106 protein-coding genes and 9 pseudogenes (2 of these 115 cut by a window edge) are annotated in these 113,270 nt (G+C 68.3%); 61 read left to right on the forward strand and 54 right to left on the reverse strand.

Annotation, left to right across the window (positions count from 1 at the left end; translation table 11 throughout):
• Together pstC and OG936_RS37420 are read left to right on the forward strand one after the other, a co-directional pair.
• A protein-coding gene (pstC, locus tag OG936_RS37415) for a phosphate ABC transporter permease subunit PstC (protein ID WP_406500182.1) crosses the window boundary here: on the forward strand, positions 1-236 show its end. Its footprint begins 1,576 nt before the window's first position; only the last 236 of its 1,812 coding nucleotides appear in the window; its start codon lies off the left edge, out of view; it ends in the stop codon at positions 234-236.
• Positions 224-913, forward strand: coding sequence for a phosphate ABC transporter ATP-binding protein (locus OG936_RS37420; protein WP_406500183.1), 690 nt, complete (start codon positions 224-226; stop codon positions 911-913). The genes pstC and OG936_RS37420 overlap by 13 nt, the downstream gene beginning before the upstream one ends.
• 67 nt (positions 914-980) lie before the next feature.
• Here the strand turns inward: OG936_RS37420 and OG936_RS37425 are convergent, their stop codons facing one another.
• Both OG936_RS37425 and OG936_RS37430 read right to left on the reverse strand, forming a co-directional pair.
• Positions 981-1,367: an ArsR/SmtB family transcription factor gene (locus OG936_RS37425; protein ID WP_406500184.1), complete on the reverse strand. Its 387-nt coding sequence runs from the start codon at positions 1,365-1,367 to the stop codon at positions 981-983.
• Positions 1,368-1,437: 70 nt separating this feature from the next.
• The gene (locus OG936_RS37430; protein WP_406500185.1) at positions 1,438-1,839 is read right to left on the reverse strand and encodes an ArsR/SmtB family transcription factor; all 402 of its coding nucleotides are present in this window, start codon (positions 1,837-1,839) and stop codon (positions 1,438-1,440) included.
• Positions 1,840-2,029: 190 nt separating this feature from the next.
• Here OG936_RS37430 and OG936_RS37435 point away from each other — a divergent pair, with 190 nt between their 5' ends.
• From OG936_RS37435 to OG936_RS37445, 3 genes are read left to right on the forward strand one after another with little or no spacing between them, the layout of a single operon-like run.
• Positions 2,030-3,394: an FAD-dependent oxidoreductase gene (locus tag OG936_RS37435; RefSeq protein ID WP_406500186.1), complete on the forward strand. Its 1,365-nt coding sequence runs from the start codon at positions 2,030-2,032 to the stop codon at positions 3,392-3,394.
• A gap of 34 nt (positions 3,395-3,428) precedes the next feature.
• Positions 3,429-3,890 (forward strand): ArsI/CadI family heavy metal resistance metalloenzyme, encoded by a 462-nt coding sequence (locus OG936_RS37440; protein WP_406500187.1) that lies wholly within the window; start codon positions 3,429-3,431, stop codon positions 3,888-3,890.
• Positions 3,891-3,896: 6 nt separating this feature from the next.
• Positions 3,897-5,138 (forward strand): MFS transporter, encoded by a 1,242-nt coding sequence (locus OG936_RS37445; RefSeq protein ID WP_406500188.1) that lies wholly within the window; start codon positions 3,897-3,899, stop codon positions 5,136-5,138.
• A 590-nt stretch (positions 5,139-5,728) separates the two neighbouring features.
• Here OG936_RS37445 and OG936_RS37450 read toward each other — a convergent pair.
• Genes OG936_RS37450 through OG936_RS37465 form a run of 4 tightly spaced genes read right to left on the reverse strand, consistent with a single transcriptional unit; the run spans position 5,729 to position 8,440 of the window.
• Entirely contained in the window at positions 5,729-6,790 is a 1,062-nt protein-coding gene (locus tag OG936_RS37450; RefSeq protein WP_406500189.1) for an ArsO family NAD(P)H-dependent flavin-containing monooxygenase, read from the reverse strand.
• The gene (locus OG936_RS37455) at positions 6,787-7,008 is read right to left on the reverse strand and encodes a DUF2180 family protein (protein WP_406500190.1); all 222 of its coding nucleotides are present in this window, start codon (positions 7,006-7,008) and stop codon (positions 6,787-6,789) included. Before OG936_RS37455 ends, OG936_RS37450 begins: the two co-directional genes overlap by 4 nt.
• A complete protein-coding gene (gene arsB, locus OG936_RS37460; RefSeq protein ID WP_406500191.1) occupies positions 7,008-8,135 on the reverse strand; it encodes an ACR3 family arsenite efflux transporter in 1,128 nt (375 codons plus the stop codon). Before arsB ends, OG936_RS37455 begins: the two co-directional genes overlap by 1 nt.
• Entirely contained in the window at positions 8,132-8,440 is a 309-nt protein-coding gene (locus tag OG936_RS37465) for a helix-turn-helix transcriptional regulator (RefSeq protein ID WP_103492416.1), read from the reverse strand. The genes arsB and OG936_RS37465 overlap by 4 nt, the downstream gene beginning before the upstream one ends.
• Before the next feature lie 93 nt (positions 8,441-8,533).
• Between OG936_RS37465 and OG936_RS37470 the strand changes: the two genes are divergently transcribed.
• The 7 genes and pseudogenes from OG936_RS37470 (at position 8,534) to OG936_RS37500 (ending at position 15,729) form a co-directional block, all read left to right on the forward strand.
• Positions 8,534-8,956, forward strand: coding sequence for an arsenate reductase ArsC (locus OG936_RS37470; RefSeq protein ID WP_406500192.1), 423 nt, complete (start codon positions 8,534-8,536; stop codon positions 8,954-8,956).
• Positions 8,957-8,969: 13 nt separating this feature from the next.
• A pseudogene (trxB, locus tag OG936_RS37475) lies at positions 8,970-9,925 on the forward strand (thioredoxin-disulfide reductase).
• A gap of 53 nt (positions 9,926-9,978) precedes the next feature.
• Positions 9,979-10,239 carry a hypothetical protein gene (locus OG936_RS37480; protein ID WP_406500193.1) on the forward strand — a complete coding sequence of 87 codons (261 nt, stop codon included), beginning with the start codon at positions 9,979-9,981 and terminating at the stop codon, positions 10,237-10,239.
• Positions 10,240-10,802: 563 nt separating this feature from the next.
• Complete coding sequence (locus tag OG936_RS37485) at positions 10,803-11,753, forward strand: hypothetical protein (RefSeq protein WP_406500194.1); 951 nt, start codon at positions 10,803-10,805, stop codon at positions 11,751-11,753.
• Positions 11,754-11,790: 37 nt separating this feature from the next.
• Positions 11,791-13,761, forward strand: coding sequence for an AAA family ATPase (locus OG936_RS37490; RefSeq protein ID WP_406500195.1), 1,971 nt, complete (start codon positions 11,791-11,793; stop codon positions 13,759-13,761).
• 691 nt (positions 13,762-14,452) lie between these two features.
• On the forward strand, positions 14,453-14,830 hold the full coding sequence (locus OG936_RS37495; protein ID WP_024757633.1) for a nuclear transport factor 2 family protein: 378 nt from the start codon (positions 14,453-14,455) through the stop codon (positions 14,828-14,830).
• A 467-nt stretch (positions 14,831-15,297) separates the two neighbouring features.
• A complete protein-coding gene (locus tag OG936_RS37500; protein ID WP_406500196.1) occupies positions 15,298-15,729 on the forward strand; it encodes a hypothetical protein in 432 nt (143 codons plus the stop codon).
• A gap of 82 nt (positions 15,730-15,811) precedes the next feature.
• On the opposite strand, the gene OG936_RS37505 is transcribed toward OG936_RS37500, so the two are convergent.
• From OG936_RS37505 to OG936_RS37520, 4 genes and pseudogenes are all read right to left on the reverse strand, one after another.
• Positions 15,812-16,147, reverse strand: a complete 336-nt coding sequence (locus OG936_RS37505; protein ID WP_406500774.1) for a Helicase associated domain protein — start codon at positions 16,145-16,147, stop codon at positions 15,812-15,814.
• A 287-nt stretch (positions 16,148-16,434) separates the two neighbouring features.
• Positions 16,435-16,938 (reverse strand): hypothetical protein, encoded by a 504-nt coding sequence (locus OG936_RS37510; protein ID WP_406500197.1) that lies wholly within the window; start codon positions 16,936-16,938, stop codon positions 16,435-16,437.
• Between the two features lie 399 nt (positions 16,939-17,337).
• Positions 17,338-17,610 (reverse strand): annotated as a pseudogene (locus OG936_RS37515) (Helicase associated domain protein); the annotation flags it as partial.
• A gap of 30 nt (positions 17,611-17,640) precedes the next feature.
• The gene (locus OG936_RS37520) at positions 17,641-18,705 is read right to left on the reverse strand and encodes an IS110 family transposase (RefSeq protein ID WP_406500198.1); all 1,065 of its coding nucleotides are present in this window, start codon (positions 18,703-18,705) and stop codon (positions 17,641-17,643) included.
• A 408-nt stretch (positions 18,706-19,113) separates the two neighbouring features.
• Between OG936_RS37520 and OG936_RS37525 the strand changes: the two genes are divergently transcribed.
• The 3 genes from OG936_RS37525 to OG936_RS37535 all read left to right on the forward strand — a co-directional run bounded on the left by OG936_RS37525 (position 19,114) and on the right by OG936_RS37535 (position 20,297).
• Positions 19,114-19,509 (forward strand): transposase, encoded by a 396-nt coding sequence (locus tag OG936_RS37525; protein WP_406500199.1) that lies wholly within the window; start codon positions 19,114-19,116, stop codon positions 19,507-19,509.
• Positions 19,510-19,816: 307 nt separating this feature from the next.
• Positions 19,817-19,996, forward strand: coding sequence for a hypothetical protein (locus OG936_RS37530; protein WP_406500200.1), 180 nt, complete (start codon positions 19,817-19,819; stop codon positions 19,994-19,996).
• Positions 19,997-20,072: 76 nt separating this feature from the next.
• Positions 20,073-20,297, forward strand: coding sequence for a hypothetical protein (locus OG936_RS37535; RefSeq protein ID WP_406500201.1), 225 nt, complete (start codon positions 20,073-20,075; stop codon positions 20,295-20,297).
• 59 nt (positions 20,298-20,356) lie between these two features.
• Here the strand turns inward: OG936_RS37535 and OG936_RS37540 are convergent, their stop codons facing one another.
• The 3 genes from OG936_RS37540 to OG936_RS37550 form a co-directional block, all read right to left on the reverse strand.
• Positions 20,357-20,569 carry a hypothetical protein gene (locus tag OG936_RS37540; RefSeq protein WP_406500202.1) on the reverse strand — a complete coding sequence of 71 codons (213 nt, stop codon included), beginning with the start codon at positions 20,567-20,569 and terminating at the stop codon, positions 20,357-20,359.
• Complete coding sequence (locus tag OG936_RS37545; RefSeq protein WP_406500203.1) at positions 20,557-20,697, reverse strand: hypothetical protein; 141 nt, start codon at positions 20,695-20,697, stop codon at positions 20,557-20,559. The genes OG936_RS37540 and OG936_RS37545 overlap by 13 nt, the downstream gene beginning before the upstream one ends.
• Before the next feature lie 89 nt (positions 20,698-20,786).
• Positions 20,787-23,195: a hypothetical protein gene (locus OG936_RS37550; protein ID WP_406500204.1), complete on the reverse strand. Its 2,409-nt coding sequence runs from the start codon at positions 23,193-23,195 to the stop codon at positions 20,787-20,789.
• A 119-nt stretch (positions 23,196-23,314) separates the two neighbouring features.
• On the opposite strand from OG936_RS37550, the gene OG936_RS37555 reads away from it, so the two are divergent.
• From OG936_RS37555 to OG936_RS37590, 8 genes are all read left to right on the forward strand, one after another.
• Positions 23,315-23,512: a hypothetical protein gene (locus tag OG936_RS37555; RefSeq protein WP_406500205.1), complete on the forward strand. Its 198-nt coding sequence runs from the start codon at positions 23,315-23,317 to the stop codon at positions 23,510-23,512.
• A gap of 506 nt (positions 23,513-24,018) precedes the next feature.
• On the forward strand, positions 24,019-24,555 hold the full coding sequence (locus OG936_RS37560; protein ID WP_406500206.1) for a hypothetical protein: 537 nt from the start codon (positions 24,019-24,021) through the stop codon (positions 24,553-24,555).
• Positions 24,552-25,490, forward strand: a complete 939-nt coding sequence (locus OG936_RS37565) for a hypothetical protein (RefSeq protein WP_406500207.1) — start codon at positions 24,552-24,554, stop codon at positions 25,488-25,490. The genes OG936_RS37560 and OG936_RS37565 overlap by 4 nt, the downstream gene beginning before the upstream one ends.
• An 84-nt stretch (positions 25,491-25,574) precedes the next feature.
• On the forward strand, positions 25,575-26,717 hold the full coding sequence (locus OG936_RS37570; RefSeq protein WP_406500208.1) for a hypothetical protein: 1,143 nt from the start codon (positions 25,575-25,577) through the stop codon (positions 26,715-26,717).
• Positions 26,718-26,855: 138 nt separating this feature from the next.
• A complete protein-coding gene (locus OG936_RS37575; protein ID WP_406499671.1) occupies positions 26,856-27,686 on the forward strand; it encodes an IS5 family transposase in 831 nt (276 codons plus the stop codon).
• A 241-nt stretch (positions 27,687-27,927) separates the two neighbouring features.
• A complete protein-coding gene (locus OG936_RS37580; RefSeq protein ID WP_406499758.1) occupies positions 27,928-28,104 on the forward strand; it encodes a hypothetical protein in 177 nt (58 codons plus the stop codon).
• A gap of 266 nt (positions 28,105-28,370) precedes the next feature.
• The gene (locus OG936_RS37585) at positions 28,371-28,763 is read left to right on the forward strand and encodes a hypothetical protein (protein ID WP_327242194.1); all 393 of its coding nucleotides are present in this window, start codon (positions 28,371-28,373) and stop codon (positions 28,761-28,763) included.
• A 156-nt stretch (positions 28,764-28,919) separates the two neighbouring features.
• On the forward strand, positions 28,920-30,158 hold the full coding sequence (locus OG936_RS37590; protein ID WP_359109651.1) for an IS701 family transposase: 1,239 nt from the start codon (positions 28,920-28,922) through the stop codon (positions 30,156-30,158).
• Between the two features lie 24 nt (positions 30,159-30,182).
• Here the strand turns inward: OG936_RS37590 and OG936_RS37595 are convergent, their stop codons facing one another.
• Positions 30,183-30,389, reverse strand: a complete 207-nt coding sequence (locus tag OG936_RS37595; RefSeq protein ID WP_406500209.1) for a hypothetical protein — start codon at positions 30,387-30,389, stop codon at positions 30,183-30,185.
• Positions 30,390-31,261: 872 nt separating this feature from the next.
• Positions 31,262-31,771: a hypothetical protein gene (locus tag OG936_RS37600; protein WP_406500210.1), complete on the reverse strand. Its 510-nt coding sequence runs from the start codon at positions 31,769-31,771 to the stop codon at positions 31,262-31,264.
• 261 nt (positions 31,772-32,032) lie between these two features.
• Here OG936_RS37600 and tpg point away from each other — a divergent pair, with 261 nt between their 5' ends.
• The 4 genes from tpg to OG936_RS37620 all read left to right on the forward strand — a co-directional run bounded on the left by tpg (position 32,033) and on the right by OG936_RS37620 (position 35,532).
• Positions 32,033-32,623 carry a telomere-protecting terminal protein Tpg gene (tpg, locus tag OG936_RS37605; protein ID WP_406500211.1) on the forward strand — a complete coding sequence of 197 codons (591 nt, stop codon included), beginning with the start codon at positions 32,033-32,035 and terminating at the stop codon, positions 32,621-32,623.
• A gap of 89 nt (positions 32,624-32,712) precedes the next feature.
• Positions 32,713-33,051: a hypothetical protein gene (locus OG936_RS37610; protein ID WP_406500212.1), complete on the forward strand. Its 339-nt coding sequence runs from the start codon at positions 32,713-32,715 to the stop codon at positions 33,049-33,051.
• 479 nt (positions 33,052-33,530) lie between these two features.
• Complete coding sequence (locus tag OG936_RS37615; RefSeq protein WP_406500213.1) at positions 33,531-35,024, forward strand: hypothetical protein; 1,494 nt, start codon at positions 33,531-33,533, stop codon at positions 35,022-35,024.
• Positions 35,025-35,265: 241 nt separating this feature from the next.
• On the forward strand, positions 35,266-35,532 hold the full coding sequence (locus OG936_RS37620; protein WP_406500214.1) for a hypothetical protein: 267 nt from the start codon (positions 35,266-35,268) through the stop codon (positions 35,530-35,532).
• Between the two features lie 133 nt (positions 35,533-35,665).
• Here OG936_RS37620 and OG936_RS37625 read toward each other — a convergent pair whose 3' ends face one another.
• The 10 genes from OG936_RS37625 to OG936_RS37670 form a co-directional block, all read right to left on the reverse strand.
• The gene (locus OG936_RS37625) at positions 35,666-36,085 is read right to left on the reverse strand and encodes a hypothetical protein (protein ID WP_406500215.1); all 420 of its coding nucleotides are present in this window, start codon (positions 36,083-36,085) and stop codon (positions 35,666-35,668) included.
• A 305-nt stretch (positions 36,086-36,390) separates the two neighbouring features.
• Complete coding sequence (locus OG936_RS37630; RefSeq protein ID WP_266366655.1) at positions 36,391-36,837, reverse strand: MarR family transcriptional regulator; 447 nt, start codon at positions 36,835-36,837, stop codon at positions 36,391-36,393.
• A complete protein-coding gene (locus tag OG936_RS37635) occupies positions 36,834-37,106 on the reverse strand; it encodes a hypothetical protein (RefSeq protein WP_406500216.1) in 273 nt (90 codons plus the stop codon). The genes OG936_RS37630 and OG936_RS37635 overlap by 4 nt, the downstream gene beginning before the upstream one ends.
• A 940-nt stretch (positions 37,107-38,046) precedes the next feature.
• Positions 38,047-38,274: a hypothetical protein gene (locus tag OG936_RS37640; protein ID WP_406500217.1), complete on the reverse strand. Its 228-nt coding sequence runs from the start codon at positions 38,272-38,274 to the stop codon at positions 38,047-38,049.
• Positions 38,275-38,408: 134 nt separating this feature from the next.
• Positions 38,409-39,137 (reverse strand): hypothetical protein, encoded by a 729-nt coding sequence (locus OG936_RS37645; RefSeq protein ID WP_406500218.1) that lies wholly within the window; start codon positions 39,135-39,137, stop codon positions 38,409-38,411.
• A 755-nt stretch (positions 39,138-39,892) separates the two neighbouring features.
• Positions 39,893-40,648 (reverse strand): transposase family protein, encoded by a 756-nt coding sequence (locus OG936_RS37650; RefSeq protein ID WP_406500219.1) that lies wholly within the window; start codon positions 40,646-40,648, stop codon positions 39,893-39,895.
• A gap of 100 nt (positions 40,649-40,748) precedes the next feature.
• Entirely contained in the window at positions 40,749-41,918 is a 1,170-nt protein-coding gene (locus OG936_RS37655; RefSeq protein WP_406500220.1) for a DNA gyrase subunit B, read from the reverse strand.
• 1,090 nt (positions 41,919-43,008) lie between these two features.
• Positions 43,009-43,794 (reverse strand): hypothetical protein, encoded by a 786-nt coding sequence (locus OG936_RS37660; RefSeq protein WP_406500221.1) that lies wholly within the window; start codon positions 43,792-43,794, stop codon positions 43,009-43,011.
• Between the two features lie 256 nt (positions 43,795-44,050).
• Positions 44,051-44,827, reverse strand: coding sequence for an AAA family ATPase (locus OG936_RS37665; RefSeq protein WP_266753093.1), 777 nt, complete (start codon positions 44,825-44,827; stop codon positions 44,051-44,053).
• Positions 44,824-46,341 carry a Mu transposase C-terminal domain-containing protein gene (locus tag OG936_RS37670; RefSeq protein ID WP_406500775.1) on the reverse strand — a complete coding sequence of 506 codons (1,518 nt, stop codon included), beginning with the start codon at positions 46,339-46,341 and terminating at the stop codon, positions 44,824-44,826. The genes OG936_RS37665 and OG936_RS37670 overlap by 4 nt, the downstream gene beginning before the upstream one ends.
• Positions 46,342-46,973: 632 nt before the next feature.
• Here OG936_RS37670 and OG936_RS37675 point away from each other — a divergent pair.
• The 3 genes from OG936_RS37675 to OG936_RS37685 all read left to right on the forward strand — a co-directional run bounded on the left by OG936_RS37675 (position 46,974) and on the right by OG936_RS37685 (position 50,624).
• The gene (locus tag OG936_RS37675) at positions 46,974-48,152 is read left to right on the forward strand and encodes a dsDNA nuclease domain-containing protein (protein WP_406500222.1); all 1,179 of its coding nucleotides are present in this window, start codon (positions 46,974-46,976) and stop codon (positions 48,150-48,152) included.
• Positions 48,153-48,276: 124 nt separating this feature from the next.
• Positions 48,277-48,696 (forward strand): hypothetical protein, encoded by a 420-nt coding sequence (locus tag OG936_RS37680; protein WP_406500223.1) that lies wholly within the window; start codon positions 48,277-48,279, stop codon positions 48,694-48,696.
• Positions 48,693-50,624 carry a hypothetical protein gene (locus tag OG936_RS37685; protein WP_406500224.1) on the forward strand — a complete coding sequence of 644 codons (1,932 nt, stop codon included), beginning with the start codon at positions 48,693-48,695 and terminating at the stop codon, positions 50,622-50,624. The genes OG936_RS37680 and OG936_RS37685 overlap by 4 nt, the downstream gene beginning before the upstream one ends.
• Before the next feature lie 58 nt (positions 50,625-50,682).
• On the opposite strand, the gene OG936_RS37690 is transcribed toward OG936_RS37685, so the two are convergent.
• Positions 50,683-51,048, reverse strand: coding sequence for a helicase associated domain-containing protein (locus OG936_RS37690; protein WP_406500225.1), 366 nt, complete (start codon positions 51,046-51,048; stop codon positions 50,683-50,685).
• A gap of 190 nt (positions 51,049-51,238) precedes the next feature.
• Positions 51,239-51,406: a Helicase associated domain protein gene (locus OG936_RS37695; RefSeq protein ID WP_406500226.1), complete on the reverse strand. Its 168-nt coding sequence runs from the start codon at positions 51,404-51,406 to the stop codon at positions 51,239-51,241.
• 200 nt (positions 51,407-51,606) lie between these two features.
• On the opposite strand from OG936_RS37695, the gene OG936_RS37700 reads away from it, so the two are divergent.
• On the forward strand, positions 51,607-52,257 hold the full coding sequence (locus tag OG936_RS37700; RefSeq protein ID WP_406500227.1) for a DsbA family protein: 651 nt from the start codon (positions 51,607-51,609) through the stop codon (positions 52,255-52,257).
• 295 nt (positions 52,258-52,552) lie between these two features.
• Positions 52,553-53,101: a DUF4262 domain-containing protein gene (locus tag OG936_RS37705; protein ID WP_392671816.1), complete on the forward strand. Its 549-nt coding sequence runs from the start codon at positions 52,553-52,555 to the stop codon at positions 53,099-53,101.
• A 44-nt stretch (positions 53,102-53,145) separates the two neighbouring features.
• Here the strand turns inward: OG936_RS37705 and OG936_RS37710 are convergent, their stop codons facing one another.
• On the reverse strand, positions 53,146-54,738 hold the full coding sequence (locus tag OG936_RS37710; RefSeq protein WP_406500228.1) for an ISL3 family transposase: 1,593 nt from the start codon (positions 54,736-54,738) through the stop codon (positions 53,146-53,148).
• A gap of 232 nt (positions 54,739-54,970) precedes the next feature.
• On the opposite strand from OG936_RS37710, the gene OG936_RS37715 reads away from it, so the two are divergent.
• The 9 genes from OG936_RS37715 to OG936_RS37755 all read left to right on the forward strand — a co-directional run bounded on the left by OG936_RS37715 (position 54,971) and on the right by OG936_RS37755 (position 60,702).
• Complete coding sequence (locus OG936_RS37715) at positions 54,971-55,570, forward strand: transposase (protein ID WP_406500229.1); 600 nt, start codon at positions 54,971-54,973, stop codon at positions 55,568-55,570.
• A gap of 532 nt (positions 55,571-56,102) precedes the next feature.
• Positions 56,103-56,480 (forward strand): nuclear transport factor 2 family protein, encoded by a 378-nt coding sequence (locus OG936_RS37720; RefSeq protein WP_259929916.1) that lies wholly within the window; start codon positions 56,103-56,105, stop codon positions 56,478-56,480.
• 304 nt (positions 56,481-56,784) lie between these two features.
• A complete protein-coding gene (locus tag OG936_RS37725) occupies positions 56,785-56,976 on the forward strand; it encodes a hypothetical protein (protein ID WP_266816771.1) in 192 nt (63 codons plus the stop codon).
• A complete protein-coding gene (locus OG936_RS37730; protein ID WP_406500230.1) occupies positions 56,945-57,472 on the forward strand; it encodes a DUF6879 family protein in 528 nt (175 codons plus the stop codon). The genes OG936_RS37725 and OG936_RS37730 overlap by 32 nt, the downstream gene beginning before the upstream one ends.
• 27 nt (positions 57,473-57,499) lie before the next feature.
• The gene (locus tag OG936_RS37735) at positions 57,500-58,345 is read left to right on the forward strand and encodes a helix-turn-helix domain-containing protein (RefSeq protein ID WP_406500231.1); all 846 of its coding nucleotides are present in this window, start codon (positions 57,500-57,502) and stop codon (positions 58,343-58,345) included.
• Positions 58,346-58,440: 95 nt separating this feature from the next.
• Positions 58,441-58,629, forward strand: coding sequence for a hypothetical protein (locus OG936_RS37740; protein WP_406500232.1), 189 nt, complete (start codon positions 58,441-58,443; stop codon positions 58,627-58,629).
• Complete coding sequence (locus OG936_RS37745) at positions 58,626-59,012, forward strand: DUF6415 family natural product biosynthesis protein (protein WP_406500233.1); 387 nt, start codon at positions 58,626-58,628, stop codon at positions 59,010-59,012. The genes OG936_RS37740 and OG936_RS37745 overlap by 4 nt, the downstream gene beginning before the upstream one ends.
• A gap of 303 nt (positions 59,013-59,315) precedes the next feature.
• Entirely contained in the window at positions 59,316-60,014 is a 699-nt protein-coding gene (locus tag OG936_RS37750; protein ID WP_406500234.1) for a GNAT family N-acetyltransferase, read from the forward strand.
• A 157-nt stretch (positions 60,015-60,171) separates the two neighbouring features.
• Positions 60,172-60,702: a GNAT family N-acetyltransferase gene (locus OG936_RS37755; protein WP_406500235.1), complete on the forward strand. Its 531-nt coding sequence runs from the start codon at positions 60,172-60,174 to the stop codon at positions 60,700-60,702.
• A 79-nt stretch (positions 60,703-60,781) separates the two neighbouring features.
• Here the strand turns inward: OG936_RS37755 and OG936_RS37760 are convergent, their stop codons facing one another.
• The 4 genes from OG936_RS37760 to OG936_RS37775 all read right to left on the reverse strand — a co-directional run bounded on the left by OG936_RS37760 (position 60,782) and on the right by OG936_RS37775 (position 64,904).
• Positions 60,782-61,270: a DUF6882 domain-containing protein gene (locus OG936_RS37760; RefSeq protein WP_406500236.1), complete on the reverse strand. Its 489-nt coding sequence runs from the start codon at positions 61,268-61,270 to the stop codon at positions 60,782-60,784.
• Between the two features lie 102 nt (positions 61,271-61,372).
• Entirely contained in the window at positions 61,373-62,839 is a 1,467-nt protein-coding gene (locus tag OG936_RS37765; protein WP_406500237.1) for an NF041680 family putative transposase, read from the reverse strand.
• Positions 62,840-63,387: 548 nt separating this feature from the next.
• Complete coding sequence (locus OG936_RS37770; protein WP_406500776.1) at positions 63,388-64,233, reverse strand: PaaX family transcriptional regulator C-terminal domain-containing protein; 846 nt, start codon at positions 64,231-64,233, stop codon at positions 63,388-63,390.
• A gap of 35 nt (positions 64,234-64,268) precedes the next feature.
• Positions 64,269-64,904 carry a GNAT family N-acetyltransferase gene (locus OG936_RS37775; RefSeq protein ID WP_317872945.1) on the reverse strand — a complete coding sequence of 212 codons (636 nt, stop codon included), beginning with the start codon at positions 64,902-64,904 and terminating at the stop codon, positions 64,269-64,271.
• A gap of 233 nt (positions 64,905-65,137) precedes the next feature.
• Between OG936_RS37775 and OG936_RS37780 the strand changes: the two are divergent.
• Positions 65,138-65,932, forward strand: a pseudogene (locus tag OG936_RS37780) (alpha/beta hydrolase family protein); the annotation flags it as partial.
• 213 nt (positions 65,933-66,145) lie between these two features.
• A pseudogene (locus OG936_RS37785) lies at positions 66,146-66,310 on the forward strand (restriction endonuclease); the annotation flags it as partial.
• Between the two features lie 84 nt (positions 66,311-66,394).
• On the opposite strand, the gene OG936_RS37790 reads toward OG936_RS37785, so the two are convergent.
• The 4 genes and pseudogenes from OG936_RS37790 to OG936_RS37805 all read right to left on the reverse strand — a co-directional run.
• Positions 66,395-66,517: a hypothetical protein gene (locus OG936_RS37790; RefSeq protein WP_405681832.1), complete on the reverse strand. Its 123-nt coding sequence runs from the start codon at positions 66,515-66,517 to the stop codon at positions 66,395-66,397.
• Between the two features lie 91 nt (positions 66,518-66,608).
• Complete coding sequence (locus OG936_RS37795; protein ID WP_406500238.1) at positions 66,609-67,199, reverse strand: hypothetical protein; 591 nt, start codon at positions 67,197-67,199, stop codon at positions 66,609-66,611.
• A gap of 346 nt (positions 67,200-67,545) precedes the next feature.
• Positions 67,546-67,962, reverse strand: a pseudogene (locus OG936_RS37800) (transposase); the annotation flags it as partial.
• A 218-nt stretch (positions 67,963-68,180) separates the two neighbouring features.
• A pseudogene (locus OG936_RS37805) lies at positions 68,181-68,681 on the reverse strand (transposase); the annotation flags it as partial.
• On the opposite strand from OG936_RS37805, the gene OG936_RS37810 reads away from it, so the two are divergent.
• Both OG936_RS37810 and OG936_RS37815 read left to right on the forward strand, forming a co-directional pair.
• A complete protein-coding gene (locus OG936_RS37810; protein WP_406500239.1) occupies positions 68,641-68,934 on the forward strand; it encodes a GNAT family N-acetyltransferase in 294 nt (97 codons plus the stop codon). The pseudogene OG936_RS37805 and the gene OG936_RS37810 overlap by 41 nt on opposite strands.
• A gap of 208 nt (positions 68,935-69,142) precedes the next feature.
• Positions 69,143-69,993, forward strand: a pseudogene (locus OG936_RS37815) (IS5 family transposase).
• Positions 69,994-70,029: 36 nt separating this feature from the next.
• Here OG936_RS37815 and OG936_RS37820 read toward each other — a convergent pair.
• A protein-coding gene (locus OG936_RS37820; protein ID WP_406500240.1) for an IS5 family transposase occupies positions 70,030-70,838 on the reverse strand; the annotation gives its coding sequence in 2 pieces (ribosomal slippage) (positions 70,030-70,518 and positions 70,521-70,838; 807 coding nt in all).
• 195 nt (positions 70,839-71,033) lie between these two features.
• Here OG936_RS37820 and OG936_RS37825 point away from each other — a divergent pair.
• Positions 71,034-72,440, forward strand: a complete 1,407-nt coding sequence (locus OG936_RS37825; RefSeq protein ID WP_406497063.1) for an IS4 family transposase — start codon at positions 71,034-71,036, stop codon at positions 72,438-72,440.
• Between the two features lie 264 nt (positions 72,441-72,704).
• Here OG936_RS37825 and OG936_RS37830 read toward each other — a convergent pair whose 3' ends face one another.
• From OG936_RS37830 to OG936_RS37845, 4 genes and pseudogenes are all read right to left on the reverse strand, one after another.
• The gene (locus OG936_RS37830; protein ID WP_406500241.1) at positions 72,705-73,325 is read right to left on the reverse strand and encodes a hypothetical protein; all 621 of its coding nucleotides are present in this window, start codon (positions 73,323-73,325) and stop codon (positions 72,705-72,707) included.
• Between the two features lie 349 nt (positions 73,326-73,674).
• Complete coding sequence (locus OG936_RS37835) at positions 73,675-74,235, reverse strand: hypothetical protein (protein WP_406500801.1); 561 nt, start codon at positions 74,233-74,235, stop codon at positions 73,675-73,677.
• Positions 74,215-74,364, reverse strand: a pseudogene (locus tag OG936_RS37840) (IS5/IS1182 family transposase); the annotation flags it as partial. The pseudogene OG936_RS37840 and the gene OG936_RS37835, both read right to left, overlap by 21 nt.
• A gap of 93 nt (positions 74,365-74,457) precedes the next feature.
• Entirely contained in the window at positions 74,458-74,685 is a 228-nt protein-coding gene (locus OG936_RS37845) for a hypothetical protein (protein WP_406500242.1), read from the reverse strand.
• Positions 74,686-74,725: 40 nt separating this feature from the next.
• On the opposite strand from OG936_RS37845, the gene OG936_RS37850 reads away from it, so the two are divergent.
• Together OG936_RS37850 and OG936_RS37855 are read left to right on the forward strand one after the other, a co-directional pair.
• Positions 74,726-75,133 carry a hypothetical protein gene (locus OG936_RS37850; RefSeq protein WP_406500243.1) on the forward strand — a complete coding sequence of 136 codons (408 nt, stop codon included), beginning with the start codon at positions 74,726-74,728 and terminating at the stop codon, positions 75,131-75,133.
• Complete coding sequence (locus OG936_RS37855) at positions 75,130-76,092, forward strand: hypothetical protein (RefSeq protein WP_406500244.1); 963 nt, start codon at positions 75,130-75,132, stop codon at positions 76,090-76,092. Before OG936_RS37850 ends, OG936_RS37855 begins: the two co-directional genes overlap by 4 nt.
• Before the next feature lie 123 nt (positions 76,093-76,215).
• On the opposite strand, the gene OG936_RS37860 is transcribed toward OG936_RS37855, so the two are convergent.
• From OG936_RS37860 to OG936_RS37875, 4 genes are all read right to left on the reverse strand, one after another.
• Complete coding sequence (locus OG936_RS37860) at positions 76,216-76,638, reverse strand: hypothetical protein (protein ID WP_406500245.1); 423 nt, start codon at positions 76,636-76,638, stop codon at positions 76,216-76,218.
• A gap of 193 nt (positions 76,639-76,831) precedes the next feature.
• Positions 76,832-77,065, reverse strand: coding sequence for a hypothetical protein (locus OG936_RS37865; protein WP_406500246.1), 234 nt, complete (start codon positions 77,063-77,065; stop codon positions 76,832-76,834).
• 55 nt (positions 77,066-77,120) lie between these two features.
• Positions 77,121-77,597 (reverse strand): hypothetical protein, encoded by a 477-nt coding sequence (locus tag OG936_RS37870; RefSeq protein WP_406500247.1) that lies wholly within the window; start codon positions 77,595-77,597, stop codon positions 77,121-77,123.
• A 432-nt stretch (positions 77,598-78,029) separates the two neighbouring features.
• Positions 78,030-78,296 carry a hypothetical protein gene (locus OG936_RS37875; RefSeq protein ID WP_406500248.1) on the reverse strand — a complete coding sequence of 89 codons (267 nt, stop codon included), beginning with the start codon at positions 78,294-78,296 and terminating at the stop codon, positions 78,030-78,032.
• A gap of 347 nt (positions 78,297-78,643) precedes the next feature.
• Here OG936_RS37875 and OG936_RS37880 point away from each other — a divergent pair, with 347 nt between their 5' ends.
• From OG936_RS37880 to OG936_RS37900, 5 genes are all read left to right on the forward strand, one after another.
• Entirely contained in the window at positions 78,644-83,803 is a 5,160-nt protein-coding gene (locus OG936_RS37880; protein WP_406500249.1) for an acyltransferase domain-containing protein, read from the forward strand.
• Positions 83,800-87,057 carry a type I polyketide synthase gene (locus OG936_RS37885; RefSeq protein WP_406500250.1) on the forward strand — a complete coding sequence of 1,086 codons (3,258 nt, stop codon included), beginning with the start codon at positions 83,800-83,802 and terminating at the stop codon, positions 87,055-87,057. The genes OG936_RS37880 and OG936_RS37885 overlap by 4 nt, the downstream gene beginning before the upstream one ends.
• Positions 87,054-95,075, forward strand: a complete 8,022-nt coding sequence (locus tag OG936_RS37890; RefSeq protein WP_406500251.1) for an amino acid adenylation domain-containing protein — start codon at positions 87,054-87,056, stop codon at positions 95,073-95,075. Before OG936_RS37885 ends, OG936_RS37890 begins: the two co-directional genes overlap by 4 nt.
• A gap of 47 nt (positions 95,076-95,122) precedes the next feature.
• On the forward strand, positions 95,123-95,674 hold the full coding sequence (locus OG936_RS37895) for a carboxymuconolactone decarboxylase family protein (protein ID WP_406500252.1): 552 nt from the start codon (positions 95,123-95,125) through the stop codon (positions 95,672-95,674).
• A gap of 79 nt (positions 95,675-95,753) precedes the next feature.
• Positions 95,754-96,671: a hypothetical protein gene (locus tag OG936_RS37900; protein ID WP_406500253.1), complete on the forward strand. Its 918-nt coding sequence runs from the start codon at positions 95,754-95,756 to the stop codon at positions 96,669-96,671.
• 174 nt (positions 96,672-96,845) lie between these two features.
• Here OG936_RS37900 and OG936_RS37905 read toward each other — a convergent pair whose 3' ends face one another.
• On the reverse strand, positions 96,846-97,307 hold the full coding sequence (locus OG936_RS37905; protein WP_406500254.1) for a MarR family winged helix-turn-helix transcriptional regulator: 462 nt from the start codon (positions 97,305-97,307) through the stop codon (positions 96,846-96,848).
• Between the two features lie 341 nt (positions 97,308-97,648).
• On the opposite strand from OG936_RS37905, the gene OG936_RS37910 reads away from it, so the two are divergent.
• Positions 97,649-97,852, forward strand: a complete 204-nt coding sequence (locus OG936_RS37910) for a hypothetical protein (protein WP_406500255.1) — start codon at positions 97,649-97,651, stop codon at positions 97,850-97,852.
• Positions 97,853-98,624: 772 nt separating this feature from the next.
• Here the strand turns inward: OG936_RS37910 and OG936_RS37915 are convergent.
• The 3 genes from OG936_RS37915 to OG936_RS37925 all read right to left on the reverse strand — a co-directional run bounded on the left by OG936_RS37915 (position 98,625) and on the right by OG936_RS37925 (position 99,843).
• Positions 98,625-99,239: an HAAS signaling domain-containing protein gene (locus OG936_RS37915; RefSeq protein ID WP_406500256.1), complete on the reverse strand. Its 615-nt coding sequence runs from the start codon at positions 99,237-99,239 to the stop codon at positions 98,625-98,627.
• The gene (locus OG936_RS37920) at positions 99,236-99,610 is read right to left on the reverse strand and encodes a PadR family transcriptional regulator (RefSeq protein ID WP_093899852.1); all 375 of its coding nucleotides are present in this window, start codon (positions 99,608-99,610) and stop codon (positions 99,236-99,238) included. The genes OG936_RS37915 and OG936_RS37920 overlap by 4 nt, the downstream gene beginning before the upstream one ends.
• 62 nt (positions 99,611-99,672) lie before the next feature.
• Complete coding sequence (locus OG936_RS37925; protein ID WP_406500257.1) at positions 99,673-99,843, reverse strand: hypothetical protein; 171 nt, start codon at positions 99,841-99,843, stop codon at positions 99,673-99,675.
• A 269-nt stretch (positions 99,844-100,112) separates the two neighbouring features.
• On the opposite strand from OG936_RS37925, the gene OG936_RS37930 reads away from it, so the two are divergent.
• From OG936_RS37930 to OG936_RS37940, 3 genes are all read left to right on the forward strand, one after another.
• A complete protein-coding gene (locus OG936_RS37930; RefSeq protein ID WP_406500258.1) occupies positions 100,113-100,514 on the forward strand; it encodes a hypothetical protein in 402 nt (133 codons plus the stop codon).
• 71 nt (positions 100,515-100,585) lie between these two features.
• Entirely contained in the window at positions 100,586-101,683 is a 1,098-nt protein-coding gene (locus OG936_RS37935) for an ISAs1 family transposase (protein WP_406500259.1), read from the forward strand.
• A gap of 872 nt (positions 101,684-102,555) precedes the next feature.
• Entirely contained in the window at positions 102,556-103,962 is a 1,407-nt protein-coding gene (locus tag OG936_RS37940) for an IS1380 family transposase (protein ID WP_406494361.1), read from the forward strand.
• A 597-nt stretch (positions 103,963-104,559) separates the two neighbouring features.
• On the opposite strand, the gene OG936_RS37945 is transcribed toward OG936_RS37940, so the two are convergent.
• Complete coding sequence (locus OG936_RS37945; RefSeq protein WP_406500260.1) at positions 104,560-105,633, reverse strand: helix-turn-helix domain-containing protein; 1,074 nt, start codon at positions 105,631-105,633, stop codon at positions 104,560-104,562.
• 221 nt (positions 105,634-105,854) lie between these two features.
• Between OG936_RS37945 and OG936_RS37950 the strand changes: the two genes are divergently transcribed.
• Entirely contained in the window at positions 105,855-106,034 is a 180-nt protein-coding gene (locus OG936_RS37950) for a hypothetical protein (RefSeq protein ID WP_406500261.1), read from the forward strand.
• Positions 106,035-106,174: 140 nt separating this feature from the next.
• On the opposite strand, the gene OG936_RS37955 is transcribed toward OG936_RS37950, so the two are convergent.
• The 3 genes from OG936_RS37955 to OG936_RS37965 form a co-directional block, all read right to left on the reverse strand.
• Positions 106,175-107,626: a Helicase associated domain protein gene (locus OG936_RS37955; RefSeq protein WP_406500262.1), complete on the reverse strand. Its 1,452-nt coding sequence runs from the start codon at positions 107,624-107,626 to the stop codon at positions 106,175-106,177.
• A gap of 986 nt (positions 107,627-108,612) precedes the next feature.
• A complete protein-coding gene (locus OG936_RS37960; RefSeq protein ID WP_406500263.1) occupies positions 108,613-108,840 on the reverse strand; it encodes a hypothetical protein in 228 nt (75 codons plus the stop codon).
• A gap of 410 nt (positions 108,841-109,250) precedes the next feature.
• Positions 109,251-110,642: an IS1380 family transposase gene (locus OG936_RS37965; protein WP_331746122.1), complete on the reverse strand. Its 1,392-nt coding sequence runs from the start codon at positions 110,640-110,642 to the stop codon at positions 109,251-109,253.
• Between the two features lie 133 nt (positions 110,643-110,775).
• Here OG936_RS37965 and OG936_RS37970 point away from each other — a divergent pair, with 133 nt between their 5' ends.
• Positions 110,776-111,750, forward strand: a complete 975-nt coding sequence (locus tag OG936_RS37970; RefSeq protein ID WP_406500264.1) for a reverse transcriptase domain-containing protein — start codon at positions 110,776-110,778, stop codon at positions 111,748-111,750.
• 86 nt (positions 111,751-111,836) lie between these two features.
• On the opposite strand, the pseudogene OG936_RS37975 reads toward OG936_RS37970, so the two are convergent.
• Positions 111,837-112,436: pseudogene (locus OG936_RS37975) on the reverse strand (ISAzo13 family transposase); the annotation flags it as partial.
• 56 nt (positions 112,437-112,492) lie between these two features.
• On the opposite strand from OG936_RS37975, the gene OG936_RS37980 reads away from it, so the two are divergent.
• Complete coding sequence (locus OG936_RS37980; RefSeq protein WP_406500265.1) at positions 112,493-113,008, forward strand: hypothetical protein; 516 nt, start codon at positions 112,493-112,495, stop codon at positions 113,006-113,008.
• 63 nt (positions 113,009-113,071) lie between these two features.
• A protein-coding gene (locus tag OG936_RS37985) for a DUF6042 family protein (RefSeq protein ID WP_406500266.1) crosses the window boundary here: on the forward strand, positions 113,072-113,270 show its start. It continues 605 nt past the right edge of the window; only the first 199 of its 804 coding nucleotides appear in the window; the start codon lies at positions 113,072-113,074; the stop codon falls past the right edge of the window.

The following is a 113,270-nucleotide window of genomic DNA, read 5'->3' on the forward strand; positions in this document are numbered from 1 at the left end:
TGCTGTTCACGGCCACGGTCTTCTTCGGAGCTCCCGCCCTGCCGAGCGGCATCGTGGAATCCCCGGTCCAGGCGCTGCCGACCCACATCTTCACTCTCTCCCAGGACTCCGGCGATCCTCAGGCAGTGACCCAGGCATGGGGGAGCGCCATGGTTCTGGTCCTGATCACTGCAGTACTCCTCAGCGCGGCGGTCGCGCTGCGCAACCGCTTCGAAGGAGAGCGATGGACAACGTGATTACCGTGCGGGATCTGCGCGTGCGCAGCCGCGACAAGACCCTGGTCGGCCCCGTCTCCTTCGAACTCGAATACGGATCCACCACTGGACTGTGCGGGCCCTCAGGCGCCGGAAAGTCCACGGTCCTGCGCGCCCTGGTAGATCTGCTCCCGAACGGGCTGACCCGGGACGGTGACCTGCGGGTGCTGGACCGGCCGATCGCGCCCGGCAAGGGGGACGCCGATCTCAGGACCAAGATCGTACTCGTGCCCCAGACACCGGTCGTCTTCGGAGGCAGCATCCTCGACAACGCTCTGTTCGGCCTCCGGCACGTCCTGCGCGCCCCTCAGCAGACCTTGCGGGAACGCGCGGAACAGGCCCTGCACGAGGCCGGGTTGTGGAAGGAAGTCTCCGACCGGCTCGATTCACCGGCCCACACCCTGTCCGCGGGACAGCGGCAGCGACTGTGCCTGGCCCGTGCACTGGCGCTTGAACCGGCAGGACTGCTCCTGGACGAGCCCACCAGCGCACTCGACGGACAGAGCCGGGACAAGGTCGAGCAGTCGATCGTGGCGCTGCGTGGTCGCCGGGCGGTCCTTCTGGTCTCCCACGACCCGGCGCAGGTCGAGCGCCTCTGCGACACCACGGTCCGCCTGGACCAGCCCGTGACGGCCCTCCCGGCCGCCGTGCTCTCCTGACCACTGGAGTTTCGAGGCCCTGACCCGGGTGACCTCCCAGCCCCTCTTGCCTCGTGCCGCTGTGCGATTACAGCGGTGCGGGGCCGGCTCCTTGTGCCTGCCGGACGGCGGGCCATTTCCCCGCCTCGGCCTGCTCACGGTGCAGAATCTGCATCAGGATCGACCGGACCTCGGGGCCCAGGAAGTAGTAGACGATGCGTCCCTCGCGTCTGCAGCCCACGAGACCCATCTCCCTGAGCCGTTTCAGGTGGTGGCTCACAGTCGGCTGCGACACTCCGACGTCGCTGATCTCGTGGACCGGGACCTCCGGCCCTCCCCGCAGGGCGGCCAGGTGTATCAGCAGCTGGAGGCGTACCGGATCGCCCAATGCCTTGAAGACGCCGGTCCACCACACCAGATCCGCTGCGCTCAGCTGAAGTTCCCCCTCGGGGGAAGGCGGGTCTTCCCGGCGCATCTCTTCTCCTCACCCCAGAGTCGTCCCTCTAGGTAACCGGGTGGACGGGCACAGCACGCGGAGGGGCGGCTCAGCCCTGTCCACTGGTGTGCTGCCCACGTGGCTGACGCCGTTCAGGTTGGGACAGCAGGCCCGCCATGCCAGCCAGGACTCCTGGAGCCACGCGGTAGTACACCCAGCTGGCCCGCCGCTCCGAGGCCAGCAGTCCCGCTTCGCGGAGCTTGCGCAAGTGGTGGCTGACGGTGGGCTGGGAGACTCCGACGTCCTGTATGTCGCAGACGCAGGCCTCGCCGCCGGGCTGGGCGGCGATCCGTGAGAACAGTCGCAGACGGACGGGGTCCGCCAGGGCTTTGAACATGGCGGCAATCTTCTCCGCGTCTTCCGCGGAGAGCTCTTCCCGCCCCAGCGGCTGGCAGCAGGCCAGCGGCGCGGTGATGTCCAGGAGACCGGAACTCGGGGCTAAATTCGACATGCCTCTATGTTGACATCCATCTAATCACGCGCCAAGAGTGAAGCGGTCGCGGATCTGTCTGGATGGGCAACGCGGCTTCCTTGAACGGAAATCGCGATTTCGATGAGCCTCTATGTTGACGTCTGTCGAAGTCGGATGCATGTTAAGGAGCGCCACTGTATAGACAGGTATCGAAATCAAGGAGACTCCCGTGACTACGCCCGCCACCCACGACCTGCCGGTCGTCGTCATCGGAGCCGGCCCCGTCGGCCTGGCCGCCGCCGCCCACCTTGTCGAGCGCGGTCTCGAACCGCTAGTCCTGGAAGCAGGACCGGCCGCAGGAACGGCCGTACTCGACTGGGCCCACGTGCGGCTGTTCTCCCCTTGGACCGAGGTCACCGACCCCGCCGCCGAGAAGCTTCTCGCCCCCACCGGCTGGACCCGTCCCGACGACGCCACCTACCCGACCGGCGGCTGGGCCGAGCGCTACCTCCAGCCGCTCGCCGACGTCCTCGGCGACAAGGTCCGCTACGGCGCGACCGTGACCGGCGTGGCCCGCGCAGGCCGCGACCGCATCGTCGACTCCGGCCGCGACGAGCAGCCCTTCACCGTCCACATCCACACGGCCGCCGGAACCGAGGAACGAATCACCGCCCGCGCCGTTATCGACGCCTCCGGCACCTGGTCCGGCCCCGCGCCCCTGGGTGCCAACGGCCTACCCGCCCTCGGCGAGAAGACCGCCGCCGACCACATCGCCTACCGCGTTCCGGACTTGAAGGACCCGGCCGTCCGCACCCGTTATGCGGGCAAGCGCACCGCCGTCATCGGCTCCGGCGCCTCCGCCTTCACCGCGCTCGCCTACCTCGCCGACCTGGCCAAGGAGGAAGACGGCACCCACGCGGTGTGGATCCTACGCAGGGGCATCGGCGCCAACACCTACGGCGGTGGCGAAGCGGACCAACTGCCCGCCCGCGGAGCACTCGGCCTGCGCGCCAAGGCCGCCGTGGAAGACGGACACGCCTCCGCAGCAACCGGATTCCGTACCCAGACGGTCGAGCGCGCCGTTGACGGCCGCCTGGTCCTGGTGGCCGAGGACGGCCGACGCCTGGACCCGGTCGACGAGGTGATCGTCCTGACCGGCTTCCGCCCCGACCTGTCCTTCCTCTCCGAGATCCGCCTCGGCCTCGACGAACGACTCCAGGCCCCCACCGCCCTGGCTCCACTCATCGACCCCAACGTCCACTCCTGCGGCACCGTCTACCCGCACGGCGTCAACGAACTCTCCCACCCCGAACAGGACATCTACCTGGTCGGCATGAAGTCCTACGGCCGCGCCCCGACCTTCCTCGCGATGACCGGCTACGAGCAGGTCCGCTCGATCACGGCAGCGATCGCCGGAGACCGCGAGGCCGCCGAGCGCGTCGAACTCACCCTCCCCGAAACCGGCGTGTGCGGCGGCGCGGGCCTGTTCGACAAGCCCGACGCAGCGCAGGCCGGCGACAGTGGCGGCTGCTGCGCAGCCCCCACCACCCTGCAGATCGGCATCGGCACCCCGGCCTCAACCGGCGGCTGCTGACCGCCACCCGTCCCCTACCGGCAGGAGAAACGACATGTCCCGCGTACAACTCGCCCTCCGCGTCCCGGACCTCGACGCGTCCGTCGCCTTCTACAGCAAGCTGTTCGGCACCGAGCCCGCCAAACTCCGCGACGACTACGCCAACTTCGCCATCGCCGAGCCACCGCTCAAGCTCGTCCTCATCCAGGGCACCGAGAGCGAAGACACCCGCATGGACCACCTCGGCGTGGAGGTCGACTCCACCGAAGCCGTCCACGCCGCCACGACCCGCCTGGCCGACGCCGGACTTGCCACTGACGTGGAAAACGACACTACTTGCTGCTATGCCCTGCAGGACAAGGTCTGGGTCCACGGCCCCGGCCAGGAACCATGGGAGGTCTACGTCGTCAAGGGCGACGCCGAGACGCTGGCCAAGCAGCAGGGCAGCGCCTGCTGCTCCAGCCCAGCCGCAGCCGTCACGGACAAACCCGAGGCGGCCGGCAGCGGGTGCTGCTGAGCCCAGATGACCACGCTTCCCACCAGCGAGGCCGCGACCGGAACAGAAGACCGGCTGCGGCCTCGCGCTGCCCTGCCCGCCCTCTGCGCCACCCAGATCACCAGTTGGGGCATCGTCTACTACGCCTTCCCGGTCCTCAACGCCCGCATCACCGCCGACACCGGCTGGTCCACCACCGGCACCACCGGTGCCTTCTCCGCCGCCCTCATCGTCTCCGCACTCGCCGGAATCCCCATAGGCCGCATCCTCGACCGCCGCGGCCCGCGCGTGGTGATGACCACCGGTTCCCTCCTCGGTGCCATCGCCGTGCTCGCCGTCGCACACGCCCCCAGCCTGGCCTTCTTCACGGCCGCCTGGCTGCTGGCCGGGGTGGCCATGTCCGCCACGTTCTACCAGCCCGCCTTCGCCGCCTTGACCCGCTGGTGGGGAGAAGACCGGGTCCGTGCCCTCACCATCGTCACCCTCGCCGGCGGCCTGGCCTCCACGGCCTTCGCGCCCCTGACGGCCACACTCGCCGAACACCTCAGCTGGCGCACCACCTACACGATCCTCGCCGCCATCCTCGCCGCCGTCACCATCCCCGCCCACGCTCTCGCCCTGCGCGCCCCGTGGCCACCGGCACCCGCACAACCCACCCGACAGGCCTCCAGCAGCACGGAAATTGCCCGAAGCAGACCTTTTCTCACCCTCGCCGCCGCCCTCACTCTCAACGGCTTCGCGATGTACGCCGTGGTCATCGCCCTCGTCCCGCTGCTGAGCGAACGCGGCGCGAGCACCACCGCAGCAGCATGGGCCCTGGGACTCGGCGGCGCAGGCCAAACCCTTGGCCGCACCCTCTACGGGGCCCTCGCCCGCCGCACCAGCGTCACCAGGCGCACGGTCACACTGATTGCCGCGGGAGGAGCCAGCACGATGTCCCTCGCGCTCGTCCCCGGCCCCTACCCGCTCCTGCTCCTCCTGGCCGTGGTCGCCGGCATGATCCGCGGCAACCTCACCCTCCTCCAGGCCACCGCCGTAACCGACCGCTGGGGCACCACCCACTACGGCCGCCTCTCCGGCCTCCTTGCTGCTCCCGCCGCGGTTGCCGCAGCCCTGGCCCCCTTCGCTGGAGCTGCGCTGGCCGACGCACTGGGCGGCTACTCAACACTGTTCACCGTGCTGACGTTCGTCTCCACCCTGGCAGCGGCACTTGCACTGGGAGGATCGCCGACACGGCTCGAAAGCCCCGCGCGTGTTCGCTCCCGGTGATGTGAGGCACTCCGCTGGCCAGCCTCTCGACTTCGCGCCGCATGACTTCGCGTACCGGTAGGCGGTGTGGAGGCGCTTGTCGCCTCTCAGCCGGGCACAGGGGCCGACCGACCAGGGGAGCTCTTGGCGCACTGCTCGTACGCGGCACGGGTCTGGTGGACGGCAAGCTGGGTGCCGCGCAGGTCCCGGGGGGAAGCCATACGTGGACACATGGGTGATACGTCGGTTCGGATTTCAATCTTGGCATGCCAGGGGGCTGTCTCTTTTAGCGGTCCATACCCGCTCGGTACCCGGCGTGGGAGGCGGACCCGCACTCGGGTGCTGATCTGCTCACTGAAGACCTTTTTCCTCGCAATGTCGCGCTTGCTGAGCGCGTCGAGCTGCGAGCTGAGTTCGTGCCGCAGCGTCGAGCAGCGGGCGTAGCCGATGCGTTCGGCCTCGGTTTGGTCAGTGACCATCCGGGTGACGACATCGACGTTGTGCAGCCCCGGCCGTCCAGCGCCACAACTGGGCGACGGCCGGCTGTTCGTTCGGGCATTCGTTTACGACTACGAACCTCAATCCGCACGCCTCCAAAATGTCGCAGCAGCTCAGGCCAGCAGTTCGGTGATCTGACGGACGGCGTCACGGGCAGGGCGCCCCACGCCGATGAGGGTGGCGGAAGCCGGCCCCGTCCAGTCGCCGTAGCCGAGCAGGTGCAGTCGCGGCTCACCGACCGCGCGGGTGCCGTCGGTGGTGATGTGCCCCCGTACGCCGCGCAGGCCCAGCGGGGCAAGGTGGGACAGGGCGGGGCGGAAGCCGGTGCACCAGAGCACCGCGTCCGCCCGGGCGGTCGTGCCGTCGCTCCACCGGATGCCGTCGGCAACGAGCCGTTCGAACATCGGCTGGGCCTTCAGCAGTCCCGCGTCGCGCGCCGCGCGGACCGGCGGGACGGCCACGATGTCGCCGAGCGAGGCGACGTCGCTGGTGTCGGTGCGGCCTTCGTCCAGGGCGCGGCGGCGGGCGGTGGCGGCGTCGAACAGGGCTCGGCCGTCGATGTCGTCGGCGAGGAAGCGGGGCGGGCGCTGGGTGACCCAGGTGAGGTCGATGCCGTCGTGGGTGGCGAGGTCGGCGGCGATCTGTGCGCCGGAGTTACCGCCGCCGACCACGACCACTTGCTGTCCGGCGAAGTCGGACGGGCGCCGGTAGCAGGTGGTGTGGAGCTGGCGACCGGTGAATACCCCCTGGCCGGGGACGGCGGGCAGGAAGGGACGCCACCAGGTGCCGGTGGCCGAGACGACCGCCCGCGTGGACCAGTCGCCGGTGTCCGTCTCCACCCGCAGACGTTCGCCGTCCTGGTGTACTGCCCGGACGCGGGCCGGGCGGTGGACGGGCAGGTCGTAGCGCTGCTCGTAGTCGGTCAGGTACTTCACCACGTGCCCGGCGTCCGGGTACTCCTGGCCCGGTTGGGCGGGCATGATGCGGCCGGGCAGTGAGGAGAACGCGGCCTGGGAGAACAGGTGGAGGGAGTCCCAGGTGTGCTGCAAGGCCCCGCCGGGAGTGCTCTGCGCGTCGAGGATCACGAAGTCCAGCTTCTTGCGGCGCAGGTAGTACCCGGCGGCGAGCCCGGCCTGCCCGCCGCCGATCACCACAACGTCCGCCACCCTGGTCACAGGGTCAGAACCGATGCGGGCGGTTCCGCGGCTGCGGCACACACCGGGCACAGCACCGTCCGGGCCTCGGCCTCACCGGGGGTTCCGATCAGGCTGCCCCGTCGCACGCTCCGGGTCGCGATGCGGGCATGCGCCGTGCGGATCCCGGCGCCGCAGCTCTGGCAGACGCCGACGGTGGGGCTGTTCGTTCCTGCGGTGCGGCAGTCGAGGCAGTGCATCAGTCGTCCCTTCCTGAGGTGGTGAGTGCCGCGGGGGTGAACTTCTTGCGCCAGGCCAGCGCTACGTACACGAGTCCGATCAGGACGGGTACCTCGATGAGGGGGCCGACGACTCCGGAGAGGGCCTGGCCGGAGGTGACGCCGAAGGTGGCGATGGCGACGGCGATGGCGAGCTCGAAGTTGTTGCCCGCCGCGGTGAACGCCAGTGTGGCCGTGCGGTCGTAGGCCAGTCCGAGAGCCTTGCCGAGCAGGAAGGCACCGAAGAACATGATCGCGAAGTAGACGAGCAGCGGCAGCGCGATCCGGACCACGTCCAGCGGCTGCGAGGTGATCGTCTTCCCCTGCAGGGCGAACAGGATGACGATCGTGAACAACAGCCCGTACAGCGCCCAGGGGCCGATCTTCGGCAGGAACTTCGCCTCGTAGTTCTCGCGGCCCATCTTCTGCTCGCCGATGCGGCGGGTGAGGAAGCCGGTCAGGAGCGGGATGCCGAGGAAGATGATGACGTTGAGGGCGATGTGCCACACGGAGACGTCCAGGCCCTGGCCGTCTCCGAGGTTCAGCCACCGGGGCAGCAGGTCGAGGTAGAACCAGCCCAGCAGGCCGAACGCGATCACCTGGAAGACGGAGTTGAGTGCGACGAGTACGGCGGCTGCTTCGCGGTCGCCGCAGGCGAGGTCGTTCCAGATGATGACCATGGCGATACATCGGGCGAGGCCGACGATGATCAGGCCGGTGCGGTACTCGGGCAGGTCCGGCAGGAAGATCCACGCCAGGGCGAACATGACCGCGGGCCCGACGATCCAGTTGATGACCAGCGAGGACACCATCAGCTTCTTGTCGCCGGTGACGGTATCGAGCTTGTCGTAGCGGACCTTGGCCAGCACCGGGTACATCATCACCAGCAGACCGAGCGCGATCGGCAGGGAGATCCCGCCGACCTCGATCTTCGCCAGCGCGTCGTTCATCCCGGGGATCAGTCGCCCCAAGCCCAGGCCGACGGCCATGGCGAGCAGGATCCACACCGCGAGATAGCGGTCGAGGGTGGAGAGCTTCTTGACGATCGAGTCGTCGGCTCCCGCTGACTGGTCGGCAGCGGGGGCCGTCGTGATGCGCTCGGTGGTCACGGGCAGGCCCTCTTGTTCTCGGCGGCGGTACGGGCGGACTCGGCAAGCGCGGCGAACTGCTCCGACAGGCCGGCCAGGACCTCGGGGCGCAGCTTGTAGTAGGTGAAGCGGCCGCACGGCTCGGTCTCCACGACGCCGGCCTCGCGCAGGACCTTCATGTGGTTGGACAGGTTGGTCTGCTTCGCGCCGGTCTCCTCGACCAGGTGCGTCGTGCAGAGCGTCTCGCGCGCCAGCAGGGTCACGATCTGGAGGCGGAGCGGATCGCCCAGCACCCGGATCAGATCAGGATCGACTGAAGTCAGCATGCACTGATACTCTCACATCATCACTCGCTGATACCAGCGGGGGCTGAAGTCATTGGCGGCTGGTCCGCCATGCGGCGAGAGAGAACGATCAACATGGCTGAGTCCTCCGGCAAGGCGTCCGTCCTGTTCGTCTGCGTCCACAACGCCGGCCGCTCCCAGATGGCCGCAGCCTGGCTGACCCACCTGGCCGACGACCGCGTGGAGGTCCGCTCCGCAGGCTCGAACCCCGGCGAAGCCGTCAACTGGGCGGCCGTCGAGGCGATGGCCGAGGTCGGCATCGACATCTCCGCTGAGACCCCGAAGATCCTCACGATCGACGCCGTCCGTGAGTCCGACGTGTGCATCACCATGGGCTGCGGCGACACCTGCCCCGTCTTCCCCGGCAAGCGCTACCTCGACTGGAAGCTCGACGACCCCGCAGGCCAGGGCGTTGAAGCAGTCCGCCCCATCCGCGACGAGATCAAGACCCTCGTCGAGGGCCTGATCGAGGAGATCGCCCCGGAGAAGTCGGCATAAGAGGGACGGCAATGTGCTCGTCATCGGCTCCGGTCCGGCCGGCTGGACCGCCGGCTGTACACCGCCCGCGCCCAGCTCAAGCCCGTGCTGTTCGGCAGCAGCATCTTCGTCGGCGGCTCCCTGACCACCACCGAGGTCGAGAACTTCCCCGGCTTCCCCGAGGGCGTCAACGGCCCCGACCTGATGGACAAGATGCGGGCCCAGGCCGAGAAATTCGGCGCCGAGATGATCGACGACGACATCACCGACGTCGACCTCACCGGCCCCATCAAGCTGCTCACCGACTCGACCGGCACCGTCCACCGCGCCAAGACCGTGATCGTCGCGACCGGCTCCGGCTACCGCAAACTCGGCATCCCCGGCGAGGAAGAACTCTCCGGGCGCGGCGTGTCCTGGTGCGCCACCTGCGACGGATTCTTCTTCCGCGACCGTGACATCGTCGTGGTCGGCGGCGGCGACACCGCCATGGAGGAAGCCACCTTCCTGACCCGCTTCGCCAAGTCCGTGACCGTCGTCCACCGCCGCTCCGCCCTGCGCGCCTCGAAGGTGATGCAGAACCGAGCCTTCTCCGACGACAAGATCTCCTTCGCCTTCGACAGCGAGGTAGCCGAGCTGAAGCAGGACGGTGCCATGCTCGGCGGGGTCGTACTGCGGGACGTCTTCACCGGTGCCACGCGCGAACTCGCGGCTACCGGTCTGTTCATTGCGATCGGCCACGATCCACGCACCGAACTCTTTCGCGGCCAGCTCGACCTGGACGAGGAGGGCTACCTCAAGGTCGCCTCGCCCACCACCCAGACGAACATCCCCGGCGTCTTCGGTGCGGGCGATGTTGTCGACCACACATATCGGCAGGCCATCACCGCTGCCGGCAGCGGTGCCTCGGCGGCCCTGGACGCTGAGCGCTACCTTGCCGCCCTCGCGGCCAGCGACCAGGCAGACGAACAAGAAGCCGCTCTCACGGCCTGAACCCGCGTGTCGGTGGGCTCGCCGAGCGTGGCGAGCCCACCGGGACAGACGGAATGGGCGGCGCGGACGCGCCAGGGGCCGGGCCGCGTGGGGGAGACCGGCCCGAGGTCGTTGATGCGGTCACCGCCGACGAACCGCTCGCAGCACTCCGCGCCGTCACGGCTCTGGGACGCCTCACCGCACGGGTAGCGACCGATGCCACATTCAGCATCGACACCACGGATGGGCCACAGTGGGACACCGTCGCCCAGGCGCTCGGGGTAAGCGAACAAGCCGCCCGCTCCCGCCTGACCCGCTACGCCCTGCGCCGCTGACCCCGAAGACTGGGCCAGTCCGGCCGCGGGCCGCCCACACCAACGTGGACAGCAGCCCGCACGCGGTGCCCATCGATCGGCTCCTGGACCTCAAGAGCGTCCATGTACCTGTACTGATCGCGGACACCGCCGCCGAGGCAGCCTGCTGACGGCGCAGGTCCGCGCGGTGACTGGCCGTCGGTAGCGTGAGCGCCGTGATGGTGGGCACCGAAGCCGGACGTGGCGCCGGATCCCCGCCTGGCGGGACACGGCACCACGTCGGCGACTCGCCGGGCGGGAAGAGTCGGCGGAGGCAGGCCCGCCACCGCCCCGGCCGGGCGCGTGAGCAAGACGAACGCCGCCGTCTCCTGGAGAGCCTCGGATACGACCCTGACGCCGACTGAACCGGTGCGCAGGGTTCAGCCGGCCCTGCGCGTCGCTCGTCCGGGCCGGGTGTCGCCGAACGTTCCCGCTCGTCCCGTGGGCCTTGATGTACTGGACTGTCGGAGCAGGGCGAAGCAGGGGAGCGGGACGTTGGCCGGGTACAGCAGGGGTTACACCGTCGAGCCGAGGGGCGCGTGCGCGTGACGGACTGGCAGGACTTCGAGTGGGTGGTGTGGCGGCTGGAGGTCCAAGACCCCCAGCAGCTCGCGGGCGAGGATCCGGATCTGGACGAGCGCACCCAGGAGACGATGACGGAGCTGGCCGCCTCGCTGGGCTGCGTGTACGAACTCTGCGTCGACTACGACTCCTACGACGACGAAACACCGTATTACGCCTGGTGGGTCCGCGTGCCGACGGCCGAGCACGCCCGCCGCGGCGAGAACGGCCTTCCGGTCGCCGTGGACCGGCTGCACCGCTACCTGGCCGGGCAGCTGCCCGACCTCCCGCACTGGGAGATCGTCCCCGACCAGGAACGGACCGTCGACCACGCGGCCAGCAGCGCCATGCGCGGCGCCTACGACGACCTGATCACCCCGTTCGAGCGCGCCCTGATGCCCCTGCGCCGGGACGGGGCCGACGCACTCGATCCACGGGCGAAGGTCTGGAAGTGGGAGAAGGACCTACTGGTCGGCACGTTCGACCTGTGGCTGTGCAACGACCCGGACCGCCCCCACACCTGGCTCGTTGTCACCGTCGGCCTGTGGACCGAACCTCAGCTCTTCGACGAAGAGCCCGCCGCACGACTCGGTCACTTCGGCTTCACCCCCGCACCACCCACTGCTGTTCCTGCCCCGCCCGACGGCCCCGTCGACCTTCACCGCCCGCGTGGAGTCGGGCGTGTTCCCTGGGAAGAGCACGTCCAGGGCCAAGGACGACGACGCGCTCGGCACAGCACACCAATGGACAGCGAACGACCCCGTCGTCCTGGCCGAGCGGGTTACCCGCGATCTGGCACCCGGCCTACCGTCATAGTCCAGGGGCGGCAAATCCCTGGGGCGATGTCAGTGCTCGCCCGCATACTGGCGGATCAAGCCAATGCCGTACGGCTGCGGCCTCCTGCTGTCTGTGGAGGGTGCGGCGCAGTCGGCTGATCGACCAGGACAACGACGCCCTGGGGGATGGACGCCCATGCTGTTGCACACGGTAGAGATCGACGCGTTCCGGAACTTCACCAACTCCCAGACCATGGCGGTTGAGTCCGGCGTGACATGCCTGATCGGCAAGAACGAGTCGGGCAAGACGACGATCCTCAAGGCCCTGCACCGGCTGAATCCGGCGAATGACTCCGATGAGTTCGACGTGACCACGGACTACCCGCGCCGTCGCCTCTCGCGTGACCGGCGCGACAAGGACTTGGAACAGGTCGCGCCCGCCAGGGCGGTCTTCTCCCTGGAAGAGACCGACCTCGACAAGCTCGAAGACCACCTGGGTATACGTCCCCCCGTCCAAACCGTCGTGGAGGCGTCACGGACCTACGGTGGGGCCCTTGAGGTCGGCTTCTCATGCGCGCTGGAACACGTGCTGGAGCAGGTGTTCCAGGAGACCGGCATCGACGATGCCGATGACCGTGAGCTGCTCAAGCGCGAGCAGACCATTCCCGGCATCGCGGCCGCGGCGAAAGCCCACGCAAAGCAGTTGAAGGAAGAGAAGAAGACAGCGCGCGCCAAGGTGCTCGACAAGGTGCCTGCCGAGCTGAACAAGTACAAGCTGCTGCTCGACAACGACCTGGACGACGACCAGACCCAGGCCCTGGCCAGCCTCGTTCCGAAGTTCTTCTACTTCTCCACCTACGAGCTGCTGCCGGGCGAGAGCGACCTTCACGCCCTCGCCGAACGCACCAAGGCCGGAAAGCGGCGCAAGGGAGACGGGACGATCCTGTCGCTACTCCGCCTTGCCGGAGAGGACCCCGACGACTTCCTGGACGACGACTACAACAGTCGCAAGGCCGAACTCCAGGCAGCCAGCATGGAACTGAGCGACCAGGTCTTCGAGTACTGGAAACAGAACGACGCGCTGTCCGTCGTGTTCGACACCGATCTCATCCCCATGCCGAACGACGCCAACGGCCAGCCGCAACCACACCACCGGATCCTGAAGATCGAGCTGCGCGACGAGCGCCACGGGGTGGAGACGAACTTCGCCACCCGCTCCACCGGCTTCCAGTGGTTCTTCTCCTTCCTCGCCGCCTTCAGCGCCTACCGTGACCGAGGCGAACGCGTCGTCGTCCTCCTGGACGAGCCGGGCACCAGCCTGCACGGCGAAGCCCAGGGCGACTTCCTGCGCTACATCTACGGAGAGATCGGCACCAAGCAGCAGGTCCTCTACACCACCCACTCCCAGCACATGATCGACCCCACCCGGTACGAGACCATGCGCGCCATCCATGACCAGGCCACGCGCAAGGACCCCACTCTCGGAGTGGTCATCACACCGGTCAGCCTGTCGGCCGACGCCAAGACGATCTTGCCGGTGGAAGCCGCCCTGGGGTACTCCGTTGCGCAGCACCTCTTCTTGGGAGCCGGGCCGCTCCTGGCAGTGGAAGGCAGCAGCGACTTCGTCTTCCTCATGCGGATGTCCGACTACCTGATCAGCCAGGGCCGGACTGGCCTCGATCCCCGGCTAGCCATCATCCCGGTCGGTGGCATCGGCAACATGCCGGCCTTCGTGGCCGTCATGGGGCGGCGCCTGAACGTTCGCGCGCTGATCGACGGAGCGGAGACCACCAGGGTGACCGCCAAAGTCCTCGGCGCCGCGAAAGCCGCTGATGTCGACGACTCTCACATCACCATCATCGGCCAGATCGAAGGGCTGCCCGAGACCGCGGACATCGAGGACCTGTTCTCCGTCAAGGACTACCTCTGGCTCTACAACAAGGCCACCAACGTCGTGGTGAACGAGTCGGACCTGCTTGCCTCGGAAAAACCCACCCCGATCCTCATGCGGATCGGCATCGCCCGCAGCAAGCAGCAGGAACCCCGAGACTTCGACCACGTCGGACCCGCACACCAGCTCACCCGCGACCGGGAAGAGTTCTTCGGACAGGTCGACATCGAGACCCTCGATCGCTTCGAGGACGTGTTCAAGAGACTCGCCCTCTAGCTCAGCGACAGAGAGCCCCGGGCATCTGGCGATGCCCGGGGCTCTCTGTACAACCCGCTGGTCATAAGTACCTGTGCTTGATCGCCTCCTCGGTCGGAGCTGGATGGACTACTACTGTCAGTGCCGGGAGCCGGGTGCGGGTTCGGCGGCTGGCAGTGGTCCCGCCCAGTCCATGCCCAGCTCCGCGAGCGCGGCGAGCTGGCCGGCAGTCAGCCTGTCCAGGAACAGTGCTTGTGATCAATAGCGGGTGTTCTGACCTGGGCTGATCAGTTTGGGGTGTGGCTGTGGTCAGACGGTGCTGCTGCCTCGGTAGCCGTGGTGAGTGTGGGCACTGGGTCCCGGGCTGGGGGTCTGAGCTGCAGGGCTGTCAGATAGCGGACCGTGGTGATCAGGCCGTGTCATCTGCGCTGCGCCCGGTGCACTTCCGGTGATCGTTGATATGCGGCGGTGCTGGGACGGATCCACCCGCTTTTGGAGCCGGGACATGGCCCACGGGCGTGGGGCCGAGGCTCGCCAGTATTCAGGTGTGTCCAGGGGGATCGGTGGAAGCCGCAGGGTGTTACCAGCCGTCATCGTCCCCGGCTTCAGCAAGCTGCTCTTCCTCCGCTAGTGCTGTGACCGGGATGCACCGTGGTCGGGAGACGGCTCACGGGACGAGCGCGGTCCGCGAGGCGACTGGTATTACTGGTGCATGCAAGAAGAGACCGCGCGGTCCGCGATCGACACGTTCATCTCCGCGTTCAACGCCTCGGACGACAGCTATGTGACTGCGCTGCTCTCCCAGGCCCTAACCTCGGACGTGGTCTTCTGGGGACCGTTGGGCCGCAGTGAGGGGATCGAGGCGGTCGAGCGGTTCGTGCTGGACATCCGGCGCCACCCCGCGGGGACCGGCACGATGGTGCGCTGTTCGGCGGTGGACATGCCGGACGAGTGGGCCCGGTACCAGTGGGTCTTCACGACGCCGGATGGAGGCCCCCGCCTGGCGGGAACGGACGTCGTCCATCTGCGGCGGAGCCTCATCGACCAGGTCATCGTCTTCGCGGGGGAGATCGAGCCGTCCGCCTCTTGAGTCATTTTCCTCTGGCGCCGTCCTTCTCCTGAACCGGCCCGGTTCGGGGCTCCGGGTCTGCCCAGCCGAGATCATCTTCACAACGCTTCGGTCGTCCGCGCTTGGCCACGAGCGGACCGATGATGCGCTGTGGCTGTGTAAGTTCGCGGTTGGTCAGGCTGCGGTGTTGAGGGGGCGTCCGCCCCAACGGATGCCCTTCACGGGACGTGGCTGCGCCCGCCGATCCTGATCGTCCGACGGCTCTTGGACCCGTCGGACACAGGTCTGCAGGTCCTGGAGGGCAGAACACGCGTCGGCGTCCTACGAGGTCGCCTGCGGGAGGGACTGCACGTCGCGTCCCACCATCAGGCTTGGGTCGGACACCCTGCGACAGCATCAGGAACTGAAAACCGGCCGAATACGGCTGGCCAAGCTTGCTGACGACGTGGGCCCGCGAGACTGGCAGATCACCGACCTGTGGAGGCCTCATGATTCCGGCTACCGTGCCCACCGAAGCCATCTTCGATCGCGGCAACCTGCCCGATGAGCTACTCCCCGTGCACGCCTGGGACGACGAAGGCGAGCCGCTGGTGCTGTGGCGCAATGAGCTGCGACGAGCACAGAACATCGAGGGCTTCAAGGAAGTCCGTGAGCGCCGCCAGATCGTCGGTGTCGTCCCAGGTGGGGGCTGGATGACGGAGTGGCAGGACCCGGACGAAGGGACATCGTTCGCTGATCCGGTGGTGGCGTGGGCGGTGTACTCCGACGGAGAAGCCAGAGCGATCGACACCGACTCTTCCGGCGAGGCTGTGCTGCTGTTTCCCAACGTCAAGAACCGGCGGACCTACCACCCGGGTCATATCCCGGACGCGCCGCTGCCCGGCGAGAAGTCGCCGGGTGCATCGAAAGAGGGCGGGTGAAGTATGCGAGATGCGGTCACCGATACCCCGAACCCCGGGCCTGGGTCCACCGAAACACTTGGCCCAAGCCCGGCAGTCGACGTCAAGCTGCCCAGTCCATGCCCAGCGCCGCGAGGGCGGCGAGCTGGTCGGCGTCCAACCGGTCCGTCCTCGATTTAGTGTTCGAAATCCATACGCCCAGCTTCACGGCCACCGGCTCCGCCTCGCCGTCGACCGCGATCTCTTCGCTGTGACCCCTTGGCACGGGCCGGTCCGCGCCTTCCCGTTCCACCCACTGTGTGAGGGCCGCCAGGCCCCGCTGGAACGCCGCCTGTGCCTTGCTCGGGCCCTTCGTCGCACGAGCGGCTGCCGGGGCGGGAGACGGAGCCTCAGCGGCCTTGATGCCCAGCGCGGACAGCCGCTCCCGCTGCTCGGACAGGAGCCGCGCCCAGGTGCCCGGCCGCTTCTACTGCTCCAGTCACAGTCCGATGTCGTCGCCGTCCATGAGGACGCCGGGTGTGATGCCGGGCAGCTGGCCGTCGGCATCGGCCAGGTCGGCGAGGACGCGGTGGTGGCGCTGCCAGTCCAGCGGCCAGGGGCAGTTCCAGTCCGGGTCGATAGCGGTGAGCTGCGCCGCGCGCTCCGCCGCCCGCTCCGGGTCCTACGCTGCCCACTCCAATCCGCAGGTCGACGAGGGGCCTTGACCCTGGAATCCTGCTGATGCCTCTACACCGCTGCGCCTCCGAGGATCCTCAGTGAGTACCTCTCGTATGTGCGGTGCAGAACCATCCTCACCGGGCCCGAGACCAACACTCCGCTGACAACGTACTCCTGTTCGATTCCCGTCTTGGTCACCTGCTTCTCGTACAGGGAGTCGGTCTCCTTCTTCGCCCGGTCGAGCCACGAGGACGCCTTGTCATGGTCGATTCCGGCGACGTCGAGACCTGTGCAGGAAGCCAGGAACTCGAAATCGCCTGGTTCCTTCGTACCCGCGCGGCACAGCAGGGAGGACATGTTCTTGTGATCGGCGTAGCCGGCCGACACGGTCATCCCGTTCTTGCCGCGCCCGTGAACGTACGTCGTCATTTTCCCGTTGGGCATCTCCTGCTCGATGGGCTTTTCGAGTCGGATCTTCCAGTCCTTCGCCAGTCCGGTGAGGAAATCGTTCCCGGTGTATCCCGTGGCCATCGTCCTTGCTGGGCTGAGCGTGGCCTGTTTGTCGCTGGTCACCGCATGCTTGGGCAGATCGGAGGCCTGCGGCAGGGTCTGTGTTGCGGACGGCTCGGGACGAGGTGCCACTGTCCTCGGCGCTTGTGGCGATGCCACGCCGGGGCTGTCCTGGCCACAGGAGGCGGTTCCCACCGCGCCGGCGACGAGAGTTATCAGTACGACGGGAACGCGGAGGGCGGCCCGTGTCCCGAGCCACTGTCCACCCGAACGCGCCCTCTGGATCTGGGGTATCACCGAGAGCCCACTCCTGCCGGGAACTTGAAGCCGTCCTGGACGACAGCCGCCGGCATTCCGGATACGGCCATGATTCTCTTGCGTACTTCTCTCATGTGCACACGCTCTCCGAGGGTGATGTCTGCCGATGCGGAAGCGACTTGCTATTGAAACCAGCACCGCACGCTACACGGCCCACTCCACCCCGAGCTTGCGTAGTGCGTCGAGTTGTTCGGCGGTGAGCTTGTCCCGCCTGGACTTGGTGTTGCTGTACCAGATGCCGAGCTTGGTCTCGGTCCCGTCGGGCAAGGTCTCCACCGCCTTCCGGGGTACCGGTCGGCCCACGCCTTCCCGTTCGACCCATTGCGCGAGTGCCGTCAGGCCTCGCTGGAACGCCTGCTGTGCCTTGCTCGGCCCCTTCGCACCGGGCTTGGCGGCCGGGGCGGGAGACGGCGCCTCACTGAGAGATTCTGAAGCTTCTATAGATCGTCAAGCTGCAGGAGACGGCCCGGGTGCGCCGGTGAATGCGCTGGTGAGGTGGCGGTAGACCTCTCGCGCGACGAAGCGCTTGAGGCATCTGAAGATGTCCTTCGTCTTGAGTCCTTCGAGGGTGCGTCGTGCGACGTAGTCGCGGGTGCGCGGGTCGTGACGCATGCGGACCAGCACGATTGTGTGCAGCGCCCGGTTGGCCTGGCGGTCTCCACCGCGGTTGAGTCGGTGGCGGTCTGTGCGCCCGGATGAGGCTGGCACGGGTGAGGCGGCGCACAGGTGGGCGAATGAGGCCTCTGAAGCGAGCCTGTCGGGATTGTCACCGACGGTGACCAGTAGCTGCCCGGCGGTCTCGGTCCCGACGCCCGGCAGCGCGAGCAGGCCGGGGGCGGTGCGAGTGATCAGGACGCGCAGGTCGGCGTCCGCGTCTGCTATCTCCTCGCTCAAGTGCCGGTAGCGCTTGGCCAGACGCTTGAGGGCCAGTTTGACGGCTGTGGCCGGGGCAGCCAGGTCGGTGCCCGGACGGCTGGCGGCCAGCCGTCGGACCAGCTCGGTGGTGGTCAGCGAGCGCAGTGCTTCGCGTACCGCAGCGGGCGCGGTGATAATCAGTGATTTGATCTGGTTGATGGTCTGGGTGCGGGCCTTGACGGCACTGGCGCGTACCACGCGCAGTCCGCGGATTGCCTCGACCGCGCCATCGCGGTGCTTCGGGGTGCCTGTGGCGCGGCCGGCGAGTACCGCGGTGGCGGCGGCGTAGGCATCAATGGGGTCGGACTTCCCAGCCTCGCGACGAGCACGACGGTCGGGTCGGTCCACCTCGATGACAGTGATCTGGTTGGTATGGAGATAGCGGGAAAGTTCGGCACCGAAGGAGCCTGTGCCCTCCATGCCCACGACCAGTACTTGGCCGTGGGAGTGCAGCCATTCCAGCAGGTCTCGGTAGCCCGTGGGCGTTGTGGGGAACGCCTCGGTGGCCAGGTGTCGGCCGATGGTGTCGATGACGGCGGCCTGGTGGAGGTCGGTGTGGGTGTCGATCCCGCCGATCACCTCGATGGGCTGTGACATGGTGGCCGGGTTCCTTCCGTGCGCGGCGAGTGGGCTCGCGCGCACCGGTCGGCAGACGGACACGACTGTGATGGGACCGCTTGGGTCAAGCTTCTATGAGGTCACGATCTCCGGCCGGTACACGCATTGGCACCGCTCGGAAGGCCGACGATTCAGAGTCAGGACAGCCGAAGCGTCAATCGGGGATCGGGTCAGACCCTCGAGCGGTGCCGCCTCATCCTCACAGTCGGGGATTTTGGAGATTCCCAGCGCGGCAGCGTGATTAACGGGCATGCTCGGGCTGTTCCAGTGGCCAATGCAGTCGTCGAGATGCCCGTTGTCCCTCCGCCCCCGTTCCGGTGAGCAAGTCCCCTCTCTGACCGCGCAGATCGCGCGGGCGAGCAACCCGGCGGCACCACGGCGATGTGGGTGAGAGACCGGCTGGATGGGCTGTGGTGCGACGAGGACTTCGCCGACTGGTACCCGCGTGACGGGCGACCGGGCCTGTCGCCCGCCCAGCTGGCCACCGTCTGCGTGCTGCAGTTCCTGCTCGGCCTGTCGGACCGGCAGGCCGCCGAGGCGGTCCGCTGCCGCATCGACTTCAAGTACGCCATGGCCATGAAGCTGGATGCCCCCGGCTTCCACCACAGCGTGCTGGCCGACTTCCGCAACCGGCTCACCGAGGCCGACCGGGCCGACCGCCTTCTCGACCTCGCCCTGGCCCGCCTCAAGGAAGCCGGCCTCATGGGCGAACGCACCACGCAGCGCACCGACTCCACCCACGTCCTGGCCGCGGTCCGCGACCTGACCCGGACCACCGCCTGAGTGCGCGGCTACAGCGTCTGCTCGGCCATTGCGGGTGCCGAACCGGACGCGGAGCATATGAGCGGGTGGCATTCGGACCCTCTGAAGGCCGCCGTCAGCTTCTCTGGCATCGACACCGCTCGCGTCATCCATGAGCACAAGCCATCCGCCCGCAGCACCGAACGCGTCATGCTTCCCGAGGAGCTGAACGAACACCGACGCCAGCCTTCAGCTCCTCATCGGGCAGGGCTCCTGCGATCCGGAGGAACTGCTGGCCAAGTTCACGAAACGCTCCGCCGCCCGCCGCGACGCCCGGCAGGATGTACTCATGTCACCGAAGATCAAGCTCAGCGGGGCCGAAAAGGACATGACCCTCGACGAGCTGGAGGAAGCCATCAAGCTCGCCCGGAACGCCGGAGCCGAGGGGGACTCCTACGTGTACGCGGAACTCAGCACCAGCGGGAAGATCAAGGAGATCAGCGTGAGCACTGGCGAGCGCACCGAGTAATCGAGCCCGGCCCATTCCCGGAGGCTGAGGCAGTGTCGGCCCGCCGAGGCGCGACGCACGCAGATCCGGATGCCCCGTGATCGTCGAGATCGGTGACGCCCCGCCGCCTGGCCGCGGTGCCGACATCACATCCGAGGTCTGGCTCGACCCGAGCGAAGCCGCCAACGGCGCGGTCATCCCCCTGCGACCGACCACCCACAAGACCTGCCCGGCCGTGCACGGAATGTTGGGCGCGGCATCGCATTTCGGGCAGGTGATGTCCATCGCGTGCCGGGTTCGTTCCGGCGAACCGCTCCCCTGAGCGCGGGCCGGGCCTCGGGGGGCGGGTGCGTCCTCACCGTCCGTTCGGGCCAATGACGGTCACGCTACCGAGCGCGCCGAAGCCGTGGGCCGGTTCTGGGGAGACCAGTCGTCGTTGGCGAACAGCACCGTCGGCGGAACAGCGCGCGGCGTGCCGACCATGTCCGACAAGGTGACCGACGCGCCCGAAACAGCCAGGACCAGGCGGACCTGCCCGTCGAACCGCACCCGTTCCCCGACAGCCAGGCCCTCCGGCCGAGTCAGAGGTCCCATCGCGGCCCCCTCGCTGCAGCGTGGACCACGGAGTCGGAGCCCAACAGCCGTGCGGTCACGTCTGTCACCAGGGCGCCGGACCACAGCAGATGGAAGAGCACCGGCAACACCATCAGCGGATCACTCACCTTGGGGCTCCGATAAGGCCTCAGTCACCGATCCTGCTGGCTTATTCCGTACCCAGCAGGATCGTCACCAGCCGCAAACGGCGGCATCCCTACGACGGGCCCGGCGGTACGTGTTCCCTCTGTTCAACGGACACGGACGGTTCCCATGGAGATGTCGGTGTGCCGTCCGGGTCCAGGCCATACGGCCACAGCCTGTTGAAGATATTTCGCATCTCGGCCAGGTGGGGCAGGGCGTCGGTGTTGCCGTGGTCGGCGGCCTGCCGGGCGAGGGTTTCGGCGCCGTCCCGGTCCCCGGCCTCCTCCCGCATCCCGGCCAGGCCGACCAGGGCTCTGGTGTTGCCGTGGTCGGCGGCCTGCCGGTAGAGGGTTTCGGCGCCGTCCCGGTCCCCGGCCTCCTCCCGCATCGCGGCCAGGTTGACCAGGGCGTAGCCGTCGCCGTGGTCGGCGGCCTGCCGGGCGAGGGTTTCGGCGCCGTCCTGGTCCCCGGCCTCCTCCCGCATCTCGGCCAGGAGGGGCCAGGCGGCGGTGTTGCCGTGGTTGGCGGCCTGTTGGGCGAGGGTTTCGGCGCCGTCCTGGTCCCCGGCCTCCTCCCGCATCTCGGCCAGGCTGACCAAGGCGCCGCTGTTGCCGTGGTCGGCGGCCTGCCGGTAGAGGGTTTCGGCGCCGTCCCGGTCCCCGGCCAGCTCCCGCATCCCGGCCAGGTTTTCCAGGGCAAAGGTGTTGCCGTGGTCGGCGGCCTGCCGGGCGAGGGTTTCGGCGCCGTCCCGGTCCCCGGCCTCCTCCCGCATCGCGGCCAGGGCGGTCAGGGCGAAGATGTCGCCGCGGTTGGCGGCCTGTTGGGCGAGGGTTTCGGCGCCGTCCTGGTCCCCGGTCTTCTCCCACATCCCGATCAGGTTGACCACGGCGCCGCTGTTGCCGTGGTCGGCGGCCTGCCGGTAGAGGGTTTCGGCGCTGTCCCGGTCCCCGGCCTCCTCCCGCATCCCGGCCAGGCGGGTCAGGGCGCCGCTGTTGCCGTGGTTGGCGGCGCGTTGGAGGAGGTGGTGACTCCATTGCAGGCGGTGCCGGTTTTTGGCTGCTTGGGCGAGGTTGTTCAGGTCGTCGGGGTGGGTGAGGTGGGTGTGTGCGGCATACCAGAAGGATGCGGGTGGGCACAGGCTGCGGCGGGTGGTGCGGCCGTGTTGTTCGAGGTAGTCGGCGAGCAGGAACACCGGGCCTGTGGGAGGTGGCAGGGTGGTGCCGGCGTCGGTGGTGGGGGTGGGCGGGCGTCGTGAGGGCCGGCGGGTGGTGCGGCGCAGGGGTGCTTGCTTGCCGTGGACCTGCTCGGCGAGTTCGGCGTAGGCCTGCTCGGCCCAGTCGTCGGTGAGCTGGTCGTAGTCGTGATCGCTGAGGTAGTCGGGGGCGGCGTCGGTCAGGAAGGCCTGCGGGAGGTGGAGGCCTGTGCCGAGCCGGCGGGCGTCCATCGCCGCTTCCAGGAGCGCGCGGGAGGCGGCCTGGCGGGGCTGTTCGTAGCGGCGCAGGAGTTCGGGAGCTCCGGCCAGATCCTGGGTGATCCGGCTGGCGTTCCGGTTGCGGGTGAGGGCATCGGCCAGCAGGGTGTCGCCCTGCTTGGCAAGGGCCGTCGCGGTGGCCAGGGCCGCGGCGTCGAACGTGCCGGGGACGCTCACGGTGTGTCCGGCCATCAGTTCCCGCACCAGGCTGTACGGATCGTCCTCGCCCGGTGTGGGCGGGGCGGTGTAGTCGTGTGCGTACTCGGGCCACAGCGTGCCCAGGACCAGGACCGGGCCGCGTTCCTCGTCGAGCAGCAGCTGGCGCACCGCCGCCGCGATCCGTTCGCCGAACTTCCGGTCGCCGAGGTAGTGCTGTGCCTCGTTCAGCCACACCACCGTCCGCGGCCCGACCCGGTGCAGGTCTTCAAGGGCGGCTTCGGCGCGGGTCGGATCGAAGGGATGCCATAGCCGCCAGGCCTTCTCGGCGAGCGGCTGCACGGCCTCCCAGCACGCCCGGGTCTTACCCGTCGAGGAGGTCCCCACCAGGACCACGATTGCGCTGCGGCCCGTGGCGGCCGCCGTGACCGCGTTGGCCAGCACCTGGTCATGCTCGCGTCGCACATACCCCGGCAGCGTCCGCACGCCGTCGGCGCCCGACGGGCCCTTGCCGGGTCCGGCGGGGTGGACTTCCAGTTCGTGCGGATCCCACTGTCCGATCGGTCGGCCCGGCCCCGACACGTCGGCTGACGCAGTGCCTGTCTCCTCGGCCGCGATCCGCCGCAACTCCAGCAGCTCGCCCACCGGCAGCTTCAACACACCGGCCAGCGCCGTCACCGTGTCAGCCGACGGCACGCCGCCGCTGGGGGAGAGTGCCTTCGACACCGTCGTACGCCCCAGGCCCGCTTTCCTGGCGAGTGTTGTCTGATCCAGGCGGGCACGGGCCCGTCCCTCATCGAGTCTTGAGCGCAGCTCGGACTGTGCGGAACGTCGACGGTCCGGCTCGTCGTGCATGTGACGGTCTCCAGGTGGTGTGTGTGCCCGTGTTCATCTTCGTTCCGGTGAACCATGGCGCACAGCTGTTCCGCGAACTTCGTCCCTGTCAACACCCCACCGTGTCCAGGGAGTCTGCCGTGACCGTCGCTGTTGTCCTTCTCACCATCGCTGTCGTTCTCCTCATCGCGCTGCTGTCCGCCGTCGGCGCCGGCATGCTGGCCCGGATCGATAGCGCCACCTGGCCAACGGCCTGCACCCGTGCTGCCGGCACCTTCGCAGCCGTCCTGGCCCTCGCCGCCGCCGTCACCGCAGCCCTTTCCCCCTTTTTCACCTGACGACCAGCCCTCCCCAGTCTCCGAAGGCTGACCGTTTTTACTCGGGTACGCGGCGAGCGAGAGGTCGAGGCGGGCAAGGTGGCTCGCGTCCAGCGGGTACGGGGCTGCTGCTATTCCACACCCCACCCGCGACCAGGAACGCCAAGACGGTCGCTGATGTCCTGCCGAGCCGTCAGACCCGCTGGGTACGGAATAAGCCAGCAGGATCGGTGACGGATTCCTTGCCGGAGCCCCACCTTGGCCGCCCTCGGCCGCAACGGGCCTGGCTCGGCGAAGGGCTCCATCAACTCAGCGGCGACGTGCCGACGCAGGCACCTAGGAGGGGCGCTCGCTGGGGCGGACGGTTACCGGGCGGAGCCTGTATGAGTGCCCGGTCGGTTCCGGCCACTGTCCCTGAAGTTCCGGCGGTGACCTGGTGGCGACGGGTAGCTTCGGTCCGCTTATGGCTTCAGCCTGCGCGGGGATGGGCAGTGTCGTGCCAGGCCACGCACGTAGGGGGATTTTCGGTGAGCAGTACTGGGCGTGAGTTGGCTCAGGAGCATCAGCTTCTGCGCGATGCGTTCCGGGAGCGCCATGCGCGTGTGGTCCGCCTCGATCAGGACGACGCGTCGTTCGATGCGGAGTACGGGCAGATGGTCGAGCAGGCGGAACGGCTCCTGGAGTTCGAGAAGGGGGTGCCGGCGCGTCTGGCTGAGCCGCAGCGTGAGCGCAGTGAGCGGTTCGTGAAGTGGTCGTGGCGTGCCGAGACGGCGGTGGCCGCCCTTTTGATCGCTGCTGTGTTCGTCGTGGGGAACACGGCGTGGTGGCTGGTTCTGCTTGTGCCGCATCTGCTGGCGACTCTGATGGGCTGGACGGTCGAGGTCACTGCTGCCCGGCATGTCCACCAGCGCAGGGTGGCGGTTGGTCTGCATGTGCTGTGTGTGCTGGTCGCGCTCGTGAGTCTCGGGGTGGTCTCGGCCTGGTTCCTGATCACTGTCCCGGTCGGGTGGATCGTGGTCGGTGTGGCCTCCGAGGACACGCCCGTGAAGGGGCAGACGCGATGACGGGCGACTACGACCGCGAGATCCGGGACCTGGACAACAGGGTCGACTCCCTGGAGAGCGACCTGCAGAGCCTGAGCGACAAGTTCGGGTACACCGGCCATCTCGACGACGAGCTCCGCGACATCCGCAACGACATCAGCAGCGCGGACAGCAAGATCGAAGAGCTCGACGACGACCTGCAAGATCACATCGGGAAGACCGGCCGGGCCGTGAAACGGCTGATCGGCCAGGTGCAGCTTCTCGAGGGCCACCTCCTGGCCTCCGGCGGCGCCCAGCTCGCGGACCTGGACACCTTCACCGCAGAGCAGCGGCAACAGGCCGCGGCGATCGAACGCGGCCGGCACGCCCGCAGCGTCCTGCTCACCGCCCATGAACGGAACATGCACCAACAACGAGTGCGGAGGTTCGAAACCAGCGCTACGCAGCACCGCGAGCACCAGGCCACGGTGATAGCGACGGCAGGGAAACTGACTGGCACAGCCGGTTCCCGGGACCGGGAGCAGGCCGTGACGGAGCTGGAGAAGCTCGTGACGCAGGAACGGCGGCTGCGGCAGGAGCTGGACCAGCAGGCCGATCGCGCGGAAGAGGCGGACAACGCCCTGGCGGCCGACGCGAAGGCCCGGGCGGAGAAGCAGGGGGTGATCGCCGCCGGGGAGAAGGCGGAAAAGAAGCTGGTCCTGGCGCTGCGCAGCCGGCTGTCCGATGCCGTGAGTGCACGGTTCCTGATGCCGTCGTGGTTCGTGACGGTGCTCGGGTCGGTCCCGCCGGCCGTCGGAACCCAGAAGTGGCTGGACACCGCCACGCACGTGCTGTTGTACCGGCTCACCTACAACATCACGGACCCCGTGGTTGCGCTGGGGGACAAGCCTGCCGACCGGGCCGGGCGCCGTGCCGAGTGGTACGGGCAGCTGGCCAAAGATCTGCGTCGCTGGTAGCGCAGGGTGGGGGCTGTTTTGCGGGGTGACAGGCGGCAGATCCAGACGGCAGTCCTGGGCGGTGCGGAGTCGGAGGAGCCGCTGATGCTGCCGCTGGAGGCGATCGAGCTGGACGCCTTCCGACGTCGGCACAGTGATCACACGTTCTGGTGCGGGCTGCTGCTCGGCGGCTGTGGCGGTCAGTTGACGACGAAGCTGTACACCGACCGCATATGCCATTTCGCCCATAACCCCGGCGCCGAGGGGCATTCTCATCTGTGCGGTCGCTCCTCCCGGGGGGTGAGCAGTGCAGACCACCTGTACGTGAAGTCTGCGGCTGTCGCTTGGCTTCGTGCTCGGGGTGAGGGTGCGGACTTTGACTTCGCCCGGCCGGGCGGGGCGCCGATCGGTTCTGTGGTGGACATCCGGTTTCAGCACGCTGCTCTGCGTGTGCACCTGGACGGCGAGGTGGTACCGGCGTGGGACGAGGAGGGCCACGAACCAGTGCTCGGAGCGTCAGTGCCGGTGGACCAGGACATGCTGATCCGCCGCTGGTACGTCCACCGCATCCGTCTGGACAGCCAGGGCACCACCCGCCAGGTGCAGATCGGTACCGAGGCTTTCGCGCGGCCCACCGAATGGTTCGGCCTGGACGAATGCGAGGTGACGCAGCGTGGCTTGTCCACACCGGCGGTGGAGCGCATCGTGGCATCCCGCAGTGCACCGCCCCCGCGGTGGTCCCCGGCGAAGACCCGGAAAGCGGTGAGTCCGGATGCCAGGGCGTGGGCCTTGTTGAGCCGCTTGAATGATGCGCGCAACTTCGCGTGGGAAGGCACGGCGTCGCATGTCTGCTGGGAGATCGCCCGCCTGGATGAAGTGAGCCAGCATGTGCGGGAACAGCTGGATGCGGCCGTGGAAGAGACACGCGGCTGGCTGGAGGAGAAGGCAGAGGAGCGCCGTGAGCTGTTCTCCCAACTGGACCAGGCGGTCAGCGCGCAGGACACCGCACGAGTCCGCAAGCTGCTGACCAGTATCAACACGACGGCCCCTGATGACCGGACGAAAGACGAACATGCCGTCGCAGACCGGGCAGCGGAGCACCTTGCTGCCGCAGCCCGTGCCACCCAAGAGCGGATCGTGGCGCGGAACACCGCCGCAAGAGCGGCGTCGGATGCTTCCTCTCGGGTCGCGAGCATTCTCAACAACCTGCGCCGCGGGAAGTACGAGGACCTAGTACTCCAGCCGTAGATAGTGATCTTGCCCGTTGGTGTACTGGACGCTTCAGAGGGCGGTATGTGACGTGATGCCACGTTTGCTGTCGCTGGAACGTGTGGCACAGGCGTATCGGGGCTGATCGGAGAGTCCTGTCGTGCTGGAGTGTTCCTCGTGAGAGACCGCCAGCCCTACAAGAGCGACTTATCCGACGAGCGGTGGGCCCTGATCGAGCCCGTCATCGCTTCCTGGAAGGCTCAGCATCCCTCCGTCAGCGGCCACCAAGGCGCCTACGAGATGCGGGAGATCGTCAACGCCCTGCTTTACCAGTCCCGTACCGGCTGCCAGTGGGACTACCTCCCCCACGACCTGCCCCCGGTCGGAGCGGTGAAGTACTACTTCTACAAATGGCGCGACGACGGCACCGACCAGACCATCCACGACCTGCTGCGTTGGCAGGTCCGCGAGAGCCGGGGGCGCAAGGCCGACCCGAGCCTGGTGGTGCTCGACACCCAGAGCCTGCACGCGGCCGCCGGGGTGCCCGCCGACACCACCGGAAGGGACGCGGCAAAAAAAGTCTCAGGCCGCAAACGCGGCCTGGCAGTTGATGTTCTCGGTCTGGTGATCGCGGTGGTGGTGCTGGCCGCGTCCGCGCATGACAACGCCGCCGGCATCGCATTGCTGGACAAGGTCGCGGCCGACACCGACACGGTGCAGAAGGCCCTGGTGGACCAGGGGTTCAAGACCGCCGTCGTCGACCACGGGCAGAAGGTGGGCATCGACGTCGAAGTCGTCGAGCGCAACCCGGCAACCAGCGGGTTCGTCCCGCAGCCCAAGAGGTGGGTGGTGGAGCAGGTGAACGGGATCATGATGCTGCACCGCAGGCTGGTACGGGACTACGAGCACCGGCCCGCCTCCGCCGAGTCGAGGGTGTACTGGGCCATAAGCGACCGGATGGCCCGGATGCTCACCGCGACCTCCACCCCTACCTGGCGCGGCGCATGAGCGGCAGCGAGCTGACCTTGGGAGCGGTGCTGGCGCACCTGGAGGAGCAAGAGCGCGATATCGCCGCGCAGGCCGAGGCTACACGGGGACGCATCGCGGAACTCACTGCGCAATTGGGGAGTTCGACCGGGCCGCCGAGGAGGTCCGCATCACCCGCAAGACGCTGCTGGCTCTGCCTGATCCATCCCCGCCGACGCCGCCGGCCGCGAAGCTGCCGGACCATCCGGCCTACCGGCAGATCATGGCGGTGTTCGCCGCGGCCGACGCCCCGCTGCGGGCGCGGGCGGTCTGCGAGGCGATGGATCTGGAGATCGCGCCCAGCAACGTCAACAACGTCCGGCTGAAGCTCAAGCGGCTGGCCGAACGCGGGATCCTGATCGAGCCCGAGCAGGGGTTGTTCACCCAGCCGCGGCCATAGTCACCCGGAGAGGCCACCACCAGCCCGACAGCTCCAGCTGCAAGCGCGAAACGGGCAGCACGTTACTTACTGCCCTCTCAGTTGGCGGTCCCGTGCTCAGTCGCAGATGCGGCGGCTGGTGGCGGCAGTAATGCGGCGGCCGGCACTCGGGGACGTGGATCTGGACGTGGAGCACCGTGCGCCGCTGGTGGTCCGGGCATGGGTCCTGAGGCCGCGCCCAAGTGCAGGGGCGTGTCCGCCGGGAAGGCCGCCCGTAGGATCCGGGCATGAACAGCAAAGGGTGGGGAGCCCTCTATGGGCTGTGCATGGCTATCGCGTTCGGCTGGGGGCTGACCGGGCTTGTCGAGGGCGGGTGCGACTGGGGGTTCAGCGGCCGAAGTCGGGTGTGTGGCGTGCCGGACGGCTACGGCTGGCATTTTGCCGTCTGCGTCATCACGGCTGTTTCGCTGGTCGCGCTGGGCTGGACGGTGATCCGTACCGACGACTGGCGGCCGTCGTTGGGGATCTCTGCCGGTGCTGTGGTTGCCTTGGGGATCACCTTGTCCGCGGGCACCGCCCAAGGATTCTTGATTCTGGCGGCAGTCGAGGCGGCATTCGCCGTGGGAATGCCGTTGATTCTTTGGCGGTCGGGCGCACGAAGGCGTGGGCGTAGAGGATGAGCAAGACCTCCACGCCCACGTGAACGCTCGAAGCTGAGTGGACCGCAGACTGGTGCGGCCACCGGTGATCATCGGCGTGTGAAGACAGATGATCAGGCGGTGGCCGCGGGGCACAGCGTAGATCCTGCCCGTTGGCAGGAGGCGTTCGAAGTTCTGATGGGCCGGATAGCGGGCCGGTTCGCGCGAGTGGAGCCACGGCGTCGGGTACGGGACTTGGTGCTGGGGCTGCTGTCGGACCTGCCACGTAAGAACTGCTGGAGCATCGCCGAGTGGGTCGGGGAGGCCACCCCGGACGGCATGCAGCACTTGCTTGGCCGTGCCAGGTGGGATGCCGACGTAGTGCGCGATGATGTGCGGGAGTACGTGCTGGAGCACCTGCGCGACGAGGACGCGGTGCTGGTGGTCGACGAGACCGGGGACGTGAAGAAGGGCACGCACACCGTCGGTGTCCAGCGCCAATACACCGGCACCGCCGGGAGGATCGAAAACGCCCAGGTCGCCGTCTACCTCGTCTACGCAGGCCGCCGCGGACACGCGGCGGTGGACCGTGAGCTGTACATCCCGCGCTCGTGGACGTGCGACCCGGACCGCTGCCGGGCAGCCGGACTGGGTGAGGACACCGTCTTCGCCACCAAGCCGGAGCTGGCCGCCCGCATGATCGGCCGGTTCCTTGACGCCGGGCACCGCGTGGGCTGGGTCGCGGGGGACGAGGTCTACGGCGGCAACCCGAAGCTGCGCTCCCCGCTGGAAGAGCGCGGTGTCGGTTACGTGCTCGCCGTCGCCTGCTCGGCCGAAGTCACTACCGGTGCTGGAAAGTTCCGCGCGGACGTGCTGGCCGCGAAGGTGCCCAACCGGGTCTGGCAGAAGCTGTCGGCGGGGGCAGGCGCCAAGGGGCAGCGCTTCTACGACTGGGCCGTCATCGACCTGGCCGAACCCCGCCCTGGCAGCCACCAGCTGCTGATCCGCCGCAACCGCACCACCGGTGAACTGGCCTACTACCGCTGCTTCTCGCCCACCCCGGCGCCCCTGGCCACGCTGGTCCGCGTCGCCGGGTCAAGATGGCGGGTGGAGGAGACCTTCCAGTCCGGAAAGGGCCTGGCCGGACTGGACGAGCACCAGGTCCGCCGCTTCACCTCCTGGTCGCGCTGGGTCACCCTGGCCATGCTCGCCCACGCCTTCCTCGCCGTCGTCCGCGCCGACGAACACGCCCACCATCCCGCCCCGGACAGGCTGATCCCGCTCACCTGCAACGAAATCCAGCGACTGTTCACCACGCTCGTCGTCCAGCCCGTGCACGACGCAGCCCACCGGCTCGGCTGGTCCGCCTGGCGACGCCGCCACCAAGCCCGAGCCCAGGCCAGCCATTACCGCCGACAAGCCGCGCACCAGACATGAAGATCACGATCTACGGCTGGAGTACTAGGCAGCGAGATCGACGCTCTCGACCACTTCGCCGAGATCGCCGGCAACCGCCTGACGATTCACCACACACGCCAGATCAAGCAGTGGAAACAGAAGCACCGCGGCGGCTCCAAAGCCCCAGAAGAGCAGCCGCACGGAGGCGGCAGCGCTCGGCAACGAGGAGTCACGTCGTCTCCTGCGCACCAGCAGGTTCCGCGCCGTCACTGGATCAAGCGGGATTGTCCAAGCTGCCGTTCCGCTGCAGGCAAGGAATGCCTAGATAGCGACGGGCAGGGAAAGTGGAGCTGGAGGCCGTTCCCTCACGATGAGCGACTCCAGTTGACCATTGAGGAACGCCAGGCTCGGGTCACGCCGAACAAGCAGGTCACGCAGGAAACGCGGACGAACCGGGAAGCGACGATTGATGAACGCTCGGCTCGGGGGAGGAGGCGGGGCAAGCGGAAAGCGCGGACGAACCGGGAAGCGACGCCAGCGCCATTGGCTTCGTGGCGAGTGACGGATATCGCCTGTCCCGAATGCGGCGCGACGCCCGGAAAATGCTGCAAGACTCCCAGTGGCCACCCGCATCAGACCCGAGTTGGACAGTTCCACCGCCGGTTCCCCTCCGCCTGATCTTTCTGGCCTGGCTTTGTCGACGTCACACGACAGCAGTTGTCGACGGCCTCGGGAGGCGCTCGCTGGGCCCGGATCTCGATGTCGACGAGAACGGGAGGCACCCGCCGGCACTCGGCAACGGCGAGACGACGGCCGCCACCTGCGTCCGTAGCCAGCGCTTTTGTCCCGGGCCTCGGAGGGGCGGCAGACGGCGTCTTGCCGGTCGACACCGAGCTGCTGTCCGAAGCCATCGATATTCGACGCGGGAAACGCCTCCCGAACTACCAGAGAAACGCTGCTCCTCGTCATCGACAGAGCCAGCCACGTTGATTTCTTGTTGGCCAGCTCGGATTTCGACCGTATCGGGCACTACGAAAAGGCGGTCTCGAAGCGGAGGCCCCCGCGAAGTGTCGAGATTCGGCAGAACGGCGGAGATACCTGTGTTTCTCGCACCCTGCGGGTTGTTGCCCAGGGAGGAGGACTCAACGCCGGAACTGCCTCAAGTGCTGGGCGGCTGCTGATTGGAAGGCGTCGTGTGCCCGGCGGGCTCGGTCTTCCGAGCCGTCGATGGCTGGACGATCGTCGTGTGCGTGGTTTTTGATCTCACTAGACGCGTCAACCAGAGCAGTCGCCAAGCGTAGGAGCGTTGCGTTGTCGGTCGCGAGGGTGAGCGCGGTCACGGCCTTGGTCACTCCGCACTGTGCCTCGAACCGGCCCGTCTGTAGCTCCAGACTTTCCGCCTCGCCCGTCCCGCGGACGACATGTTTCAGGTACTGGTGGCGGCGATAGTCTGTCGCGGCACCGAGCAGGCTGGCTACTGCAGCAGCCAGCGCTTGCCGATCACGATCACGGCGGGCGGAGAGAGTGATGAGGTGCTGCATAGCGCCCGCCACAAGAGCACCGAGCAGGGTGCCCAGCACGGCGATGATCGCAGTTGCCACAAGATTCCCCTTCTGCTGTCCTCCTTCCGTATTAGCGGACGCGTTCTCCACCCAAAGCCGGTGTTACCAAATTGATTTGAAGGTACGAGATCAGGTCCTGTCGCGACTGAAGGAGGGCAGTGTCTCGATCCAGCGACTGAGGGCCAACTATCGGTCAACGCTCTGACCACATTGGAATCAACGAAGCACTGTGTCCTGACACGTTCGGTGGAGAGCTGGCCACTTGCCTCGCAAAGTCACACCGGCGACGGCAGGCAACTTGGGCGCGGGAGCCCGCGGACTGTCCACAGGTGAACCGTGGTCCCTGGAGGTATGAGCGATCACGAGCAGCAGCAGCCGGCCCCGCGCCGCGGCAAGGTCCTGGAGGCCCTCGCGCGGGCGGAGCGGAAGGTCTTCACCCGGCCCGCTCCGAAGTCCGCAAAGGCACAGGTGAAATTCCTCCTCACGCGGGCGAAGGGGTCAACCACCGTCCTGGCGGAGCGCTTGGGCGTCTCACGCCGCACGGTGGAGCGCTACCGGGCCGGGAAGCTGACGACCCCGCAGAAGCGCCTCCAGGCCGCCCTGGTGGAGGAGACCGAATCCGAGTGGCAACCGCAGGTCAGAGCGCAAGCGCGCACACAGGCCGCCACCTCCAAGGGGATGATGGTGGAGGTGAGGGCCTACTTCGGATTCACCTGCGCGGGCAGCTCGGACGATGGCCGCGAGCGCCAGATCACCACGGACATCTCGCCCTTCTACGTGAAGCAGATCCTGGAGCTCCAGGAGGCAGGGGCGACGGAGGAGGATCTGCATCCGATCGTCGCGGAGGCCATCACCGAGTCGTATTTCACGGAATGGGGCACACGGGCCGATGGCCTGCGCGCGGATTTCACGTCCGTGTCGTCAATTTCCTTCCGGTTCTGACCCGGCCGAATTCCGGACCTGCTATAAACCAGATCTGCGGGCCGCCGTACAGCGCTCTGGTGGCGGCCCGCTCTGATTCCTCACCACGAATGCGAGCGCCTGCGGGCACGGTCTACGACCCGGACATCGACGACGTCGTCCAGGCCGAGCTCGCCGCCGACGCCGCGGCCGCCGCCGCCCGGGAAGCCGAGCTGCGCGAAGCGATGTGGATCGCGGCCCGCGCCGACGAGCTCCAGGCGCTGCGCGAGCTCGGCACTCTGGAGCAGACCGAGCCCCGTACCGGGGACGAAGCCGTCCGGGACGAACTCACCGGCGAGCCGGCGGGTACGTCCAGGCCGACGTCGACGGCTGGCTCGCGCACGCCCTGGCCGCGCACCTCGGGCACTACCGCGATCCCGCCGCCCGTGAGGAAGCCGCCGGCCTTCTGACACCTCCGGTCCTCGCGCACGCCGCGCTGCTCGCCGAACTCGCCCGCCTGGTCCCCGGCGCCGACGTCGACGAGCTGGCGTTCGCGGCCCGGATCGCCACCACCGAGCCCGAAGCCGCCGACGCGCTCGCCGCGTTTCTCACCCGCGTCGAAGGAACAAAGGCGTGAGCGACGGCCAGAAGCTGGGAGTCGCGGGTCGGCCCACTACCGGGCGACCGCCCGCAGGCGCTCCGGAACCGGTGTCACGCTGACGGAAAGTGACTGTCACGGTCCTTCGCGATGTCAGATCTCACGTGTCACGCTGCCCAAACTCTGCCCCTGTTTGTCCGTTTCTCGGGGCTGTAGAGCTGTCCTCTGTCATCGGATCTCGCTCGTTTGCCATCGGAGCGTGGGGCGGGGCAGTCCGTCTCCGCGCGTCGAACCATTACCTTGAACTCCGACGGAAACACAAGTGACTATAAGCGCAGAGGAGTTGGGTCAATGGCGATAGATCCGGCGGATGCGGCGTCCGTCAGTGGGGTCGGGTTCGGGGACTATTACCGGGCGCACGCGGGGCCGCTCGTCGCCCTGTCGCTGCTGCGGGGCGCGGACCTGGTGGAGGCGGCGCGACTCGCCCAGGACTCGATGACGGTGGCCCGGCGGTGGATGGACCTGCTGGGCGCGAACGCGGCCGGGGCCGCGAAGGACACCAGGACCCCCGTGGTCACCGCGCAGGCGCTGCGGGCCTGGACGTGTCGGATGACCGTCGGCGGCGGCTGCGGGGCGCTCCTCCCTGCGCACGGGACGGTGCCAGCCCTCCTGGGGAAGGGCAGCACCGACGCCCTGGTGCAGGCCCGGACGGTGGTGGCGCTCGCCCCGCTGAGAGAGTTGAACGAGCGTCAACTCAACGTCACCGCGTTTCGGTTGGCCGGCTGTGCTCCGGGAGCGATCGGGTACGAGCTGGGCCTGTCGATGCCGAAGGTGCACCGCACCCTGCGCCACGTCGGCAAGCTGCTCGGAGCGGAGACGGGGGCACGGCAGGCCAGAGGTGCCGAGGCGCCGGGGGAGGCCGATGGGGCTGGCGCGGCCGAGGGGGCCGCGGAGGCAGACGTCAGGTTCGCGGAGCTGCTGGGCGAGCTGGCCACCGCGCTGGATTCCGTACTCGACCTGCGGGCCGGGCTGGACGAGGTGAGTGGCTCCATTGGTGCGGACGGGGCCACAGCTCGCTGCGCCCCCGGACCGCCGCTGTGGAACCTCGGCTCCTCGCTCCCCGTGCCGCCCTTCGGCGCACCCGTGCTGCACTCGTTCGCCGAGCCCGCGCCGTCCGGAGTACGGGCGTACGCGGCCGGCCTCGCCCGGTGCGACGCACAGGGCCGCGAGGCCGCGCTCGGCGGGTTTCCCGCGGCCGAACTGGCGGCTGTACGGCTCGGAGCGGTGCTCGCCCTTCAGGTGGAGCGATTCCGGCAGGAGGCCGAGAGGTCCGGGACACGGGCCACCAGGGACGAGTTCCGGAGGGAGGACGCCCGGGCGTTCGCGGTCGCACTGGCCCAGGACGCCGCGCTCGCCGCACCGATGTTCGACGCGGTGAAGGACCTCGACGTCCCCCGACGCGTCGGCTTCCTGGCGTCGGGTCTTGCCGATGACGACCCCTGGACGAACGAGGTCTCCTACGACGGGATCGAAGCCTCCCTCGCCCTGGCCCAGTTCCGGCGCGCGGCGGTGCGGGCGGCGCTGCGCGCGTCGCACCGGCCCGGTGCGGCCATCTCCCCTCAGTCCGGCGGCCCGCTCGCCGAGGCCCTCAGGCAGTCCCTGAGCGATACCCACCGGATGATCCACCAGCTCGACGGACTGAACAGCGACCTCTCGCGTGCCGAGTCGACCCTGCCGGACGGCTACTACGTCGACATGACCCGGGACTTCGACCTCCACCAGAGCTTTCATGCGGACCTGGCCCTCGGTATCGACGCCGTCCGGGAGGCCCTGTCACAGCCCTAGCTCGGGGATCTCGCCGAGCTTGCGTGCTCGGTAGGCGGCCTGTCGGCAGGCGTGCGAGCACCACCGTCGGGCTGCTGAGGCCGAGTCCATGGGGGTTCGGCAGAAACCGCATGTCGGGCCCGTGGGGACGCTGTGGCCGGCGGGAGGTTGGGCAGGGTTCTGCTGGCGTTGGAGGTAGTCCTGGTCTCGGCATCGCTGGCAGTAGCCCGCTGGGCCGCGGCGGCTCACGGGGATGCGGTGGATGACCTCGCCGCACTTCGTGCAGAGCTTCGCCGGGGAGGCGGTCGGGGCCCGCGGCTCGGGGGGCCGCTCGACACCTTGGCGGTGTGCCATCCGGCGGCAGCGTGGGGAACACCAGGACGGCATGCTCTTCCCCGGAGTCCGGGGCAGTTCGATCCCGCAGTATCTGCGGCTGCGCCAGTACGTCGACGACGTCGAACGCGTCCGGCTCGTGTACTGGGTGACGGCCTTGCAGACCGTGGTCGTGGTCGCCTTCATCGAGGTGTAGCACCCTCGTGCTGCTCGTGCTCCTGGTCGTGCTGCATGGTGGCGCCGGATGCAGCGCAGCATTCGCACGGCCCGGTCGGCGCACGGGTGCTGCTCGTGCAGCAAGGCCGGCCTCACCGTGCAGCGGCCATCGCCTACCCGGCTGCTTCCGCTGCTGCCGACGTCACGCCGCCCAGGCGTGAGCACGCCTGCACCGCGCAGTCGAAGTACACGTCGATGTCCACGCTGCGTTCGCGGCGGGCGACCTCGTACGCGCCCTTCATCGCCTCGAAGGCGGCCACGACGGGCAGGGTGACGTCCTCGAACGCCCCGGCTGCCACGTCCAGGTAGTGGGAGAAGCCGAAGCCGTAGCTGTCGCCGCGTTCATCGTCGATTACGCGCCGGTGGGCCTGGCGGGCCGCCTCGAACCACCGCAGCCCGTCTTTCACGCCCAGGGCGTCCACGACGATCGCGAGGAACGGGGTCACCCGCTCCGCGGTCTCGGGCCAGGCATCAGTGGAGCCGAAGCGGTTGCCCAGCTCCTGGGTGAGGTAGAGGCCGAAGTTGTGGGTCACGACTCACTCGTACCGCGCGGGCTGGCATTCGGGTGGGTGGCGCGCGGCGCCGCGCCCGTGGAACGCCCGTACGGGCTGTCCCGCCTGCGGCTTTCCCCTCCAGGGGAACGATGTACGCGGTGCTCGGACGGAAGGCGCTTGTTCTGGAGAACTAGAACAAGTCGGTACCCCTGGTGATACCGACAGCATCGTGTGGCGGTTCGGTGACCTGCGGTTTCCCCTTGGTGGGAACGTTGTACGCCTCTCTGGCACGCGAACGGCGCCGCACCGTGGGTGCAGCGCCGTCGTGTCGAGCGGTCGTCGGGTCAGGACACGGCCTTGAGGTTCTGGCGGCGCTTGGCGTCCTCGCGGAGCCGGCGCTTCTCGGCGAGCTGGTCCTGGTAGGCCGCCACGGCCTTCTGGTAGCGCTCCACGAAGCCGGGGGCGTTCAGGCGCTCGTTCTTCGGCATCGCCTTGACGGCTGCGATGGCGTCCTCTGGGGAGAGGTAGGCGGCGAGCATGGGGTTGAGCTGGTAGACGCCGGCCCGCTTTTTCTTCACCAGCTGCGCCAGGTCCAGGTCGCGCAGCGCGGCGTTCACGGCGGCCCGGCTGAGGCTGAGCATCTGGGCGAGGGTGACCTGGTCGACCTCGATCCGGCCGCCCGGCTCGCTGTGGGCGCGCATCTTCAACAGCACGCGGTAGGCCGCGGGCAGCAGGTCCAGGTCGGCGACGATGCCTTCCGCGTTCACCGCGGCGAAATGCAGACCGCTCACTGTTCGGCCCCCTTCTCCTTCTGCTGTACCCGCTCCCGGCGGCGCTCAGCACGCATCTTCGTCCGCTCCTCGCGCAGCCGCTCGATCTCCTGGCGCATCCGCTCCAGCGAGGGGAAGCGCACCAGGTCGGGCAGGCTCTCGTCCGACCGGATCTTGGCAATGGTCTCGTGCTGGTCGACCCGGATGTACTGCGCGTCCGTGGTCTCCGTGCCCGGGATGAATTCGGCAACCTGATGATCTGTGGGTTTTTGTCGGTGGTGGTTCGGCATCGTGATGTCAGTGCGGGAGATACCGGGTTTCTGCAGGTCGGTTCGTTGCCGTGAGGGTTTCGGGTGGTGACACGGATGCCGATTTAGCGCTGACGTTTTTTGGTGGTTATGCAGGTCAGTTGGTTGCCGATCGGTACAACGTGGAGTGCGTTGCTGCTGGTCATGAGCGTGCTGGCTTTCAGCGGGACGCCCCGGACTCGTGCTGGTGCCAGGGTGGAGGAATGGAGGCCCCGCCCCGCACTTCTAGCCTCTGCTATGGCCCTGCGCTCGTATCGCTGTGGATGGGTGCACTCGGCTGCGGCGATACGAGCTGATACGCGGAAGGGCCCCGCCGGTTGGCCGGGCCCTTCGATTCGCGTCTGGCGAGACCGGAGGTCTCCTGCGGGTTATCGGCCGATCATCTTGTGCAGCACTCCCACCCCTGCGCCGCTGGCTGACAGGCCGGCGACGACGGAGAGGGGAGCGTTGGCCGTGCCGAGGAAGGTGAGCGCTCCGACGACGAGGCCGATGAGCGCGGCCGAGACGAAGACCAGGGCCGCGTGAGCGTTTATCAGCGGGTCGTAGTCGGGTGGGCTCTGTGGAGCAGGTGATCCAACTCTTAAGCCTTGCGGACGCTGTCCTACTCCTGAGGTACTTTGAGAGTCAGTCAACGGTTCTCCCATCTCTTCATGGCGGTGGAGCCCGACGACGATGAGAGGGAGACCTCGGGGCGCGGCCAGCCTGCACAGCGATGCCGCATCTCAGGTCTCCCTTCGTCATTTCGAAGGGCGTCGTTCGACGTCCCGAATTTACGGCACCGAGGTGACAACCGAGGGGCACTCCCGGGTACGGTCGCGCGCCTGGTCCTGGGCGTGCTTCTCGCCCCGACGGCGTTCGGGCAGGGTGTCCTGGACGTGGTCGGCGAACTCGTCTCGGTATCTCCGGGTAGAACCGCCGCACCTCACGGACGCGTCTGTGGCGCCGCCGTCGAGCAGCCGCCTTCCTCGTCGCCCTCTGTCGTCAGTAGCCATCGCAGCAGACTCCGTCCGCTCCGGCGCAGCCACGAACGGAACTGGCGGAGCCGGCTGCCAGCGAGATGGGCGAGCCGCTCTGCCTGGCGCAGGTACCAGGCGAAGGCCGGCAGGGCGAGAAGGGCGAGGACGTACTGGGCGAGCTCCTGTGAAAGCATTCGAGATTTCCTTTCATCGAGACATCGAGACATCGAGACATCGAGACATCGAGACATCGAGACATCGAGACATCGAGACATCGAGACATCGAGACCGTGCACCGCCCAGGGTCGGGGTGCACGGCCTCGCGTATTCATTCGCAGCCGGAGAGGGGGCACGGGCCCGGCGCGGACGGGGAAGGCCATCCTGGAATGACTGAGACTCCGGCGGGAAGGAAGAAATCAATTGCGGATTCCGGGAATACGACTTTCGAGTATTCGTGGACCGGAGCGTCGTCGATCATGGTAAATTTGGCCCCGCTGGGGCCTTTGACGAACGCCGCGCAGATTTCCCTGGTTGCTCCAGATCCACTTACCTGTCCGCCATGCAGATGGCGCGTGTTGCTCACGTCGGGGGAGGCGTTTCGATATGTCGCCCTCCAGGGAACGGGGTCCCCGGAAGGCCAACTCCCGCCCTGCCCGATAGGTCCCGGCCATCCCGGCCTCTTGAATGGGTAGCGGGCCACCGCGAGTTCCACGCGCTCCGGATTCTCATAGCCAGCAGCCGCAGTGAAAGCGTGGTGATAGGTCAGGTCGTTGGTCGCTAGGGTCATCCGGGCACGGCGCCCCCGTTTGTCCCGGATCGTGCAGTGGATCAGCCCCCATCCATTCACCTCGGGAGCCAGTGCGGCGAGCCCGCACGCGCCTTTGTAGCCGAGTTTCACCTTGTGGATGCGTTCCATTTCACGCGCTGCGTCGGGTGAAAGCTCGGAGAACTCCTTTAACTTCAACTCCCTCAATTCGGAGCTGATGTACTGGACCCGCTTCTCCCATGTCGGAGCATTGGGGGAGCTGTAACGGGGCGTGCGCTTTTTCTTTGCCATGCCGTGGATCTTGCCGGGTTACAGGGAGCCCGCGCCACTCGGCTTTCTCCAGCACCATGAGCTTCCATTGTCATGGCGCTGAGCTGGGGAAATGTGAACCGGAAAGCCCCTCCGGGGCATGCACGGGAACGCTCAAGGTCCCAGCCGTAACCAATCCGTTGCGTTGCTGCCACACCTAGGCCGTCGGGTATGTGCGTGGACGGCTGGCGGCCGTAGCGGTCTACTACCCGGGCCCCGCGGCATACGTCGAGTGCTGCTCCGAGGGCAGCAGCAAGGCGCCGATCCGTATCGGCAGCTGTCGGCATCGCCAGGTTCTGCGGCGCGAGATCTATGCACGGCACCGGTCGTGGGCAGGGAAGACCGGCCGTACGCCGTTCTGAGCGCCTGTCAGTTGCCCCGGGCCTCACGGTCCGGGGCGGGGCGCGTTCGATCCTCGGAATGGCGTTCAGCGCCTCGCGGCAGCACCCGACCCGCCTGCGCGGCATCAGCCGGCACTCGGCACTGGACACGATCGTGGGCCCGTCCATCACGGACGGGCCCACGATCAGAAGGAATTCAGCACATGATTTCTCGTGCGTAGTATTCGCCCCTACCCGAGGGTGGTGTTGCGCGGGATTTTGGAATCTTCCGGTGTGTCACTGCGATGTGTCGGCTTCGTGTCAGTGAGAGCGTGTCAGTCACGGTTGAGTGGGAGAACTGTGTTCCTGCTGGCGTCGGCCTGTGGCTGGGGGCTTGCCACTGAGCCTTTTCCAACCTCACGCTGACGCGTGATGAAGGACGAGGACTGCCTGGACGATCGCTGTGATGCGGTTGGTGCTGCAGCGGAGCTTGCGCAGGAGGCGCCAGCCCTTCAGGGTGGCCATGGCCTGTTCGCCGAGGCAGCGGATCTTGGCGTGCGTGCTGTTGTGCCGACGCTGCCACCGCTTGAGACGGCGGCCCCGGAAGGGCACCTGGATGGCACCACCAGCACCTTGATATGCCTTGTCGGCCCAACACTTGAGGTCGGCGTCGATGAGTGCTTTGACGATGCCGTGGGTGCGGGCGGCGGTCAGGTCGTGGGTGGAACCGGGCAGTGCTGGTGAGGCCCACAGCAGCCGCCCGAAGGGATCGGTGAGGACCTGGACGTTCATGCCGTGACGTTTGTGTTTGCCCGAGTAGTACGGAGTGTCGGCGGCGATCCGGTCGATCGGCAGCAGGGTGCCGTCCAGGATGACGAACGCCTTGGTTCGTGCGATCTGCATGACCTCGGCCAGGGTGGGTGCGAGGCTGGTCAGCACCTCGATGGCCTCGCGTATGTAGCGGTACACGGTCGCGATGCCGATGCCGAACCCGGCGGCGAGCTGGGCGTACGTGTCGCCGCAGCGCAGATGGGCCAGGGCGAGGAGAGCCTGACGGCCGGCGGTCAGGCGTCGCCATCGGGTTCCGATCTCCCCTCGCCGGACAGCGAGTCGTCCGGTCAGACACTGCAAAGTACGACTGGACAGGTCGATCGACGACGGGTAGACAAGCACGCGAAGCTCCTGGTGGCTGCAAGCGATCTGGTCAAGAACCCGTCTACCAGGAGCTTCGTCGTTCCGCAGATCCCGTCCATAGCGGGAGTTCCGTCGCCGGTCAGTCCTGATGGATGTTCCGGAGGATTCGGTCGACGACCTGCGCGGCTTGCTTCGACTGCTCCTCGATCCAGTTGCCGAGGTGTTCCCGGACAGCCTGCCTGACACAGCCGCGTACGTCGGTGTTGCCCAGCAGCTCGTGCGTGGCGCCGAGGTATTCGGGGCGTTCGAGTTTCACCGACACGACTGCCGTGAGGCCCTTGCTGATCCGGTCGGCGCAGGGATCGTTGTCCGCCGCCAGCAGCCCTCGTTCACGCGCGTACGCGGTGACCGCCGCCGTTACTCCGTCTCGGAAGCCGTCCACGTGCGTGCCGCCCTGGCGAGTGGCCCGGCTGTTGGCGAAGCTGCGGATTTGCTCCTGGCCCGAGCCGCTCCACAGCATGGCCACCTCCATCGTCCCCGCCATCCGTGGATCCTCGCGCTCGAAGCCGATGACGTCCGGATGGAGGGCCGCCCCCGTCTCCGCGTCGAGGGCGGCCACGAAGTCCCGCACTCCGTCCGGAAACCGGAAGCTTACCGCCCGGGCCCCGCCCGCCGGGCGTTCGTCGGCCAGCGAGATCCCCAGGCCCCGGTTGAGGAAGGCCACCTGCCGGAAACGCTCCGCCAGCACGGCGAACGAGCACCACGTCGCCTCGAAGATCTCGGCGTCGGGCCAGAAAGTGATGGTCGTCCCGCTTCCGGCCGTCGGCCCCACGGCGGCGGGCTGGGCGGCCGCGACACCGCGCGCGTACTCCTGGACCCTGCGGGCCCCCTCACACTGCACCTCGGCCATCAGTCTGCTCGACAGGGCGTTGGCTACGAAGAGCCCCATAATCCGGCCATGGCTCACGGCCGCGATGTGCCGACCACCGGGCTCGGCCTCGGCGGGCATACGGGTCAGCAGGGCTTCGAGACCGCGGCCGCCGGTGTCCCCCTCGGCGGCGAAGGGACGCCCAAGCCCGTTGTGGGCGACCCGCACGCCGCCATCGGGGGTGAGCGTGACATCGACGGAGCCGTCGCCGCGGCCGGCCAGGACATGGTTCACGGCCCAGCCGACGACCTGGAACACCAACTCGTGCAGACCGCGTTCGCCGGTCGAGCCAACCCACATACCGGGCCGTTTCCGAACGGCTTCCCGCCCCTCCAGCTCCTCGATCCTGACAGCGTCGTACCCCATTCTTTCCCCACTCACGAAGACCCCTCCCATGGTGCCCGGCAGACCTCCGCAGCCTATGTGAAATCAATGAAAACACCAGGTCAGAGCCGTTCTGACGAAGCTGCGGGCGGGTGCGTGAGAACGTGCCGGGAAGCAACTGGCCCAGGTGCCGTACATCACGCCCAGAACATGCCCGCGGGCCCGGCGAAGCCGCGCACGACCCCACCCCGGGCGCCCCTGAGGCCCCCAATTCCATCGACGACGGGTAGACAAGCGCGCGAAGCTCTTGGTCGAGAACCCGTCTGCCAGGAGCTTCGTCGTTCCGCATGCGTGTCCACTCGTGGTCAGTGCCGCGAGATTGGAAAGGGCTCACTGACACGGCGGTGGTACTTCGCGACCTCGCGTCTGTCATGGGGTGGTACATCCCCAGCTGGCTCACTGCCACGAAGCCGGCACATCGCACACAACCCGATGTTCACGAGTACCGACAGCACCGGCCGCCTGTGCGTGATACAGATCCTGGTACAGAGTGTTTTTCGGGTGCGGTTCCGGGGTGGTAATTCCGGGGCCGTGTCTGTGTTTTCGGGTGGTGGTTTTTCGGGGTTCGGGAATTTGTACGGTGGGTCATTTTCTGATGGGTGGTGAATTCGGTGTTGGTGTTTTGTGGCGACCGATGGATTTTGGGTGAGGTGCCTGATGGTGTGTCAGGTGAGGGTTGTTCAGGGCTCGTGCGGGGTCCGGGTGGTGGGGCCGGCCTCTGGTCCGGGGGAGGGCCGGGCAGCGCCCCGGAGCGCTCCGGAGTGGGCATCACCCCAGTTCAGTGGCGTGTTGGGTGTCTCCGGGTCGTGGTCTTCGAGGGTGCGCAGGGAGCGCGGAGAGGGCACCGGATGATGATCTGCAGGTTTTTGTCAGTGGTGGTTCGGTGTTGTGATGTCAGTGGGGCAGTGAGTTGTCGTGGGTGGCTCGACTGCTGTCATGGATGCCGATCTGGCGCTGTCGTTTTTGGTGATGATGCTGGTCAGTTGGTTGCCGGTCGGTATGGCACGGGGTGTGTTGTCGCTGGTCAGGGCTGTGGTAGCAGGGGATTGGGTGCCGAAGGTTGAGGCCGGGCGGGCATCGTCGCTTTCTACCGGTGGGGGCCGAGTGTGTAGCGGATTCCTGTTGAGGTGAGGCGGAGTTGTTCGCCGTCCTGGACTGTGATGAGGGGGAATAGCGGGCTGTCCGGGGTGCGGTCCTTGAGCTGTCCGTGAATGCCGGCGGCGCGTGCGAGGCGGCGTGTCCAGGTGGGGAGTGGGTAGAGCCGGCATCGGCGGTGGGCTGTGCTGTCGTGGATCTTGACGGTGGTCGCTGTTTCGTTGATGTCGATGCCGCGGATGAGCGCGAGCTGGTTGATGTCTGCCCCGGTGACCGCGTGGATGGTCAGGGCTGTGGCGTGCAGGGGGTGTGCCACCGTGGTCAGCCGGGCGGCGAGGCCGTTTGCCGGTATGCGGTCATGTCCTTGCTCGGGCTGTGCGCTGCTCGTTGTGGGGGCGAGCTCGGGTGCGCCCTGGCACCGGGCGCGTTTCGGGCGGTTTGTCACCACGCCGTCCGACGGTGCCGGGGAGGTGATCCACTGCCCGCCGTCCTGGCGACGAGGGGCAGGTTCGGTGGGCCGCTGCTGTCCGGCGCTTGGGGTACCGGTCGGTGAGTGTTCCGTCCGGTCCAGGGCGATACGGGCGTGGGGGAGGGTGTCGATGAGGCGGTGCGGGGTTTCTTCGAGGAGCGTTCTCAGGGCAGGGGTGACCTGCCGGTGCCATAGGAGGGTGAGGCGGATGCCGCACCGTTCCCGCAGGGCGAGTAGTTGTCTCTGGCGGGCGTGTGTGAGGCGGTCGGTGCGGCAGACGATGAGGTGCCCAATGTGGTGGGTGAGCACCCAGGTGGCGACGGCATCCCAGGCGGGGCGCTGGGAGTCGGCCCACGTCCCGTACTTTTCTCCGCCTTGGGGGAGTCGTTTGCCCAGGGCATGGAGGAGGTCGTGGGCGAGGGCGGCGGGTGCTCCGTTGGCGGGGCTGGGGTCGACGGTCAGACGTCCCAGGGCGGGTTCGTGTGCGGCATGCGCGGCGGCCGTCCAGGCGGGGTGGTCGTCTTTGTCGTGGATGACGGTGACCGGTGGTGACCGCCGGCTGTCACTACATGCCGCCGATCTTGCTGTAGACCCAGCGCACGAGGTCTTCGTCGACCTTCTTGAGATTCAGTTTCTTCATGCCGGCGAGGATGTGGGTGGTGATGTTGGCCCAGTTGCGGAAGCTGCCGTGGGCGGCCTGCTTGTCGATCGCGTCGATCAACACGGTGTCCACGTCCGCCCAGACGGGGTGGAAGGCGGGAATCGTCTCCCTCACTTCGTCCTTGGACATCCGGGTGAACTCCTGCCAGATGAAGATCCGGGAGGCCAGCATCGGCTCACGGCGCAGGACCTTGTAGCAGCCGTCGCCCCCGGCGAAGATCACCGCGATGTTGGTGCGTTTGTCGTCCCACAGATGGCGCCAGAACTCGAACCCGGTCTTCTTCATCCACTGCGCCTCGTCACAGACCAGGACCCGGAACTCCTCGGCGAGCGCCTCCTTGAGGAGGGTGTCGAACTCGATCGGGCGGGCCGGCGGCTCACCCGGCAGCCCCAGCGCCTGGAAGAGACCGTGGCGGATGTCCCTCGGTGTCGGTCCGGCCCGCAGCTCCAGGCGATGGGTGATGTCCGGGGCGAGATGCCGCAGTGCTGAGTTCACCGACATCGTCTTGCCGGATCCGGCCGGCCCGTAGACGCACATCATGGCTTTCGCCTCGATGACGGCCTCGATGTTGTCCCGCGTGGTCAGCAGCGTGTCGGTGCCGACCAGCTGCGCCTGCTCCAGGCCCAGGAAGTGGTCTTCGCTCTCGTCGGGCAGCAGCCCGTAGTCCAGATCAGCGATCACCAGCCTTGGTCCTCATCAGGAGTAGGTGTGCGCGGGGGCCTCGGGCGGGCCCAGGTATCGGGCGCGGGGCCGTGCGGAACGAGACCGGGGCGGGCCAGCGCCCGGCGGTCCGTCTGCGCTGCTGCGCCCAGTTCCTCTTCGGCCTGCGCGGAGGTCGGGGAGGTGAGAGGCCTGGGCGGGGCGGCGGTGGTGGAGGCTTCGAAGCGCTGGCGGCGCAGTTTCTCCGCGGCTTTCAGATCGGCCTTGAGCCGGCGGGCGGCCGCGGTCCGTGCTGCCTGGACGGAGCGGATCTGCTCCCGGCTCGCCGCGGCGGCCAGGAACGCCGATCCGAGGTGGCGGCCGGTCGTGGCGTCGAAGACTTCGATGGTGTCGTCGTGATGGGGCAGGTGCCGTACCGAGACCTTGGTGCCGGTACGGCCGTTCATCCAGGGGGCGAGGTAATCGCGACGACGCCACCGCACTCCGCTGGTGCTGATCGTGTACGTACGGCCATCGTCCTCCGGGGCGAACGTCGCCAGCTGCCCTGGGGACACATCCGTGAGCGGTGTCGCGTCGGCCTGCCACGCCTCGACTGGCGTCTTGCCGTTCAACGCGGACGGGTGGTGGCGGGTGTTCCACCAGGTCACCCAGTCCAGCAGCAGCCCCACGAAAGCCTCATACGTCAGAGGCGGGGCGTCGGGGTCGGCGAGCCGGCCACCGGTGAGTTTCTGACGGCCGGTGTAGCGGGGGAGCGAGACGAGGAACGTCTCCTCCACCGCGTCGTTCAACGCCTCGATGGTGCCCTTCAAGTGCGGGGTATAGGCAGGCAGATCGGTCACGGGAACGGCGAGCGCACCCATTGCCGCGGTGACCGTCGCGCACAGGAACTCCTTGCCGCGGACCACCCGGATCTGACCGGGCAGCCCGCCCACCGGACCGAACGGCTCGCTGCGGGTGATCGCGATCCGCAAGGACGCCAGCACCGCATCCCGGCTCGGAGCATGCGCGGTGACCGCCACCCCGGTGATCGCTTTGGTGGCGCAGTCGATGAACCAGGTCACCCACGGCGTGGCCAGCTCACCCTCCACATCCACCTCGATGGGCACGTGCTTGTGGTCGCCCTCCCACGCCGCGTTGCGGTGCGTCGCCGGACGCTGCCCGAAGACATCATGCGCGCGTCGCGCCGCTTCCCCGCTCTTCAGCCCGGCCCGCTCACCGCGGGTCAGGTCCCGGCGGATCGCCCGGTGCAACGTGGAGAGCGACGGTACTGCGGGCGCGTCCGGATCGTCGGCTGCCCGCTGCATCAGCTCGGCGTGGACCCGGGAGGCGTTACCGCCCCACAGCGCCAGCAGCCGCCGGACTTCCGTCGTGATCGTGAAATGGGACGACTCCACCCGTGCGAGGCGATGATCCTCCCGGGCAACGGCCAGCCACCGCCACACTGTCCGCTCCGACTTACCCAACGCCTGCGCCACCAGGCGCACATGCGCCGCCCTCAACTCACCGCGGCTGTCGAGGTCCAGCAGCCGGGGCACTGCCGCCGCCCGCCCCGACGCCGGCGGGAACACGGCCACCGGACCGTGTACGGGATCCTCGCCACGTCTTCCGGGCATCGCGGCCCCTTCCTACGAGCACCAGGCGGCACGTCCTGCCGCCCTGGTCTCAGGTATCCCAGTCCTTCGGCACCCAACTGACGTGTATCGGCGAACGGCTGACAGCTACTATCGCCATCCGATAGAGCTGTTCCTCCACATGGAGCCCAGCGCGGTTGATCCGATGTTCTGCCCCTCGACCGATGTCGGGAACCCCTGTCCGGCCCCGCTGCCCGTCCGTGTGGCTACGCCCACCGCGTCCCGACCTGGGACAGCTTCACCCGCTCCAGCGTCAGCGACGCGGCCGGGACCCGCTGGTCACGGGGCTGTCTACGCCCGCGGTAAGCATCGGCTTAGGCAAGGACCACGTCATGTGCCTTCCACGTCGGCCATCGACGGTCCGGCGAACGTCGCCCCAGCTACCTGGCAGCGCCCGAGGCCACGGATAGAGGCCAGCGGCTGACTCTCCCGCTTCGGGCCCGGAGCAGCCAAGCGGGCTGGGTTCTCTCGGCTGTCGACTGGAGATCACAGACCCCCTACGCTGCGTGGTCGGGGAGTAACGAGATGGGGGGCGGATGACCGATCCGATTGAAACCGAAGCACCAGATGACTCAGGGTCAGTCACGTTGCGACGGTACGAGTACCAGGTACACATCGCCGTGCAAGCGGTCCTGGAGATGCTGGCGGGCGGATCGGTCATCCACGTGACCTGCGAGCACATCGAGGACATAGTCGTGGCCCGCGGCGGCGACCCCCGTTGTACCGATGGCGGTTTGTTCTGGGATTTTCAGCAGATCAAAACCAGGGATGCTGTGGAGCCCTGGACGCTAACGGACGTGATCGCTAAGAAGCCCTTCAAGAGCCTCTGGCGCACGCACGAAGCCGTGGCAGGTACCGGCCTGACCTATCAGCTGACGGCTGGCATCGAGGGCCATCTCGACCCAGCCGACGCCGCGGTCGTGGCCCTGTCCAAGGGTGAAGGAGGAGACAACGACGCGTGCCGGAAACGGGTCGCGGCACACCTGAAAGTCAAAGAAGCCGCACTCACCGACTTCCTGCCCCTGGTGCGTATAAGGCCTCTGCCACGACGCGGCGACATCGAGCTCCGCAACACCCGGGTCCTGGCCGATCTCGGCCCAGGTCTCACCATGGCGATGATCGACGCCCTCTACACGGAGTTGCTCCGGCGTACTCGCGATGCCACCCAAGGACTTCCCGTAGCCCGGTGGACAGAGCTACTAGCCCTCGACAGCCCGCCCGCCGCAGTGCTGAGCAAACGCATCACCGCGGCGACGATTGCCGACGTACGCCAGCGCCTGACTCGTCCCGACCACGTTCTGCTGGAAGATCTTTCCCAGCAACTGCACGGTCCTGAGACCGCGCTTGTTCGCAAGCTCCGTATGGGAGCTGCCTCCAGGGAGGTCATCGAGGAGGCGCAGATGCTGCGCGCCCACGCTGAGCGCCACCGGTTCAGAGAGCTGGCCCTGGGAGCTTGGCCGGGCGACCAAGCCATCGAGACAGACCTTGATCAGCGCCTGCTGCTACTGGCCCGCCGCACCGGCCGGTCGCACAAGGGACAGAGCCAGCCCGCTGACGCCATCTTCGACGAGCTACAGCGCACACTCGAGGTCAGCCCCGGCACGTACGACCGCCATCCCCTCTACGCCCAGGATGGCGTGCTTCTGATGGGCAGGGCGTGCGCGATCTCGGACGAATGCAGGTTCGGCTGGGGGAGCGACCGAGATGCCTCCTAGCACTACCGCGCCCACAACCGCTGTGCCGCCGACGCGGCCGCCTTCTGCGGATGCCCAAGCCCGCCTGCTGCTCCTTATCGACGTCTTCTCTGCAACCAAGGCGAGCAAGGGCATCGAAGGCCGCATGAAGCTGGCCAAGCTCGACTTCCTGCTCCGCTACCCGGACCACTTCAACAGGCTCATGGCTGTTCGACAGCCCGACGTCGACGCCGGCGAGGACCCGTGGCTGACGGGAACGATCGAGCAGAGCATGATCCGGTACAAGTACGGGCCGTGGGATCCCGCCTACTACGCGTTGCTCGGCGCCCTCACGGGCAAGGGCCTCATCGAGCCCAAACACGAGGACGCCATCGCGACCTATTGCACTACCTCTGCCGGGCACGAAGTGGCGCGTGCTCTCACTGAAAGCGAGAGCTGGCGCCCGGTTCGGGACCGTGCAGTGCTGTTGCGCCGGTACTTCAATCTAACCGGCATCACCTTGAAGAACTTGATCTACGAGACGTTCCCCGACATCGTCGAGGCGCACTGGGGGACCCACCTATGAGACTGCGCATCGAAAAGATCACCCTGGTCGGCACCAGCCGCACGATCCGCTTCGAACCCGGCATGAACGCGATCGTCGGTTCCATGAGCGGCGGCAAGACCACCACCGTCAGCTGTCTCCGGGCCCTGCTGGGTGCCGATGTCAGTGTCGTCCCCGAACTTCGGGGACGGACGATCGCCGGCACCGTACTGGTCGGAGATCGCCGATTCCGCATCGTCCGCCCCCTGGTCACCACTCCGAATGCCATGGTCGAGATCGCCGAAGTCGGCGGCCGCAGGGAAGTCTGGCGGCTGCCCGCCAGCCAGCTCCAAGCCGGGTATGACGAGACCTTCCGTGACTGGTGGCGCAACGTACTGAGGCTGCCCCGCCTTAGCGTCCCGCGCGCTCCCAACGATGACAGGAGCCCCCTTGTTCCTGTCACCATCAGTGACTACCTCATGTACTGCGTCCTCAGGCAGAAGGAGATCGACTCCTCCGTCTTCGGGACCCCCGACAACTACTCCAAGAACATCAAGCGCAAGTACGTCTTCGAGATTCTCTACGGCCTCTACGACCCCGAGGCAGCTGGACTACGCGACCGCCTGCGCGAAGTCACCACAGAGCTGGCAGCCCTCACCGCAGATGCGAACACCCTGGAACGGATCCTCCTGACCACCGCCTTCGCCTCCCGCGCTCAGCTTGAGGTTGAGCGCCGGGAGACCGAAGGGGAGCTCATCCGCGCTCGCCAAGCCGACATCCATCTCACTGGCGAACTCACCGAGTCGGCCACCGTCACCCTGCGCGAACGGATCGCCGAGGCGGAGGCAGAGATCGCCCGGATCGCCGGCGCTGCCGAGGCCGAAGCTGTCTCCGTCATCAACCTCCGCGAACTGCACGGACAGCTCATCGCCCAGAGCCGTCGACTCACCCGCGCCCTGGTGGCCGAGCGACTCCTCAACGACTTCGAATTCCACACCTGCCCCCGGTGTGGAGCCGGCGTGCCGGACAGGGGAGACGAGCACACCTGCCGCCTCTGCCTGCAGACCCCACCCAACCTGCCAGCCCCGTCCTCCCTAGCCGCGGAACAGGACCGAGTCATCGACCAGGTGACCGAGACCGAAGAACTCATCGCCCGAAGCACCCAGCGCCTCGCCCAGCTCAGGACAGCCCAAGCTGCCCAGGCCAGCAACCGGGCAGACCTCGGTGCACAACTGGACCGAGCAACGGCCACCTTCATCACCGACCAGGCAGACCGCATCCGGAGCATCGCTGCCCGGCAGGCCCGACTCGAAGAACACCTCGCCCGCCTGGACGACGGCCTGGCCCTACACGACCGGCTAGCAGGGCAGGCTGAACGCGTTGCCGAACTGGAACGCGAGCAAGAGGACCTCAACAGCAAAATCGACGCCACCCGCCACAGCAACCAGACGGTCAGCGAACGCCTGCAGAAACTCGACGACGCATTCGAAGCCGCCCTCCGCAGCTTTGACGCACCCCGCTTCGACGACCAGCCAGGCTCCTACATCAACAAGAAGACGTACCTGCCCGTCGTGGACGGCCGTCCCTTCGCTGACCTGCAATCCCAGGGTGTCGAGGTGCTGGTCAACGTAGCCCACGTCCTTGCACACCAACACGTGGCACTCAACGACCACGACATCCCCTTGCCCAACCTCCTGATCATCGACGGCATCAGCAGCAACGTCGGCCACGAAGGCGTCGACCTTGAGCGCCTGCGCAAGATGTACGCCAGCCTCCTGCGCACTGCAACCGAGCACGTCGACCGGCTGCAGATCATCGTCACCGACAACGACTCCCCTCCGGTCGAGGGTATTCACCGTGCGCTGGAGCTGTCCGACACAGACCGACTCGTCCCCATGCCCCCTACCGAACCCGGCGACACACAGCCTGTAGACGCGCCGTCAGCGCCAGAAGAGCAAGCCGGCACCTGACGACCACAGTGGGGCCGGACAGGGTGTTCATGTCCAGCCCCGCTGCTCGTCAGTACGGCTACGTCCAGCGCATCCCGATCTTGGAGCGCTGCTCGACGCGGGCCGACGTCAGCGATGCGGCCCGGGACTGTTGGTTTCCGATCCACGCACCGAGCTTGAGCTGTACGGCCCGCTGCTCCTCGTCCTCGCCGCTCTCCCCGCCGACGAGGACGATGGTCTCGATGTGCTTGTGCGGCACCTTCAGGTGCCCCTCGCGCTCGAAGAACTGGGCTGCGGCGGTGAGGTGCAGCGCCCACTTCTGCGCCTGGCTGGTGCGCGGCTTCGGCTTCTCGTCCTCGGCCGCGGGTGTGATCCCGAGGACCTGTTCGCACATCCACTGCTGCACGCCGGTGAGCTGGTCCCAGCCGAGCCGGACCGAGGTCACCCACCGTCCGAGGTCCTCGCCCTGGCGCACGACTTCGCCGGCCGTGGTGGGCAGTGTCCCGCCGGGCGTCCAGGTGGAGCCGGACCAGGTGGAAGGCCCGCTGCCTGGTGACCGGCCAGGCCGGTCACCAGGCAGCGTCGATCTCCTCCAGATGCTCGCCCCGCTCGGTCGACAGCGCCCCGGCCGACGACTACACCGGCAGCCCCTCGGCACGCCGCTGCTCGATCTCCGCAGCCTTCCGCGCGGCGGCCCGCGCGTTCTTCAACCAGATGCCCACCGCCGCTCCCTGGAACGTGGCGTCCAGGGGCGCCAGCAGATGGCCGTTCTGGGCAGCCCACCCACGGGTGGCTTTGTTCACGAGAACGGGTTCTGGCTCAACTTCTGTGGACCACACAGGCCGACTGTCACGTCCGACCCGAGCGGCCATGCCAGCCTCCTGGGCCGGAGGTAGCGGTACGGGGCGTCGATCCTGTCCTTGTCCGTGCCCCAGGGCTGGTGATCCGCCCTTGCAGGCCGCCGTATAGAGTCCGGGCCATTCGCCACTGGGGAGGGGCATTCATGCTGGTGAAGCGTGCGATTCGGGCAATGGCGATCGCCACCGTCCTGGGACTGTCCCTTGCGGCGTGCGGGACGCGTACCGGCTATGCCACTGATGCCGACATACCGGAGTCGCTGGGCGCGGACGGGACGAGCATCGTGGTCGGCGATGAGGGCGCGGGTACCACCGTCCGGCTCTTCGAGGATCTGCGCTGCCCCTTCTGTGAGGAGTTCGAGACACAGGGCGCCGGGGCCGAGCTGAACAAGCTGACTCAGAAGGGTTCGGTGCAGGTCCACTACACACTCGCATCCTTCCTCGACGACAGGCTGGGCGGCAACGGCTCGAAGAAGGCCGCGAACGCGCTGCGCGCTGCACTGGCAGAGGGCAAGTTCGTCGAGTACCACCAGGTCCTCTACGCGCATCAGCCAGATGAAGCGGTCGACGGCTTCACCGACGAGTTCCTACTGAAGATGGCATCCCGCGTAGAGGGCCTGCGCGGGCCGGGCTTCGACGCTGCGGTCAGGACGATGCAGTACCAAGGCTTCGTCGCCGCATCCGAGAAGGCTTACGAGGACTCCAGTGCCAGTGCCATTGGTACGCCGACACTGGAACTCAGCGGCGTGGAACTGCCAGAGTTCAAGAGGGGCTACCTCGCCTACTACACCGGGTAGCCCGCTTGGACCGCAAGGCCCTGATACCTCCCGGTCGGCTCCCCAGCACCTGGCAGCAGACTTGATACATCGTGTCCGCTCCACACAACCTGAGCCAGAACCCGAGAACGGGCAGCACTTCTACGTCGGTTCGGGAGGCGGTTGGCGGCCTCAGCCTGGTCGGAATGTTCACGAGTTTCGGGTTCTGGCACAGATCTTGGGGAGCGGTCGCGGAGGGTGACGATGTTGTTCGATTGAAAGGGTGGTCACGAACCCCGGCTGCCCGATTCAGCCGCTCACCTCGTAGCCTCCGCACATGACTGATGATTCGTTCCAGTGCCGCTGTGTCCTCTGCCATGACTACGGTGACCGAGACGAGGCGGACCGCGCGGATCTGACGATCATCGAGAATGTGCAGCAGCACGGATGGCACGTCCAGATGGTTCCCGAGGACGAGATCGGTCCTGGATTCGCCTACACGATCGGCCTCGCGCACACTCACGGCGGACCTGAACTCGCCATGTTCGGACTCGATATCCACGCTATGCACCGCATGCTCAACAGGCTCGGAGCGAAGTCCGCCGCGGGTGCTGTATTGGCTGAAGGCCAGAGGCATCCTGAGGTTGTCGACGGTCACCAAGTCGCGCTCAGGCAGGTCGATCTCCGTTGGTACCGAACCTTCTTCGGGCGGGCTATGGGGTTCTACCGGCGGCCTCCGTTGCCTGTGCTGCAAGTTGCGTGGCCCGATGTGGATGACCGTTTCCACTGGGAAGATCAGGCTGAGGAGAGGCATCGGGAGTCGCAGCCTCAGTTGTGGCTGCCGCCGAGAGAGCACCCTGTCGGGGTCTGGACGACCGAACTCTGACCTCTAACGTGCCAACCAGCGACAGACCAACACTGTCGCGCAAGCTACTGAAGCAAGATCATTTTGCGGAGCAGTTCGAATCCGGCTCGGCCGTAGAGCTGCCGCTTGATCTTCTTGATGCGGTTGACGGCGCCCTCGATGCTGCCTGAGCTCCAGTCGAGAGTGAGCCCGGCTGTCACGGCGTCGAGGTCTCGGAGCAGGTGGAGTGCGAAGCCGGTGAGGCCGGGGAGCTGGCTGACGTCGACTGCATCGATCCAGGTGGGGAGTGTGGAACCGAGGCGGTCGGTGAGTATCTCGCCGAAGTCGCGGACGTGTCCGGCCGCCTTGTCCAGTTCGGGGCAGCGGGCCAGGACCTCCTTCAGACCGGCCCGGTCTTCCTCGGTCAGGGTCGCGGGGTCACGGGTGAGCCAGCCGGTCACCTGCCGCACCGTCGGCGGCCGGGGCGGTGCGGCGGACGGAGCTCCGCGCAACGTGGCGATGTGCGCGCGGACCATGGCGTAGGTGACGGGAGCGTGCTCGGCAACCAGTTCGCTGTGCAGTCGGGTGGCACTTGTGCATCCCTCGGCGAATCGCCGCTCCAGGTAAGGCTTGTAGGGGTCCAGCCTGCTGGGCCGGGGCCGGTTCTCGCGGAAGGTGTCCTGCCAGCGGGCGGCGGCCGCGTACCGGAGCACGGTGTTGAGGCCCCAGCCCAGGTGCCGGGCGATCGCCCGGCGTGAGTGGCCTTGGGCAAGCATCTCGTGGACCAGTGCATGTGCGGCCTTCTTCCGCTCGGCCCGTCGGCCGACGGGCTCCAAGTTGTCCTGCGGCCGACCGGAAGCCAGTCGGGTGGCCTCCGGCAGCATGCCGCTGGGCGACGGATTGCGCAGGCAGTCGCGGTGGGCGGCGACGCAGGTCTCCACGGCTCGGCCGAGGCCCTGCCACAGATGGAACCGGTCTGCGACCTGCAGAGCGTCGGGGGCACCGCGCCGGGCCCCCTCGGCGTAGGCGCCCGCCCGGTCCCGGCAGATGATCTCCACGCCGGGGTGGCGGATCAGCCAGGCGGCCAGCGGCCCGGCTTCACGCGTCGGGAGTACATCGACCACGCGATGGTCTTCAACGCTGGTCAAGACGGTGGAGTAGGTCTGACCGCGACGGATCGCGAAGTCGTCCACACCCAGCACACGCGGAGTACTGAACTGTGGATCGGGCAATGCCATGACCCTGCGTAGCAAGGTCATCCTTCCCGCGCCGAAGCCCAGCTGGGCAGCCAGCCGAGCGCCGGCCCGCCCGGCCAGGGCGAGCCCTACTCGCTCCAGGGCGTGGTTGAGCCGAGTGGTGAACCGTGCGTGCGGGGTGGCCAGCCGGGAGAACGGCTCAGCGAACGTCCGGCGCTGGCAGTCCGCCGACCCGCAGATGAAGCGCCGGACCGTCAGTCGGATCACAAAGCCCTGATCAACGAGCGGAAGGTCCTTCAGCCTGCGCTGGTAACGGTCGTGGACTCGGTCCGAAAATCGGCCGCAGTCCGGACATGCAGCCCCGGCCGCGCGGCCTCTCGCCACCACCTCGACCGTGCCGAACGCGGCCGTGACCGCCTCGACATCCACCTCGTCGATCCCGTCGAACACCAGCGAGTCCCAGAACGATGTATCGGCCTGCATGAACAGCACCATCACCGTCCACAGCCGACCACGGCATCGACCGACAAGCACCTGAGGGAGCGTCAATTCCGGCTGTAAGGCGACAAGGCGTACGCCGTCTCACACGAGCCAGTCCCTCGCAATCGAACATCAAGGTAACGCTCCGCGACGGCTCCCCAAGATCTGTGCCAGAACCAAGTTCTGGCAGCAAGTCCTCACCGACCTGCGCAATCGCGGGGTCAGAGACGTCCTCATGCTCGTCTGCGACGGGCTGTCGGCTCTGCCGGACGCAGTCGCGAACGTGTGGCCCCAAACCGTCGTGCAGCGCTGCGTCGTTCACCTGATCCGGCAGAGCCTGCGCTACGCCTCACGGCGGGACTGGCCCGAGGTCGCCGCCGACCTCAAGCCCGTCTACACCGCCGTCAACGAGGTCCAGGCCCGCGAGCGGCTCGACGAGTTCGACGCCAAGTGGGGCCACAAGTACGGCTCGATCGCCACCGTCTGGCAGCGCGCCTGGAGCGAGTTCGTGCCCTTCCTGGCCTTCCCCGACTCCATCCGCGAGGTCGTCTACACGACCAACAGCATCGAGTCCCCTCAACGCTCGATACCGCCGGGCCGCCACCGCCTGCGGACACTTCCCCAACGAACAGGCAGCGCTCAAGAGGATCTACCTGGCCACCCTCGCTCTCGACCCCTCCGGATGCGGACGCAAGCGCTGGAACAACAAGTGGAAGGCAGCGCTGAACGAGTTCGACCAGCTCTTCGACGGCCGCCTTACCGCCGGACGGGTATAGACCAGTCGGACCAACCAAAAACCACTAGGCCAAAGGGCCTAAAAACACCTAAATCATGATAGACCCCCTTGCTGTTCATGCCCAGTCGACGCCCAGCTCCGCGAGGGCGTCCTTGTCCAGGAGCAGTGTTTGTGATCAATAGCGGGTGTTCTGACCTGGGCTGATCGGTTTGGGGGTGGCTGTGGTCAGACGGTGCTGCTGCCTCGGTAGCCGTGGTGAGTGTGGGCACCTGGTCCCGGGCTGGAGGTCTGAGCTGCAGGGATGTCAGATAGCGGACCGTGGTGATCAGGTTGTGTCATCTGCGCTGCGCCCGGTGCACTTCCGGTGATCGTTGATATGCGGCGGTGCTGGGACGGATCCACCCGCTTTTGGAGCCGGGACATGGCCCACGGGCGTGGGGCCGAGGCTCGCCAGTATTCAGGTGTGTCCAGGGGGATCGGTGGAAGCCGCAGGGTGTTACCAGCCGTCATCGTCCCCGGCTTCAGCAAGCTGCTCTTCCTCCGCTAGTGCTGTGACCGGGATGGTTCACCGTGGTCGGGAGACGGCTCACGGGACGAGCGCGGTCCGCGAGACGACTGGTATTACTGGTGCATGCAAGAAGAGACCGCGCGGTCCGCGATCGACACGTTCATCTCCGCGTTCAACGCCTCGGACGACAGCTATGTGACTGAGCTGCTCTCCCAGGCCCTAACCTCGGACGTGGTCTTCTGGGGACCGTTGGGCCGCAGTGAGGGGATCGAGGCGGTCGAGCGGTTCGTGCTGGACATCCGGCGCCACCCCGCGGGGACCGGCACGATGGTGCGCTGTTCGGCGGTGGACATGCCGGACGAGTGGGCCCGGTACCAGTGGGTCTTCACGACGCCGGATGGAGGCCCCCGCCTGGCGGGAACGGACGTCGTCCATCTGCGACGGAGCCTCATCGACCAGGTCATCGTCTTCGCGGGGGAGATCGAGCCGTCCGCCTCTTGACGAGAGCTACGCCAAGAACCCGGTGTACTGGGTCGAACGCCGCCCTCACAAGGTAGGGCAGCACTGGGAAGAGCACGGGACATGGCTGCGCCCACCGATCCTGATAGCCCGACAGCTCTTGGACCCCTCGGACATAGGTCTGCAGGTCCTGGAGGGCAGAACACGCGTCGGCGTCCTACGAGGTCGCCTGCGGGACGGTCGGTGCGCAACTACACGCAACTGGCTTTCTCCGGAGGCGATCATGGCGTTACTTTTCTTCGGGACGGACCCGAACTCGGGTGGAGGGAACTGCCCTGCGGTGTGGGTGGACACCGACACCGCTGAGGGGCCGGAACTCGTCCTCCAGGGCAAGGTCGCCGACGCGGTGACCCGGGCCGCTTGCAGTCAGGACAGCCCGCCGGCGGATGACGAGGCGGTCATCCGGATCTCGGTCCGGATGGTGGATCAGATCAGGGGGGCGTGTGATGCCGCAGAAGCCGCCGGTCCCCAGCTTTGAGGACCTGCTCGACTCCGCCCGGCAGCACGCCCTGCACCTGGAGCTCCGCGACGTCTACGCCGTAGAGGAGGAACGGGAGGTCTACGACGCGTTCCTGCGCGACGGGACCGTCCCCGCGGACGACTCGGAGTACTGGAGCGGGTGGCTGCCGCTGGTGGAACGGACCGTCGCCCGCGGAGTGAAGGTTCGTCGGGCCCGGATCGTGTCCGAGCCCGTCACCGACTACATCCGCTTCGAGCACGCCATCGCCGACGCCAACCTCCGCGCCGGCGAACAGGTCCGCTGGCTGCCCCGCCGCCGCGCCTCCACCCTCGCCCTGCCCGGCAACGACTTCTGGCTCATCGACGACCAGGTCGTGCGCTTCAACGTCTTCTCCGGCGACGGCGAGGCCATGGAGCCCGACCACACCGAGGACCCGCAGGCCATCAAGCTGTGCGTGGAGGCGTTCCGCTCGGTGTGGGACCTGGCCACCCCGCACGCCGACTACCGCATCTGACCCAGCACACCCAAGGGCCGCCACCTCATGACGACCGCTTCCCCATCGTCCAGCGCCCAGTCGGCCCGCGAGGCGCTCGCTGTGCGCTTGCAGCACCTGCGCAAGGACGCCGGCCTCACCGGGAAGGAACTCTCCGCCCGGTGCGGCTGGCACCCCGCCAAGACCACCCGGATCCAAAAGGGCGCGGCCCTGCCCTCGGACGCGGACATCCGCACCTGGTGCAGGGCGTGCGGCGTGGACGATCAGGCCGACGACCTGATCGCTACCGCCCGCGCGGTCGACTCGATGTACCTGGAGTGGCGGCGCCTGCACCGCAATGGCATGCGCAAGGTCCAGCAGGACTGGTACACCCTCCACGAGCAGACCCGCCACTGCCGCGTCTACCTCTCCAGCCTGCCTCCCGGCTTCCTCCAGACACCGGCGTTCGCGACGGCCCTCATGCAGCAGATCACCACCTTCCAGGGCACCCCCGACGATGTCGCCGAAGCCGTCGCCGCCCGCGTCGCCCGCTCCCGCTTCCTCTACGAAGGCGGCCACCGCTACGTCGTCCTCATGGAGGAATCCGTCCTGCGCTACCGCACCGCCGACCCCGACGCTATGCGCGGGCAGCTGCGCCACCTCCTGGCCGTGATGCCGCTTGCGTCTGTCTCGCTCGGGATCATCCCGTTCACCGCACGGCGCACCGTGTGGCCGCTGGAGTCGTTCTACGTCCACGACGACACCATGGCCGTGGTGGAGACGCTGACGGCGGAGATCAAGGTGACGCAGCCGCGCGAGATCGCCGACTACGCGAAGGCGTTCGCCGGCCTCGCGGAGATGGCCGTGTACGGCGACGCCGCCCGCGCCCTGATCCGGGCCGCGATTCTGGAGTGAACCTCCGCAATTACCCGCAATCTCATTGAGAAACGATCGGCGGCCTCCGTAGCGTCGAACGACACCGACGCACCCAGCAACAGAAGGCGGTGCCCATGAGCGCACCCACACCCGCCGGACCCGAACCCGAAGGACGCGGCCTCCAGCCCCCCGCCTTCGGCCGGCCTTCCCCGGCACTGATCGCCCGCGCAGACCGCGGCTACGCCCGCTTCCTCGCCGTCCAGGCCCCGGACGCCAGCACCGGCGACCACGACCAGGACGACGACGCGGCGGGCCACCGATGAGCGACACGCACGTCGTGCTCTACGACCCCCACGGGCTGATCGAGGCCGAACTCCCCCTGGACCGAGCCCCGTACGAAGCGCTCGTCACCGCCGTCCTCGCGTGGAAGGACCCGCACCTCCAACCCCGCGACTACGAGCAGATCGCCCTCCAACTGACCGGGCACGCCCGCGCCGTGGCCGCCGACGTCCGCCGCCACACCGCCGCCCTGCCCAAGAACGACGGCCGCGGCGCCCTCGCCGAAGTCGTCCTCCGCGAAGCCGACGGCCGCCTGTCCGCACCGCTGGAAGGTACCGCCCGCTGCGCCCAGAACCGCGCCCGCCTCGTACGGGCCCTCTACACGAGGCTGGACCGCCTCAGGGAACCCGTCCCGCCCGCCCCATAGCCCGCAGAGGAGGAGCGGAGGCCCACGAACTGTTCTCCACAGTGATCCTGTCGCGGATCGCGGCCAGCACCTGGAGGCGCCATGCCTCGCTCGCCGACCTCGAAGCCGAGCAGGCACCCGGGCCGCGCCCACGTCGTCCAGCGGGGCGAACCCCACGAGACGCAGGCGGTTCTGATGACCGGTGCCGATGTCGTCAACTGGCCGCCCGTCACCCGTTGGTGCGTCGTGCCAAGCCGGGCTCCCTGATCAGTTGCCTCTACGGTGGCCACCCTCAGACATCAGCCACCAGACCAGGAGACGGAAATGGGACGAGCCTCGCGCGCACGTGCCGCCGCACGACACGGCCGACCGACTGCCGCTCAACTGCTGCTCCGCAGGCCTCTTCCCGAGGACCAGGAGACGCTGGCCCGCCTACTGGGCATGGTGATCCCCGGAGACCCGGGCACTGAGCACTTCGCCATGCAACTGGCGACTATCCCGATCCCCGCCGCCAGAGCCGGCCACTACGCGACCGGCGGGGCCTGGGTCGCCGAGGAACAAGGCACCACGGTCGGCCTCATCGTCGCGGTGCCGCCACTGGCCTGGATCGACAGCGTCCCGGTACTTGAGCACGACCGGCGCCTGCTGTTGTCCCACCGCGTGGTGGAGTGCGAGTACATGGCAGTCGACCCTGCCGCACGGGGCCGCAAACTCGGTGTCTTGATGACCAAGCACGCCCGACGCCAGTTCATCGCTCGCGGGTTCCGCCTCATGACCGGCACCGTCACCGAGGACAACTTCGGTCTGCTCCCGTACTACCGGTCGATGGGCTGGAAGACGCTACGCCCCGGCGAAGCCATGGGCATCCTGGAGCCTGCCCACCCCATCGCGGTCTGGCGTCCCGCCGAACCGCACGTCGTACAGATGTGGCTTCTGCTGCACAGCGAAGTCACCGTCACCAACTGGCCCACCCCGACCGGCATCCGCCCCGTCATCAACGGCGTGCTGCCCGTCCCGAGGTAGAAGAACCCGTCGAGCAGGAGGGCGGTGCACCTCCGCCTCCGCCCCCGGACACGCTCGACTTCGGTTGACCACACAGCGCCTGGACCGCCTCACCGAAGCCGTCCCAGCCGCCCACCACCCTGACCAGGTAGCGCATAGCAGAGGAGCTGGCCGCCCCATGGTGATCCTGCGAGACCTGACCCCCGACGACGCCCCGGCCCTCACCCGCATCTACAGCGGCGCCTCCGTGCGGCACACCACCGGCACGGAACTTACCCTCGCCCAGGCACAGCAGAAGGTCCATGCAGCCCTCACCAGAGCCGCCGAAATCCCCTGCGGGCAGTGGAGCTGGGGCATCCACGCCGCCGACGAGATGATCGGCCTGATCGCTCTGCGGCGGCGCTCCCCGTCCATGGGCACGATCAGCTACATCCTCCGTGAGGACACCTGGGGCAACGGCTACGCCACCGACGCAGCCAAGCACGTCGTCACCTTCGCCTTCACCACCGCCGGCCTGGACCGGGTGGAGGCCATGCACCACCCCGCCAACCCGGCCTCCGGTCGCGTCCTGACCAAAGTCGGCTTCACCTGTACCGCCACCTTCGACCGGCACACCGAAGACGGGACCGCCGTGCCGTACCCGGTGTACGCGTTGTCGGCGCCGCCAGGAAGTGGCCGCACAACCGGCCCCGTAGCCCTGCCGAACTGACCGGCGGTGGTCCTGGGCGCTCAGCTTGCCGTTTAACGTCCGACGGCCAGCACCAGCAGCCTGGGGCTCCGTGTAATCGTCACGGTCGCTCGGCAGCGAGCGCCAAGTCATGGACCATGAAGTGGAGTTGCACGTCGTCCATCGACTCCGCCCACAGTCCCTCGGCGTCGAGCACGGAGGCAGCGACCATCCGAGCCTCAGCGACGAGTTCGGGGTCATATTTGAAGCCTGGCCATGGAAGGACGGGGTAGTCGTTCTCCTCGCCGAACTGCCGCACCCTCTCCATGTCGCCCAGGGCGGCGTCCGGGAGTGACTCGTTCGCCCAGGACCACAGCCAGGTCTGCTGGGCAAGGCTGACGCTGCCGATCACCGTGAGTCGGCCGGTGAGGAAAACCTTGCCGTCGCGCGACCACGTGATCTGCGCGTCGTCCATCGACCAGTCGTATTGCACGTCTCCGGACAGGCCGAAGCGCTCGACCATGAAGGCCTGCCGCGAGTGGGCACGCTCCCGAGCCGCGAGTACGACCGCCTCCCAACGGGAGTGGTCATGCTTCGAGCGGTCGTCCACGTTGCCTCCTCGTGCAGAACTGTCGGCAAGATCCTGCCACCCCGGCATGTGGCCAGGGCTCCCGGGCCTGGAGTTCCCCGTGTCCGATGGACCGCTTGTCGCTCACCCTGTCCGTCGGGGCTTGGTCCCCTTCTGGTGATGCGCGGGTCGCGCGTATGCCTCACCCGTGGCTAGGACTCTGCCGACATCGTGGCGGGGTGCTGTATGGCGGTTCTTCGACCCGGGCGGCCTGCCGGGGCCGGGGCGGGTCGGTTTCGGTGCACCGGCTGGGGTGCCGATCTTTGCCCGCAGGTTCCTGAACCCGCGACGGACGCGGGCAGGGGTGAGCCTGTTCGGTTCCGCCGGCCGCTCCCACGGCCGACGCAGATCCCGCGCGAGGGGGCGGGCGAGGCGGAGTTGAGTGTGCGCGGCCAGGACGAGCCATGTCCAGCGGTCGGCGGCCTGCGAGTCCCGCAGTTTGGGCCGGGTCCAGCCGAGAGTCTGCTTGAGCAGTCGGAAGGTGTGTTCCACGTCGAACCGGCGAAGGAACGCCTGCCAACAGCGGTCGACGTCCCTGGGATCGGCGCCGGTGCCCGACCACCACAGCCAGACGGGCTTGTTCACACCGCCGCTGGGCAGCTTCTCCACCGACAGGCGGATCACGGTGCCCTCGATGATCGGCAGTGGCCCTTCGTGATCGCCCCATGCCGCCCGGCGGGTGAGCCGGGGATGCAGCCGGTCCCACGCTTGCGCCGTCGCCGTTCCATACCTGTCGGTGTCCGTGACAGTGACCGCATCTGGATCACCCCAGGTCTCGGGCCGGCCGAAGACGAACTCGCCGCCGTGCTTGGGCGGGCGGCCGCCCTGCGGCGGGCAGATCCATGGCACCGGAACGGGCTTGCGCATCACCCGGTCCGAGCGGAGTCTGCCGAGAACTTCCACGGGCAGGGCGGCCAGGAGGTGGGCGATGCGGGGCGCGTCGTAACCCGCGTCCAGCACGACCAAGACCTCCGGGTCCCCATCGCGCCACTGGCCGGCTTCTATGAGACGTTGGACGACGTCGCGGACTTGGTCGGCGGTGATCGCGGCCAAGTCGGCGCCGGGCTCCAGCCGGATCGCGTCGAGCAGCGCGGTCCAGGAGGTCCGGCCGGTCTCCAGGGCGGCAACGATCGAGTACGGCCAGCCGGGCACCATCTGGTGCTTGCCCAGGCCCCGGCCGAAGGTATGGCAGAAGGAGCGGTCCGAGGAGGTGTCGGCGTCTGGCCGCAGCCAGGGGGAGACGTCTACCGCCAGTACCAGCCGACCGTCACCGGCTCGAGGAAGCGGGACGCCGGTCAGTGCCCGGCGCAGCCGGGCGACGTCGATCCGACCGTGGTTGATTCCGGAGTACAAGGCCCCGTGCCCGCGCCGATGCTCGGGGGCGAGCGCCAGGTCCACGAGAGTGCGGACCGGACCGTCGGTGCACAACAGTGCGTCGCACAGCTCGAACAGGGCGTCGCTCCGGGCGGTCAGGCATGCGTATAACTCCGACCGGAACTCCGCCACCACCGTGAACGCGTCTCGTTGAACCTCATGCTCGACCAGTCCCACGATCCCGGCCTCCGTGCTGCGTTGTCGCTCAGCACAGGATCGGCCCGCGGCCCCTCACACATCAGGTGAACTGGGGAAACACCGAGCAAGTTCGAACCCCGTTCGACTGCAGACGTTAAACGGCAAGCTCAGTACCTGTGTCTAAAGGTCCCGGCGGCGTTTTGCCAGGTCAGGAATCGAACAGGGCTGAGCGCAGAGGCTGTCGGCGAGCCGGATCGCCCTCGTGAGGAGGAACGGACGGCCGGCTGGGGCGGCTTGGAAGTCGAAGACGCGGATGAACGGGCCGGTGAACAGCAGCAGAGGCCAGGTGCAGGCGGCGCGTGGGCGAATCCGCTGACAGGCTGGTCGGGGCCGTGGGAATGTGGGGAGACGATCCGGTTCCGGGAGGTCCGGGCCGCGCTCTTCCTGTAGGCGTACACCCCCGAACATGCACCGGTCGGTACGAATCAAAGTGCACAACCTTGATCTGACGCCTGTCCGTCCGCAAGGGCAGGAGCCCTCGCGGTACCTTCGCCCACCAGGCACGACCCGCGCCGTCCGTTCCGTCTTCAGTGTGTGGTCTGGTCTGCTGTTTCTCGGGTGATGTCGGCGTAGAGGCGGAAGAGAGTCGGGCGGGCTTCGCTCTGGTCACGTTCGTGCAGGGCCGCCCAGCACTGGGCGATGAGCTCCCGGGCCTGGGTGCCGGGCCAGGGCCGGGGCAGGAGCTGAGGCGGCAGCAACGGGTCGGGCTCTATGGCGCGGGTGAGTTCGGCGGCCAACTCGACAGCGATGGTGAGGAGTGCGGAGGGGGAGAGTTCGGCAGAGCCGGTGAGCCGGGCGAGGCGGGGCTGGGCGATACGGCTGAGGCGGTAGTAGCTGTCGGCGATCTCCTGCAGGGGCCACAGACGTCGGGCGAGTTCGGCAGGCTCTTGGGTGTCGCCCCTGCGCAGGTCCGTCGTGGTGAGGAGGGTGAGCGCGCCGTGGGTGTCGAGGCGGTGGGCGGCTTCTTCGACGTACGGTTCCCATGTGTTGGCGCAGACGTACAGTCCGCCCTGGAGCGGGGCGCCACCGAGGTGGACGAGCGTCTCGCGCAGGGCGTCCCGGGCGGTGCGCGCCGATTCGGGCACCGCGAAGGCGGCCAGGTGCCAGACACCGTCCCACGGTGCGAGCCCGGCGTCCTGTTGGAATGCGTGCCGCAGGAAGTCCGCGTTGGGGGCGAGGGCACGCGTGGTGTCCGTGGTCGCGTGCAGCTCCGCCTTGCGGCCGCGGCCCTCGTGGGTGAATCGGCCTTCGGACACGAGGCGTTTGATGCACAGCCGTACCTGCTGGTCGCTCATGCCCAGGGTGTTGGCGACGGTGTACAGCTCGTCCGCGTCGACGGTGCCGTCCTCGCGGATCAGCGCGTGGACGAGCATGCGGGTGGGGACCTCGACGTGGTCGGTCTCGGCGCTCACAGTTCTCTCACTCCTTTTGTTCCGACCGGGCGGTGCATGGTGGTCACCGCGCCGAATCCGAGCAGCCCGCGCAGGTAGGGCGTGTGCTCGGTCCGTACGGCCGTGAAGCCGCGCCGCTCGTACAGGGCCCTGGCGCGCGGGTTGGTGTCGATCACGTCCAGTCTGATCTCCCGGCAGTCCTGCTCCGCCGCGACGGCGGCTACTTCCTCGATGAGCAGGCTCCCGACGCCCCGGCCGCGCATGTCCGGATCCACGGCGATGCCGTCCATGACGAGCTGTCCGGGGGCCGGGTGACGTTCGAACAGGGCGAGGAGCAGGAGTCGGTGCAGTCCTCGCAGGTGTCCGTATGCGCGCAGTACGGCGCAGGCCGATCCTCCGGTGAGGGCCCGCCCGTCGTGCTGGTAGCCGGCGAGGCCGACGAGCTGCCCGTCCAGGAGTGCGCAGACCGCGCGATCGGCGTTCAGGTGGGCGGCGATAAAGGGCACCGCCTTGCCCGGCGGGTTCAGGGCGGGACCGAGTTTGCGGCCGAAGGCGTCCCAGTACAGCTCGGCCGCCCGCCGCTCGGCTCCGGCCGGAACGCCCCGCCGCACTGTCACCGGTCCAGTGCCGGTGCCTGTCACGTCCAGTCCCATGCCGTGCCCCTTTTCTCGCTGCAACCCCCACCCAAAGCTACCATTCTCACGACGATCGTGCTCGCTGTGATAGTTTCAGTAGCGCCCAGACCCGAACAAAGGGGACAGATCCCATGTGTCCAAAGATCCGGCCCGGACGGCGCGGACTCCGCATCGCCGTGTGGTCACTCGTCACGGCCCTGGTCGTGACCGCCGGCCTCGTCGGTGTGGTGCTGTGGCAGAACTCCTACGACATGGACGAGCAGCGGGTCACGATCCGCCACGGCGGCCACACCCTCAACGGCGTACTGGCCATCCCCAGGGACGGCCGCAAGCACCACGGCCTGGTCGTGTACGTCCACGGCGACGGCCCCGTCGACGCCACCCACGACGACGGTTACAAGCCCATGTGGGAGGCGAACGCCAAGGCCGGGTACGCCTCCCTGTCCTGGGACAAGCCCGGCGTCGCGGGTGCATCCGGCGACTGGCTCGACCAGTCCATGGACGACCGGGCCAACGAGGCAGCCGCCGCCATCGCCTGGGCCCGCGCCCGCCCGGACATCGACGGCGACCGGATCGGGCTCTGGGGCGCCAGCCAGGCGGGCTGGGTCCTGCCGAAGATCGCCGCCAAGACGCCCGTGAGCTTCGTTATCGCCGTCTCGCCCGCCATCAACTGGCTCCAGCAGGGCCACTACAACCTCCTCGCCGAGCTGCGCGCCGACGGCGCATCAGCAGCCCGCACCAAGGCGGAGGTCGCCAAGAGCGACACCACCCTCCGGCTGCTGGAACGCCAGGCGACCTTCGAGGAGTACGTCAAGGCGATGCGCGGCGACGCGGACGGCATGACCGCCGACCGCTGGGGCTTCATCTCCAAGAACTACACCGCGGACGCCACACAAGACCTCCGCGCCCTGCGCGGCGTACCGGTGCTGCTGACCCTCGCAGGCCATGACATCAACGTGGACACCGCCGACACGGAGCGCATCTACCACAAGGTGCTGGACGCAGGTGGCGCATTGACGGTCAAGCATTACCCGGACGCGACCCATTCACTGCTCAAGCAGCCCATTGAGCAGTCGGACCTCAAGATCACGCTCACCGCGCTCTTCTCCCCCCACTCGCTCTTCGCGGACGGATTCCTGGACAGCCAACGGCAGTTCCTCAAGGAACTCGGCCGAGGCAGCCATGCCACTCCCGCAAGCTCGGCCCGCGTGGTGCACGTTCACGTGTACCGCCCGGTGCACTTTGACGCGAACGCCGACAACGGCCGCGGCGCCCTCGCCGAAGTCGTCCTCCGTGAAGCCGACGGACGCCTGTCCGCACCGCTGGAACGCACCGCCCGCTGCGCCCAGAACCGCGCCCGGCTCGTGCGGGCCCTCTACACGCGGCTGGACCGCCTCACAGAACCCCTCCCGGCCGCGACGTAGCCCGCAGGGGGAGCAGCCCCGGATCCCCGTGCCACGCACTCCCGTGCTCCAGCCGCTCCACGTGGGCCCCGGGAAGCAGCGCTTTCACGGCCCGTTCCTGGCCAGCGCGGAACGGGCGGCGGCCAGCCTCTCGATGTCACGGCGGTCTTGCGCCGTGACCTCCTGCTGCTGCCTGACGGCCGCAGGGGGCGCCCCGTTCTGGAGCACGGCTTCGTCGGTGCCGGCACGTGCCGTAGGTCCCCGCTTCGACCGCCTGGGACCATAGGTTTGCGTCGGTGTGAATGCCCGGCGCCAGAGCTCAGGGGTGCGGATGGGCGGTGAGCCATTGCTGAAGTTCGCGGTGGCGGAACTGGTAGCCGGGCCCGCTGTAGCGCAGGAGTCCGGCGGTGACGGCCCAGTCGAGGAAGACGCCGAGGCGGAAGGGCAGCTTGCCGCGTGAGCACAGCAAGAACACCCCGTACCTGCGCGCCGCAGCCGCAAACCCGCCCGCGAGCACGACCACAAGTCCGACCATGATCTTGCCCGCGAGCCCGTCCATGGGCCCGACCACGTATACGTTCACGAGCTGGATCACGTCCATGATTCTGTATATGAGTTCGGACATGAGCCCGTCCGTGTTTCCGTCTCCGCCCACGAGTTGGATCAGGAGTACGGCCATGAGGCCGGCGATGAGTCCGATCAGGAGTCCGTAGCCCATGTCGTCGCGGATAATTGCCCGAGGGGTGGTCACGGTGGTTGGTTCTCCCTTGAGTCCGTTCACGAACCCGCCAATGAACCCTCCCACGAGCCCGAGGATGAGTCCGGTGAAAAGCCCCATTCTGAGATCCAGGAGCCCGAGGAAGTGCCCGTCTACGGGCCAGGTGTTGATCGCGTTCACGATCCCGCTCATGATCCCGAGTGCGAGCCAGGCCCTGAACCAAGCCTTGAAGGACCTTGATGCTCCTATCGTCGGTCAAGCGGCATCGAGCCAGCTGCGTAACCAGGGCGTCCAACTCCGCTGTCAGAGCGGCGTGTTCAGCGGTCAGGTTCTGGACGCGTCGCGCGAGCGTGCGCAGGGCGGTCAGGATCGGGACATGGACAGGGTCGTTGCCGACCCGGAGCCGGACCAGGGCGTCGATGCGCTTGTCGCCCCGCAGCACTTCGTACTTCGTGCGGATGCTGTCGGGCGCGGTGATCAGGATGTGTCCGATCTGGTTCAGCGCCGCTGTACGGGCCTTGACGGCGGATCGTGCCACGTTGTGCAGAGCCCGGATCCCGGCGACGGCATCGCCTTTGGGGGCACTGGTGGCCCGGCCGGACACGACCGCACGAGCTGCGGCATAGGCGTCGATCGGATCGGACTTGCCGATCCTGCGGCGCTCGGCCTTGTCCGGCCGGTTGACTTCGACCACGGTCAGATCGGCCTTGCGGGCCGCGCGCGTAAACCCCGACCCGTAGGAGGACGTGCCCTCCACGCCGACGGCGGCGACGGTGCCGTGAGCAGCCAGGAAGGCCAGAGCAGCCGTGTATCCGGCGGCCGTTGTGGGGAACTCGGCATCGGCGATCTGCCCACCGCGGTCGGTCACCACGGCAACGTGGACAGTGTCGGCATGAGAGTCCACGCCGCCGATCACCACGTGTTCGACGGCTGCTGCAGTGTCCGTTTCTGTCATGCTGGAAATGCCTTCCTGACCGGAGGTGGCTCCAGCCGGGTGGGGCAGACAGGACAGTGATGGGGCCTCTGGCCAGGCTCCTATGAGGTCATGATCCACCCGGCCGGGGCCTCGGGAACGGGCCCCGGCAGCCGGACAGACCAAGGCGAAGACAGCCCAGCAGGACGTCAGTCAGTGATCGAGCCACGACCACCGGGAACCCGAATACCACTATCACTGTCGGTGATCGTGGAGATCGTCTGGCGGGACACGTCGGCGCCGTAGACCTCGGCCAGGTGGGCCTGGACCTCACCAGTGGTCAGGCCCTTGGCCGCGAGCGAGATGACCATCTCGTCCACGCCGGACAGGCGCTTCTGCCGCTTCTTGACGATCTTCGGCTCGAAGGACCCCTCGCGGTCGCGGGGCACGGTTATCTCCACCGGGCCGACATCGGTCAGCACGGTCTTGGCACGGGTGCCGTTGCGTGAGTTGCCGCCGTTCTTCCCGGCGGGATCGTGCTTGTCATAGCCGAGGTGGTCGGTGATCTCGCCTTCGAGGGCCGACTCCAGGAGCCGCTTGGTCAGCTGCTGGAGCAGCCCGCCCTCGCCGGTCAGCTGAAGGCCCTCGGCCTGGGCCCGGCCCACCAGCTCGTCAATCAGCCGGTCGTCCACAGACTTCGCCGTCCCCGCCTCAGACGAGATGATCGGCCTGATCTCCCTGCGGCGACGAACCCCGTCCATGGGAACCATCAGCTACATCCTCCGCGAAGACACCTGGGGCCACGGCTACGCCACCCACGCCGCCCACCACGTTGTTTCCGTCGCCTTCACCACCGTCGGCCTCAACCGGCTGGAAGCCATGCACCACCCCGACAACCCCGCCTCCGGCCGCGTCCTGATCAAGGCCGGGTTCACCCACATCGGGACGTCCGACCGGCAGGCCGACGGCGGAACCACCGTGCCGTACCAGGTGTACGCCCTGCAGAACTCATGACAACTGCCTCTGCCAAACCACAGAGACAACGTGACATCCCCGGGTACGCACCGATGCGCGGAAGAGATCGACATGGTTTCGGCCACTGCATCTGAGACCGACCGGCAAATGGTGAGGTCGAGGGCTCACCAAGGGTTCTGGTTGTGAGACAGGCACGAGCCTGAGTGATCATGGAGTTGTCTACGCTCAGTGATCACTCGGAGGGCTCGTGCCTGCGGTCCCATCTTGCCTGCTGGAGCCCCTATGGGACCAATTCGCCGCATTGTTGCCTGCACGGGACGGGTATGTACCGGACCACCCACTGCGATGCCACCGACGACGTGTCCCGGACCGCGTCGTCTTCGATCACATCGTGCTGGCACTGGTCCACGGCTGCGGATACGAGCGGATCGCCAGCCCAGGCTGCTCGGACCGCACCATCCGACGCCGCGTCAAACAATGGGCCGAACTCGGGATATCCGAGCTGGCTCACGCTCTGGCGCTTGAGGCGTACGACCGCGTGATCGGCCTTGGACTGACCGAGATCTCGGTAGACGGGTGCATCACCAAGGCTCCCTGCGGCGGAGAGAAGACCGGCCGCTCGCCGGTCGACCGAGGCAAACAGGGATTGAAGCGCTCGGTTGCCTCCGACGCCTGCGGCGTCCCGCTTGGGATCGTCTCCGACGGCGCCAACCGCCATGATTCGCCCCTGCTCGGACCCACCTTGGATGCGGTGACAGAACAGGTCGGTGCATTGCCGACGGTCGTCAACATCAACCTCGACCGTGGCTACGACAGCAGCAAGTCCCGTGCACTGATAGCCGAGTTGGGCTTCACGGCCGAGATAGCACGTAAGGGCGTGCCGGCCCCGATCCAGGCCGGCAAGCGCTGGGTGGTCGAACGAACGCACTCGTGGATGAACGAAACGGCAAGCTGCGGCGCTGCACTGAGAGGAACGGCAGGGTCGTGGAGTTCTACCTCTACCTCGCTGCCACCCTCGTCACACTCCGCATGCTGATCCGCCGAGCGACGAACCGCTATCGCTGGGATGGCCGCCCCACCACCCGACGCCTCAAGTGAACCATTTGCCGGTCGGACTTAGAGCTCGTAACACGATCACGAGCGGGCTTTCTTGAGACGTCTCCAGCAGATGAGGCTGCAGGCGAGGGAGACGAAGGCGTCGTGGAGTTCAGTGCGACGCTCCCATCGGACAGTGAGGCGTTTGAAGTGGTGGAGCAGGGCGAAGGTCTGCTCGACGACGTAGCGGAGCTCGCCCATGCCCTTGATGTTCGGTGATCCCTTGCGGGAGATGACGGGCAGGATCCGCCGGTGACGCAGTTCGGCACGATGGACGTTGGAGTCGTAGCCCTTGTCGCCGAGCAGGGCTTCGGGCCTGCGGCGGGGCCGGCCGGGGCGGCCCGCGACGGGCGGGATGCCGTCGACCAGGGCGAGGATCTGGGTGACGTCATTGACGTTGGCCGCAGTAGTGATGACTTTGAGCGGGGTGCCGCGCCCGTCGCAGATCAGGTGATGTTTGCTGCCTGTCTTGCGCCGGTCGACCGGCGACGGACCGGTGTCGGCACCCCCTTTTTCGCCCGGATGTGTGAACCATCCACACACGCCCGGGACCAGTCGAGTTCGCCGGCCGCGTTTAGCTCCGCGAGCAGGATCCGGTGCAGCCGGTCGAAGACGCCGGCCTTCTGCCACCGGTCCAGACGCCGCCAGCACGTCTGACCCGAGCCGAACCCCAGCTCCAACGGCAGGAGTTGCCAGGCTATGTCGTTGTAGAGGACGAACAGGATGCCCTGGAGGCAGAGTCGGTCCGACACCGGCCTCGGCCCCGGCGACCGCTCCGGCCAGGGCGGCAGCAGCGGCTCGATCAGCGCCCACAAGTCGTCATCCACGATCCACGGCCGAGTAGTCACACCATCACGAACGGCCGAATCCTCACACCGGTCACGGCCAACCAGGACGATTCAGCAAGATCGTGTTACGAGCTCTAAAGCAACGCCGTTGCGTTTGGCCCCTGAGCTGTACGTCAAGCCCTGCTGAACAGCGCAACGGGACCACCTGATAGATCAACGATCGGCGAAGAAAGTCGATCAAGGTCAGGGGTCCCGTTGCAGGAGAAGTCTGTCATCACGTCCACGATCGAGACAGCCCGGGGTGTGTTCGCGCCGGGCCATCTGGGGGAGTTGACCCAGATCGTGGACTTTGCGCTGGTGGACGCGGTGCTGGAGGAGACCGGTCGGCGCGAGAAGCGCCTGCGGCTGCTGCCTTCGCGGGTGGTGGTGTACTTCGTGCTCGCTCTCGCGCTGTTCGAGCACCGCTCGTACCGCATGGTGTGGTCCAAACTGACCGCCGCCCTGACCCCGTTGGCCCTGGTGCGTCCCGCGGTCTCCTCGCTGACGCGGGCCAGGCGCAGGGTGGGGGCCGCACCTCTGCGGCGTCTGTTCGAGACGCTTGCCGGGCCCGTCGCCCGCCCCGGGCAGGACGGGTCCTTCTACCGGGGCCTGCGCACGGTGGCCGTCGATGGGACCCTGCTGCACACCCCCGACGACGAGACGCTCACCTGGCGCTACCCCAAACGGGCCGGGGAGGGTCTGGAGTTCGGCTATCCGCTCCTGCGGCTGCTGACCCTGGTCGAGTGCGGCACCCGCGCGCTCATAGCCGCCGCCTTCGGACCGGAGTCCGAGGGTGAACTCCCCTATGCCAAGCGGCTCCTGACCGCCCTGGACGAGACAATGCTCCTGCTGGCCGACGCGGCCTTCGACGGCAACGAGTTCCTTGATGCCGTCCATCAGAGCGGGGCGCGGTTCCTGGTGCGCTCCGGGGCCCGCCGTGTCCCCACCCCCGCCGAGCACCTGGGCGACGGCTCCTACATCGCACGTATCGGCTACGGCGTCCTGCGGGTACTGCTGCCGGTGCGCGTGATCGAGGCGACCCTCACCATCACCTTGGCCGATGGCACCGTCCGCACCGAGCAGTGGCGGCTGATCACCAACCTGCTGGACCCCGTCCGTTTTCCGGCCGCCGAGCTCGTTGAGCTCTATCACCGCAGATGGCAGGCGGAAACCACGTATTTTTCGATCAAGGCCACGATGCTCGACGGCCGCGTCCTGCGCTCCCGCAGCATCGATGGCCTCGACCAGGAGGTCTACGCCCTGCTCACCGCCTACCAGGCTCTGATCCGCGCCGGCGACGACGCCCTGACCGGTCGGCCGGAAGTACCCATGGAACGGATCAGTTTCACCGTCCTGCTGGCCGCCGCAACCGACACCGTCACCGCCGGCCATGGAATCTTCCCCAACACCCTCGTCGACCTGGTCGGCACGATCGGCCACGCGGCCCTGGACGCCCTCCTGCCCGCCCACCGACGGCAACGAGTGAAGGCCCGCACCCGCAAGAACCCCACCAGCAAGTACGGACCGAACGCCGGACAGCACCCCCAGAAGGCCCAGAACTACACCGTCCGCACCACCGTCGCGTTCTTCGACCACGGCCTCAATAGCCGCTCACGGCGCTAACGCAACGGTGTTGAGCTCTAAAGGAACGCTGGCGCGCACTCAAGCGCGTCACGCTCAGCCCCGGCCGGATCGGCGACATCGCCCGCGCCACACTCGTCCTCAACGGTCACTGGAAATGAACTTCATTGAGGAAACGTCATTCTCCCTGCCGTCGGCGAGCCAGCGGATAGCAACCCCTCAAAGTGAGCTCTCTGAGCCTAGGCGGGTGCCCGCGTTCTGTGCGGAGACGCGGGCAGCCCGGCCGGTATCGCCGATTCGGGTACTCTAATTCCCTCCTCCTATCTTCTTGATAAGTGCGGCGACGAGCTTTATAGCCTCATCCGCCCAGAACTTCGACTCATTGTAGACGAATGTCACAGCCTCCACCGTAGAGCCGTCATCGTTGACGATATCGATGTAATTCCCGTCATCCTCGAATCTTAGATTGCAGTGGAAGTCGGACTTCGGCGCTTTTTGTCTGGCGACGGGGTTTCCCGTCAATCCATCCAGAAAGTAAATCCAGTTCGTTCCATCAGACTGAGACGTATAGAACTGGACGTTCTTCTGCTTGTCGAGGGACATGGCCTTGTAGTGCGATCCCTGGTAGTACCACGGAATTCCGCACCACTGAGCATGGAACTTCGACTTTGGAGTGAGAGCGTGGTAATTGAGATCGTCTAGCGGGAACGATCCCCCGTCGCCTGTCAGGACTCCGTTATGACTGCTGTCGACCGACCGCAAGTACCATTGACTGTCGGTGTTGTTGTAGATGTTGTCTATCCAACCCACGCCCATTTCTTGTTTCCCTCTCTGTCGGTAGGTTGTTCCCCTGTCCGATCCATTGCCGATTGTGTCGCTTCGCGCGAATCCCAAGGCGGCTCCGCCATGGCGCGACAGCGGCGTCATATGCAGGCGAATCAGATTTGGCGATGGACTCGTTTACCGAGCTGACGGATCAACTGCTGGTTCAGCCGGGCGCGAAGGGCGATGTGTCGTACCCGTGCTACGCCCCTTGGTCTGTGTGGTTACCTTCCCTCCCTGGCCGGTAACGGCACTGATTCCAGGGTTACTCGGTATGACCTCGCCCGCCACCTGGCCAAAGCCGAGGCTGCGGATCCCCTCCGCCAGACTCTCGAAGTCAGGGCAGAACGATCAAGCACGGGTGGCATGTGCAGCCAAAGGTGCCCTTCGCGGGCTCTACTGGAGCTGATCCGCAGATCCTTCGACGGGACGCAGCCCGCGCCGTGCTGCGGTGTCACGGCGCGGCATCGGGGAAATCGTGTTGGCTCCTGTTTGCTGTGGCTCGCAGTCGACGGTTCTCTTTTTCGAGGGCGGCGACGCGTCGTTCGAGCTGGGCCCGTGTGGGCTCCCGGGGTGGCTGTTCACGAATCACGGCGGAAGGCATGGGTGGCTCGGCAGTCAACCCGATCGGTTCGTACGCAACGATGATCGAGGGGTCCTTCCCACATTCCGGGCAGGACATCGAGGACGAACCTTGCCTTGTAGTGGCGGGGTTCTCTTTGTGACGGCTGGTCTCGATGTTATGGCCGCAGTAGAGCTGCACCCGCCACCGCATGGTCTCGTGATCGGGACTCTTGTATGTCAGCAGGCTGTCCAGAGTCTGCTGAGCTGCTCCGCGCCGACGCTCTGCAAGTGCGGGGTCCGCCCGCTCCTCAGCCTCTTTCTCGGCCAGCACTTTCTCCACCCAGCGACTGATGTCCTCTGACTGCTCCTGCTGTTGGTGATCGGCTCGGGTGAGCTGGTAGCCCGCCAGGGGTACGCCGTGGCTCTCGCAGCCGTGGACCAGTGCCAGCACGATGTGATCGAAGACGACGCGGTCCGGGACACGTCGTCGGTGGCATCGCAGTGGGTGGCCCGGTACATACCACAATGCGGCGAATTGGTCCCATAGGGGCTCCAGCAGGCAAGATGGGACCGCAGGCACGAGCCCTCCGAGTGATCACTGAGCGTAGACAACTCCATGATCACTCAGGCTCGTGCCTGTCTCACAACCAGAACCCTTGGTGAGCCCTCGACCTCACCATTTGCCGGTCGGTCTGATTGCCCGGCGGGCTCCGGGCAGCTGCGGGTACGGTCGATCGGTTTGACGGCTGGCGGTGGCCGCCAGCGGGGAAGTGTCCGGTCGGCGTGTCGCCGCATCGCGGGTGGAGGTGGTTCGGTGGACAGCACCGAGCGAGATGTCGAGCAGCAGTTCACGCAGCTTCAGCAGAAGGTCGGCGCCAGCCACGCCGAGGTCCTGAAGCACGACGTCGACGACGACCAGTTCGCGGTGGAGCGCCCGGCTGGTGAACTCCGCCAGCGAGCTGGTGGAGTTCGAGAAGACGATCCCCGAGCGTCTGGCCGAACCCGAGCGCACACGCAGTGAGCGCATCGTGACGTGGTCCTGGCGCGGCCAGGCGGCCGTCGGTGCCGTGCTGATCGCGCTCGTCTTCGTCCTCGACCGCTCGACCTGGTGGCTGGTCCTGCTCGTCCCGCATTTCGTGGGAACGGTGGCCGGCTGCTTCCAGAAGGTCGATGCCGAACAGCACCGTGACCGCCGCTTCGGAGCCATCGCACTGCACGTGGTCGCTCTCCTGATGGCCCTCATCAGCCTGAGCGTGATCAGCCGGTGGTTCATCATCGCCGCCGCCGTGGGCTGGCTGCTTGTCGCCGGGTCCTCGATGGACGCGGGGGAGAAGGGGGCGCAGCGGTGAGCGACGACTACGGCCACCAGGTCCGCCGTCTGGAGACCCGGACCGGCGGGATGGAGCACGAGCTGCACTCGCTGCGTTCGAAGCTGGGGGAGGTCGAAGACCTCGACTACGAGCTGCGCGACATCCGCGGCGACATCCGCAGCCTCGAGGACGACCTCAGCACCGTCCGCAACGACCTCACCGAGCTGGACGACGACGTACGCGGCCACATCCAGGACACCGAGCAGGCCCTCAAGCGGCTGACCGGCCGCGTCCAGGCCCTCGAAGCCCACCTGCTCGCCACGGGCGGCGCCCCACTCGCCGACCTCGACACCGTCGACCCGGAGTGGAAGAAGCTGGCCAGGACCGCCAGCCACGGCTGGCACGTACGCTCCGGCCTGCTCCCCGGACACCAGCGCGAGGCCCACCGCCTCAAGGTCCGCGAGTACGAAGGAGCGGTCGAAGAGCGCGACGATCACCGCGACAAGGTGGTGGAGGCCGCCGGCGTCCTGACCACTCAGCCGCGCATGTCCCGCGAGTTCAAGCAGGCCGTCATGGACTTCGGCATGTCCCACACCCTTGCTGAGAAGAACGACCAGCGGGCCCAGAAGCTGGCCGGCCCCGCTCAGGCCGCCCAGACCGCACTGGCCCAGGACGACTCCCTGAGGCAGGCGAAGGCCTCGCTGATCGACCAGGGCGACAAGGCGGAACGGAAACTGAACTGGCTGCTGCGCGGCCGTCTGGCCGACGCGATCCGCGACCGCGCCCTCCTGCCCATGTGGTTCGTGACCGTGCTCGGTCCCGTGCCGCCGGCACACAAGACGCAGGAGTGGATGGACCACGCCACCCAGGTCCTGGCCTACCGGGTCACCTACGGGATCACAGACCAGGTCGTCGCGCTCGGACCGGCGCCCGACGAGTACGTGCCGCGCCGCACCGAGTGGTACCGCGAACTCACCAAAGACCTGCGCCGCTGGTAGCCCGCGCGGTGACGTACGCCCCGCGCCGCGAGCGCGCTTGCCCTGTGTGTCAGCGCGCGGGCGGGGGCGGTCCGGGCTTCCGGCTACTTTGCCCGCCCTGGAGGCCGATGAGCACACGCCGGGTCAACGGCGCCCGACCGTGCCACGGACGAGGACGTAGGGAGTCACACAGAAGGCACCGATGTTGCAGACGACGAGCATGGTGATGAACAGCCAGTAGGAGAAGCCGTGGCCGTCGGACGAGGCGACGAGGGACCCGTAGGTGAGGCTGATGAAGATGCCGGTGCCAGCGAGCCCGGCAGCCCAGCCCAGCACGCTCATGCCGAAGCCAAGACCGATGAAGAACCAGAACAAGGCGGGGCCGGCAAGGACCGCGATGGCCAGGAACAGCGGCGCGGTGATGTCCCGGTCGCCGATGAAGTCCATGAGCTGAGGGATGGAGATGAAAGTCCATAAGCCGGTGAAGGCGAGGCCGATGACGACGGCGACGATCGTGATCACACGGTTGGCGCGTCTGGCGGAAGCGGCGTTCGTGGCGTCGGTCATGAGGCAGTGGACTCCTTCTCTGTGGCGGGCGAGGTGATTGGATCCATCCCGGTATAGCCGACGCAGACCACAAAGGGGTGCGTTTCCACGCAAGGCGTCCGGGACCCGACCATCAGGCCGAGCGCGCTGGTCCGCACCCGATCTGCCGCGCCAGGGTCGGCGGGCCCGGGGTCTCACGGCGGCGGGGGAGCGGTCAGAAGTCGTCCCGCTCGGAGGGCGGCCCGAACCGCTCGATGGACCAGCAGGTGCAGTTCCCGCCCTCGTGCAGCTCCTCGTCACACTCCTCGTGGTGTTCCCGCGCCGCCCGCGGTTTCGGAGCCGCCGACCGCGCGGGCTGCGGGACGGGCGGCTCCGGGGTGGCCTCGACGGTTGGCGCCGGGCCTGCCCAGCCCATGCCCAGCGCCGCGAGGGGGTGCGTTGCGCTCAACGTTTCAGTGCGCCTTGTCAGGTGGGGCAGGGTGACCCCGGCCCCGGTGGGTGCCTCAGTACATGGTGAGCTGTTCGTGCTCGAGCAGGTCGAGGTGGACGATCCGGCTCTGGGGAAGGATGTCGGCGAGTTCGCGCGCTTCCTGGGCGCTGCGGGCCAGGACCAGTTCCTCCGCGAGCTTGGAGCAGGTAGCGGCCAGGTCGGGGCAGGGCCGCACGATCCCGTACAGTGTCCGCCGTTTGTCGGTCACGTGGACCGGGACGCCGTGGGCGTACTGCGGCCACATCATGGGTTTCTCCGGGATCTCCACCCGCAGGTTCGACGTCCGCCAGGCGTACTCGGCGACGGCGGCGAACAGCTCGGTCTGCTGCTGCGGCGACAGCCGGCCCCACCACGCCCGCGCGGTCTCCAGGTCCTGGCGCTCCCGCTCCTCGCGCTCGGTCTGCTCACGGGCGAGACGCGCCTCGCGTTCCACCCGCTCCTGTTCCCGGCGTGCTTCCTCCTCCGCCCACCGCCGCCGCGTCTGTTCCATGAAGACGCGGTGCTCCTCCTCCCGCTGCAGCCGCCGTCGTTCGTCCTCCTCGGCCGTCCGTACCCACTCCTGCTCCTCCAGCTCCTTCCGGCGCCGTTCCGCGGCCTCCTCCTGCTCCTGCTGGCGGGCCTGTGTAGTCCCTCATGTGATCCCACGAGCCCGGCTTCTGCTCGCGCATCAGCTAGCGGAACATCAACAGCAGCCGCGCCAGGTCGTGCTGATCGACCCGGACGGGCTTCGTCTCCGGGTCGTAGCCGTACGTCGGGTCGTGGGCGGGCTTCTTCTGCATCGGTCCTCGTTCGCGTTGCTACGGCGGTCAGCGTCCCGCCACAGGGCCTACGGTGCGGCCGGGTGCTCAACGACCCGGGCTCGCCGAAGCCACGCTGACCTCCGCCGTCCGTGCGCCGGCCGAACCGCCGTGGGCTTCGCGTCTCAGGCTTGCGGCGGCGTCGCTCCGGGCAGCTCCCCGGAGAATGCCCACCACTGCTCGATGGTCCACACGGCGACACTGGAGCGGTCGGTGGACATCCTCAACCACACCTCCTCACCGCCGGGCATGAGCGCCACCTTCAGGTGTGCCTCGTCCCATGTGCCCACGGGGTACATCCACTCGATCCCGTCGGGCCACGTCCGCATCGCCACCGTGCGCACGCTCAGCGCCGCGGCGAAGGCGTCCAGCGCCGCCTTGGACACCTTCATCGAGATGTCGCCCCACCCAACGCAACCCCCCTACCCCAAGAGGTGACCACGGGCTCCTCGCTCCGAGTGTCCGGTCGGCCACCGTATTCGCAGAGTGGGCCCCGGGCTGCTGCTCGGCGAACAACCGCACTGGGGCAGGCCGTCGGCCACGACTTCAGCGGGCGCCACGTAATTCCTCCTTCGCCGCCGGACCCTTTGATATCGTCAACCTCGTTGACGATCATTAGGGGATTCGGGGGGTTCTCCAGCATGTCTTCCTGGCTGCCGTACCGGCGTGGCATCGATCCGCTTTCGGATCTACCCACTTCCGGCATCGAAACAATCCGGCCTCGCACGGGACGGTGTGCATGACCGGCACTCCGGCCGAACGGGACGTGGCGGCCGTCGCTGACTGGATCGCCTCCCATCTCGGCGCCGAACTGTTCATTCCCGTGGAGCAGTTGGACCGGGAGGCGACCTTCTTCTCGCTCGGCCTCACCTCACAGGCCGCCGTGACCATGGTCAGCCGCTTGGGCGTGCGCCTCGGCCGTGACGTACCCGTCGCCACACTGTGGGCCTCCCCGACGGTGAACGGGTTCGCCGCCGCGGTGGTGTCCGCGGAGCACGGCACCGACGTACCGAGCCGGCGCTCCGCCGACGCGCGACCGGGTGAGCCCCTGGCAATCGTGTCCATGGCGGCGCGGCTTCCGGGCGCCGACTCCGTCGCGCAGCTGTGGGAACTGGTCCTCGCCGGCAAGGACGCGATCGGCCCGCCCCCGGCCGGGCGGTTCCCGGACGCCCGGGGGGCGATGCCCGACGCGGGGTATCTGAGCCAGCGGCTCGACGAGTTCGACCACCGGTTCTTCCACCTCTCGCCCCGTGAGGCGGCAGCGCTCGATCCGGTACAGCGGCTCTTCCTGGAGGTGTGCTGGGAGGCCATTGAGGCGTCGTCGCTGCCTCGGACGGGACTGCGGGGCAGCGCGACCGGGGTGTACGTCGGAAGCATCTGGAACGAGCACGGCGCGGCGTCGAGGCCGGGCCGGCACACGATGCACACGGCGACCGGTTCGAGCCTGTCGATGGTCGCGAACCGGATCTCCTACCTGTACGACCTGCACGGGCCGTCGGTCACGCTGGACTCCGCCTGCTCGTCCTCCCTGGTGGCCGTGCACATGGCCGCCCAGGCACTGCGTCTGGGCGAGATCGACGCCGCCGTCGTCGGCGGTGTCAACCTCCTCCAGTCGGCGGCGACCATGGACGACCTCACCGCCTTTGGAGGACTGGCTCCCGACGGGCGCAGCAAGGCATTCGGCGCCCTGGCCGACGGCTTCGGCCGTGGCGAGGGTGCCGTTTCGCTGGTCCTCAAACGTCTCTCCGACGCCGAGCGGGACGGCGACCACATCTGGTGCCTGCTCCGTGGAACGGCGGTCAACAACGACGGGCATACCAACGGCCTGACCGCGCCCAGTCCCGGCGCGCAGCAGGCCGTCATCCAGGATGCGCACACACGGGGCGGGACCGATCCCGCCGAGGTGCGGTTCGTCGAGACGCACGGCACCGGAACCGCGCTGGGCGACCCGATCGAGGCGTCGGCCCTGGCCGCCGCGCTCCGGGGCGCCACTGCCCCGGTCCACCTCGGCACGCTCAAGGCCAACATCGGCCATCTCGAAGGCGCCGCAGGGGTGGCGGGGCTGGTCAAGGCCGCTCTGGTCATGAAGCACGGTGTCATCCCGCCGTGCGTCCTGTCCGGTGGGACCAACCCGCACATCGACCTGGACGCGCTCAACCTCGCCCTCCCCCTTGCCCCCGTGTGCCTGCCGTCCGGCGAGCTTTTCCTCGGCGGGGTCAGCAGCTTCGGCTGGGGCGGCACCAACGCACACGTCGTGGTCGAGCCCTACCACTGCCCGGGTGCCCCGGCGCAGAAATCTCCCGCCGAAACGGCCGCTGGGACCGACGGAGCCGACGGCGTCGGCCGCGAGCCAGCCTTCGTGTTCTCACCCTTCGGCGGGCAGTGGACGGGGATGGGCCGGGAACCCCTGCGGACCGACGCGGAGTTCCGCGCCGCGGTCACCGAATGCTCCCGCGGCGCGGCCCCGGTGCTCGGCCTCTCGCTCCTGGAGCTCATCGCCTCCGGTGCCGACCTCGAACCGTACGGCGTGGCCGTGACGCAGCCGGCGGTCTACGCGATCCAGGTCGGCCTGGCCCGGAGCCTGGCGGCCCGCGGAATCCGGCCCGCCGTGGTCGTCGGCCATTCGCTCGGCGAGATCGCCGGAGCGGTCGTGGTCGACGCGCTCACCGCGTACGAGGGCGGCCGGATCGTGGCCCACTACGCGGCGGCGCAGCAGCGGCTGACCGGCCGCGGCGGCGGTATGGCCGTGGTGGCGCTCTCGCGCGAGGAGCTGGCTCCATATCTCGGAACCCGGCCAGGCATCGTGGTCGCCGGGATCAGTTCGGCACGTTCGACCAACCTGTCCGGGCGGGTCCACGAGTTGGACGAGCTCGTCTCGGTCTTATCCGAGGAGGGCCACAAGGCCAGCCGGATCAATGTCGGGCTCGCCGCGCACGGCCCGGACATCGACGAGGTGCGCGGCGACCTGGTCGAGGCGCTCGGGGAGATCGACCAGTACCCGCCCGCGCTCCCGATGGTCTCGGCGCTGGACGGCCGGGTCATGGCCGCCGGCGGCTTCACCGCCGAGTACTTCGCGAAGGCCCTGCGTGAACCGGTCGACTTCGCCGCCGCGCTGGCGCACCCCTTGCTGAGTGCACCGGACGCCCTGGTCGAGATCAACGCCCATCCCATCCTGGGCAACGCCCTGCGCGAGACGTACGGCGAACGGGTACGCGTCGTTCCGGCGTACTCGCGTTCCGGTCACGGTCCGGCCGATGTCGTCGCTGTGTGCGGAGCGGTCGCGCCGCCGTCCCGGGAGGCGCTGCTGACCTTGAGCGCGCACACCCCTTCGGCGCTGGCACGACGTTGCCGGGAAGTCGCGCAGTGGTGGCCCGCGGGCAGCACGCCCGCCGCCGTCGCTCCCGTGCTGGAGGGCCTGGCGACCCTTCCGTACCGGGCGAGCTTCGTCGCGGACGACCGCGACCGGTCGGTGGCCCAGCTGAGCGAGCACGCGGACGCCCTCGATGCCACGGGCGCTTCGGCCGCCGACCCGGCCCCCCGCGTCGTCTTCGTCTTCCCGGGCCAGGGCGGGCAGTGGCTGGGCATGGGCCGCGATTTGTACGCCCGCGACGCGGTCTTCGCGCGGCAGTTGCGGCGCTGCGACGCGGCGGTGCGCGAGGCATGCGGCGCGCGGATTCTGCCGCTGCTGCTCGACGGCACCGACGACGACGCGTTCACCAACGTCGCGACCGCCCAGCCAATGCTGTTCGCCATGCAGGTGGCGCTGGCACGGACGCTGGAGCACTACGGTGTCGCCCCACACGCGGTGGTCGGACACAGCATGGGCGAGGCGGCGGCGGCACACGTCGCCGGTGCCCTGTCGCTGCACGACGCGGCGGCGATCATCGGCCGCCGGTCCCGGCTGATGAACGACCTCACCGGGACGGGGGCGATGCTGGCCACCGAGTTGACGCTCCACGAGGCCGAGGCCGTGTGCGCCGGCACTTCCTCGATATCAGTGGCCGTCAGCAACTCGGCCCGCTCGACCGTGCTGTCCGGGGCCTCCGCCGACATCGGGCGGACGGCGCGCGAGCTCACCGGACGAGGGGTCTTCAACCGGCCCGTCCGGGTCCAGGTCGCCTCGCACAGCCCGCAGATGGACCCGATCCTCCCCGCGCTGGTCGAGGCCATCGCGGACATCTCCCCGGCCTCTTCGGCGCTGCCGGTCTACTCGACCGTCCTGGGCCGGGTTGCCGACGGGGCCGAGATGGACGCCGGCTACTGGGTCCGGAACCTCCGCGACCCCGTGCTGTTCGCGGACGCCTTGGGCCTGTTGCTGGACGACGGCTTCTCCTGCTTCGTCGAGATCAGCCCGCACGCGGTGCTCAGCCCGGCCATCGAGGAGACGGGCGTGGGCCGGGACCCGCTCGTGGTCCCGGCGCTGCGCAAGGAGCAGCCGGAGTGGCCGACGCTGCTGGCCGCGCTCGGCCGGCTCCACGACGCCGGCGTCCCGGTCGATCGTGCCGCGCTGCATCCGGCGGGCCGCCCCGCGCCGCTGCCCTTGCCGTATCCGTGGCAGCGGGTCTCCTCGCCGGTCCTGAACGACACGTCCGGCCGCGGGAGCAACGATCCGCTCGGCGTCCGTACGCAGGTTCCGCACGATCCCGCGCTGTCCGTGTATGCCGGCCGACTGGGCCCGTCGACGTGGTCGCTGGAGGACCATGTCGTCGGCGGCCGGGTCATGGTTCCCGCCGCTGCCTTCGCGGCCGCCGCCCTTCAGGTCGCCGGTCCCGTACCGGTGGACGGTCCGGTGTCCGTCCGCGACCTCGTGCTGACGGCGTCCCTGGAGGTGACCGGGGAGGACACGGCCCTCCAGACCACCATCCGGGCCGACGGCGAGACGCCCCGGGTCGAGTTCTTCGGAAGGGAGGGCGGGACCTGGGTGCGCGTCGGGACCGCCGCGGTCGAACGGGCCGCCACCGGCGCCCCGCCCCTCGAACGGCCCGCCGGTGACGGGAGACCGGCCGACGAGCTGTACGCGGGGTTCGGCGTACGGGGGCTGGACTTCGGCCCGCAGTACCGCCGGGTGCGTCGGCTCGATGTCGGGGAGAACGGCGCGACCGCCGAGATCGACTGGAACCCCCGCCACGCCGACGCCCGGCTCCCGCTCGACCCGCGGCTGCTGGACGCGGCCCTCCAGGTCGCCGCGGCGCCCCTGCTGACCGGGCCGGGGGCTGTGGGGGCCGACCGGTCCCTGCTCACCACGATGGTCCGTGAGGTGTCCGTGCTGTCCGGTGTGGGTGCCGATCCGCGGGCAGTGGCGACCGTCACCGCCGGCCCGGACCCCGACACCCGTCTCGCGGACATCGACTTGATCAGTGGGGACCAGGTGGCCCTGCGCATACGCGGGGTCGAGATCCGCCAGATCCCGATGGTGCCGTCCGGCACGGCCGACGAGGCCGCGCCAGCGCTGCGGGACGAGCTGCTGGCGCTTCCGCCAGCGGAGCGCGTCGCGCGGACGGCCCGGGTGGTGCAGGAGACCGTCGGCGACATAGCAGGCCTCGCGACCGCCGAGGTGGACCCGGCCGAGCCGTTCCACAGCCTCGGACTCAACTCGATCATGGGGCTGGAGCTCCGCAACCGCCTGGAACGCCGGCTCGGGACGACGCTGTCCTCGACCGTGGTGTGGAACTACCCCACCGTCGACGCCCTCGCCGCCGAGCTCACCGCCCGGCTGGAGGCGGCCGGAGAAGCGGGAGCGGACCGTACGATGCACCGGCCGGAACGGCCGCGCACCACCGAACGGCCGCGCACCGCCAGCCGGGACTCAACGGCCGAGGAAGCGCCCTCGGACGGGAGCGATCTCGACGCCCTCCGCCGGGAACTGGCGGAACTGGAAGAACTCATGGGGGAGATATGACGGAGCAGGGCGAGTCCGACATAGCACTGAGCACTGCGCTGACAGCCGTCAGGGGTCTCCGGGCCCGGGTCGAGGAGCTGACACGGGCGCGGCGGGAACCCATCGCGATCGTCGGCCTCGGCATACGGCTGCCCGGCGGCATCACCACGCCCGGGGCCCTCCACGAGTCGCTGGCCGACGGGATCGACGCGATCGGCGAGATCGGGTCAGACCGCTGGGACCACGCCGCCTTCTACGACCCGGATCCCGAGGCCGTCGGACGCACCCACATGCGGCATGCCGGGCTCATCGACGACGTGGACACCTTCGACGCGGCGTTCTTCGGGATCTCGCCGCGCGAGGCCGCCCATGTCGATCCTCAGCAGCGCCTTCTGCTGGAGGTCGCCTGGGAGGCCTTCGAGGACGCCGGAATGCCCGCCGACCGGCTGGCCGGCTCGGGGACCGGCGTCTACGTCGGCGCCAACTCCACCGACTACCTCACCATGCAGCTGGCGCGGCCGGAGACCGTCGACCTCTACACCGTCGTCGGCGGCACCAACTGCATCATCGCCAACCGGCTGAGCTACCAGCTCGACCTGCGCGGCCCCAGCCTGTCCGTCGACACGGCCTGCTCGTCCTCCCTGGTCGCCGTGCACCTGGCCGTACAGGCGCTGCGCTCCGGCGAGTGCGACTCGGCGGTCGCGGCCGGGGTGAACCTACTGCTGTCCCCGGCTAGTACGGTCGCCCACTCCAAGGGGCTGCCGCTGTCCCCGGACGGGCGGTGCAAGACCTTCGACGCCGCCGCCGACGGCTACGTCCGCGGCGAAGGCATGGTCGCCGTCGTCCTGAAACGGCTCTCCGACGCGATCGGCGACCGCGACCGCATCTACGCGACCATCCGCGGCTCGGCGGTCAACCAGGACGGCCGGACCAACGGCCTCACCGCGCCCAGCGGGCGCGCCCAGCGGGAGTGCATCACGTCCGCGCTGAGGAATGCCGGAGCCGACCCGTCACAGGTGAGCCTCGTGGAGGCGCACGGCACGGGCACCAGCCTCGGTGACCCCATCGAGGTCGAGGCCCTCGCCCAGGTCTACGGCACGGCCTCCGGCCCGGTCTGCCACCTGGGGTCCCTGAAGACGAACATGGGTCATCTGGAGGCCGCCGCCGGTATCGCGGGGCTGGTGAAGGCTGCTCTGTCCGTGCACCACAGGACCGTCTACCCGTCGCTGCACCTGAAGACGGTCAACCCGCACCTCCAACTGGACGGCGTACGGCTGGACCTGCCGCGCGACCGGGCCCGCGCCTGGGAGGCAGAGGACGGACAGCGGCTCGCGGCCGTCTCCGCGTTCGGCGCGGGCGGAACGAACGCGCACGTGATCCTGGGGCCGGTGGACGGGCACCTACCGGATACCGGGTCCGGAACCCGAGCCGATGACGAGTCCGGTGACGAGACCAGCGCGGCGCCGCTGACTCTGCGGATCTCTGCCGCCACTCCCACCGCCCTGGCCCGGCTCGCGGACCGGTACGCCGACCTGCTGGACGGCGCCGACCCGGCGTACGCCCAGGATGTCGTCCGTGCGGCCGACCACCGCAGGACCCTGCTGACCAGTCGGCTGTCGGTCTCCGGTGCCTCACCGGCGGAACTCGTCACGCTGCTGCGCGAGGCGGCCGCGGGCGAGCCCGGCCCGGCCGGTGTGACCGGACCGGCCAAGGGAACGGGCCGCACGGTCTTCGTCTTCCCGGGCCAGGGGCCGCACTGGATCGGCATGACGGCCCGACTCCAGGCCACCGACCCCGCGTTCGCCGCGGCCACACGCGAGGTCGACCAGGCCATGCGCCCGGTGCTGGGCCGCAGCGTGCTCGAACTGATCGAGCACGGCGACCAGAGGCGGCTCCCCACCGAGTTCGTCCAGCCGGCGCTGTTCACGATCGCCGTCGGACTGGCCGCTATGTGGCGCGCGGTCGGGGTGATCCCCAACGCGGTCATCGGGCACAGCATGGGCGAGGTCGCGGCGGCGTACGTCGCCGGTGCCCTGCCGCTGCCGGACGCCGTGCGGGTGATCTGCGAGCGCTCGCGGCTGCTGGCACGCATCGCCGGGCAGGGCCGCATGCTCGTCGTGGGCGTCGGCCAGGAGCGGGCCCGGCAGCTGTGCGAGGGGTACGACGACATCTGCGTCGCGGTGATCAACTCACCACACTCCACCGTGCTGTCCGGGGCCGGTGCGTCGTTGGAGCGGGTCGCCGCCGGGCTCGCGGACGAGAACGTGTTCAGCAAGTTCGTCGCCGTGGACGTCGCCTCGCACAGCCCCCAGATCGACGGGCTGCGGACGGGGCTGCTGGAAGCGCTCGACGGTATCCGGTCCTCGGTTCCGCAGGTGGAGATGGTGTCCACGGTGACGGGCGCGCCCCTCACCTCGGCCCCCACGCCGGACTACTGGTACGCCAATATGCGCGAAACCGTCCGCTTCACTCAGGGGATCGGGACGCTGCTCGCCGGCGGCCACGACACCTTCATCGAGATGTCGCCCCACCCAACGCTCGTCGACGCGCTCGAAGGACTGTGCGCGGAAGCCGACAGCCCGGCCGCGGCCACCTGGACGCTCCACCGCGACCTCCCCGACGACATCGCCGTACAGCGGAACTTCGGGTTCATGTACACCCATCGGCGACGCGGCCCCTGGCCGCACCGGGGCGACGGCCGGGCGGACCGGGCGGTTCCCATGGTGCCGCTGCCGACGTACCCGTTCGCCCGGGTGCGCTGCTGGTTCACCGAGGACCGGTGGGGGAACCCATGGGCGGCCGGCCTGGCGGCGGACTCCTCTCCGGTGCCTGTCCCCTCCGCCGCAGACGCCCCGTCGCCGACGTCCGCCGAGTGGACCCGACAGGAGGCGACCGCGGCCGTCATCGGCGCCGTCACCAGGACCTTGGGGCTGGACCCGGACCATCTCGACCTGGACGCGGGCTTCTTCGCCCTCGGCATGGACTCCATGCTCGCCACGCGGGTCAAGAACGAGCTGGCCCGGACCTTCGGACTTTCCCTGCCCACCCGGGTGATGTTCGAGTACCCCACGACGTCGGAGCTCGCCGCGTTCCTCGTGGCTTCGGTCTGCCCGGGCGAGCCTTCCGATGAGGTCCCCGGAACCGCGCCGACCGGGCCCGGCCCCGTCGAGCCGTCGCCCTCGGCATCAGCCGCGCTCGCCGACGAAGAACTCATCAAAGCGCTCGAAGCCGAGATCGAGCGGTCGTACCAGCCGACGCCCGGGGGACACGCATGACCATCCAGATACCAGAACACGCGCGCGAGCTGCTGAGCTCGGCGCTGGACCGCATCAAGTCCCTGACCAGCGAACGGGACGCGCTGCGGGCCGAGACCACCGAACCGATCGCCGTCGTCGGCATGGGCGCGCGGATGCCCGGCGGGGCCGACGACACGGCCGCGCTGTGGGACCTGCTGGCTGAGGGGCGGGACGCGGTGGCACCGTACCCGTCCGCACGGCTGGACGACGTCCCCGGCGGGTTCCCGGAAGGGGCGCCCTCGGGCGGCTTCCTGGAGTCGGTCGACAGCTTCGACGCCGGGTTCTTCGGGATCTCCCCGCGCGAGGCGCGCTACATCGACCCGCAGCAGCGGTTGCTGCTGGAGGTCGCCTGGGAGGCGCTGGAGAACGCCGGTGCCAGGCCTGCCTCCCTGAAGGGCAGCAGGGTCGGCGTCTACATCGGAGTGACCAACAACGACTACATGCAGTCGTTGCTCACCCATGTGGCGCCGGAGGAGCTGGAGGCGTACGCACTCACCGGCAATGCGTCGACGTTCGCGGCCGGCCGGATCGCCTACTGGCTCGGGGTGCACGGCCCCAGCCTGTCCGTGGACACCGCGTGCTCCTCGTCCCTGGTCGCCGTCCACCTCGCCGTGCAGGCGCTGCGGAGCCAGGACGCCGACATGGCGCTGGTCGGCGGCGTCAACGTACTGCTCTCACCGGAGTGGTACACCGTGCTCGGCAAGGCGAACATGCTCTCCCCGGACGCACGGTGCAAGACCTTCGACGCCGCCGCCAACGGCTACGTGCGTTCCGAGGGGTGCGGTGTCGTCGTCCTCAAGCGCCTGTCGGAGGCGCGGGTCGACGGGGACCGCGTCCTCGGTGTCATCCGCGGCAGTGCGGTGGGCCAGGACGGCCGGGCCAGCGGGATCACCGTGCCCAACGCCAAGGCGCAGCGGGACGTCATACGCACCGCCCTGTCCGCGGCCGGGCTGACGGCCGAGGACATCGACTACGTCGAGGCGCACGGCACCGGCACGGCGCTCGGCGACCCGATCGAGGCGGGGGCGCTGGCGGACGTGCTGTGCCCGCAGACCCGTACCACGCCCCTGCTCGTGGGTTCGGTGAAGACCAACCTCGGCCACCTCGAACCGGCGGCCGGCATCACCGGTCTCATCAAGGTCCTGCTCAGCCTGAACCACGGCCTGCTCCCGCCCCATCCCGGGCTGTCGCGGGTCAACCCCGAGATCGACCTGGACCGGCTCAAGCTCGCTGTACCGGTCGAAGGCCGGCCCTGGCCCGCGGGGGAACGGGTCCGGCGCGCGGGCATCAGTTCGTTCGGCGCCAGCGGCACGAACGCGCACGTCATCGTCGAGGAGGCACCGGCCCGGGAGGCGGGCGACCCGCCGCACAACGACCCCGGCACCTGCGTCCTGCCGCTGTCGGCCCGCACCGCGGACGGTGTCATCGAACTGGCCCGGAAGTACCTGGCACGGCTGGGCGAGGACGGCGGGACCCCGCCCGACGCGGCGATGGCGGACCTGGCCTACACGGCCGGCGCGGCCCGTGACCACTGGCCCGCCCGGTACGCCGCCGTCGCCGGGACCGCGTCCGAGATGCGCGCCGAGCTGCGGCGGCTGGTCGACGGGGAGTGCGACCTGCCCGCAGCGGTGTCCAGGTCCCGCGGCCGGACCGCATTCCTGTTCACGGGCCAGGGGTCGCAGTACCCCCGGATGGGGGCCGACCTCTTCGAGTCCTCGCCCCTCTTCCGTACCAGCCTGCAGCACTGCGCTGGCCTAGTCGACGGTCTGCTGGACCGTCCGCTGCTGGACGTCATGTTCTGTCCCGACGACCCCGCTGTCCACGACACCCGCTACACCCAGCCGGCGCTGGTGGCGCTGGAGTGGTCGCTGGCGCAGATGTGGCGCTCCCTGGGCATCGAGCCCGACGTCGTCGTCGGGCACAGCGTGGGTGAGATCGCCGCGGCCGCGGTGGCCGGGATCCTGGACATCGGTGACGCGCTCGCCGTGGCGGCCAGCCGTGGCCGGCTGATGCAGGAGCTGACCGAGCCGGGTGCGATGGCGGCGGTCTTCGCGTCCGCGGAGGTCGTACGCGAACTGCTCGAAGACACGGGGCGCGTCGGTGTGGCCGCCGTCAACGGGCCGGAGCACGTGGTGGTCTCGGGTCACCCCGAGGATGTCCGCGACGTACTGGACCGGGCCGGCGCGCGCGGGCTGCGCAGCAGACCGCTGAAGAGCGGCCGGGCCTTCCACTCGCCCCTGATGCGGCCGATGCTCGACGCCTTCGAGGGCGAGCTGTCCGGGATCGACTTCGCCGCGCCCTCCGTCCCGCTGGTGTCGACGCTGACGGCGCGGCCGGTGGGCCCCCGGGAGTGGAACGCGGCCTATCTGCGGGAGCACTCGCTCCAGCCGGTCGACTTCCACGGCGCGATGACGACGCTCATGCGGAGCGGGGTCGACCACGTCCTGGAGCTGGGGCCGGCCCCGACGCTCATCGCGGCGGCGCGCAGGTTCGTCCCCGAGGAAAAGCGCCCGGGGCTGTGGGGCGCGTCCCTGCGGCCGGGGCGCACCGACCGTGAGGCCGTCGCGGCCGCGGTGGCCGAGGCCTACACCGCCGGTCTGGACATCGACTGGCTGCAGCTGTGGTCCGGCCGGGCCGCCGCGCTGACCGACGCCCCGACGTACCCGTTCCAGCGGTCGCGGCACTGGTACGAGCCGAGCCGCGTGGTCGGCGGCACCGTGGCGCGGCGGCAGCCCACCGCTCTTCTGCCGCGCGGCTCCGACTCCCTCCTCGGGACGCGCGTGCCGGCCCCCGGTTCCGGCGCGGCCTTCCTGACGACCTTGGACGGCGCCGACGACCCCGCCCTCGCCGACTGCGTGATCGGGGGCGAGCCCATCGTCAACGTGGGCTTCTTCCTGGAGGCCGCCGTGCAGGCGGCCCGGGCGGTCGGCCGGCGGGACACCGTCCGGCTGGAGGGCGTCACGGTGCTGCGGCGCCTGGGGTACGACAAGGAGCACCGCCCTACGGTCGTGCTCACCCTGGAGCCCGCGCCCGACGGGACGCTGGGCTTCGCCTACCAGTCCGACCCGGCCGACCCGGCTCTGGCCTGGCACGTGCACTGCCGCGGTCGCGTCTCCGGTACCGGGGCGGCTCCGGCGGCACCGGCCGAACCGCCCGCGGATCTTCCGCACCGCATGACCGGCGGCGAGTTCTACCGGCAGATGTGGTCCCGCGGCCTGTACCTGGGCGACGGCGCCAAATGGCTGGAGGAGGTGGCCTTCGACCGCGACCACGCCTGGGCCCGGATCCGGCCCGCCACACCGGAGGAGGCCGGACGGTACGTGGTGCCTCCCGGCCTGACCGACGCGATGTTCCAGGCGCTCTTCGCGCCCCTGACCGCCCGTGGCGCGTCGGACACGGCCTTCATGGTGGTGGGGATCGACTCCTTCGCCGTACGCCCCGGGCTGCCGGCCGGTCCACTCCAGGTGCGGCTGCGGCTGTGCGAGGGAGCGGCGGACGCGCACACGCTCGTGGCCGATGTGTTCCTGCTCGACGAGGCCGGTGCCTGCTGGGTCTCGGCGTCCGGCGTCACGCTCGCCCAGGCCCAGGCCCAGGCGCGGCCCAGGACCGAGGCGGACGGCCATGCACCGGACGCGCGGGCGTGGCAGCCGGTGACGGCGCCCGCGCAGTCCGGACGTCCGGCCGTACGGGAGGAGGCGCTGGACCCGCTCACGGTGGTGACCAGGGCGTGCGCCCGGTCGCTGCGCACCGATCCGGACAGCATCGCGCAGGACGAGCCGTTGCAGAACCTCGGCCTGGACTCGCTGATGGCCCTGGAGATCAAGGACGCCGTCGCGGCCCTCGGCGATGTGTCGATCCCGCTCGCCGTGTTCCTCGACGGTGCGAGCCTCTCCGAGCTGGCGGCGTACGTCGAGCAGCACTCCCCCACCCCCACCGCCGCCCACCGGCCGGTACCGGTGTCCCGGACCGACGAGGCGCGCGGCGCCGGCCGTGACGCCGCGTCCGCAACCGGCGCACCCGGCCGTGAAATGGTCGTCGATCCCGCCGCCCGGTATGAGCCGTTCGAGCTGACCGATCTTCAGCAGGCGTACCTCGTCGGCCGTTCGGAGGGCATCGAGCTGGGTGGCGTCTCGACCTTCTTCTTCATCGAGACCGATCTGCGCGGGCTGGATGTCGCGCGGTTCGAGGAGGCCGTCGGCGCAGCCGTGGGCCGGCACGACATGCTGCGCGCGGTGATGACCGACGACGGCCGGCAGCGGGTCCTCCCGGAGGTCGGGCGCTACCGTGTCGACCGCCTCGACCTCACCTCAGTGCCGGCGGAGCGGCTGGCGGCCGAACTGGCCGAACGTTCCCGGAAGTTGTCCGCACAGGTCTTCGACCCGACCGTGTGGCCCCTGTTCCACCTGGCCGTCACCGAGCTTCCCGGTGGGGTGAGCCGCCTCCATGTCGGCATTGACGCGCTCATCATCGACGCCTGGAGCACGGCGCTCTTCTTCGCCGAGCTGGCGCAGACGTACCACGGGCAGGACCTCGCCCCGCTCGAACTGACCTTCCGGGACTACGTCGGGCACGTCCGGGCCCTGGAGTCCGAGCCGGCGTACGCCGCGGCACGGGCGTACTGGACGGACCGGATCGCCGCCCTGCCCCCCGCGCCGGAACTGCCGCTGACCGCCGACCCGGCCACGATCGGGCGGCCCGAGTTCGCCCATCTGAGCGGGACGATCCCGCCGGAGCGCTGGGAGCGGTTCAAGGCCCACGCCAGTGCCGCGGGGGTCACCCCCTCGGCAGCCGTCGCCGCCGTGTACGCCGAGACCATCGCGCGCTGGTCGGCGAACCCGCACTTCACGCTGACGCTGCTGTTCTTCAACCGCATGCCGGTCCATCCCGAGGTGCGTTCGGTGCTGGGCAACTTCTCCACCACCACGCTGCTGGAGGTTGACACGCGGGGCTCGGCCGACTTCGCGGCCCGCAGCAAGCAGTTGCAGGGCCAGCTGTGGCGCGACCTGGAGCACAGCGCGTTCAGCGGGGTGCAGGTCCTGCGCGAGCTGGCCACACTGCACGGTTCCGCCAAGGCCGGCCGCGCGCCCGTGGTCTACGCCAGCACGCTCAACTTCTCCTCGGACGAGGGCCCCGCGTCCAGTGCGCTGACCGACCACCTGATCGCGCTGACCGGCGACGGACGCGAGGTGTCCTCGTTCATCCGGACGCCCCAGGTGTGGCTGGACCACCAGGTGATCGAGGACGCCAGCGGGCTGCGCCTGAACTGGGACTACGTGCGGCAGCTGCTCCCCGAGCCCACGGTCGCGTCCATGTTCGCGAGCTACCGCGGACTCATCGAGCGGCTCTGCGACGACGAACAGGCATGGAGCAGCGCGCCGGAGATCGAGCTGGGCGAACAGGAACTCGAACCGCGTCGGCAGGCCAACGCCACGGCCGGGGAGCGCCCCACCGGGTTGCTCCACCACGGCTTCGAGAAGGCCGCCGCGCAGTATCCGGACGTGGTCGCCGTGGTGTGCGGTGAGGAGTCGCTCGACTACGCCGGGCTCGACCGGCGCGCCCACGAGCTGGCCTGCCGTGTCGCGGCCCGTACGGGTCCCGATCCCGAAGAGCTGGTGGCGGTCATGCTGCCCAAGGGGATCGACCAGGTCGTGGCGGTCCTCGCGGTGCTGAAGGCCGGCAAGGCGTACGTGCCCGTCGCCGCCGACCTGCCGCCCGAGCGTGCCCGCCGGACGCTGGAGCTGTCGGGAGCGACGCTGACCGTGGTGGACCCCGAGGTCCGTACGGCGCATCCGTGGCTCGACGCGTGTCCGGTAGTGGACGTCACGGAGGTGGCCCCGGACGGTGGAGCGGCCGGTGAACTCCCCGCCGTGGTGGCCGAACCCGACAACATCGCCTATGTCATCTTCACCTCCGGCTCCACCGGGCAGCCCAAGGGCGTGGTGATCGAGCACCGCGCCGCCCTGGGAACGCTCCAGGACGTCGGCGAGCGGTACGGGATCGGGCCCGCGGACCGGGCGCTGGGGCTCTCGGCGCTCAACTTCGACCTGTCGGTCTTCGACGTCTTCGGCATCCTGGCGGCGGGCGGCACACTGGTGCTGCCCCGACCGGATCAGCTGCGCGACCCGCAGGCGTGGTCGGAGCTGGTGCGCGAGCACGAAATCACGGTCTGGAACTCGGTGCCCGCCCTGCTCCAGATGCTGGTCGACCATCTGGAGGGCCAGGACGCCACGGTCCGGTCCCTGCGCACGATCATGCTCAGTGGTGACTGGATACCCACCCGTCTGCCCGACCGGGCGCGGCGGTGCGCACCCGGCGCACGGGTCCATTCGCTGGGCGGCGCCACCGAGGCCAGCATCTGGTCGATCACGTACCCGGTCGACACCGTGGACGCGTCGTGGTCGTCGATCCCGTACGGGAAGCCGTTGCGGAACCAGTCCCTCCTTGTTCTGGACGAGCAGTTGCGGCACCGGCCCACCTGGGTACCGGGAGATCTTTACATCGCCGGCGACGGTCTGGCACGCGGCTATCTGGCCGATCCCGACAGGACCGCGGCGAGCTTCGTGGACACCCCGCACGGACGGCTCTACCGCACCGGGGACCTGAGCCGGTACCTGCCCGACGGCAACCTGGAATTCCTCGGCCGCCAGGACGGCCAGGTCAAGATCCAGGGGTACCGGATCGAGCTGGGGGAGATCGAGAGCGCGCTGAGCGCGACGCCCGGCGTCCGCGCGGCAGTCGCCGCGGTGGTCGGCGGGTCCATGGAGTCCAGGACCCTGGTGGCCGCTATCGTTCCGGAGACGGCGGGGGCGGATCTCAGCGCGCTCACCGGGGCGTTGCGCGCCCAGCTGCCCGCGTACATGGTTCCCAGCCGGCTCGTGGAGCTGGACGCCGTGCCGATCACCGCCAACGGCAAGGTGAACCGCCGCGCCCTGGAGGAGCTCTGCCGGGTGTCGGCACCTCGGGCCTCGGCCGAGCCGCCGCGGGACGGCACCGAGCGCGCCGTGGCCGATCTGTGGGCCCAGCTGCTTCCGAACGCCCCCCTCAGCAGGGACGACGACTTCTTCGCGCTCGGCGGGAACTCCCTGCTCGGCGTACAGCTGATATCCCGCGTCAGGACCGCTCTGGGAGCGACGCTCCCGCTGTCGGTGCTGTTCACGCACTCCACGGTCGCGGCCATGGCCGAGGCGGTCCGCGACGGGCGGACGCTCCGCACGACGCTGGTGCCGATAAGGTCCGGGGGGACCGGCCCCATGTCGTACTGGATCCACCCCGTGGGCGGCGACATCGTCTGCTACCGCGGTCTGGCGCAGATCCTCGACATGCCGATGACCGGTGTCCAGGTCCCCGACGGCCTGGCCGCTCCGTTCGGCCTCGACCAGCTCGCGGACCTGTACGCCGACGCGATCGCCGACGACGCCACGGGCCAGGAGGTACGGATCGCCGGCTGGTCGATGGGCGGGGTTCTCGCGCTGGAGGTCGCCGAGCGGCTGGCGGCACGCGGCTTCGCCGTGGCACCGGTCGTCGCGCTCGACCTGATGGAGCACCCCGACGAGGACCGGAGCGAGGTGTCCCACGCCGAGTTGTTGGCATGGTTCGCCCGGGACGTCGCGCACATCGCCGGTGCGCCCGATCCCCTGGCCGGGCACGACCTTGCGGGGGACGAGGACCCGGACGCCGTGCTGGTCGAGCGGCTGCGCCTCAGCGGGCTGCTGGGGCCGGACACCGACGACGAGACGATCAGCGCGCTGCTGGCTCGCTTCACCGCCAACTCCCGTGCCCTGTCCGCCCATCGCCCCGGCACCTACCACGTGCCCTCGGTACTGGTCCGCGCCAGTGACGGGGCGTCGAAGGCCGTGACATCGGCGTGGGCCGGCCGTCTCAAGGACCTGGTCGCCGTCCAAACCCTCGACGGCGACCACTACTCCGTGCTCCAGCCCGACCGGATCGAGAGGTTCGCCTCGGCGGTGCGCGCGAGCTGGAACACCGAAGACCAATGAGCGACAACCCCGTCGCTCGCATCACACCCCTCAGAAAGGAAGTCATCATGACCTTCACTCGCCACGACGTCTCGTCGGCGCCCGAGCAGTCCCGCCCGATCGTGGAGAACACCACCAAGGGCTTCGGTTTCCTGCCCGCGCCGGTGGCGATGATGGCGGAGTCGCCGGAGCTACTCGAAGCCTTCATGACCGGCAACGGGCTGTTCAACAAGACGAGCCTGAGCCAGCTGGAGCGTGAGGTCTTCATCCTCACCATGGCCACCACGGTGGAATGCCACTACTGCGTGGCCATGCACTCCTCCATCCTGACCCGGTCGAAGGCGGACCCGTCCCTCATCGAGGCGCTGCGCGCCCGCAAGTCCCTGGATGACCCGAAGCTGGAGACGATGCGGGTCTTCACCCTCGCCGTCATGGAGGGGCACGGGCACGTCCAGCCGGAGACGATGGAGGCGTTCCTCGCCGCCGGCTACACCCGGCGCAACGCGCTCGAGGTCGTTCTCGGCCTGGGCGTCTACACCATCTCGACGTACGCGAACCGTATGACCGAGGCCCCCGTCGACGAGCCCTTCAAGGCGTTCGAGTGGCAAGCCGAGCACTGATCGCCTGAGAACCATACGCACGGGCAAGAGCCGCGTGCAGGAACCACGTGTAGGAACCAAGGGGGGGAGAAAGCCACCAATGAAGATATCCGCAAGCCGTGTGCGCTGGTCGCTGGTCGGCCTCGCGTTCGGCGTGACCACGATGATCGGGCTCGCTCCGATGGTCTCGGCGATGAACGCCTCGGACTCCGCCGTGGAAGCGGCCGAGGCCGACCTTCCGGCGCTCAAGCTGTTCAACCAGGTCTCCCTGGGCGACGGCTTCGTCCAGACCCTGTACGCCACCGACGGCGCGAATCACCCGAAGGTTCTGGCAGTCAAGATTGACGCGGCAGCAGTGAACTCACTGCCGACGACGCCGACCCACGACGGCCAGACGTGTTTCGACAAAGACGGCGACGGCATCGACCTCGCAACGGACTGCGCGAGCGGTCACGAGCGAAACCTGTGGTTTCCCAAGCTCCCGGGGCTTCCGTTCAAGTGGCTGATGTTCAACTGGCAGCGCAATGGCCACGGTCCGACCCATGTCTTCGACAAGCCGCACTTCGACTTCCACTTCTTCATCCAGGATTTCACAGAGCGGAACAAGATACGGACGGGGCCGTGCAATCTCGTCATCAACTGCGATGACGAGGCGACAGCGATGAAGCCAGTCCCGGCGCAGTACATGCCCGCGGGATGGGGCATGCCCGGCGCCGCCGGCCGCATGGGGAACCACATCGTCAACCCCAACGCGGCCCCGGCCAACGGGGATCCGTTCACCCAGGCGTTCGCCTACGGCACCTGGGACGGGCATGTCACCTACTGGGAGCCGGTCGTCAACAAGGACTGGGTCGTCGCGACCAAGCCCGCCAAGGCATGCCAGCCGATAACCCAGGCACCGGAGGTGGAGCTCTCCGGCTACTACCCGACCCAGATGTGCACCCGCTACAGCTCTGCCGGTGACGTCACATTCACCATGGAGGACTTCGTGCAACGCACGGCCCCGAGCGGGTCCTGACCTCCGATGCACCCCCATCGGACCCCGGCCCGCGCAACAGCGCCCTGACGGCGGGCCCGTCACCGTGCCCGTGCGGCTCACCGACCGTGAGCCGCACGGGCACCGCGCTGTCCGCACCACTTCCGCCAGTACGCCAGTGCTGTGGCCGGTGTCCCGTACGCCGTCCCGCGACGGTCAGGGGCCCAGCCAGCCCATGACACGTTCGATTCCGCCGGGCCGGCCGACCCGGGCCAGCGTGTCCTCGACCAGGGCCATCTCGGGCCCGCCCACTGTCACGACCCACTCCTCGCGCAGTTCGTTGAGGATCTCACCGGACAGCGCGAGCGCCTCCATCCCTCGTTCCGTGAGTGCGACGTCGACCTGACGCTGGTCCGTGGCGCTCGGAGTCCGACGGACATATCCGAGTTGCTCCAGCCCTCCGACCGTCTTGTGGGCAGCCTGCTTGGACACTCCCAGCCGTCGTCCGAGATCGGAGATACTCCCGCCCTGCCTGATCATTTGCATGGCGAACCCATGGGCCGGGCGCAGATCGGGATGACCGACCTCGGCGAGGCGTACGTGGAGCTCATCGATCAGGGTGCGGAAAGCCTGGAGGAGAAGAAAGGGAAGCGCATTCCCGGGGCGGTGCGACGGCATAAGGAGACCCGAATTATACGTGCGTTCACTTCATTTAAAGTAAAACTGTATCAGCTCCTGGAAGTACGTTACGCAACCCCTACCCAGAACGATCGCAAAATCTTGCCCCTCGGGTTCCGCGCGCGGCCGATCGAGATCTAAATTGTATCCACTGCATAACTTTTTGCCTGCGCATGAACAAATAGCGCCATGGGGTCGGTCATTACTTGTACTCCCACATGTTGTCGGTCCGTGCCCGGTCGAGGTCGATGCGCACCCGCCGGGACGCGGTCGACGCGCACGTCCTGGAGGTGACGGCCAGCGGCGAGGGTGCAAGACCACACCCGACTATGGAGGCCCGCATGGTTGAACCGGTCCGGTCGTCCCTCTCGCCGGAGCAACGCGAGCGCCTGGAGCAGCTCGCCGACGCGTCCCGGCTGCGGGCGGCGCTGTACCCGTCCCCGAAGCTGCCACCGCTCCGGCACCGCGCACGCTCACGGCAGTACCCCAGCGGCCGGCCGAACCCCCGGCGGTCCGCCCGTACGCGCCGACACCGCCAGAGGTGAGTGGGCACGGTGGACCCCACCGCGCATCCGGTGGGCGGGCGAGCTGGCGATGTCCCGGGTGGAGAGTGGAGCCCACTCTGTGGTGGGCATCGGGTGGGGAGCGGGCTCCACTCCCATCGGGTGGAGAGTGGACTCCACTCCGGTGAGCACGGGTCGGTGGGGGAGTGGAACATCCCAGCACCCGGTGCACCCACTCGATGTCACCGGTGCACTGCATCGCGCGCACCGGCGATGACGATGCGCGGCATCGTGCGCACCGTGCGCGCGCCGACGATGCTGTGCACTGAGCCTCCGCCAACTTGAAGTCGCTGGTCAAAGGGCTGGTGTGACCGGTGCTCGGGGTGCTCGCGCTGGTCGTGGGCAGCTGTCTGAGCAGTAGATCGTCCGTCAACGGTTGACTTGCCGGTTCCTGCGCGCGGTGGCGGGGCGGCCTTCTACGATCCGGTGTATGGATCCCGAGCTGCTGGAACGGATCTGGATATCCGCAGCCCGGTCCCGGCCGCACCCACGACATCACCGCCGCCCGCCACGACCACGTCCTGGCCCACCTGCGCGCCGCCGGACTCGGCGCCCTCGCGGACCTCGGCTTCCGCGGCCTGGACAACGACGTACGCAATCCTGTGATCGTCACCGGCTTCACCGCCAGCCGCACCCACAAACTCACCTCAACGCACGCATCAAACTCCGCCACCTCTATCCAAAAAAATAGCTGCGACGGTCTACTAGGTCTGCGCCGAAACGTCCTGGTGGACCGGGACGTCGGCGGCCGCGCTCAGGCGCGGCGGGCCCGCCAGAGCCATACTGCCGTGCCGACCATCAGGGCGAGGCTTCCCAGGTTGCCCAGGAGGGCCGGGACTTCGGCCGCCGCCCAGCCGCTGATCAGGTTCCAGGTGACGATGACGGTGGTCGGCACGATGACGGTGAGCAGCACGCCGGTGGTCTTCTGGACGGCGGTCCAGTGCACTGAGGTGCAGAGAAGTACCGCGCCGGTGACACGGAACAGGAAGCCGAACACCGGGCCGGGGTCGAACGCCGCGTCGGGGCCGATGGAGAAGATCATGGTGAAAGGCAGCGAGAGGGTGAGCATCAGGAGCGGGACCATGGGGTGCACTTTGCCGCACCGGGCGGGTGCGTCCACGTCGCTCCGGGCCGGGGTGCCGGTGGTCCCGTTCCCCGCCTCGGCCAGTGCCATCGCCGCGATCGTGCGGGGGTCCCCCAACTCCGCGAGGATCTCGCCGATCGCGGCGTCGGGACGCTCGGCGCGCGTCACCTCGATGTGTTCGGCGAGGTCGGCGAGGAGTTCCTGGCGACGGTCGGCGGGGAGTGCGGAGCTCTCGCGTTCGACGGCGGAGAGGTAGTCGCGTACGGGGTCGGCAGAGGTCTTCATGCGAGGTCTCCGGTGGAGGGGTGCGGGGTGGTGAGGAAGGCGTCGACGGCGTTACGGAAGCCGGGCCAGACGCGGGTGAACTCGTCGAGTGCGGCCCGGCCGCTGTCGGTGAGCGCGTAGTAGCGACGGGGTGGGCCGGAGGCGGACTCCTGCCAGGTGGTGGTGACCAGGTCGTCGCGGCGGAGCCGGGAGAGCAGGGGGTAGACCGTGCCCTGGCTGGTGGCCAGGGCACCGGAGTCCTCCAGGGCATGAAGGAGTTCCACGCCGTAGCGGGGGCGGTCCCGCATCAGGGCGAGTACGCAGTACTCCAGGACGCCCTTGCGCAGCTGGGTGGCTGCCCGGGCCTGCTTGGTCGAATCACCTGGTTCCATGCGATGCAAGATACCCGGTGGGGCAAGCGGATAGGAAGGGGGGGTCCCCTTCCAGAGCGTCGTCAGCGGTTGATTTCGAGGTTCGTCAGGACGAGCAGGGCACGCAGGAGGTAGGTGGCGCGGGCGGGGTCGGCGCGGAGTTTGGTGAGGATCCGCCAGTTCTTGAGGGTGGGCGAAGCCGTGCTGCCGTGCTCGAGTCTTCTGGCCGGCAGATGCGGACGACGCTTGTGCATGGGCTGAGCGACTGGGGTGGGCGTTCGGACTTATAGCGGAGGATCCGGCTGCGAGAGGTACAGCGCTCGTCCATCTGGCGGAGGCCCGGAGGAAGGTCGCGGACGCGCGCGCCCGGTACTACGAGTTGTGGCGGCTGACGCGGCCCCTGGGAGTGGACGAGCGGTACCGGGAGCCTGCCTTTTTGCAGGCGCGCCGGAGGTATCAGCAAGCCCAGAGGCGTTCACTGCCTGATGGGGTGTGGGGTGGTCCTGCGGGTGGGGATCTGGCGATGTGGCCGGGGCTGCCCTATGTGTTGCTCTTCCTGGAGTGGGAGGCGAAGTACCCGCGGGAGTGGACGCGGCATGCGAAGGCGTGGGGTACGAAGGAGAGCCTGATCCGGGAGGTGGCCCGTGCTCGCCAGGAGGAGGCGATCAAGGCGAAGCTCACCGACGTGGTCGAGATCGTCGTCCACCGGGCGTATCGCTGCAAGGATCGCGAGTACGTGCGGGTTGCCCGGGCTGTCGACAGCGCTGACCTACGGGGCAGGCTCGATCGTGCAGTCGATTCGGACAGTTCGTGGGCCCGGTGCCATGCCGGGTATGTGCTCTGGCTCCTTGACCGCCCTGACCTGCCGAACACCCGTCATGTCTGGCAGACCTGGGTGGCAGGCGGGGCTGCGGCGTTGATGTGACCGGGGGACGATACAGGGAAGGTTCCCGTGATCATGGAGTGTTCTACGCCCCGTGACCTGCCTGGAAGACCGTGCCTGCTGACGCTTCATCCCTGATTCCGCCTGCCCTTGACCGGCTCCGCGAGCAGTCCGACGTCGGGCCCGGGGAGGTGCCCGGCCTGCTGGAGCGGCTGGCTCAGGTGCCGGATCCGCGCGATCCGCGCGGCGTGCGCCATGCCCTGGCCGTCGTGCTCACGCTAACCGCGTGCGCGGTGCTGACCGGCGCGACCTCGCTGCTGGCGGTCGGCGAGTGGATCGCGGACGCGCCGCCGCACGTGCTGGAGCGAATCGGCGTGCGCCCCGATCCAGTACTGCCCCGGAGGCTGGTGCCCTCGGAGGCGACGGTCCGCCGACTGCTCGCCCGCATCGACGGTGATGCCCTGGACCGGGCGGTGGGCGGATGGCTTACCGACCGCCGGCCCGAGAGCACCGGGCTGCGCGGACTGTCCGTGGACGGCAAGTCCCTGCGCGGCGCGGCGAAGGCCCCGGGGCGGAGGATCCACCTGCTCGCCGCGGTGGAGCACACCACCGGGCTGGTCCTGGCCCAGCTCGACGTCGGCGAGAAGACCGGTGAGGTCACCCGCTTCCAGCCGCTGCTCGACACCGTCGCCGACCTGGCCGCAACCGTGGTCACCAGCGACGCGCTCCATACGCAACGTGAGCACGCCGCCTACCTCCTGGGCCGCGGGGCCCATTACATCGCGATCGCCAAGGGCAACCAGAAGAAGCTGCGCAAGCAGCTGAAGTCCCTTCCCTGGAAGGACATCCCGTTCCAGGGCCGCACCCGGGGCGTCGGCCACGGCCGCGCGGAGATCCGCCGGATCAAGGTAGCCACCGTGAACAACTTGCTCTTCCCCGGCGCCCGCCAGGCCGTCCAGATCAAGCGCCGCCGCACCGACCGAAAGACCGGCAAGACCACCATCACGACCGTCTACGCGGTCACCAGCCTGACCGCCGAGCAGGCCACCCCCGTCCAACTCGCGAGACTGATCCGCGACCACTGGAAGATCGAGGCCTGCACCACGTCCGCGACACCACCTTCGCCGAGGACGCCTCCCAGCTTCGGACCGGCAACGCACCCCGCGCGATGGCGACCTGGCGCAACCTCGCCGTCGGCGCTCTCCGGCTGAGTGGCGTCAAGAACATCGCCGCCGGCCTCCGCCGCAACGCACGCGACGCCCGCCGACCCCTCGCACTCCTCGGCCTCGCGTGATCACAAAACGGGCGCCCGCCGACTACGCCGAAGCCCTGGCACCGGGCCCACGAACTGTCCGAATCGACTGCACGATCGAGCCTGCCCCGTAGGTCAGCGCTGTCGACAGCCCGGGCAACCCGCACGTACTCGCGATCCTTGCAGCGATACGCCCGGTGGACGACGATCTCGACCACGTCGGTGAGCTTCGCCTTGATCGCCTCCTCCTGGCGAGCACGGGCCACCTCCCGGATCAGGCTCTCCTTCGTACCCCACGCCTTCGCATGCCGCGTCCACTCCCGCGGGTACCTCGCCTCCCACTCCAGGAAGAGCAACACATAGGGCAGCCTCGGCCACGTCGCCAGATCCCCACCCACAGGACCACCCCACACCCCATCAGGCAGTGAACGCCTCTGGGCTTGCTGATACCTCCGGCGCGCCTGCAAAAAGGCAGACTCCCGTACCCGCTCGTCCACTCCCAGGGGCCGCGTCAGCCGCCACAACTCGTAGTACCGGGCGCGCACGTCCGCGACCTTCCTCCGGGCCTCCGCCAGATGGACGAGCGCTGCACCTCTCGCAGCCGGATCCTCCGCTATAAGTCCGAACGCCCACCCCAGTCGCTCAGCCCATGCACAAGCGTCGTCCGCATCTGTACCTGCCTCTTCAGCCACGCACGGGATCATCTCCTAGCCTCGCCGTTTCACTTGGGTACGGCTGACTTTGGGGCGGAAACGCGAAAGTGCCTTCCTGACCTGGGACGATGAACCTTGCTGAGGGGTTCTGTCGGTCCAGGCGGAGGGCACTTTCTACGTGCAGGCTATCGGGTTGCGTCCCAAGGTCCATGTCAGTGCCGATGGTTCGGGGGTGGTCGGGCATGCCGGGGCACGGTTGCTGGCGGATCTCGCTGATGCCACCGGGCTGACCGCCGCGTACTCCGCCGCTCTCAGGTCGCTTCGGCCGCGCGGGACCGGGCATGATCCGGGCCGGGTCGCCACCGACCTGGCGGTAATGCTCGCCGACGGTGGCGAGGCGATCGCGGATCTGGCCGTGCTGCGGGACCAGGCAGGGGTGTTCGGCCCGGTCGCCTCCACGCCCACCGCTTGGCGGTTGCTCGCCGACACCGACGAGGCTGCACTCGCTTCGCTGCGAGCGGCCCGCAGTTCAGCCCGGGAAGTCGCCTGGATGCAGGCCGCCGAGACCGGTGAGGGCATACCTGCTGCTCGGGCCGGCGGACGAGAACTTCCCGGCCTGGTTCTGGACCTCGACGCCACGCTGGTGACCTGCCACTCCGAGAAAGAGCAGGCCGCACCCACCTATAAGGGCGGCTTCGGCTTCCACCCGCTGCTGTGTTTCCTCGCGAACACCGGCGAGGCCGTGTCAGGGCGGCTGCGGCCCGGGAACTCCGGAGCCAACACTGCCGCCGATCACATCACGGTGCTCGACCAGGCGCTCGCGCAGATCCCCGACGCTCACCGGCACGGCACCGACATCCTGGTCCGCGCCGACAGTGCCGGATCCGCGAAAGCCTTCCTCGCCCACGTCCGCGACTTGCGGAAACGAGGAATTCGTACCTTCTTCTCGGTCGGATACGCAATCACCGAGCCGGTCCGCCGAGCTGTCCGGGCCATGCCCGACCGCCTCTGGCATCCCGCCCTGGACCAGGACGGGACGCTGCGTGACGGTGCTGAGGTCGCCGAGCTGACTGGCATGGTCGATCTGGACGGCTATCCGACCGGCACCCGCATCATCGTGCGCCGGGAGCGGCCGCACCCCGGAGCCCAGCTGTCCCTGTTCGATCAGGACGAGGGCCTGCGGCATCAGGTGTTCCTCACCGACACCCCGTACTCCGGGGGCGGATCCGCCCAGTTCCTGGAGGTCCGTCACCGCGGGCATGCCACTGTTGAGGACCACATCCGGTGCGGCAAGACCACCGGCTTCGGCCGCTTCCCCTCCCGCGACTTCGCCGTCAACGCCGTCTGGCTCGAACTCAGCCTCGCGGCAATCGATCTGCTGGCCTGGACGCGCGTCCTGCTGCTGGACGGGGAACTGGCCACTGCCGAGCCGAAGAAGCTCCGCTACCGGCTGCTGCACGTCGCCGCCCGCCTCACCCGCGGCGGCCGACGCCTGCGCTTGCGGATATCGGGGACCTGGCCCTGGAGAAACGAACTGGCCACGGCCTTCTATCGCCTCGCCGCACTGCCCCGTCCCGCCGGCTGACCGGCAAGGCCCTGACCGCCCACGACCCGAAGGACCCTGGAGAACCCGACCACCGCGCCGGTTCTCCACCATGTCCGAACACCGAAATCGCTTCGGCCACCCGACAGTTACCCCTCAACGACGCCTCATCGCCCCAACTGAAACGGCGAGGCTAGCGCAGCCAGCTTGCTCCACCCGACGGTGCAGGAGAGACGCAAGGACTCCGAAGCGCAACGGACGTGAGCAGGAACCGCCCGCTCGCCCTCTCTTCATCTCAAGTGATCACGAAACGGACGCCCGCCGACTACGCCGAAACCCTGGGCACGCGCCCCCTCCGGCGGCACGAGAGATCTTGCAGGGAATGGGAGTTCTTGCTTCCGTGTCCGGGTTGGCTCTCAGTTTGGTGTCCGGTCTTGGGCGCTGTGGAGCGGGCCGGTTCGGGTGTTTCTATGGGGTGTTGAGCAGTGATGGCCGGGCGCTGGTGCTGGACAAGCAGCGAGGATTGGCTGGTCACGGAGTGAGGATTACCTGGTCAGCGGAGTGAGAGCTCCCACTGTTCCCGCGGCTTGGCGGGAGTTCTCCTGTGATTCGACTTCCGCCAGTGCACGTTGATTCATATCATTTTTTTGAATCGCATCTGACCGATGAAAGGCTATTGTCTTCGCCAGGGTGATCTTCCAAATTCACCCCATCGCCCGACATGTCATGCTCTTTCCCTTTGAAATTGTCATCCGGGTACCAATAACATGTGACGCCGGACACGGCATTGCTCCACGAGCTTATCTGATTATCGAGCCCGTATTCTCTGAGTGAATCAATTTCCCCTCCGGGTGCAAGGGCAATTCCACCTCCTTCCCAAGTGTCTTTCGTGTAAAGACACAGCAGGGGCAACTCCTTGCAATCGCTTCCGAGTTGATAGACACTGGACTCTTCGGCGAACGGATAATGGTTCGGAACGTAAAAGGCCAGCGCACTCGCCAGCGCTCCGCATAAAAACGCTGCCGTGATCAGGATCCGGCGTGATCGTGTACGAGTGCCAAGCGGCTGTTGCGGGGGCCCGCCAACCGGGCTGGATACGGGAGTATCGGAGGGAGGGAACTGACTGCGTTGCATCGAATGGGCGTCCAGGTCAAACACGACCGCCTCTCGGCGTCGGGCCAGCTCAGCACGGCTCTTTTCCAAGGCCTCGGCGCTCTCCTCTAGACGCAGTTGCCGCTCGCTGTTGGCAGCTGCCTCAGCACCGGCCTCTTGGAGCCTGGCGAGCTCGGCCGTAACGTCCTGCTGCTGCTGGCGAACATCGGCCAGTTCTATATTGAGGGCTTCGAGTTCCAGAGTGAGTTCGTAGACGCGCAGCAACTGGCGGTAGCCGTGGGTGCGGCCTCGTTCCTGGGGCCGGTCGCATAGGAGGCCCAGCAGGCGCCCGTAGGAGTCGCGGGTGTCCTTGCGGACGTCCGCAGTCACGTCAGTCCTGCTCTGGATCTCCGCCAGGAAGCCGTCGATGTACTCCAGGTCCGGCACACGGCCGTCCGGCTTCTCGTAGATCGAGACCGTGGAGTGATCCACCCCCAAGATCCCGGCGAACTCCCGTTGGCTCTTGCCTGCGGCCTCTCGCAGCATCCTCAGGCGCCCGGATAACTCTTTTCGCTCCCGCGCCACCGGATCCTGCGCCGGAACGTGCCCCTCGTTTGTCATTGTGTTGTCTCCCCTCAACACCAGACCCTCGGGTCGCCTCTGAAAATCGTGGCCCCGAGAATTCCCTGTCGTGCTTCTCCGCCAGCCCCTCGGCACTGGAGTCTCGATGGCAGCGGTCAGCATGACATTCACCGGCTTACACGGCTAACCACCGTGGGCCCCATCGCGCCGACCGCCCGGCGTCGGGACCGCCCCGACGCACAGACACCACAGGAATCGCCATGCCTGCCATCGTCCTGCTGATCGTGCTCCTGCTGGTCCTCGTAGCCCTCATGGGCGCCGGAGGACTCGCCTACCTCGTTCACCGCCACCACACCCTGGCCGCACCCGTCGTCACCGCGATGGGAACCCTGACCGGAATGGTCGCAGTGGTCTCCCTGATCCTCACCGCAGGCAAGTGACGTGCCACGGTACCGGGTTAGGACAGCATCTCCACAGGGGTGTCCCACGCGTGAGTGATTCGCAGCGGCCAGCCGTGCGGCTACGGGTTGAGCACTGTTGGCCCGGCATACGAATGAACTCCTCTCATGCGGCGCTGTCGCTAACCTCCTTGTGCCCACTCCAGCCCGAGGCCGGCCAAGGCGGTGAGTTTGTCGGCGGTCAGTTTGTCCCGGCGGCTCTTGGTGTTGGACAGGAACACCCCGAGCTTCACCTCGCTCCCGTCCTCGAGCCGCTCTACGTGGGCCCTGGGGACGGTCAGGGAACCGGTGCGGGTCTTGTACTGCGCCAGGGCCGCCACCCCCTTCTCGAAGGCGCTCACCGGCGCCGTGGACGGCTTCGCCGGCGCTTCGAGCTCCGCCGCCAGCGGTACGACGCCGATGGCCTCCAGGCGCTCACGCTGCCCGTCGGCCAAGGCCGCCCACACCTCGGGCTTCCGCTGCTTGGCGAGCCACTTCCCGATGTCCATCCCGTGGACGGTGACCCCGGGTTCGACGTACGCGAGGATGGTCTCCTCCGCGAGCATCTCCCGCACCACCGCGTAGTGCCGCTGCCACTCGGCCGGCCATGACGGATTCCAGTCCTCGTCGATCTCCTTCAACGCGGCTTCCCACTCCGGCTTGCCAGCCAGCGCGCCAGGTCGGCGGAGGTTCGCGAGCCACTGCCCGATGGGCCGGTCCAGCATCGTCGCGGTCCGAGGCGCACACAGCGTCCAGTGCTGCTCGTAGTACGCCTTGGAGGCCTGAAGGTTCTCCTGGAACCGCTCATCAGCGACCGACCAGACCATGCCCAACTTCTCCAGCCGCTGCGCGCGCCGCCCGCTCATCTCCCCAGCCGCGTAGGCCCGCCGCTGCTCCGCCACCCACTGCCCAAGAGGTGTCGCACCCTCCCGATGTCCGTACGGCACTCGCGCGTTCCCGACCCGCTCGACGTACGCCTTCAGCTTCGCCCAGCCACGCGCCCAGTCCTGCCGCTCCGTGTCGATCACGTTGAAGCTAACCCAGTCGGCGACCATCACCGGGTCACGCGGTGCGGCAAACCGAAGCAGGAGACGGGATTCTTCCTCGCCCTCCTCGGGCGGAGTGCCGATGTACTCGGACGGCTGCGCGATGTCCTTCTGCGGCTCCTGGGGGATCGCAAGCAGCTCGATTGCCTCTTCATCGTGAGCGCGCAGACCTTCCAATACCTTCACCAAGGGCCGGTACGAGCCCGAGGTGAACATATCCTCGGGGGACTCATCGGGCTGAAGGAATACCGGCACGATCAAAGAGGCAAGCTTTCCTTCTCCGGGCTTCTGACGCAGCGCGCGGCCGATCGCCTGCACGATGTCGTGCGGCGCGCCCTTGGGATCCAGCAGGGCCACGGAGTCCACGGCCCGGATGTCCACGCCCTCCCCTAGGACGCGGCAGTTGGAGAGCACGGCCCGCCGGGCGGTGGTCCCGAACTTGCCCAGGACGTCCCGCCGGCGCTCCGGGACGTGCTCGCCGCACAGCCAGTTCGCCCAGATCTGTGCCGGGTACTTCTCGGGCTGGTCGGCGTGCAGCCGCTTGGCCACGCGCTGAAGTGATGATCTGTGGGTTTTTGTCGGTGGTGGTTCGGCATCGTGATGTCAGTGCGGGAGATACCGGGTTTCTGCAGGTCGGTTCGTTGCCGTGAGGGTTTCGGGTGGTGACACGGATGCCGATTTAGCGCTGACGTTTTTGGTGGTTATGCAGGTCAGTTGGTTGCCGATCGGTACAACGTGGAGTGCGTTGCTGCTGGTCATGAGCGTGCTGGCTTTCAGCGGGACGCCCCGGACTCGTGCTGGTGCCAGGGTGGAGGAATGGAGGCCCCGCCCCGCACTTCTAGCCTCTGCTATGGCCCTGCGCTCGTATCGCTGTGGATGGGTGCACTCGGCTGCGGCGATACGAGCTGATACGCGGAAGGGCCCCGCCGGTTGGCCGGGCCCTTCGATTCGCGTCTGGCGAGACCGGAGGTCTCCTGCGGGTTATCGGCCGATCATCTTGTGCAGCACTCCCACCCCTGCGCCGCTGGCTGACAGGCCGGCGACGACGGAGAGGGGAGCGTTGGCCGTGCCGAGGAAGGTGAGCGCTCCGACGACGAGGCCGATGAGCGCGGCCGAGACGAAGACCAGGGCCGCGTGAGCGTTTATCAGCGGGTCGTAGTCGGGTGGGCTCTGTGGAGCAGGTGATCCAACTCTTAAGCCTTGCGGACGCTGTCCTACTCCTGAGGTACTTTGAGAGTCAGTCAACGGTTCTCCCATCTCTTCATGGCGGTGGAGCCCGACGACGATGAGAGGGAGACCTCGGGGCGCGGCCAGCCTGCACAGCGATGCCGCATCTCAGGTCTCCCTTCGTCATTTCGAAGGGCGTCGTTCGACGTCCCGAATTTACGGCACCGAGGTGACAACCGAGGGGCACTCCCGGGTACGGTCGCGCGCCTGGTCCTGGGCGTGCTTCTCGCCCCGACGGCGTTCGGGCAGGGTGTCCTGGACGTGGTCGGCGAACTCGTCTCGGTATCTCCGGGTAGAACCGCCGCACCTCACGGACGCGTCTGTGGCGCCGCCGTCGAGCAGCCGCCTTCCTCGTCGCCCTCTGCCGTCAGTAGCCATCGCAGCAGACTCCGTCCGCTCCGGCGCAGCCACGAACGGAACTGGCGGAGCCGGCTGCCAGCGAGATGGGCGAGCCGCTCTGCCTGGCGCAGGTACCAGGCGAAGGCCGGCAGGGCGAGAAGGGCGAGGACGTACTGGGCGAGCTCCTGTGAAAGCATTCGAGATTTCCTTTCATCGAGACATCGAGACATCGAGACATCGAGACATCGAGACATCGAGACATCGAGACATCGAGACATCGAGACATCGAGACATCGAGACATCGAGACATCGAGACATCGAGACATCGAGACATCGAGACCGTGCACCGCCCAGGGTCGGGGTGCACGGCCTCGCGTATTCATTCGCAGCCGGAGAGGGGGCACGGGCCCGGCGCGGACGGGGAAGGCCATCCTGGAATGACTGAGCCTGGATCCACCGGGTGGATTTCGGGGTGAGGGTTTCGGCGGATTTTTGGTCCTCGCGGAGTTGACCGGTGGTTTCGGGTGTCGGGTGTCCGCTGGTCTGCCCAGCTTTTCCACGTGTCTGCAGGTATCGGGCCCTCTCGGGCGGGTCGTTTCAGGGAGCGTCAGCCGACTGGTGGTGGCGCGTGCGTGGCGGTGAACAGCTGGATGAACTCGCTTTCCCAGGGCCAGTGTTGGGGCAGGTGGAGGGTGAGGTGGCGTGCTGAGCGGGCCAGACGTGCGGGGACGTTGATCAGGTGGTCGCGGATCGTCGCGGTGGTCGCGCGGGCATGGAACGCGCAGGCCAGGGCCCCGGCGGCGCGGGTCAGGTTGTGGGCGAGGGCGGCGAGCGTGAGCCAGGCGGCGTTCGCCTGGAAGTGCCCGGAGGGGGCGTGCGCGAAGGCGCTGTTCTTGACGTCCGCGATCACCTGCTCCACCACGGCGTGCCGTCGGTGATCACGCTCGGCGTCGATCAGGGTGAGCGGGGAGTCGGTGAACGCGGCGTGGTAGCGCCAGGTATCGAAGAGCGTGCCCTGTCCCTCGGGCAGGGCCGCGGGGTTGAGCCGCTTCACCCTGCGCACGATCAATCGGGCGGTGACCTGCTGTTTCTTTGGCTTGGAGGTGAAGGCGGTGTAGGTGGTCTCGGCTATCTCCGCGTCCGAGATCCAGCACTGTCCCTCCTCGTCCCAGACCGCCTTGGGGTACTTGATCGCCGTCCACGCGCTCTCGCCGATGGCCGCGATGGCGGTCTTGACCGAGGCGTTCATCCGCGCCGTGACGGAGAACCGGGCGTCCGCGGCCCGGCAGGCGTTCACCACGTCAGCGCCGTAGAACGCGGAGTCGGCACGCACGATCAGCAGGCCGCCGGCCCCGCAGGTGCGGGCGGCGCGGATGGTCTCGGCAACGAACCCGGCCGCACCGCGTGCCGAGTTCGTGGGCCCCTTGCGCAGGCGGGTGGCAGCGATCACCGGTGCGGCGAGCGGGGTGGAGATGATCCCGAGCAGCGCGTTCAGGCCCTTGACCTTGCTGTATCCGTAACCGGCACCCTGCTTGGCATAGCCGTAGGTACGGCGGATCGTGTCGTCAATGTCCACATAAGCCACCGCCTGCGCGCCGGGCAGCAGCCCGGTGTGCGCGGCCAGGGCGGGTAGGAACCGCCGGGCCACGGCATGCAGTTGCTTCACATGACCGTGGGTGAAGGAACGCAGGAACGAGCCCAGCGTGGACGGCGCCCGCACCCCGGTGAACAGCCGGGACAGTCCGCCGTGCCGCAACCGGTCCATGTCATCGAAGCTGTCCGCACCCGCGACCATGCCGCCGACCAGCGACATCACCTTCGCCGCCGGGAAAGAACCCGTGCCGTCCCTCGAGACCGGCAGCTTCACCAGGCCCTCGACCAGCGCGGGCAGTCCGCACCGCTCGGCCAGACGCGCCACCGGCTCAAGCCCGCCGTACGCGACGAGATTCGGGTCATCGAACCGTGCGGAGACCATCGCGGCGGCATGGGAAGATTGCATCTCGGAAGTGCCTTGTCGATCGTGCCTGATGTGGTCCTAGAGAAACCCCATCATCGCAGGTCACAAGGCACTTCCTCGTTTCCGTGAGAGTCATCCACAGACGTCAAGCCGGTGGATCCAGGATCAGACCGTCGTGGCCCGGCATCTGGTGCGCAGGGTGGATCCTATATTCCATCCGGACAGCTTCGGATACCGGCCCGGACGGTCCGCCTTGGACGCCGTGGAGAAGTGTCGGGAACGCAGCTGGAAACGGGACTGGGTTGTCGAGTTCGACATCTCCCAGTTCTTCGACAGTGTGCCCTGGGACCTCCTGGTTAAGGCGGTGGAAGCGCACACCGACGCCGTTTGGGTGAAGCTGTATGTGCGGAGGTGGCTTGCTGCCCCGCTCAAGATGCCCGACGGCACCCTGCTGGAGCGGAAGTGCGGGACGCCACAAGGAGCCCCTGTTTCTCCCGTTTTGGCGAACCTGTTCCTGCACTACGCGTTCGACCTCTGGATGGCCCGGGAGTTCCCTGCTGTCTCGTTCGAACGCTATGCGGACGATGCGGTCGTGCACTGCGTCACCGAGCGCCAGGCCCGCCAGGTGCTGGCCGCGCTTTTGGACAGGATGGCCGAGGTCGGGCTGTGTCTGCACCCGACCAAGACCCGGATCGTGTACTGCCGGGACGGATTGCGGCGAGGCTCGTACGAGTACACGTCCTTCACGTTCCTAGGGTTCACGTTCCAGCAGCGCCAAATGCGGGACAAGAACGGCCGCATCAGATGGTCGTTCCGCCCCGCGATCAGCAACGATGCCCTCAAACGACTCGGCGAGGAAGTCCGCTCCTGGCGGCTCCACCGGCGAGTCAACCTCACCGTGGAAGAACTCGCGCAACGGATCAATCCGATCGTCGCGGGCTGGATGCAGTACTACGGCCGGTTCTACCGATCGGCCACGTATCCGCTCCTGATGCGCATCAACGCCTACCTGGTGCGCTGGCTCCGCAACAAGTACAAACGGTTTCGCGCGATGAGGAAGGCCATCGCGGCCTTCCAGAGGGCAGCCAAGCGCCGCCCGGGGATGTTCGCGCAGTGGAGGTGGACCAGCTCCCCCTCCTTGGCCTGGTGATCAGGACGACAAGAGCCGTATGACGAGAGATCGTCACGTACGGATCTGTGGGAGCCGGAGGGTGCGAATCCCTCCGGCTACCCGACCTTCGAGGTGCCCGGCGGAAAGTGACAGACAGTCACTTGGAGACCCGTCTCGTAGGCGAAGTCGGCGAGTTCCTTCTTCCAGGCGCGGACTCGGTAGCCGTTGGATCCCCCGGCGTCGGCGGTGACCAGCAGGCGGGAGGCCGTGGGGTAGCGGTGCCGGCCCTCGCCGTTCCACCAGCGGCGCAAGGTGGCCACCGCGAAAGCGGAGGTGTCCCCGTCGCAGCCCACCGACACCCAGCCGGCATCCGCGCCGATGTCGTAGATCCCATACGGCACCGCTTTCTGGGCACCCTTCTCGGGAAAGTCGTGGGCACGGACCTCGACCGGTTGTCCGGCGCGGTGCCACTCGCTTCCGATGACCGCGTAGTTGCCCAGGGTCTCCTTCTTCTTGGCATCCACACTGATGACCGGCTGTCCGTCGGCGAGGTACGTCTTGACCTGGTCGTTGATGTAGTGGAACTGGGCGTCCCGGTCCGGATGCCGGGCCCCCTCGGTGGTCCGCGAGGTGCCCTGCAGGGAGAATCCCTCCGCCTTCAGCAGCGTGGCCACCGTGTCCGAACCGACCCGGTGCCCCTGACGCGTCAGCTCGGCCGACCGGGACACCGAGACCGGAACCGTCCCCTACGAGCTGTATGTGCTGCAGAGCGGTGTCTGACATGAAGCTCAACGACCTCGGTCCGCTGATGGCACGCCGCCGGGACGGCGGCCTCAGCTTCGATTTCGACCGCTTCCGCGCCGACCCGGCACTGGCAGCCCTGCAGTGGCCGGACGACATCCTGAGGGACTTCCTCTTCGACCACGGCGACAACGGCCACTTCGTGGACGACTACGGAGACGTCGATCTGTGCGCCATCACCTGGAAGCTGGAGACGATTCCGGCCGCGGCCTTCCCCACCATGCCGACCGGCGAGAGCGACGCCGGCTGCATCGAGAGCTACGCCGCGGACCCGGTGTACTGGGTCAAGGTGCGGCCACCGGAAGTCGGCCGGCACTGGGAAGACCACGGGACGTGGCTGCGCCCACCGCTCCTCATCGACCGGCGCCTCCTGGACCCGGCGGACAGCGGACTGCAGGTCCTGGAGGGCCGCACCCGCGTCGGAGTGCTGCGCGGCCGCCTCCGCGAGCAGCTGCGCGTCGCTCCCGCCCACCAGGCGTGGGTGGGACGTCCGTGACAACCTGCCGCGTCTCGCTGCGTACGCTGCGAGCATCGAGGTGTTTTCGAGGAAGAGCTGCGGATGAGTGAGAAGGCGTCTGTGCCCGGGCCGCGCCGGGACATGACGATGCACAACGACTGGTGGGTGTCGGGCTGGGAGCACGTCCTGCCCCGTCAGGGCTTCCCGCTGACCATGCTGATCGGGACCGCGAGCCAGCCCGGTTTCACAGGCTCACTGGACGACCTGGTGCACGAGATCTTCGACGGGCACTGGGACATGA

The sequence above is a fragment of the Streptomyces sp. NBC_00846 genome, from assembly GCF_045207325.1.
GTDB lineage: Bacteria > Actinomycetota > Actinomycetes > Streptomycetales > Streptomycetaceae > Streptomyces.

Bases quoted from the DNA above. Each gene is read 5' to 3' on its own strand.
- OG936_RS37700 (WP_406500227.1), top strand. From the start codon at position 51,607: ATGCTGGTGAAGCGTGCGATTCGGGCAATGGCGATCGCCACCGTCCTG.
- OG936_RS37520 (WP_406500198.1), bottom strand. From the start codon at position 18,705: ATGTCACAGCCCATCGAGGTGATCGGCGGGATCGACACCCACACCGAC.
- OG936_RS37680 (WP_406500223.1), top strand. From the start codon at position 48,277: ATGAAGCTGGCCAAGCTCGACTTCCTGCTCCGCTACCCGGACCACTTC.
- OG936_RS37590 (WP_359109651.1), top strand. From the start codon at position 28,920: ATGGGCCGGATAGCGGGCCGGTTCGCGCGAGTGGAGCCACGGCGTCGG.
- OG936_RS37980 (WP_406500265.1), top strand. From the start codon at position 112,493: ATGAAGCTCAACGACCTCGGTCCGCTGATGGCACGCCGCCGGGACGGC.
- OG936_RS37420 (WP_406500183.1), top strand. From the start codon at position 224: ATGGACAACGTGATTACCGTGCGGGATCTGCGCGTGCGCAGCCGCGAC.
- OG936_RS37580 (WP_406499758.1), top strand. From the start codon at position 27,928: ATGGCGGTGTTCGCCGCGGCCGACGCCCCGCTGCGGGCGCGGGCGGTC.
- OG936_RS37705 (WP_392671816.1), top strand. From the start codon at position 52,553: ATGACTGATGATTCGTTCCAGTGCCGCTGTGTCCTCTGCCATGACTAC.
- OG936_RS37675 (WP_406500222.1), top strand. From the start codon at position 46,974: ATGACCGATCCGATTGAAACCGAAGCACCAGATGACTCAGGGTCAGTC.
- OG936_RS37945 (WP_406500260.1), bottom strand. From the start codon at position 105,633: ATGACAAACGAGGGGCACGTTCCGGCGCAGGATCCGGTGGCGCGGGAG.
- OG936_RS37810 (WP_406500239.1), top strand. From the start codon at position 68,641: ATGATCGGCCTGATCTCCCTGCGGCGACGAACCCCGTCCATGGGAACC.
- OG936_RS37585 (WP_327242194.1), top strand. From the start codon at position 28,371: ATGAACAGCAAAGGGTGGGGAGCCCTCTATGGGCTGTGCATGGCTATC.
- OG936_RS37425 (WP_406500184.1), bottom strand. From the start codon at position 1,367: ATGCGCCGGGAAGACCCGCCTTCCCCCGAGGGGGAACTTCAGCTGAGC.
- OG936_RS37500 (WP_406500196.1), top strand. From the start codon at position 15,298: ATGATTCCGGCTACCGTGCCCACCGAAGCCATCTTCGATCGCGGCAAC.
- OG936_RS37875 (WP_406500248.1), bottom strand. From the start codon at position 78,296: ATGAAGGTGTCCAAGGCGGCGCTGGACGCCTTCGCCGCGGCGCTGAGC.
- OG936_RS37730 (WP_406500230.1), top strand. From the start codon at position 56,945: ATGCCGCAGAAGCCGCCGGTCCCCAGCTTTGAGGACCTGCTCGACTCC.
- OG936_RS37775 (WP_317872945.1), bottom strand. From the start codon at position 64,904: ATGGGACTGGACGTGACAGGCACCGGCACTGGACCGGTGACAGTGCGG.
- OG936_RS37445 (WP_406500188.1), top strand. From the start codon at position 3,897: ATGACCACGCTTCCCACCAGCGAGGCCGCGACCGGAACAGAAGACCGG.
- OG936_RS37830 (WP_406500241.1), bottom strand. From the start codon at position 73,325: ATGACGCCGCTGTCGCGCCATGGCGGAGCCGCCTTGGGATTCGCGCGA.
- OG936_RS37720 (WP_259929916.1), top strand. From the start codon at position 56,103: ATGCAAGAAGAGACCGCGCGGTCCGCGATCGACACGTTCATCTCCGCG.
- OG936_RS37745 (WP_406500233.1), top strand. From the start codon at position 58,626: ATGAGCGACACGCACGTCGTGCTCTACGACCCCCACGGGCTGATCGAG.
- OG936_RS37620 (WP_406500214.1), top strand. From the start codon at position 35,266: ATGACCTCGCCGCACTTCGTGCAGAGCTTCGCCGGGGAGGCGGTCGGG.
- OG936_RS37750 (WP_406500234.1), top strand. From the start codon at position 59,316: ATGGGACGAGCCTCGCGCGCACGTGCCGCCGCACGACACGGCCGACCG.
- OG936_RS37920 (WP_093899852.1), bottom strand. From the start codon at position 99,610: ATGGAACCAGGTGATTCGACCAAGCAGGCCCGGGCAGCCACCCAGCTG.
- OG936_RS37645 (WP_406500218.1), bottom strand. From the start codon at position 39,137: ATGGCAAAGAAAAAGCGCACGCCCCGTTACAGCTCCCCCAATGCTCCG.
- OG936_RS37710 (WP_406500228.1), bottom strand. From the start codon at position 54,738: ATGCAGGCCGATACATCGTTCTGGGACTCGCTGGTGTTCGACGGGATC.
- OG936_RS37870 (WP_406500247.1), bottom strand. From the start codon at position 77,597: ATGGAACAGACGCGGCGGCGGTGGGCGGAGGAGGAAGCACGCCGGGAA.
- OG936_RS37685 (WP_406500224.1), top strand. From the start codon at position 48,693: ATGAGACTGCGCATCGAAAAGATCACCCTGGTCGGCACCAGCCGCACG.
- OG936_RS37890 (WP_406500251.1), top strand. From the start codon at position 87,054: ATGACCATCCAGATACCAGAACACGCGCGCGAGCTGCTGAGCTCGGCG.
- OG936_RS37640 (WP_406500217.1), bottom strand. From the start codon at position 38,274: ATGCTTTCACAGGAGCTCGCCCAGTACGTCCTCGCCCTTCTCGCCCTG.
- OG936_RS37615 (WP_406500213.1), top strand. From the start codon at position 33,531: ATGGCGATAGATCCGGCGGATGCGGCGTCCGTCAGTGGGGTCGGGTTC.
- OG936_RS37740 (WP_406500232.1), top strand. From the start codon at position 58,441: ATGAGCGCACCCACACCCGCCGGACCCGAACCCGAAGGACGCGGCCTC.
- OG936_RS37900 (WP_406500253.1), top strand. From the start codon at position 95,754: ATGAAGATATCCGCAAGCCGTGTGCGCTGGTCGCTGGTCGGCCTCGCG.
- OG936_RS37465 (WP_103492416.1), bottom strand. From the start codon at position 8,440: ATGCTGACTTCAGTCGATCCTGATCTGATCCGGGTGCTGGGCGATCCG.
- OG936_RS37915 (WP_406500256.1), bottom strand. From the start codon at position 99,239: ATGAAGACCTCTGCCGACCCCGTACGCGACTACCTCTCCGCCGTCGAA.
- OG936_RS37490 (WP_406500195.1), top strand. From the start codon at position 11,791: ATGCTGTTGCACACGGTAGAGATCGACGCGTTCCGGAACTTCACCAAC.
- OG936_RS37755 (WP_406500235.1), top strand. From the start codon at position 60,172: ATGGTGATCCTGCGAGACCTGACCCCCGACGACGCCCCGGCCCTCACC.
- OG936_RS37565 (WP_406500207.1), top strand. From the start codon at position 24,552: ATGACGGGCGACTACGACCGCGAGATCCGGGACCTGGACAACAGGGTC.
- OG936_RS37905 (WP_406500254.1), bottom strand. From the start codon at position 97,307: ATGCCGTCGCACCGCCCCGGGAATGCGCTTCCCTTTCTTCTCCTCCAG.
- OG936_RS37430 (WP_406500185.1), bottom strand. From the start codon at position 1,839: ATGTCGAATTTAGCCCCGAGTTCCGGTCTCCTGGACATCACCGCGCCG.
- OG936_RS37610 (WP_406500212.1), top strand. From the start codon at position 32,713: ATGCGAGCGCCTGCGGGCACGGTCTACGACCCGGACATCGACGACGTC.
- OG936_RS37880 (WP_406500249.1), top strand. From the start codon at position 78,644: ATGACCGGCACTCCGGCCGAACGGGACGTGGCGGCCGTCGCTGACTGG.
- OG936_RS37570 (WP_406500208.1), top strand. From the start codon at position 25,575: ATGCTGCCGCTGGAGGCGATCGAGCTGGACGCCTTCCGACGTCGGCAC.
- OG936_RS37635 (WP_406500216.1), bottom strand. From the start codon at position 37,106: ATGCCGAACCACCACCGACAAAAACCCACAGATCATCAGGTTGCCGAA.
- OG936_RS37480 (WP_406500193.1), top strand. From the start codon at position 9,979: ATGGGCGGCGCGGACGCGCCAGGGGCCGGGCCGCGTGGGGGAGACCGG.
- OG936_RS37735 (WP_406500231.1), top strand. From the start codon at position 57,500: ATGACGACCGCTTCCCCATCGTCCAGCGCCCAGTCGGCCCGCGAGGCG.
- OG936_RS37950 (WP_406500261.1), top strand. From the start codon at position 105,855: ATGCCTGCCATCGTCCTGCTGATCGTGCTCCTGCTGGTCCTCGTAGCC.
- OG936_RS37540 (WP_406500202.1), bottom strand. From the start codon at position 20,569: ATGGGACCTCTGACTCGGCCGGAGGGCCTGGCTGTCGGGGAACGGGTG.
- OG936_RS37530 (WP_406500200.1), top strand. From the start codon at position 19,817: ATGTCACCGAAGATCAAGCTCAGCGGGGCCGAAAAGGACATGACCCTC.
- OG936_RS37930 (WP_406500258.1), top strand. From the start codon at position 100,113: ATGTGGCCGGGGCTGCCCTATGTGTTGCTCTTCCTGGAGTGGGAGGCG.
- OG936_RS37965 (WP_331746122.1), bottom strand. From the start codon at position 110,642: ATGCAATCTTCCCATGCCGCCGCGATGGTCTCCGCACGGTTCGATGAC.
- OG936_RS37910 (WP_406500255.1), top strand. From the start codon at position 97,649: ATGGTTGAACCGGTCCGGTCGTCCCTCTCGCCGGAGCAACGCGAGCGC.
- OG936_RS37470 (WP_406500192.1), top strand. From the start codon at position 8,534: ATGGCTGAGTCCTCCGGCAAGGCGTCCGTCCTGTTCGTCTGCGTCCAC.
- OG936_RS37715 (WP_406500229.1), top strand. From the start codon at position 54,971: ATGCTCGTCTGCGACGGGCTGTCGGCTCTGCCGGACGCAGTCGCGAAC.
- OG936_RS37440 (WP_406500187.1), top strand. From the start codon at position 3,429: ATGTCCCGCGTACAACTCGCCCTCCGCGTCCCGGACCTCGACGCGTCC.
- OG936_RS37925 (WP_406500257.1), bottom strand. From the start codon at position 99,843: ATGCACAAGCGTCGTCCGCATCTGCCGGCCAGAAGACTCGAGCACGGC.
- tpg (WP_406500211.1), top strand. From the start codon at position 32,033: ATGAGCGATCACGAGCAGCAGCAGCCGGCCCCGCGCCGCGGCAAGGTC.
- OG936_RS37960 (WP_406500263.1), bottom strand. From the start codon at position 108,840: ATGCTTTCACAGGAGCTCGCCCAGTACGTCCTCGCCCTTCTCGCCCTG.
- OG936_RS37795 (WP_406500238.1), bottom strand. From the start codon at position 67,199: ATGAGCGGGATCGTGAACGCGATCAACACCTGGCCCGTAGACGGGCAC.
- OG936_RS37770 (WP_406500776.1), bottom strand. From the start codon at position 64,233: ATGCTCGTCCACGCGCTGATCCGCGAGGACGGCACCGTCGACGCGGAC.
- OG936_RS37895 (WP_406500252.1), top strand. From the start codon at position 95,123: ATGACCTTCACTCGCCACGACGTCTCGTCGGCGCCCGAGCAGTCCCGC.
- OG936_RS37495 (WP_024757633.1), top strand. From the start codon at position 14,453: ATGCAAGAAGAGACCGCGCGGTCCGCGATCGACACGTTCATCTCCGCG.
- OG936_RS37550 (WP_406500204.1), bottom strand. From the start codon at position 23,195: ATGCACGACGAGCCGGACCGTCGACGTTCCGCACAGTCCGAGCTGCGC.
- OG936_RS37860 (WP_406500245.1), bottom strand. From the start codon at position 76,638: ATGACCGACGCCACGAACGCCGCTTCCGCCAGACGCGCCAACCGTGTG.
- OG936_RS37885 (WP_406500250.1), top strand. From the start codon at position 83,800: ATGACGGAGCAGGGCGAGTCCGACATAGCACTGAGCACTGCGCTGACA.
- OG936_RS37455 (WP_406500190.1), bottom strand. From the start codon at position 7,008: ATGCACTGCCTCGACTGCCGCACCGCAGGAACGAACAGCCCCACCGTC.